The 114,755-nt window shown below is 62.5% G+C and carries 103 protein-coding genes (1 of these 103 only partly in view); 58 read left to right on the top strand and 45 right to left on the bottom strand.

Annotated features, from left to right (window positions below; all coding sequences use genetic code 11):
• The first annotated feature begins 69 nt into the window (after positions 1-69).
• The 6 genes from KW842_RS19235 to KW842_RS19210 all read left to right on the top strand — a co-directional run bounded on the left by KW842_RS19235 (position 70) and on the right by KW842_RS19210 (position 8,031).
• A complete protein-coding gene (locus KW842_RS19235) occupies positions 70-702 on the top strand; it encodes an ANTAR domain-containing response regulator (protein ID WP_218305732.1) in 633 nt (210 codons plus the stop codon).
• Positions 703-910: 208 nt separating this feature from the next.
• Positions 911-1,363, top strand: coding sequence for a response regulator (locus KW842_RS19230; protein WP_218305731.1), 453 nt, complete (start codon positions 911-913; stop codon positions 1,361-1,363).
• Between the two features lie 102 nt (positions 1,364-1,465).
• Positions 1,466-2,395, top strand: a complete 930-nt coding sequence (locus tag KW842_RS19225; protein WP_218305730.1) for a Gfo/Idh/MocA family protein — start codon at positions 1,466-1,468, stop codon at positions 2,393-2,395.
• A gap of 36 nt (positions 2,396-2,431) precedes the next feature.
• On the top strand, positions 2,432-3,538 hold the full coding sequence (locus KW842_RS19220; protein ID WP_218305729.1) for an S-(hydroxymethyl)glutathione dehydrogenase/class III alcohol dehydrogenase: 1,107 nt from the start codon (positions 2,432-2,434) through the stop codon (positions 3,536-3,538).
• 124 nt (positions 3,539-3,662) lie between these two features.
• A complete protein-coding gene (locus tag KW842_RS19215) occupies positions 3,663-5,699 on the top strand; it encodes a M56 family metallopeptidase (RefSeq protein ID WP_218305728.1) in 2,037 nt (678 codons plus the stop codon).
• A gap of 28 nt (positions 5,700-5,727) precedes the next feature.
• A complete protein-coding gene (locus tag KW842_RS19210; protein ID WP_218305727.1) occupies positions 5,728-8,031 on the top strand; it encodes a UvrD-helicase domain-containing protein in 2,304 nt (767 codons plus the stop codon).
• On the opposite strand, the gene KW842_RS19205 is transcribed toward KW842_RS19210, so the two are convergent.
• The 4 genes from KW842_RS19205 to KW842_RS19190 are packed head-to-tail and all read right to left on the bottom strand — an operon-like array spanning position 8,012 to position 11,294.
• Positions 8,012-9,124, bottom strand: coding sequence for an acyltransferase (locus tag KW842_RS19205; RefSeq protein ID WP_218305726.1), 1,113 nt, complete (start codon positions 9,122-9,124; stop codon positions 8,012-8,014). The genes KW842_RS19210 and KW842_RS19205 overlap by 20 nt on opposite strands.
• Positions 9,121-9,894 (bottom strand): BPSS1780 family membrane protein, encoded by a 774-nt coding sequence (locus tag KW842_RS19200; RefSeq protein ID WP_218305725.1) that lies wholly within the window; start codon positions 9,892-9,894, stop codon positions 9,121-9,123. The genes KW842_RS19205 and KW842_RS19200 overlap by 4 nt, the downstream gene beginning before the upstream one ends.
• Positions 9,894-10,850 carry a homoserine kinase gene (locus KW842_RS19195; protein ID WP_218305724.1) on the bottom strand — a complete coding sequence of 319 codons (957 nt, stop codon included), beginning with the start codon at positions 10,848-10,850 and terminating at the stop codon, positions 9,894-9,896. Before KW842_RS19195 ends, KW842_RS19200 begins: the two co-directional genes overlap by 1 nt.
• Before the next feature lie 30 nt (positions 10,851-10,880).
• The gene (locus KW842_RS19190; protein WP_218305723.1) at positions 10,881-11,294 is read right to left on the bottom strand and encodes a hypothetical protein; all 414 of its coding nucleotides are present in this window, start codon (positions 11,292-11,294) and stop codon (positions 10,881-10,883) included.
• A 119-nt stretch (positions 11,295-11,413) separates the two neighbouring features.
• On the opposite strand from KW842_RS19190, the gene polA reads away from it, so the two are divergent.
• The 3 genes from polA to KW842_RS19175 all read left to right on the top strand — a co-directional run bounded on the left by polA (position 11,414) and on the right by KW842_RS19175 (position 15,968).
• Positions 11,414-14,179, top strand: a complete 2,766-nt coding sequence (gene polA / locus KW842_RS19185) for a DNA polymerase I (RefSeq protein ID WP_218305722.1) — start codon at positions 11,414-11,416, stop codon at positions 14,177-14,179.
• A gap of 36 nt (positions 14,180-14,215) precedes the next feature.
• Positions 14,216-15,100, top strand: coding sequence for a dienelactone hydrolase family protein (locus KW842_RS19180; RefSeq protein ID WP_218305721.1), 885 nt, complete (start codon positions 14,216-14,218; stop codon positions 15,098-15,100).
• Positions 15,101-15,263: 163 nt separating this feature from the next.
• The gene (locus KW842_RS19175) at positions 15,264-15,968 is read left to right on the top strand and encodes a ZIP family metal transporter (protein WP_218305850.1); all 705 of its coding nucleotides are present in this window, start codon (positions 15,264-15,266) and stop codon (positions 15,966-15,968) included.
• A 114-nt stretch (positions 15,969-16,082) separates the two neighbouring features.
• On the opposite strand, the gene KW842_RS19170 is transcribed toward KW842_RS19175, so the two are convergent.
• From KW842_RS19170 to KW842_RS19160, 3 genes are read right to left on the bottom strand one after another with little or no spacing between them, the layout of a single operon-like run.
• Positions 16,083-16,937 carry a sulfurtransferase gene (locus KW842_RS19170; protein ID WP_218305720.1) on the bottom strand — a complete coding sequence of 285 codons (855 nt, stop codon included), beginning with the start codon at positions 16,935-16,937 and terminating at the stop codon, positions 16,083-16,085.
• A gap of 11 nt (positions 16,938-16,948) precedes the next feature.
• Positions 16,949-17,872, bottom strand: coding sequence for a DMT family transporter (locus tag KW842_RS19165; RefSeq protein WP_218305719.1), 924 nt, complete (start codon positions 17,870-17,872; stop codon positions 16,949-16,951).
• Between the two features lie 12 nt (positions 17,873-17,884).
• Positions 17,885-18,982: an aromatic ring-hydroxylating dioxygenase subunit alpha gene (locus KW842_RS19160; protein ID WP_218305718.1), complete on the bottom strand. Its 1,098-nt coding sequence runs from the start codon at positions 18,980-18,982 to the stop codon at positions 17,885-17,887.
• Positions 18,983-19,298: 316 nt separating this feature from the next.
• On the opposite strand from KW842_RS19160, the gene KW842_RS19155 reads away from it, so the two are divergent.
• From KW842_RS19155 to KW842_RS19140, 4 genes are all read left to right on the top strand, one after another.
• The gene (locus KW842_RS19155) at positions 19,299-19,562 is read left to right on the top strand and encodes an exodeoxyribonuclease VII small subunit (protein WP_218305717.1); all 264 of its coding nucleotides are present in this window, start codon (positions 19,299-19,301) and stop codon (positions 19,560-19,562) included.
• A complete protein-coding gene (locus tag KW842_RS19150) occupies positions 19,559-20,449 on the top strand; it encodes a polyprenyl synthetase family protein (protein WP_218305716.1) in 891 nt (296 codons plus the stop codon). Before KW842_RS19155 ends, KW842_RS19150 begins: the two co-directional genes overlap by 4 nt.
• A complete protein-coding gene (gene dxs, locus KW842_RS19145) occupies positions 20,450-22,321 on the top strand; it encodes a 1-deoxy-D-xylulose-5-phosphate synthase (protein ID WP_218305715.1) in 1,872 nt (623 codons plus the stop codon).
• A gap of 104 nt (positions 22,322-22,425) precedes the next feature.
• The gene (locus KW842_RS19140; protein WP_218305714.1) at positions 22,426-23,172 is read left to right on the top strand and encodes a M48 family metalloprotease; all 747 of its coding nucleotides are present in this window, start codon (positions 22,426-22,428) and stop codon (positions 23,170-23,172) included.
• On the opposite strand, the gene KW842_RS19135 is transcribed toward KW842_RS19140, so the two are convergent.
• The gene (locus KW842_RS19135) at positions 23,169-23,723 is read right to left on the bottom strand and encodes a cob(I)yrinic acid a,c-diamide adenosyltransferase (protein WP_218305713.1); all 555 of its coding nucleotides are present in this window, start codon (positions 23,721-23,723) and stop codon (positions 23,169-23,171) included. The genes KW842_RS19140 and KW842_RS19135 overlap by 4 nt on opposite strands.
• A 5-nt stretch (positions 23,724-23,728) precedes the next feature.
• Positions 23,729-24,286, bottom strand: a complete 558-nt coding sequence (locus KW842_RS19130) for a suppressor of fused domain protein (protein WP_218305712.1) — start codon at positions 24,284-24,286, stop codon at positions 23,729-23,731.
• A gap of 98 nt (positions 24,287-24,384) precedes the next feature.
• Between KW842_RS19130 and KW842_RS19125 the strand changes: the two genes are divergently transcribed.
• Genes KW842_RS19125 through glcF form a run of 3 tightly spaced genes read left to right on the top strand, consistent with a single transcriptional unit; the run spans position 24,385 to position 28,128 of the window.
• The gene (locus KW842_RS19125) at positions 24,385-25,863 is read left to right on the top strand and encodes an FAD-linked oxidase C-terminal domain-containing protein (protein WP_218305711.1); all 1,479 of its coding nucleotides are present in this window, start codon (positions 24,385-24,387) and stop codon (positions 25,861-25,863) included.
• A 2-nt stretch (positions 25,864-25,865) separates the two neighbouring features.
• Positions 25,866-26,912: a glycolate oxidase subunit GlcE gene (gene glcE, locus KW842_RS19120; protein ID WP_218305710.1), complete on the top strand. Its 1,047-nt coding sequence runs from the start codon at positions 25,866-25,868 to the stop codon at positions 26,910-26,912.
• Positions 26,902-28,128, top strand: a complete 1,227-nt coding sequence (glcF, locus tag KW842_RS19115; protein ID WP_218305709.1) for a glycolate oxidase subunit GlcF — start codon at positions 26,902-26,904, stop codon at positions 28,126-28,128. Before glcE ends, glcF begins: the two co-directional genes overlap by 11 nt.
• Here glcF and KW842_RS19110 read toward each other — a convergent pair.
• The 4 genes from KW842_RS19110 to KW842_RS19095 all read right to left on the bottom strand — a co-directional run bounded on the left by KW842_RS19110 (position 28,120) and on the right by KW842_RS19095 (position 33,547).
• Positions 28,120-30,546: a bifunctional diguanylate cyclase/phosphodiesterase gene (locus KW842_RS19110; protein ID WP_229223790.1), complete on the bottom strand. Its 2,427-nt coding sequence runs from the start codon at positions 30,544-30,546 to the stop codon at positions 28,120-28,122. The two genes, glcF and KW842_RS19110, sit on opposite strands and share 9 nt — an antisense overlap.
• A 234-nt stretch (positions 30,547-30,780) precedes the next feature.
• Positions 30,781-31,266, bottom strand: a complete 486-nt coding sequence (locus tag KW842_RS19105; protein WP_218305707.1) for a glutathione peroxidase — start codon at positions 31,264-31,266, stop codon at positions 30,781-30,783.
• Entirely contained in the window at positions 31,266-32,402 is a 1,137-nt protein-coding gene (locus KW842_RS19100; protein WP_218305706.1) for a PilT/PilU family type 4a pilus ATPase, read from the bottom strand. The genes KW842_RS19105 and KW842_RS19100 overlap by 1 nt, the downstream gene beginning before the upstream one ends.
• A 101-nt stretch (positions 32,403-32,503) precedes the next feature.
• Positions 32,504-33,547, bottom strand: a complete 1,044-nt coding sequence (locus KW842_RS19095) for a type IV pilus twitching motility protein PilT (protein ID WP_218305705.1) — start codon at positions 33,545-33,547, stop codon at positions 32,504-32,506.
• A gap of 60 nt (positions 33,548-33,607) precedes the next feature.
• On the opposite strand from KW842_RS19095, the gene KW842_RS19090 reads away from it, so the two are divergent.
• On the top strand, positions 33,608-34,312 hold the full coding sequence (locus KW842_RS19090; protein ID WP_218305849.1) for a YggS family pyridoxal phosphate-dependent enzyme: 705 nt from the start codon (positions 33,608-33,610) through the stop codon (positions 34,310-34,312).
• A 3-nt stretch (positions 34,313-34,315) separates the two neighbouring features.
• Positions 34,316-35,137 (top strand): pyrroline-5-carboxylate reductase, encoded by an 822-nt coding sequence (gene proC, locus KW842_RS19085; protein WP_218305704.1) that lies wholly within the window; start codon positions 34,316-34,318, stop codon positions 35,135-35,137.
• Between the two features lies 1 nt (position 35,138).
• Here proC and KW842_RS19080 read toward each other — a convergent pair whose 3' ends face one another.
• The 3 genes from KW842_RS19080 to KW842_RS19070 form a co-directional block, all read right to left on the bottom strand.
• Positions 35,139-35,474 carry a YqjD family protein gene (locus KW842_RS19080; protein ID WP_218305703.1) on the bottom strand — a complete coding sequence of 112 codons (336 nt, stop codon included), beginning with the start codon at positions 35,472-35,474 and terminating at the stop codon, positions 35,139-35,141.
• Between the two features lie 84 nt (positions 35,475-35,558).
• Positions 35,559-36,413 (bottom strand): 4-hydroxybenzoate octaprenyltransferase, encoded by an 855-nt coding sequence (ubiA, locus tag KW842_RS19075; RefSeq protein ID WP_218305702.1) that lies wholly within the window; start codon positions 36,411-36,413, stop codon positions 35,559-35,561.
• A gap of 66 nt (positions 36,414-36,479) precedes the next feature.
• Entirely contained in the window at positions 36,480-37,415 is a 936-nt protein-coding gene (locus KW842_RS19070; protein ID WP_218305701.1) for a hydrogen peroxide-inducible genes activator, read from the bottom strand.
• Between the two features lie 110 nt (positions 37,416-37,525).
• Between KW842_RS19070 and KW842_RS19065 the strand changes: the two genes are divergently transcribed.
• The 4 genes from KW842_RS19065 to KW842_RS19050 are packed head-to-tail and all read left to right on the top strand — an operon-like array spanning position 37,526 to position 40,525.
• Entirely contained in the window at positions 37,526-38,701 is a 1,176-nt protein-coding gene (locus KW842_RS19065) for a PilT/PilU family type 4a pilus ATPase (RefSeq protein ID WP_218305700.1), read from the top strand.
• 6 nt (positions 38,702-38,707) lie between these two features.
• Entirely contained in the window at positions 38,708-39,190 is a 483-nt protein-coding gene (gene rfaE2 / locus KW842_RS19060) for a D-glycero-beta-D-manno-heptose 1-phosphate adenylyltransferase (protein WP_218305699.1), read from the top strand.
• Positions 39,187-39,480 carry a hypothetical protein gene (locus tag KW842_RS19055; RefSeq protein WP_218305698.1) on the top strand — a complete coding sequence of 98 codons (294 nt, stop codon included), beginning with the start codon at positions 39,187-39,189 and terminating at the stop codon, positions 39,478-39,480. Before rfaE2 ends, KW842_RS19055 begins: the two co-directional genes overlap by 4 nt.
• Positions 39,473-40,525: a helix-turn-helix domain-containing protein gene (locus tag KW842_RS19050; RefSeq protein WP_218305697.1), complete on the top strand. Its 1,053-nt coding sequence runs from the start codon at positions 39,473-39,475 to the stop codon at positions 40,523-40,525. The genes KW842_RS19055 and KW842_RS19050 overlap by 8 nt, the downstream gene beginning before the upstream one ends.
• Here KW842_RS19050 and KW842_RS19045 read toward each other — a convergent pair.
• From KW842_RS19045 to KW842_RS19035, 3 genes are read right to left on the bottom strand one after another with little or no spacing between them, the layout of a single operon-like run.
• Complete coding sequence (locus tag KW842_RS19045; RefSeq protein WP_218305696.1) at positions 40,518-41,054, bottom strand: phage tail protein; 537 nt, start codon at positions 41,052-41,054, stop codon at positions 40,518-40,520. The two genes, KW842_RS19050 and KW842_RS19045, sit on opposite strands and share 8 nt — an antisense overlap.
• Before the next feature lie 7 nt (positions 41,055-41,061).
• Positions 41,062-41,619, bottom strand: coding sequence for a phage tail protein (locus KW842_RS19040; RefSeq protein ID WP_218305695.1), 558 nt, complete (start codon positions 41,617-41,619; stop codon positions 41,062-41,064).
• A 23-nt stretch (positions 41,620-41,642) separates the two neighbouring features.
• Positions 41,643-42,188 (bottom strand): phage tail protein, encoded by a 546-nt coding sequence (locus KW842_RS19035; RefSeq protein WP_218305694.1) that lies wholly within the window; start codon positions 42,186-42,188, stop codon positions 41,643-41,645.
• Positions 42,189-42,597: 409 nt separating this feature from the next.
• Here KW842_RS19035 and KW842_RS19030 point away from each other — a divergent pair, with 409 nt between their 5' ends.
• Genes KW842_RS19030 through KW842_RS19020 form a run of 3 tightly spaced genes read left to right on the top strand, consistent with a single transcriptional unit; the run spans position 42,598 to position 50,864 of the window.
• Complete coding sequence (locus tag KW842_RS19030) at positions 42,598-49,095, top strand: putative Ig domain-containing protein (protein ID WP_218305693.1); 6,498 nt, start codon at positions 42,598-42,600, stop codon at positions 49,093-49,095.
• 14 nt (positions 49,096-49,109) lie between these two features.
• Positions 49,110-49,856: an AraC family transcriptional regulator gene (locus tag KW842_RS19025; protein ID WP_218305692.1), complete on the top strand. Its 747-nt coding sequence runs from the start codon at positions 49,110-49,112 to the stop codon at positions 49,854-49,856.
• 57 nt (positions 49,857-49,913) lie between these two features.
• Positions 49,914-50,864, top strand: coding sequence for a DMT family transporter (locus tag KW842_RS19020; protein WP_218305691.1), 951 nt, complete (start codon positions 49,914-49,916; stop codon positions 50,862-50,864).
• On the opposite strand, the gene trmL is transcribed toward KW842_RS19020, so the two are convergent.
• Positions 50,846-51,316 (bottom strand): tRNA (uridine(34)/cytosine(34)/5-carboxymethylaminomethyluridine(34)-2'-O)-methyltransferase TrmL, encoded by a 471-nt coding sequence (gene trmL / locus KW842_RS19015; protein WP_218305690.1) that lies wholly within the window; start codon positions 51,314-51,316, stop codon positions 50,846-50,848. The genes KW842_RS19020 and trmL overlap by 19 nt on opposite strands.
• A 19-nt stretch (positions 51,317-51,335) precedes the next feature.
• A complete protein-coding gene (locus KW842_RS19010) occupies positions 51,336-52,088 on the bottom strand; it encodes a ComF family protein (RefSeq protein ID WP_229223789.1) in 753 nt (250 codons plus the stop codon).
• A gap of 96 nt (positions 52,089-52,184) precedes the next feature.
• On the opposite strand from KW842_RS19010, the gene KW842_RS19005 reads away from it, so the two are divergent.
• From KW842_RS19005 to KW842_RS18975, 7 genes are all read left to right on the top strand, one after another.
• A complete protein-coding gene (locus KW842_RS19005; RefSeq protein WP_218305689.1) occupies positions 52,185-53,108 on the top strand; it encodes a methyltransferase domain-containing protein in 924 nt (307 codons plus the stop codon).
• 287 nt (positions 53,109-53,395) lie between these two features.
• Positions 53,396-54,613, top strand: a complete 1,218-nt coding sequence (coxB, locus tag KW842_RS19000; RefSeq protein WP_218305688.1) for a cytochrome c oxidase subunit II — start codon at positions 53,396-53,398, stop codon at positions 54,611-54,613.
• A 15-nt stretch (positions 54,614-54,628) separates the two neighbouring features.
• Positions 54,629-56,218, top strand: a complete 1,590-nt coding sequence (gene ctaD, locus KW842_RS18995) for a cytochrome c oxidase subunit I (protein WP_218305687.1) — start codon at positions 54,629-54,631, stop codon at positions 56,216-56,218.
• Positions 56,219-56,220: 2 nt separating this feature from the next.
• Positions 56,221-56,328: a cytochrome oxidase small assembly protein gene (locus KW842_RS18990; RefSeq protein WP_218305686.1), complete on the top strand. Its 108-nt coding sequence runs from the start codon at positions 56,221-56,223 to the stop codon at positions 56,326-56,328.
• 1 nt (position 56,329) lies between these two features.
• A complete protein-coding gene (locus KW842_RS18985) occupies positions 56,330-56,872 on the top strand; it encodes a cytochrome c oxidase assembly protein (protein ID WP_218305685.1) in 543 nt (180 codons plus the stop codon).
• Positions 56,872-57,069: a DUF2970 domain-containing protein gene (locus KW842_RS18980; protein ID WP_218305684.1), complete on the top strand. Its 198-nt coding sequence runs from the start codon at positions 56,872-56,874 to the stop codon at positions 57,067-57,069. Before KW842_RS18985 ends, KW842_RS18980 begins: the two co-directional genes overlap by 1 nt.
• 34 nt (positions 57,070-57,103) lie before the next feature.
• Positions 57,104-57,964 (top strand): cytochrome c oxidase subunit 3, encoded by an 861-nt coding sequence (locus KW842_RS18975; RefSeq protein WP_218305683.1) that lies wholly within the window; start codon positions 57,104-57,106, stop codon positions 57,962-57,964.
• Positions 57,965-58,005: 41 nt separating this feature from the next.
• Here the strand turns inward: KW842_RS18975 and KW842_RS18970 are convergent, their stop codons facing one another.
• Complete coding sequence (locus KW842_RS18970; RefSeq protein WP_218305682.1) at positions 58,006-58,212, bottom strand: twin transmembrane helix small protein; 207 nt, start codon at positions 58,210-58,212, stop codon at positions 58,006-58,008.
• Between the two features lie 32 nt (positions 58,213-58,244).
• Here KW842_RS18970 and KW842_RS18965 point away from each other — a divergent pair, with 32 nt between their 5' ends.
• The 6 genes from KW842_RS18965 (at position 58,245) to KW842_RS18940 (ending at position 63,436) form a co-directional block, all read left to right on the top strand.
• The gene (locus KW842_RS18965; RefSeq protein WP_218305847.1) at positions 58,245-58,979 is read left to right on the top strand and encodes an SURF1 family protein; all 735 of its coding nucleotides are present in this window, start codon (positions 58,245-58,247) and stop codon (positions 58,977-58,979) included.
• A complete protein-coding gene (locus tag KW842_RS18960; RefSeq protein ID WP_218305681.1) occupies positions 58,960-59,580 on the top strand; it encodes a redoxin domain-containing protein in 621 nt (206 codons plus the stop codon). The genes KW842_RS18965 and KW842_RS18960 overlap by 20 nt, the downstream gene beginning before the upstream one ends.
• Positions 59,581-59,585: 5 nt before the next feature.
• Positions 59,586-60,746, top strand: a complete 1,161-nt coding sequence (locus tag KW842_RS18955; protein WP_218305680.1) for a heme A synthase — start codon at positions 59,586-59,588, stop codon at positions 60,744-60,746.
• A gap of 13 nt (positions 60,747-60,759) precedes the next feature.
• The gene (gene cyoE / locus KW842_RS18950) at positions 60,760-61,656 is read left to right on the top strand and encodes a heme o synthase (protein ID WP_218305679.1); all 897 of its coding nucleotides are present in this window, start codon (positions 60,760-60,762) and stop codon (positions 61,654-61,656) included.
• A 128-nt stretch (positions 61,657-61,784) separates the two neighbouring features.
• Complete coding sequence (locus tag KW842_RS18945; protein WP_218305678.1) at positions 61,785-62,378, top strand: SCO family protein; 594 nt, start codon at positions 61,785-61,787, stop codon at positions 62,376-62,378.
• Positions 62,379-62,380: 2 nt separating this feature from the next.
• Positions 62,381-63,436, top strand: coding sequence for an AI-2E family transporter (locus tag KW842_RS18940; RefSeq protein WP_218305677.1), 1,056 nt, complete (start codon positions 62,381-62,383; stop codon positions 63,434-63,436).
• On the opposite strand, the gene KW842_RS18935 is transcribed toward KW842_RS18940, so the two are convergent.
• Positions 63,433-64,770, bottom strand: coding sequence for a hemolysin family protein (locus tag KW842_RS18935; RefSeq protein WP_218305676.1), 1,338 nt, complete (start codon positions 64,768-64,770; stop codon positions 63,433-63,435). The genes KW842_RS18940 and KW842_RS18935 overlap by 4 nt on opposite strands.
• Before the next feature lie 190 nt (positions 64,771-64,960).
• Between KW842_RS18935 and KW842_RS18930 the strand changes: the two genes are divergently transcribed.
• Complete coding sequence (locus KW842_RS18930; RefSeq protein WP_218305675.1) at positions 64,961-65,314, top strand: DUF6624 domain-containing protein; 354 nt, start codon at positions 64,961-64,963, stop codon at positions 65,312-65,314.
• Position 65,315: 1 nt separating this feature from the next.
• On the opposite strand, the gene KW842_RS18925 is transcribed toward KW842_RS18930, so the two are convergent.
• From KW842_RS18925 to betC, 5 genes are read right to left on the bottom strand one after another with little or no spacing between them, the layout of a single operon-like run.
• Entirely contained in the window at positions 65,316-66,152 is an 837-nt protein-coding gene (locus KW842_RS18925; protein WP_218305674.1) for a proline/glycine betaine ABC transporter permease, read from the bottom strand.
• 2 nt (positions 66,153-66,154) lie between these two features.
• Positions 66,155-67,228, bottom strand: a complete 1,074-nt coding sequence (locus KW842_RS18920) for a glycine betaine/L-proline ABC transporter ATP-binding protein (protein ID WP_218305673.1) — start codon at positions 67,226-67,228, stop codon at positions 66,155-66,157.
• Positions 67,229-67,239: 11 nt separating this feature from the next.
• Positions 67,240-69,462, bottom strand: coding sequence for a TonB-dependent receptor (locus KW842_RS18915; RefSeq protein WP_218305672.1), 2,223 nt, complete (start codon positions 69,460-69,462; stop codon positions 67,240-67,242).
• A 42-nt stretch (positions 69,463-69,504) separates the two neighbouring features.
• A complete protein-coding gene (choX, locus tag KW842_RS18910; RefSeq protein ID WP_218305671.1) occupies positions 69,505-70,461 on the bottom strand; it encodes a choline ABC transporter substrate-binding protein in 957 nt (318 codons plus the stop codon).
• Positions 70,458-71,978, bottom strand: a complete 1,521-nt coding sequence (gene betC, locus KW842_RS18905) for a choline-sulfatase (RefSeq protein WP_218305670.1) — start codon at positions 71,976-71,978, stop codon at positions 70,458-70,460. The genes choX and betC overlap by 4 nt, the downstream gene beginning before the upstream one ends.
• Before the next feature lie 173 nt (positions 71,979-72,151).
• On the opposite strand from betC, the gene KW842_RS18900 reads away from it, so the two are divergent.
• The gene (locus KW842_RS18900; RefSeq protein ID WP_218305669.1) at positions 72,152-73,045 is read left to right on the top strand and encodes a choline sulfate utilization transcriptional regulator; all 894 of its coding nucleotides are present in this window, start codon (positions 72,152-72,154) and stop codon (positions 73,043-73,045) included.
• Here KW842_RS18900 and nhaR read toward each other — a convergent pair.
• On the bottom strand, positions 73,042-73,944 hold the full coding sequence (gene nhaR / locus KW842_RS18895; protein ID WP_218305668.1) for a transcriptional activator NhaR: 903 nt from the start codon (positions 73,942-73,944) through the stop codon (positions 73,042-73,044). The two genes, KW842_RS18900 and nhaR, sit on opposite strands and share 4 nt — an antisense overlap.
• A gap of 101 nt (positions 73,945-74,045) precedes the next feature.
• Between nhaR and KW842_RS18890 the strand changes: the two genes are divergently transcribed.
• From KW842_RS18890 to KW842_RS18875, 4 genes are all read left to right on the top strand, one after another.
• A complete protein-coding gene (locus tag KW842_RS18890; RefSeq protein WP_218305667.1) occupies positions 74,046-75,095 on the top strand; it encodes a DUF475 domain-containing protein in 1,050 nt (349 codons plus the stop codon).
• A gap of 82 nt (positions 75,096-75,177) precedes the next feature.
• Positions 75,178-75,753 carry a TerD family protein gene (locus tag KW842_RS18885; protein WP_218305666.1) on the top strand — a complete coding sequence of 192 codons (576 nt, stop codon included), beginning with the start codon at positions 75,178-75,180 and terminating at the stop codon, positions 75,751-75,753.
• Positions 75,754-75,773: 20 nt separating this feature from the next.
• The gene (locus tag KW842_RS18880; protein ID WP_218305665.1) at positions 75,774-76,472 is read left to right on the top strand and encodes a TIGR00266 family protein; all 699 of its coding nucleotides are present in this window, start codon (positions 75,774-75,776) and stop codon (positions 76,470-76,472) included.
• 15 nt (positions 76,473-76,487) lie between these two features.
• On the top strand, positions 76,488-77,069 hold the full coding sequence (locus tag KW842_RS18875; protein ID WP_218305664.1) for a TerD family protein: 582 nt from the start codon (positions 76,488-76,490) through the stop codon (positions 77,067-77,069).
• 69 nt (positions 77,070-77,138) lie between these two features.
• Here KW842_RS18875 and KW842_RS18870 read toward each other — a convergent pair whose 3' ends face one another.
• The gene (locus tag KW842_RS18870) at positions 77,139-78,458 is read right to left on the bottom strand and encodes a porin (protein WP_218305663.1); all 1,320 of its coding nucleotides are present in this window, start codon (positions 78,456-78,458) and stop codon (positions 77,139-77,141) included.
• A 201-nt stretch (positions 78,459-78,659) separates the two neighbouring features.
• Between KW842_RS18870 and KW842_RS18865 the strand changes: the two genes are divergently transcribed.
• From KW842_RS18865 to KW842_RS18835, 7 genes are all read left to right on the top strand, one after another.
• Positions 78,660-80,084, top strand: a complete 1,425-nt coding sequence (locus KW842_RS18865) for an MFS transporter (protein WP_218305662.1) — start codon at positions 78,660-78,662, stop codon at positions 80,082-80,084.
• A gap of 18 nt (positions 80,085-80,102) precedes the next feature.
• Positions 80,103-80,918 (top strand): HDOD domain-containing protein, encoded by an 816-nt coding sequence (locus tag KW842_RS18860; RefSeq protein WP_218305661.1) that lies wholly within the window; start codon positions 80,103-80,105, stop codon positions 80,916-80,918.
• Between the two features lie 124 nt (positions 80,919-81,042).
• On the top strand, positions 81,043-81,798 hold the full coding sequence (locus KW842_RS18855) for a FadR/GntR family transcriptional regulator (protein ID WP_218305660.1): 756 nt from the start codon (positions 81,043-81,045) through the stop codon (positions 81,796-81,798).
• Positions 81,799-81,931: 133 nt separating this feature from the next.
• Positions 81,932-82,843 carry a 5-dehydro-4-deoxyglucarate dehydratase gene (gene kdgD / locus KW842_RS18850; protein ID WP_218305659.1) on the top strand — a complete coding sequence of 304 codons (912 nt, stop codon included), beginning with the start codon at positions 81,932-81,934 and terminating at the stop codon, positions 82,841-82,843.
• 72 nt (positions 82,844-82,915) lie between these two features.
• A complete protein-coding gene (locus KW842_RS18845) occupies positions 82,916-84,493 on the top strand; it encodes an aldehyde dehydrogenase (NADP(+)) (protein ID WP_218305658.1) in 1,578 nt (525 codons plus the stop codon).
• Positions 84,481-85,359: an SMP-30/gluconolactonase/LRE family protein gene (locus KW842_RS18840; RefSeq protein ID WP_218305657.1), complete on the top strand. Its 879-nt coding sequence runs from the start codon at positions 84,481-84,483 to the stop codon at positions 85,357-85,359. Before KW842_RS18845 ends, KW842_RS18840 begins: the two co-directional genes overlap by 13 nt.
• A gap of 2 nt (positions 85,360-85,361) precedes the next feature.
• On the top strand, positions 85,362-86,918 hold the full coding sequence (locus KW842_RS18835) for a glycoside hydrolase 43 family protein (protein WP_218305656.1): 1,557 nt from the start codon (positions 85,362-85,364) through the stop codon (positions 86,916-86,918).
• A gap of 91 nt (positions 86,919-87,009) precedes the next feature.
• On the opposite strand, the gene KW842_RS18830 is transcribed toward KW842_RS18835, so the two are convergent.
• The 6 genes from KW842_RS18830 to KW842_RS18805 form a co-directional block, all read right to left on the bottom strand.
• Positions 87,010-88,491 (bottom strand): pectinesterase family protein, encoded by a 1,482-nt coding sequence (locus tag KW842_RS18830; protein WP_218305655.1) that lies wholly within the window; start codon positions 88,489-88,491, stop codon positions 87,010-87,012.
• Positions 88,492-88,499: 8 nt separating this feature from the next.
• Positions 88,500-90,341, bottom strand: a complete 1,842-nt coding sequence (locus tag KW842_RS18825) for a glycoside hydrolase family 28 protein (RefSeq protein WP_218305654.1) — start codon at positions 90,339-90,341, stop codon at positions 88,500-88,502.
• Between the two features lie 10 nt (positions 90,342-90,351).
• The gene (locus tag KW842_RS18820; RefSeq protein ID WP_218305653.1) at positions 90,352-92,880 is read right to left on the bottom strand and encodes a pectinesterase family protein; all 2,529 of its coding nucleotides are present in this window, start codon (positions 92,878-92,880) and stop codon (positions 90,352-90,354) included.
• Entirely contained in the window at positions 92,877-93,668 is a 792-nt protein-coding gene (locus tag KW842_RS18815) for a rhamnogalacturonan acetylesterase (protein WP_218305652.1), read from the bottom strand. The genes KW842_RS18820 and KW842_RS18815 overlap by 4 nt, the downstream gene beginning before the upstream one ends.
• Before the next feature lie 90 nt (positions 93,669-93,758).
• Positions 93,759-96,476 (bottom strand): TonB-dependent siderophore receptor, encoded by a 2,718-nt coding sequence (locus tag KW842_RS18810; RefSeq protein ID WP_218305651.1) that lies wholly within the window; start codon positions 96,474-96,476, stop codon positions 93,759-93,761.
• Between the two features lie 208 nt (positions 96,477-96,684).
• Positions 96,685-97,389 (bottom strand): FadR/GntR family transcriptional regulator, encoded by a 705-nt coding sequence (locus KW842_RS18805; RefSeq protein WP_218305650.1) that lies wholly within the window; start codon positions 97,387-97,389, stop codon positions 96,685-96,687.
• 280 nt (positions 97,390-97,669) lie between these two features.
• Here KW842_RS18805 and garD point away from each other — a divergent pair, with 280 nt between their 5' ends.
• Both garD and KW842_RS18795 read left to right on the top strand, forming a co-directional pair.
• Positions 97,670-99,235 (top strand): galactarate dehydratase, encoded by a 1,566-nt coding sequence (garD, locus tag KW842_RS18800; RefSeq protein WP_218305649.1) that lies wholly within the window; start codon positions 97,670-97,672, stop codon positions 99,233-99,235.
• Positions 99,236-99,260: 25 nt separating this feature from the next.
• Positions 99,261-100,067: an NAD(P)-dependent oxidoreductase gene (locus KW842_RS18795; protein WP_218305648.1), complete on the top strand. Its 807-nt coding sequence runs from the start codon at positions 99,261-99,263 to the stop codon at positions 100,065-100,067.
• Here the strand turns inward: KW842_RS18795 and KW842_RS18790 are convergent.
• Positions 100,055-100,957: a LysR family transcriptional regulator gene (locus KW842_RS18790; protein ID WP_218305647.1), complete on the bottom strand. Its 903-nt coding sequence runs from the start codon at positions 100,955-100,957 to the stop codon at positions 100,055-100,057. The two genes, KW842_RS18795 and KW842_RS18790, sit on opposite strands and share 13 nt — an antisense overlap.
• Before the next feature lie 110 nt (positions 100,958-101,067).
• Between KW842_RS18790 and KW842_RS18785 the strand changes: the two genes are divergently transcribed.
• From KW842_RS18785 to KW842_RS18770, 4 genes are read left to right on the top strand one after another with little or no spacing between them, the layout of a single operon-like run.
• Positions 101,068-101,460: a RidA family protein gene (locus KW842_RS18785; RefSeq protein ID WP_218305646.1), complete on the top strand. Its 393-nt coding sequence runs from the start codon at positions 101,068-101,070 to the stop codon at positions 101,458-101,460.
• Between the two features lie 53 nt (positions 101,461-101,513).
• A complete protein-coding gene (locus KW842_RS18780; protein ID WP_218305645.1) occupies positions 101,514-102,053 on the top strand; it encodes a sigma-70 family RNA polymerase sigma factor in 540 nt (179 codons plus the stop codon).
• Entirely contained in the window at positions 102,011-103,048 is a 1,038-nt protein-coding gene (locus KW842_RS18775; protein WP_218305644.1) for a FecR domain-containing protein, read from the top strand. The genes KW842_RS18780 and KW842_RS18775 overlap by 43 nt, the downstream gene beginning before the upstream one ends.
• A gap of 59 nt (positions 103,049-103,107) precedes the next feature.
• Positions 103,108-105,537, top strand: coding sequence for a TonB-dependent siderophore receptor (locus tag KW842_RS18770; RefSeq protein WP_218305643.1), 2,430 nt, complete (start codon positions 103,108-103,110; stop codon positions 105,535-105,537).
• On the opposite strand, the gene KW842_RS18765 is transcribed toward KW842_RS18770, so the two are convergent.
• The 3 genes from KW842_RS18765 to lepB are packed head-to-tail and all read right to left on the bottom strand — an operon-like array spanning position 105,534 to position 109,365.
• On the bottom strand, positions 105,534-107,894 hold the full coding sequence (locus tag KW842_RS18765) for a CPBP family intramembrane glutamic endopeptidase (RefSeq protein WP_218305642.1): 2,361 nt from the start codon (positions 107,892-107,894) through the stop codon (positions 105,534-105,536). The genes KW842_RS18770 and KW842_RS18765 overlap by 4 nt on opposite strands.
• Entirely contained in the window at positions 107,891-108,631 is a 741-nt protein-coding gene (locus KW842_RS18760; protein WP_218305641.1) for an ABC transporter ATP-binding protein, read from the bottom strand. The genes KW842_RS18765 and KW842_RS18760 overlap by 4 nt, the downstream gene beginning before the upstream one ends.
• Positions 108,632-108,687: 56 nt before the next feature.
• Positions 108,688-109,365 (bottom strand): signal peptidase I, encoded by a 678-nt coding sequence (lepB, locus tag KW842_RS18755; protein WP_218305640.1) that lies wholly within the window; start codon positions 109,363-109,365, stop codon positions 108,688-108,690.
• 91 nt (positions 109,366-109,456) lie between these two features.
• On the opposite strand from lepB, the gene KW842_RS18750 reads away from it, so the two are divergent.
• Positions 109,457-109,663, top strand: coding sequence for a hypothetical protein (locus KW842_RS18750; RefSeq protein WP_218305639.1), 207 nt, complete (start codon positions 109,457-109,459; stop codon positions 109,661-109,663).
• Positions 109,664-109,670: 7 nt separating this feature from the next.
• On the opposite strand, the gene ggt is transcribed toward KW842_RS18750, so the two are convergent.
• From ggt to KW842_RS18725, 5 genes are all read right to left on the bottom strand, one after another.
• The gene (gene ggt, locus KW842_RS18745) at positions 109,671-111,401 is read right to left on the bottom strand and encodes a gamma-glutamyltransferase (RefSeq protein WP_218305638.1); all 1,731 of its coding nucleotides are present in this window, start codon (positions 111,399-111,401) and stop codon (positions 109,671-109,673) included.
• A 10-nt stretch (positions 111,402-111,411) separates the two neighbouring features.
• Positions 111,412-111,897, bottom strand: a complete 486-nt coding sequence (locus KW842_RS18740; protein WP_218305637.1) for a hypothetical protein — start codon at positions 111,895-111,897, stop codon at positions 111,412-111,414.
• Positions 111,898-112,052: 155 nt separating this feature from the next.
• Positions 112,053-112,940 carry an RNA polymerase sigma factor RpoH gene (rpoH, locus tag KW842_RS18735; protein WP_373925208.1) on the bottom strand — a complete coding sequence of 296 codons (888 nt, stop codon included), beginning with the start codon at positions 112,938-112,940 and terminating at the stop codon, positions 112,053-112,055.
• Between the two features lie 243 nt (positions 112,941-113,183).
• Positions 113,184-114,104, bottom strand: coding sequence for a permease-like cell division protein FtsX (ftsX, locus tag KW842_RS18730; protein WP_218305636.1), 921 nt, complete (start codon positions 114,102-114,104; stop codon positions 113,184-113,186).
• A protein-coding gene (locus tag KW842_RS18725; RefSeq protein ID WP_218305635.1) for a cell division ATP-binding protein FtsE crosses the window boundary here: on the bottom strand, positions 114,101-114,755 show its 3' portion. Its footprint extends 2 nt past the window's final position; 655 of the gene's 657 nt are visible here — the last part of the coding sequence; only part of the start codon is in view: it crosses the right edge, with 1 base visible at position 114,755; the stop codon is at positions 114,101-114,103. The genes ftsX and KW842_RS18725 overlap by 4 nt, the downstream gene beginning before the upstream one ends.

The raw sequence follows: 114,755 nt of genomic DNA, 5'->3' as shown, positions 1-114,755 counted from the left end.
CGCTTGAAGTGCGGACGGTTTTCGGCTTTATAATGGGGTCGTTAGTATTAGCCCAAGGTTGCCGACCCTATGCCTTTATCCTCTATCAACCAGAAGCGCCTGATCCTGATCGTCGACGATGATCCTCTGCTGCTCGACTTCCTCGGCGAAGTGCTAGGCCATGCCGGCTACGACGTCGCCAAGGCGCCTTCGGCGGAGCAAGCGCTGCAATTGATCGCCCAGCGTGAACCCGACCTGGCCCTGCTCGACATCCATATGCCCGGCATGAATGGCCTGGAACTGGCCAAGCAACTGCACGCCACCAGCTCGGTGCCGTTCATGTTCCTGTCCGGCCGTGGCGATGCCGACGCCGGCAAGCAGGCCGCCTCCTACGGTGCGGTGGGCTTCCTGGTCAAGCCGGTCGATGAGAAACAGCTGATGCCGGCGTTTGCCGCTGGCCTGGCGCGCGCCGACGAGATCCGTCAGCTGCGCCGCACCGAACTGAATCTGAATGCAGCGCTGGCCGCCGGCCGCGAAACCAGCCTGGCTGTGGGCCTGCTGATGTGCAAATTCCAGACCGACCGCAACACCGCTTTCGAGGTGCTGCGTGATCACGCCCGCTCCAACCGGCGCAAGGTCAACGAGGTGGCTGACCAGCTGCTGGCGGCCGAAGAGACCCTCAACAGCTTGCATGCCGCATTCAACAGCCGTCTGAAAAAGTAAACGCCCAAGGCAATTTTTCTTGTTCTGCGGCATTTTTGTTATACACTATTGTCTGAGCGGCGGATAAAACCTTATTCGCCCGCCTCAGCAGCGACAGGGCCCCAATCTGCATCTGTCGCCTCAATGAGCGCCTGTACCCTGCGCCGCCCCTGATTCCTTCGGCCCAACTCCGCCGAGCTTGCATATAGCTTTCCAAGCGGAGACAGCCATGACCAACGATCTGCCAAGCAGCACCTATCGCCCGTTCACCGAAGAGACTGGCGGCGCCATCGGATTTTCCATTTTTGCCGCCGCCCCGCGCGTACTGCATATCGACAGCGACCACGACACGGCGCTGGTGCTGGCCGCGCTGCTGGTGCCGGAAACGCAAGTGACCCATGTATCGAGCATCGCCGCCGCGCAGGAACTGCTGCGCACTGAAAAATTCGCGCTGGTGGTGCTGGACCCGGACCTGCCGGATGGCGACGGCACCGATCTGCTGCCGGAAGTGCGCGTATTGCAGGGCGATGCGCGGGTGCTGATGTATTCGGCACGCCATCCCGAGTACCACCACGCCGGCAGCGCTTTCCTGCCCAAGCCATGGACCTCGCCGCGCCAGCTGTGGCGCACCGTGTCCGACCTGCTTGGCATCGGCCCTGCGATGCCGGTTGAACCCCAATAATCGCATTATTGATAATAAATACAAGGTGACGGCTGTCTGATCTTGTTGCGTGACTGGCGGAGGTGATAGGCTGCCGGATCAACTCAATCAGGATACATACAGATGACGTCACCTATCAAACTCGCCATCGTCGGCGTGGGAAAAATCGTTTACGACCAGCACCTGCCAGCCATTACTGCAAATGCCGGCTACGCGCTGGTCGCGACGGCCAGCCGCAACAACACCATCGACCAGGTGCCGAGCTTCCCGACCATCGAAGCGATGCTGGCCGCCAATCCGGATATCGAAGCCGTTTCGCTGTGCATGCCGCCGCAATACCGCTATGCCGCCGCGCGCAAGGCGCTGGCCGCAGGCAAGCATGTTTTCCTGGAAAAACCACCGGGCGCGACGCTGTCGGAAGTGGCCGACCTGGAAGCCTTTGCCGCAGAGAAGGGCGTCAGCCTGTTCGCCAGCTGGCACTCGCGCTATGCGCCGGGCGTGCAGCCGGCCAAGGCCCATCTGGCCGTGGAAAAGCCAACGGCAATGCATGTGATCTGGAAAGAAGACGTGCGCCAGTGGCATCCGAACCAGGACTGGATCTGGCAGGCGGGTGGCCTGGGCGTGTTTGATCCGGGCATCAACGCGCTATCCATCGTCACCGAAATCCTGCCATCGGCAGTGTTCCTGACCAAGGCCGCGCTGGAATTTCCGGAAAACCGCGACGCGCCGATCGCTGCCGACCTGCATTTCCAGGACGCCGATGGCGTCAAGGTGCACGCCGAATTCGACTGGCGCCAGACCGGCAAGCAAAGCTGGGACATCGTGGTCACCACCGCCAAGGGCGAGGTCAAGCTGGCAGATGGCGGCTCGCGCCTGTGGATCAACGGCGCTGAACAGACTCTCGAAAAAGAAGCCGAATACTCATCGCTGTACCAGCGCTTCGCCGACATCATCCGCGCCGGCAAGTCGGACGTGGATGTGGCGCCGCTGCGCCACGTCGCCGACGCCTTCATGCTGGGCCAACGCAAAGTGGTGGACGCTTTCCACGACTGATTTGTTATCATGATGTTCCAACGCGAAAGGAACATCATGAAAACCAAAGCAGCCGTTGCATGGCAAGCGGGCAAGCCTCTGACGATCGAAGAAGTCGAACTGGGCGGCCCGCGCGAAGGCGAGGTGCTGGTCGAGATCAAGGCCACCGGCATCTGCCATACCGATTACTACACCCTGTCCGGCGCCGATCCGGAAGGGATTTTCCCGGCGATCCTGGGCCATGAAGGCGCCGGCATCGTGGTGGACGTGGGTCCTGGCGTGAAATCGCTGAAAAAAGATGACCACGTGATTCCGCTGTACACGCCGGAATGCCGCCAGTGCAAATTCTGCCTGTCGCAGAAAACCAATCTGTGCCAGTCGATCCGCTCGACCCAGGGCCGTGGCCTGATGCCCGATGCGACCAGCCGCTTCTCGATCGACGGCAAGCCGATTTATCACTACATGGGCACGTCGACCTTCTCGAATTACATCGTGGTGCCGGAAATCGCTCTGGCCAAGATCCGTGAGGATGCGCCTTTCGATAAAGTTTGCTACATCGGTTGCGGCGTGACCACCGGCGTGGGCGCGGTGCTGTTCACCGCCAAGGTGGAAGCAGGCGCGAATGTGGTGGTGTTCGGCCTGGGCGGCATCGGCCTGAACGTGATCCAGGCGGCCAAGATGGTGGGCGCCGACAAGATCATCGGCGTGGATATCAATCCGGCCCGCCAGGAAATGGCGCGCAAGTTCGGCATGACCCATTTCATCAATCCGAATGAAGTGGAAAACGTGGTTGACCACATCATCCAGCTGACCGACGGCGGCGCCGACTACAGTTTCGAGTGTGTCGGCAATACCACGCTGATGCGTCAGGCGCTGGAGTGCTGCCACAAGGGTTGGGGCAAGTCGATCATCATCGGCGTGGCGGCGGCGGGTCAGGAAATCTCGACCCGTCCGTTCCAGCTGGTGACCGGGCGCGAGTGGAAAGGTTCGGCCTTCGGCGGCGCGCGTGGCCGTACCGATGTGCCGAAGATTGTCGATTGGTATATGGAAGGCAAGCTCAACATCGACGACCTGATCACCCATCGCCTGAAGCTGGAAGACATCAACCAGGGCTTTGACCTGATGAAGAGCGGCGAGTCGATCCGCTCCGTTGTGATGTACTAAAAGCTGTGCCTGGATGGATGTAGAAAAAAAGTTCTAGACTTCGCAATCTAGATAATTTATTCTACATCCATCGACTTGGAGGGCGGCATGGATATTTCTATCAATTTCACGACGGACAGCGGCGATGAATAACATGCTGCCAGCGATGGTGTCCGCCGTTGGCTGGACACTGCTGCACTTTATCTGGCAGGGCTTGCTGATCGGCTGGGCGGTGACGCTCGCCATGCACCTGCTGCAAAAGGCGCGTCCACAGACGCGTTATGCGGTGGCTTGCGGCGGCATGCTGCTGTGCGCTGCGTTGCCACTGTCGAGCATCATCATGCAACTGGCGGATCTGCACGCCGGCAATGGCTTTGGCGCGGTACAGACGGTGGCCGCTGCCGGCGCTGGCGACAATGCGGTCACGCTGTTCAGCGACAATACCTTCGATGGCGTCAAAGACCTGCTACGCCGGCAATTGCCGTGGATCGTCGGCCTGTGGCTGGCTGGCGCCGCACTGATGGCGCTGCGCCTGGCGATCGGCCTCAAGTGGGTAGCGAACCGCACCCGGCCTGACGAATTTACCGGTAATCCCTATTGGCAGCGCCGCCTGTCCGAGCTGGCGCGCCGTTTCGACATCGACTTCCATGTGCGCCTGGGTGTGGTTGAACGGCTGGACAGCCCGATCACCGCCGGCTGCTTCAAACCCATCGTGCTGGTGCCGGCCGCGCTGATTACCGGCATGCCAGCTGATCTGCTGGAAGCGCTGCTGGCGCACGAGCTGGCGCACATCAAGCGCCGCGACTATCTGGTTAACCTCATACAAAGCGCGATTGAGATCGTGCTGTTCTATCACCCTAGTGTTTGGGCTATATCGCGCAGGATACGGATCGAGCGGGAACAAATCGCCGACGACCTGGCAGTGGATATGCTCGGCCAGCCGCAAAAGCTGGCGCAAGCCCTGTCGCAACTGGACCGCTTCCAGTTCGATACAACACAACTAGCCCATGCGGCTCACGGAGGAAATCTCATGTCTCGTATCAAACGCCTGCTGCGTCCCGATGTCGAACCGGTCAGCTGGAAAATCGCCATGCCGCTGGCAGGTCTGCTGGCGGCCGGCGCCATGTTCTATGCCCACGCCGCACCTCAGCCGCCAGCAACACCAGCGCCGCCGAAAAGCCCAGTCGCGGCTGAATTGCCGGCCGTGCCCGCAGTCCCGGAAGTGGCGGCGCTGCCTGCTGTGCCGGAAGCGCCCGCAGCACCAGATGCTCCGGACATGATCGCACCCGTAGCGCCAGTTGCCCCCGTTGCCCCTGTGGCTGCGATGCGCGAACTGGTCGCCGCCGTTGCTCCGGCAGCACCAGCCGCACCAGCCGCTCCTGCCGCACCAGCGGCCGCTCCTGCGCCTGCCGCCGCACCAGCTCCGGCCGCCGCGCCAGCGCCGCGCAACGCCTACGCCATCGTCCGTGCTGGCACGCCCAGCATCACCGTCTCCGCCAGCCTGCAGGACATTCGTAAAGTCTCGCAACTGCGCAGCAGTGTCAAAGGCAACTTCCTGTGGTTCCGCGACGGCGACAAAACTTATTTGATCAGCGATCCATCCACCATGTCGCGCCTGGAGGAGGTCTGGGCACCAGTCAATCGCATCAGCGCACAGATGGAAGAGCAGGACAAAAAAATGGATGCGCAGGGCAAGATCATCAACGCCATCGGCCATGAGATTGGCGTGGTCGCCGGCGAGATCGGCAAGAATGCCGCGCGGAGTGCGCAAGAAGAGCAGCGCGAAATTGCCAGAATCGCAAGCGCGCAAGAACGAGTCGCCCGCCGCATCGAGAGTGTTTCGCGTGATATCAGCGCTGAACGCAGCGGCGAAAGACTCCGCAGCCTGCAACAGCAGCAAGCGCAGCTGCAAGCAGAAATGGCGCCGCTGCAAAAGCAGATGGCTTTGCGCCAGAACGAGCTCGAAGCAAAAATGAGCAAGCTGCATGAACAGGATGCGCCGATGAAAGCGCTGCACGAGAAGATGGAGGCCGCCGGCCGTCCGATGGGCGAAATGGGCGCCCGCATGTCCGAGCTTAGCCTCAAGCATGCCGACGCCGTTCGTGACGCCGAACGTGTGCTGAAATCATTGATGCAGGAAAGCTTGCAAAACGGCAAAGCCGTTCCGGCACCATCCGCCTGAGGATGAGGCATCCCGGTATAATCACGGGATGCACAATCTTCTTCACAACCTTAACGACGAGCAGCTCGCAGCTGTCACCTTGCCCGCCCAGAGCGCCCTGATTCTGGCGGGCGCCGGCTCCGGCAAAACCCGCGTTCTGACGACCCGTATCGCCTGGCTGATTCAAACCGGCCAGGTGTCGCCTTCCGGCATCCTGGCAGTGACCTTTACCAACAAGGCCGCCAAGGAAATGCTGACCCGCCTGTCCGCCATGCTGCCGATCAATACGCGCGGCATGTGGATCGGCACCTTCCACGGCCTGTGCAACCGCCTGTTGCGCACCCATCACCGCGACGCCGCGCTGCCGCAGACCTTCCAGATCCTCGATTCGCAGGATCAACTGTCGGCCATCAAGCGCCTGCTGAAAGCACAGAATGTCGATGACGAGAAGTTCCCGCCAAAAGACATTATGTACTTCATCAACAACGCGAAAGATTCCGGCCTGCGCGCCGACAAGATCGATCCGTACAATGCCGATGAACGCAAGAAGGTTGAGCTGTACCAGCTGTATGACGACCAGTGCCAGCGCGAGGGCGTGGTGGACTTTGCCGAGCTGCTGCTGCGGACCTACGAGCTGCTGAGCCGTAACCAGCCGCTGCGCGAGCATTACCAGCAGCGCTTCCAGCACATCCTGGTCGACGAGTTCCAGGATACCAATGACCTGCAATACAAATGGCTGAAGCTGTTGTCCGGCCATGGCACGCAAAATCACAGCGCGCTGTTCGCGGTCGGCGATGATGACCAGTCGATTTATGCTTTCCGTGGCGCCAACGTTGGCAATATGAGCGCCTTCGAGCGCGAGTTCCACGTCAAGAATCTGATCAAGCTGGAGCAGAACTACCGCTCGCACGGTCACATCCTGGATGCCGCCAACGTGCTGATCGCCAACAACAGCAAGCGCTTGGGCAAGAATCTGCGTACCGACGCCGGCCACGGTGAACAGGTGCGCGTCTACGAAGCCAACTCGGACCTGTCCGAAGCCTCGTGGATTATCGAAGAAACCAAGAATCTGATCCACGACGGTGCCTCGCGCAGCGAAATCGCCGTGCTGTACCGCTCCAACGCGCAGTCGCGCGTGATCGAGCATGCGCTGTTCTCGGCCGGCATTCCCTACCATGTGTACGGCGGCCTGCGCTACTTCCAGCGCGCCGAGGTCAAGCACGCCATCGCCTACCTGCAATTGATGGATAACCCGCACAATGATTCGGCCTTCCTGCGCGTGGTGAATTTCCCGACGCGCGGCATTGGCGCGCGCACGCTGGAAACGCTGCAAGCGGCCGCCGAGCAGTATCGCGTGTCGCTGTATGCAGCAGTGCCGTATATGACCGGCAAGGGCGGCACCTCGCTGTCCGGCTTCGTCAAGCTGATCGAAGGCGTGCGTTTTGAGACGCAGCAAATGGCGCTGCCGGAACTGGTGCGCGTGGTGCTGGAGCAGTCAACGCTGCTGTCGCACTATGCCACCGAAAAAGAAGGCGCCGACCGCATTGAAAACTTGGAGCAGATGGTCAGCGCCGCCACGCAATTCGTGTCGGAAGAGGGCTATGGCCATGGCGCGCCCGCGCACCTCGGCCCGCAGGCCCAGGCGTCGGCTGGCGCTGCCGTGGTCAATGAAGATGGCTTCGAGATTCTGGACGCGGATGCGCCGCTGGCGACTGTGATGTCGCCGCTGTCGGCTTTCCTGTCGCACGCCTCGCTGGAGGCCGGCGACAACCAGGCCACCATCGGCCAGGAAGCGGTGCAGATGATGACGGTGCACTCGGCCAAGGGCCTGGAGTTCAACAACGTCTTCATCACCGGTCTGGAAGAGGGCTTGTTCCCGCACGAGAGCAGCTCGCGCGAGCATGACGGCGTGGAAGAGGAGCGTCGCCTGATGTACGTGGCGATTACCCGCGCGCGCCAGCGCCTGTACCTGAGCTTTGCGCAGACGCGGATGCTGCACGGTCAGACGCGCTACAACATGAAGTCGCGCTTCTTTGACGAATTGCCGGAAGATGCACTGAAGTGGCTGACGCCGAAAGTGCAGCCGAACTGGTTCGGCGCCAAGAAGTCCGCGTGGGATGAGGCGCCATTGGTCGGCTCGGATAACGCGCTGGCGCAGAAAATGATCGCCAGTAAGGCCATTGGCGCCGGTGCCGGCTGGCGCCTGGGCCAATCGGTCGCCCACGCCAAGTTTGGCGAAGGCGTGATCGTGAATATCGAAGGCAGCGGCAACAACGCCCGCGCGCAGATCAACTTCGGCAGCGCGGGCATGAAGGTGCTGGACTTGAGTATCGCTAAGTTGGAGCGCCTGTAACGGCGGCTTGGACAGCGCGGCGCGCCAGCAGGCGGCGAGCCGCGCGCAACACCGGCGCTTCGACATAGTGCCAGCTGAGCATGGCCAGCGGCACAATCAGCAGTAAGGACACGCCGAGCATGGGCAGCGCGGTCAACTGCGGGAATTTTGCCTTTAGCATGGTCATCACCGGCCAGTTGTACAGGTAAATCCCGTAGGAGTAGTCGTGACGTCGCAGGTGCGTCCAGCCGCGGATTGGCCGGCTGCCCGCCCACAAGGCGACAGTGGCGCACAGCAGCGCCAGGCCGAACCAGGTAAAGCCGCTGGCGTGCATGGAAGCGTTGCGAGTCCAGTTGAGCGCCACGAACACGCATGCACACGCAACCTGGATCACGCCCACGCGCAATTGCGGCGCCAGCGTGCAGCACAGCATGCCTACCAGGAACATACTCCATAGCCGGACTTCCCAGACATAGCCGCTGGCCACTTCGGGAAACAGGTGCGCGGCCAGTAGCAGGAAAGCCGCCGCACCCATCAGCCATTGCCGTAGCGGCAGCGCTGCGGCAATGCCCAGCAATGCCACCATCACATACATGCGGCCTTCCCAGAACAGCGTCCATAATGAACCGTTCAGGGCTTGTCCGCCTAGCACACCGTCGATATGCCACTCGCTGCCTGAAACATTGAAGCGCAGTCCATGCAGCGATATATTGCCGAGGATGTAGCGCCAGGTGGCGCCGCTAAATAGCCCGCCGGCGTCCGGCGAGGAAAAGAACTGCACTGCCACGGTGGCGCTTAGCAGTACGCAAACGGCCAGACCCGGCAACAGCCGCGAGGCGCGCCGCAATGCGTAGCGCGCAAGATGCGGATCGTGCATCCAGCTGCGCGTGACAAAAAAGCCGCTGATGACGAAGAATACGGCCAGCGCCATCTGGCCGATATCGCTTACTGGATGTACCAGCGCGCCGATGGGATCACCTCCCGGCGCAATGCCGGTGGTGATATAAGCATGGATATAAACGACGGCCATGGCCGCCGCCAGCCGCACCAGGTTAAACCCATTGTCCCGGTCGTCGGCTGCTTCGGCCAGCGTGCGTGCCGGCCGTATATTCAAGGTGTGGCTTTCGGTGGCGCCTCCGCCGTTGCCGGTGGTGCGCCGAAGATCTGGCGGTAGCTGGCGTAGAGGGTGCAGTGCATCAGCACGGTCATCATCAGCATGATGGTGAAGATGGCGGTGACTTCAATTTGCGCCGAGTCGAACAGGATCACCGGGATCGCGGTCAGCACCTGGAACATCAGGAACAGCATGACGGCCGTGGTCAGGAAGGCCTTGATCTCACGCATCACCGTTACCACGCTGAAGAACAGCGCCTTGCCGACGGCCATTTTCTGCCAGTAGATCAGCGGCGCGGCCAGGCAGCTGAGCATCCAGCCGCCGATGTACACCACCGACGAGATGAACAGCGCGCTGCGCGAGTTCTCGATCAGCTCCTGGTCCATCGGGATCTGGCGCGTGGCCATCTTGATCAGCATGCCGCCGTCCAGCATGGTCAGTATCATGATCGACAGCAGCATCACCATCAGGTATAGTCCGCCCAGCAGCAGCAGCGGCTTGCGCGCCGGCTTGCGGAAGCCGATGAACACCAGCTGCGGAAACGTCCGCTTGCCCTGATCGGCATCGGCGCAGCCTTGCAGCAGCGCCACGCTGAACAGCGGCGCCAGCACGATAGGCGCCATGCCGCCCAGCAGTGGAATGAATAGCGACAGCATCGTCAGGAACATGCAGCTGAAGAACAGTGCCATCAGTGCGCCTGGTTGCTTGCGGAATACCTCCAGGCCTTGTTTGACCCATTGCAAGCCGGCTCGTGCGGGAAGCTTTTCCATTAGAACAGCCCCGGCGCCGGTTTGGCGATGCGTTCGCGCAGGATGCGCTCGAAGTGGCCCGGATCGTGCGGCGTCAGCATCTCCGCTTCGCGTGGGCGGTAGAAGTCATACAGGCGCGACAGCCAGAAACGCAGCGCGCCGGCGCGCAGCATCGCCTGCCAGGCATGCTGCTCGGCTTCGGTGAACGGACGCACGGCGTGATAGGCGTCCAGCAGGGCGCGCACGCGGGCTTCGTCCAGCACACCGGTATCGAGGTCGATGCACCAGTCGTTGACGGTGACGGCGACATCGAACAGCCAGGTATCACAGCCGGCGAAATAGAAATCGAAGAAGCCGGTCAGGCGCTCGCCGTCGAACATCACATTGTTGCGGAACAGGTCGGCGTGCACCGGTCCCACTGGCAATTGCTTGTAGGTCTGGCAGGCGGCAAAGGTTTCCTGATAGTGCACTTCCGCCTTCAGCAGATGCGCCTTGTCTTCTGGAATATAGGGCAGTACCAGCGGCGTGGTTTCATGCCACCATTCCAGGCCGCGCAGGTTGGCTTGCTTGAGCGCGTAGTCGCGGCCGGCCAGATGCATGTTTGCCAGCATGGCGCCGACAGCGGCGCAATGCACCGGCTGCGGGGCCATTTGCGAGCTGCCTTCGAGCTTGCTGACGATGGCAGCCGGCTTGCCGTGTAGCGCGCTCACCAGTTCGCCCTGGTCGTTGGCGATCGGGGCGGGCACCAGTACGCCGCGCTCGGCCAGATGGCGCATCAGTTGAAGGTAAAACGGCAGCTGTTCAAACGACAGGTTCTCGAAGATGGTGAGTACATACTCGCCGCGTTCGGTTGTCAGAAAGAAATTGCTGTTCTCGATGCCGGAACTGATGCCTTTGAGCTCAAGCGCTTTGCCGAGCGGAAATTGAGTGATCCACTGGGAGACATCTTCCAGCGATACCGGGGTAAAGACTGCCATGTGCGAATTGTCTGGGTTCTATGTGTTTATTTAACGGGCAGGTGGCGGTGGCGGCGCGTTGTCCGCTGGCGTTTCATCTTCCGCAGTTTTCTTTTTTTTCTGGCCGAGGTCGAATTCCATCACTGTCCATTGCGCGCCGCGCAGCGGGCCGGCGGTACGGTCGCCGGGGAGGGCAGTACCGGTTGGCTGGCTAGGGCGCAGGGTGTAGGTGCTGGGACCGCTTTTGACGGTGGTTTCGACCACTTTACCGCTGTTGTCGCGGTGTTCCGAGATCTGGGTTTCGCTCTTTTGCTGCTGTTTCGAGGTGATCGTGACCGCATCGTCGGCTACGTCTTCGATTTTTTCCAGTTTTGGCGGGGCCTGGCTTGGCGTCGACTGGGCAAATGCCGCGTGGGCGCTGAGCGTCAGGAGGAGGGCGGGCCAGAGAGGTGAGATGCGCTTCATGATAAATCGCCTTAACAAGGAAAAAGCCAGAGAAAAAGCCGCAGAATTTTTTGTGTATGATCCATTGTAACACCTGCGATAATGTTGCATTCACGCCCAAGCATCCCCATACAGTACCTATGCAAAATACCCTGTTGTTAGTAGACGGCTCCAGCTATCTTTACCGCGCTTTCCATGCGCTGCCCGACCTGCGCAGCCCGGACGGCCATCCCACCGGCGCCATGCACGGCATGGTCAACATGCTGCGCCGCCTGCGCGCGGATTTCCCGGCCGCCTATATCGCCTGTGTGTTTGACGCTAAGGGGAAAACTTTCCGTGATGAAATGTATCCTGAGTACAAGGCGACACGCGCGTCGATGCCGGACGACCTGCGCCTGCAGATCGAGCCGATCCACGCAGCGGTCAAGGCCATGGGCTGGCCGATCCTGATGGTCGAGGGCGTGGAGGCGGACGACGTGATCGGCACGCTGTCGGCCGGGGCGTACAGGGCCGGCATGAATGTGGTGGTGTCCACCGGCGACAAGGATCTGGCGCAGCTGGTCAATGACAAAGTCATGCTGATCAACACCATGACCAATGAAAAGATGGATGAAGCCGGCGTGCTGGCCAAATTCGGCGTGCCGCCGAACCGCATCATCGATTACCTGACCCTGATCGGCGACACCGTCGACAACGTGCCTGGCGTCAGCAAGTGCGGCCCGAAAACGGCGCTGAAATGGCTGACCGCCTACGACTCGCTGGACGGTGTGATCGCCAACGCCGATAAAATCACCGGCGCCGTGGGCCAGAACCTGCGCGATGCGCTGGAATGGCTGCCGAAAGGCCGCGAACTGATCACCGTCAAGCTGGACTGCGACCTGAGCGGCCACATGGTGTCGATCAGCGAATCGCTGGTGGCGCGCGAGGAAGACAAGCCGGCCCTGCTGGATTTCTTCGGGAAATACGGCTTCAAGACTTTGCTGCGCGAGCTGAGCGCGGCGGCCTCGACCAGCGGTCCGGCATCCACCGTCAAGGTGTCGCTGGACGCGCCGGTGGGCGGCGCCGCGACGCTGAATGGCGACCTGTTCGCCGAGCCGGTCATCGCCACCTATGAAACGGTGAGCACCGAGGAACAACTGGACCAGTGGATCGAGCGCATCAACGCCGCCGCGCTGACCGCCGTCGATACCGAAACCACCTCGCTGGAGCCGATGCTGGCGCAGCTGGTCGGCATTTCGCTGTCGGTGAAGACGGGTGAGGCGTGCTACATCCCGGTGGCGCACGCCTACCAGGGCGTGCCGCAGCAACTGGAGCGCGAGCATGTGCTGGCCAAGCTGAAACCGTGGCTGGAAGATGCGAGCAAGCTGAAGGTCGGCCAGAACCTCAAGTACGACAGCCATATCTTCGCCAACCATGGCGTATCGCTGCAAGGCATCCACCACGACACGCTGCTGGAATCGTATGTGTTTGAATCGCACCGCACGCACGATATGGACAGCCTGGCGCTGCGCCATCTGAACCACACCACGATCCCGTTCTCGGACGTGTGCGGCAAAGGCGCCAGCATGATTACCTTCGATCAGGTGGAAATCGGCCGCGCCACCGAGTATGCGGCGGAAGACGCCGACATCACACTGCGCTTGCACGAAAACATGATTGGCGAGGTGGAGAAGGACGACAAGCTCAACTTCATCTACCGTAATATCGAACTGCCGACCGCCGTGGTGCTGCAAAAGATCGAGCGCAACGGCGTGCAGATCGACGCCGCGCTGCTGGCGCAGCAATCGTCCGAGCTGGGTGCGCGCATTGCGGAACTGGAAGCCAAGGCGCACGAGCTGGCCGAGCAGCCTTTCAACCTGGGTTCGCCTAAGCAGATCGGTGAAATCTTCTTCGAAAAGCTGAAGCTGCCGGTGGTGAAGAAAACCCCAAGCGGCGCGCCATCGACCGACGAGGAAGTGCTGCAAAAGCTGGCGGAGGATTATCCGCTGCCGAAAGTGCTGCTGGAGTACCGCAGCCTGTCCAAGCTGAAATCGACTTACACCGACAAGCTGCCGAAGGGTATCAACCCGCAGACCGGCCGCGTGCACACCAACTATGCGCAGGCGGTAGCGGTGACGGGACGCCTGGCGTCCAACGATCCCAATTTGCAGAATATTCCGATCCGTACCAAGGAAGGCCGCCGCATCCGCGAAGCCTTCGTGGCGCCGGCCGGCTCGCATATCGTGTCGGCCGACTATTCGCAGATCGAGCTGCGCATCATGGCGCATATTTCGGAAGACGCCAACATGCTGCGCGCGTTCGCCGAAGGCGTGGACATTCACCGCGCCACCGCCGCTGAAATTTTCGGCGTCGATCCGGAAACGGTGGAAAGCGAGCAGCGCCGCTACGCCAAGGTGATTAACTTCGGCCTGATCTACGGCATGAGCGCGTTCGGGCTGGCGGGCAACCTGGGTATCGAGCGCGGCGCGGCGCAGAACTATATCGACCGCTATTTCGCGCGCTTCTCGGGCGTCAAACAGTATATGGATGACACGCGCTTGCAGGCCAAGGCGCGCGGCTATGTGGAGACGGTGTTCGGCCGCCGCCTGTGGCTGCCGGAGATTAACTCGCCGAACGGCCCGCGCCGCCAGGGCGCCGAGCGCGCGGCGATCAACGCGCCGATGCAGGGCACGGCGGCGGATCTGATCAAGCTGGCCATGATCGCGGTGCAGGACTGGCTGGAAGCCGAGAAGCTGGGCTCGCGCATGATCATGCAGGTGCACGATGAGCTGGTGCTGGAAGTGCCCGATGCCGAGCTGGAACTGATCAGGCAGAAGCTGCCGGAGCTGATGGCCGGCGTGGCGACACTGAAAGTCCCGCTGATTGCCGAGGTTGGGGTTGGCAGTAACTGGGATCAAGCACACTAAACCCGGCAGTTCAGGGGTTCACTACGGAGGATACTGATGGACGATTTGACGCGTGATGCGGAGAGTTTGCTGGCTAAAACACCTTTGTCGGACGGCGTTGATCGCCGCGGTTTCCTCAAAACCGCGCTGGGCACCGGCTTTGCCGCCGCCACCCTGCCGGTGATGGCGCAGAACGTCATCAAGACCGACACCGCTGGCCTGAGCGCCGGCACCATCACCATCAAGGTCAACGGCCAGGACGTCCCCGTCTACCGCGCCCAGCCGGAAGGCAAGACCAAGCTGCCGGTGATCCTGGTCATCTCGGAAATCTTCGGCGTGCACGAGCACATCGCCGATGTCGCCCGCCGCTTCGCCAAGCAGGGCTATCTGGCGCTGGCGCCGGACCTGTTTATCCGCCAGGGCGACCCGACCAAGGTCGCCTCGATCGCCGACCTGCAGCGCGACATCATCGCCAAAACGCCGGACGCGCAAGTGTTCGCCGACCTCGACGCGGTGGTCGCCTGGGCCAAGGCCAATGGCGGTGATGGCGACAAGATCGCCATCACCGGTTTCTGCTGGGGCGGCCGCATCACCTGGCTGTACGCCGCGCACAATCCGGACATCAAGGCTGGCGTGGCCTGGTACGGCCGCCTGAAAGGCGACCTCAGCGCCAACTTTCCCAGGCACCCAATCGATGTTGCTGGCACTCTGAACGTGCCGGTCCTCGGCCTGTACGGCGCCAAGGACACCGGCATCCCCTTGGAAACGGTGGAGATCATGAAAGCGGCATTGGCCAAGGGGCCGAACAAGTCGACTTTCGTCATCTATCCGAACTCTGGCCACGCCTTCCACGCCGACTACCGGCCGAGCTACAACGAGGCCGACGCCAAGGACGGCTGGGGCCGCGCACTGGCCTGGTTCAAGCAAAACGGGGTGGTTTGAGCGGTTTTTAAGCAGAAAAGCATGCCGAGGAGTAAAATAACGGCCCGGCATGCGCCTGAACGCCCGCCGCTTCAGTACCAGAGGCTATAACATCGATCCCGTACTCATTTCAATCATACTGGCAACCACCCTGGCTGGCGTAGTGAGCATCACTGCGGCGGCGGTGTTCTCGTTTACCTTGCTGTCCAAGGTGGTCGAGCGCATGGTCAGCCTGTCGGTCGGGCTGATGCTGTCGACCTCGCTGCTGCACGCCTTGCCGGAAGCGTTCGAGTCACAGGCCAGCGCGCGCAGCCTGTTCGCCACGCTGCTGGGCGGCTTGCTGGCGTTCTTCCTGCTTGAAAAACTGGCCATCTTGCGCCATTCGCACCACCACGAGCACGACGGCCATCACCACCATCACGGGCATGACAAGCTGGAGGCCGGCAAGGCCGGCTGGATGATCCTGGTCGGCGATGGCATGCACAATTTCACCGACGGCATCCTGATTGCCGCCGCCTTCCTGGCCGATCCGCAACTGGGCCTGATCACCGGCCTGGCCATCATCGCCCACGAGATTCCGCAGGAAATCGGCGACTTTATCGTGCTGCTGAATGCCGGCTTCTCGCGCACGCGGGCCTATGTCTACAACCTGCTGTGCAGCATGCTGTCGATCGCCGGCGGCCTGCTGGGCTACTACACGCTGGACCGCGCCAGCAGCCTGATTCCTTACGTGCTGGTGTTTGCCTCGTCCGGCTTCATCTACATCGCCGTCAGCGACCTGATGCCGCAGATGCAGCGCCGCGCCACCTTGCGCGAATCCATCCCGCAAGTGCTGCTGATCGCCACCGGCGTGGCCATCGTGGTGTTCCTGGTCGGCGGACGCCACTAAAGCCACTAAAGCCAGTAAGACAGGCAACTGTTACGCTGAGGTAAGGCGCTTGACATGATTGCTGAGCGCCCGGCACATCACCATCATGCGCTGGGCGCGGCACACGCGTAAATCCTAGTTGGGGCCGGTGGCCACCGGGCGGCTTGGGTCGGCTACCCATTCGCTCCACGAGCCGGGGTAGAGCGCGGCGCCGGGGAGGCCGGCGATTTCCAGGGCCAGCAGGTTGTGGCAGGCGGTGACGCCTGAGCCGCATTGCATGATGGCTTGCGCTGGCTGCCCGAACAACGGTGCGAATTCGGCCTTCAGCTGTGCGGCGTCCTTGAAGCGGCCGTCGGCGCTCAGGTTGTCCTTGAAGAAGCGGTTTTTGGCGCCAGGGATGTGGCCGCCGACCGGATCGATGGTTTCGTTTTCGCCGCGATAGCGGTCGGCCGCGCGGGCGTCGACCACGGTGCGGGCTTGTGTCGCCAGGTTGGCCAGCACCTCGTCGGCACTCACCGTCGACACCAGCGCGGCGCGCTCGCTGATCTCGCCCGGCGTGCGGCGCTCGGCGTGCGTTACCATCGGCAGGCCAGCCGCCTGCCAGGCGGCCAGGCCGCCATCCAGCACCGCCACCGCCGGATGGCCGACCCAGCGCAGCAGCCACCACAGGCGCGCCGCGAACATGCCGCCGTGCGCATCGTACGCCACCACCTGGGTGGTGTCATTGATGCCCCAGCCGCGCAGCGTGTCGATCAGCGCCGCGCGTCCCGGCAGCGGATGGCGGCCCAGGAATTTGCCATCCACGCCTGTCTTCGCGCCCGACAAATCCGTATCCACATTGGCGAATTGCGCGCCAGCGATATGGTCGATGGCGAAGCTGTCGCGTCCCGCGTTCGGATGCATCAGGTCATGGCGGCAATCGAGGATGACCCAGTTCGGATCTTGCAAATGGCGGGACAGGGTGACGGCGTCGATCAGGGTAGTGTGCATGGAGCGTTTCCTTATACTTCGCTGGCGATGGGATCGGTTTTCGAAATGGCCTTGCCTTTATCGGTGCTGCGGGTATTGTAGAACGTCGCGGCCATGCCGGACAAAAGAATGATGCCGATGCCGGCCCAGCTGTGCCAGTCGAATACATCGCCGAACACCAGCACGCCCCAGACGCTGGAGAACACAATGCCGGTGTACTGCAGATTGGCCACCACCAGTGTATTGCCCAGGCGGTAGGCGCGCGTCATGGCGATCTGCGCGCTGGTGGCGCACACGCCTATCGCCAGCAGCAGCAAGCCGCTGCGCCACGAGGTGACCGGATGCCATTCCGGGCCGTTGGCGCCGCCGGTGAGGTAGACTCCGGCAATGCCGGCCACCAGGTTCATCACGGTGAAGTAGAACACCACGCGGTTTTCCGGCTCGCCGGCCAGGCCCAGCTTGCGCACCTGCATATACGCCATTGCGGTCAGCATCGAGGAGCCCAGTGCGATCAGCGCCGGCGTCAGCTGATTGGCGTGGAAGGCCGGCCGCAGCAACAGCGTCACGCCGACAAAGCTGGCGGCCACGGCCACCATCAGCGGCCATTTGACATCGCCCTTGGCATGCCACCAGCCCATGGCGAACAGCCACACGGCGATCCAGATCGGGGAAAGATAATTGAGGGTCATGGCCGTGGCCAGTGGCAGCTCGCCGATCGAGTAATACCACAGCCACAGCGAGATCACGCCGATGACGCTGCGCCACAGATGGGCGCCCGGCATGGTGGTGCGGAAGCTGCCGCCTTGCAGCTTGATCATGCTGGCCAGGACGATGATGCCGACCACGCCCCGGTACATGACCAATTCGGATGTTGAGAACTCTGTCGAGGCTAGCTTGACGCACACCCCCATCACAGCAAACATGAAACTCGCAAACAACATCCAAAGTGACTGCATCTTCCTTACACCTTATAAATTTTTGCTTCTGTACCACTCATGGAAGTGCTGCATGCCGTCTTCCATCGGTGATTGATAAGGCCCGCCGTCGTTTTCGCCCCGGTCGAGCAGCGCCTTGCGGCCGGCGTCCATGCGCTGGCCGATCTCGTCGTCCTCGATACAGGTTTCCATATAGGCGGCGCGTTCGGCCTCGATGAACTCGCGCTCGAACAGCACGATTTCTTCAGGATAGTAGAACTCCACCACATTCTTGGTGCGTTGCGGACCTTCCGGCCACAGTGTCGACACGATCAGCACATGCGGATACCACTCGACCATGATGTTCGGGTAGAGCGTCAGCCAGATGGCGCCGTATGGCGGCGGTTCGCCGCCACGGAACTTCAGCACCTGTTCCTGCCAGCGCTTGTAGAGTTCCGAACCGGACTTCTGCAGGCCCTTGTGCACGCCCACTGTCTGCACGCTGTACTCGCGGCCGAATTCCCAGCGCAGGTCGTCACAGGTGACGAAGCTGCCCAGGCCGGGGTGGAACGGCTCGACGTGATAGTCCTCCAGATAGACCTCGATGAAGGTCTTCCAGTTGTAGTCGCAGTTGTGGACTTCGACGTGGTCCAGCATATAGCCGCTGAAATCCAGGTCCTTGGTGACGGACAGGTCCTTCAGCGTTTCCATGACGTTGTAGCCGTTTTGCTCGAACAGCAGGCCGTTCCAGCTTTGCAGCTGGGTCTTTGGCAGGTTCAGGCATGGCGTTTCAGGGAAATGCGGCGCACCGATCAATTCGCCCTTGAGGTCATAAGTCCAGCGGTGCAACGGGCACACAATATTGTTGGCGTTGCCGCGGCCGTTGAACATCAGCGCCTGGCGGTGACGGCAGACGTTGGACAGCAGCTCCAGGCCATTGGCGTTACGCACCAGCATGCGGCCTTCGTTCTCGGAGGCGAGGGTCGCAAAATCGCCGACATTCGGCACCATCAGCTCATGTCCGATGTAACGCGGACCGGCCTTAAAAAGTTGCTGCATTTCACGCTGCAGTAGCGTTTCGTCAAAATAGACGTTAACCGGAAGTTGCGCGGTTGGGCGCGCTAGCTTGGCGTGGGTACCCAGATCGGACATCCAAACCCCCCTTAATTAAAAATTCAAACCAAGAAGAGACAGAATCCGTAAAGACAACCCGCATTCGAATGCGTTGAGGTGGTATTTAGGACAGAACCGGCGATTATACCGTGTTTTACTCTCAAGAGGCAGCCTGATGTGCTCGTTTATTGTGCGAAAACTTGCAATTCCTGCATGCTTGTACGGCAAATGGGGGCGATTGCGCTAAAATCCAGAGCTGGCTGCTAATGTTCCACGGGATAAGGTGGTTTGTTCTAAAATACCGGGCTACACTGCGCAGGCCATGCATTGTTGTGCCAAAGATAACTGAATAACTATGTCTAAGAAATTAACTGCCGACGCGACCGCCGCCGCCCTCGCTCCCGCTTCGTTTGAAGAAGCGATGGCGGAACTGGCACAACTGGTCGCGCAAATGGAAGCAGGCCAATTGCCGCTGGACGCTTCGGTGGCCGCCTATGCGCGCGGCTCGGAGCTGGTGAAGTTCTGCGCCGCCCAGCTGGAAAAAGTCGAATCCCAGGTCAAAGTGCTGGAAGGCGAGATGCTCAAGCCCTTCGTCGCCACCGGTGAGGGTGAACAATGAGCGCCGCTTTCGACGACTGGATGAAAACCGTGCAGGCAGGATCGGAAAACGATTTATCCGCTTTCCTGCCGGCCGCCGACGTGATCCCGGCCAAGCTGCACGAAGCCATGCGCTATGCGCTGCTGGGCGGTGGCAAGCGCGTGCGTCCGCTGCTGGTGTATGCGGCCGGCACGCTGTTTGGCGCCGACGCCAACACGCTGAGCCGCGCTGCGGCTGCAGTGGAAATGATCCACGCCTATTCGCTGGTGCACGACGATATGCCGTGCATGGACGACGACGAACTGCGTCGCGGCAAGCCTACCGTGCATGTGGCTTATGACGAAGCGACCGCGCTGCTGGTCGGCGACGCGCTGCAATCGCAAGCCTTTGTGGTGCTGTCCGAAGCGGACGGCGTGCCGCCGGCGCGCGTGCTGGCGATGCTGCGTTTGCTGGGCACTGCGTCCGGCTCGGCCGGCATGTGCGGCGGCCAGGCGATCGACCTGGATAGCGTCGGCATCAGCCTGACTTTGGCCCAGCTGGAGCAGATGCATCAGCTGAAGACCGGCGCACTGCTGCGCGCCTCGGTGGTGCTGGGCGCGCTGGCCGGCAAGGATTTGACGGAGCAAGAATTGAGCGCGCTGAATGTCTATGCGCGCGCCATCGGCCTGGCGTTCCAGGTGGTGGACGATGTGCTCGACGCGACGGCCGATTCGGCCACGCTGGGCAAAACCGCCGGCAAGGACGCCGCCGACAACAAGCCGACCTATGTATCCATCCTGGGTCTGGAACCGTCGCGCGCGCTGGCGGAACAATTGCGGCTCGAAGCGCACGCAGCGCTCGAACCGTTTGGAGATAAAGCTTTGCGATTACGCGAACTCGCGGATTTGATCGTGCAGCGGAAGGCATAAATGAACTTGCTCGAAAAAATACATTCCCCGGCCGATGTACGCAAACTGCCGTACAACCAACTGACGCCGCTGGCGCATGAGCTGCGCGCCTACCTGCTCGATTCCGTGTCGAAGACCGGCGGCCACCTGTCGTCCAACCTGGGCACGGTGGAGCTGACGGTGGCGCTGCACTATGTGTTCAACACGCCGCACGACCGCATCGTCTGGGACGTGGGCCACCAGACCTATTCGCACAAGATTCTGACCGGCCGCCGCGACCGCATGCATACGCTGCGCCAGATGGACGGCATCTCCGGCTTCCCGAAACGCGACGAATCCGAATACGACACTTTTGGCACCGCGCACTCGTCGACTTCGATCTCGGCGGCGCTGGGCATGGCGCAGGCGGCCAAGATCAAGGGCGAGCACCGCCACGCCATCGCCGTCATCGGCGACGGCTCGATGACCGCCGGCATGGCGTTCGAGGCGCTGAACAACGCCGGCGTGCAGGATGATGTCAACCTGCTGGTGATCCTCAACGATAACGATATGTCGATCTCGCCGCCGGTGGGTGCGCTGAACCGCTACCTGGCGCGGCTGATGTCCGGCCAGTTCTATGCGGCCGCCAAGAACGTCGGCAAGTCGGTGCTGCCTGGTCCGGTGCTGGAGCTGGCGAAGAAGCTGGAGGAACATGCCAAGGGCATGGTGGTGCCAGCCACGATGTTCGAGGAATTCGGCTTCAACTACATCGGCCCGATCGATGGCCACGACCTGGATTCGCTGATTCCAACGCTGCAGAACATCAAGCAGCTGAAAGGCCCGCAGTTCCTGCACGTCGTCACCAAGAAAGGCCAGGGCTACAAGCTGGCCGAGGCCGAGCCTATCCTGTACCACGGCACCGGCAAGTTCAATCCGGCCGAAGGCATCAAGCCGGCCGCCGCGCCATCGAAGAAAACCTATACCGAGGTATTCGGCGACTGGCTGTGCGATATGGCCGCCGCCGACAAGAAGCTGGTCGGCATTACGCCGGCCATGCGCGAAGGTTCGGGCATGGTGCGCTTCGATCAGGAATATCCGGACCGCTACTTCGACGTCGGCATCGCCGAGCAGCATTCGGTGACCTTCGCCGCCGGCCTGGCCTGCGAAAGCCTGAAGCCGGTGGTAGCGATTTACTCGACCTTCCTGCAGCGCGCATACGATCAGCTGATCCACGACGTGGCGCTGCAAAACCTGGACGTGACCTTTGCGCTGGACCGTGCCGGCCTGGTGGGCGCCGATGGCGCCACCCACGCCGGTAATTATGACCTGGCTTACCTGCGCTGCATCCCGAATATGGTGGTGATGGCTGCATCGGACGAAAACGAATGCCGTCAGATGCTGACCACCGGCTATCACTACAACGGCCCGGCCGCAATCCGCTATCCACGCGGCGCCGGCGTTGGCGCGGCGATCAAACCGGAACTCACCACGATCGCCATCGGCAAGGGCGAAATCAAGCGCTCGGGCCAGAAGATCGCCATCCTGGCGTTTGGCTCGATGGTGGCGCCTTCGCTGGCCGCCGGCGAAACGCTGAACGCCACGGTGGCCAATATGCGCTTCGTCAAGCCGCTCGATGTGGAACTGGTGAAGCAGCTGGCGGCCGATCACGATTATTTCGTGACCGTCGAAGAAGGTTGCATCATGGGCGGCGCCGGCGCGGCCGTGGCGGAAGCGCTGGCGGAAGCAGGCATCGTCAAACCGGTGCTGATGCTTGGCCTGCCTGACAAGTTTATCGATCATGGCGATCCGGCCAAGCTGCTGGCCGGCGTCGGCCTGGACGCCGCCGGCATTACCGCGTCGATCAAGCAGCGCTACCTGAGCGACGAACCGCGTCTGGTTGTGAATAACGGCTGATTGTTGTTTTGCCGCGGAAAAGCCGCCTTCGGGCGGCTTTTTTCTTGTGCGCGGAGGATTCGTGTCCTAACTTGATATAAACAGTTTATCCCGTTTATATCGCCATGCATGCTTTTTCCTCGATGACCGCCTGTCTGCTGCTGGCCTGCGCCGCCGCCCATGCCCAGGTGCCGGAGTCCGGCCGCGCGCAGGAGCTGCTGTTCAGCGCGGAAGAGGTGGACGCCAGCATGGAAGACCGCTATATCGACCGCACCGTCGACCTGGCTGCGGCTGGCAAGCTGGATGAGGATCGCCGCCTGCTGGCGCGGCTGCGCTACATCAGCACGGAATTGATACGGGTGGCGGTTCAGCTGAAACCGGAGGCGGCGCAATGGCAGTGGAAGTTACACACCACCAGTGATCCTGAGGTGGAGGCCATCTGCATGGCTGGCGGCAAAATGTTGGTCGGTAGTGCTTTTGTGCGCCGCCTGGAGCTGAGCGATGGCGAGCTGGCGATGCTGCTGGCGCATGAAGTGGCGCACGCGCTGGCTGAACATCATCGTGAGACGTTTTCGGAGGCGCTGCTGCTGAACCGCCACCCGGCCGTGCCGCTGGAGGTGGTGATGGCACGGCTGGACAGCGACCTGTCACTGCAAATCCGCCTGTCCAGATTATCCAGCTTGCAGGAGTCCGAGGCTGATCAGCTGGGTATGATACTGGCGTATCGCGCGGGCTGGGCGGCTACGGATATCGTCAGCTTCTACCGCAAGCTGTCCTCCGACGAGCAGGTGGCGCTGATTTCCAGCGCCTATCCGGCCAGCGCGTCGCGCCTCAGCATGGCGCAGGGGATGGCGCGGCTATTCGATGATTAATCGCGCTTGCGCTGGTGCTGCCACAGCACATCGGTGCCGCCGGCATGACGGTTCAACACGCGCGACAACACAAACAGCAGATCCGACAGGCGGTTGACGTACTGGCGCGGATGCGCATGAATGGTTTCCGCCTTGCCCAGTGTGACCATGGCGCGTTCCGCGCGCCGGCAGACGGTGCGGCAGACGTGCGCCTGCGCCGCCGCGCGCGAGCCGGCCGGCAGAATGAACTCCGTCAGCGGCGGCAGCGTGGCGTTGTACTTGGCCAGCAGCGCATCGAGGCGTTCGACGTGCGCTTCCTTGATCATCTGGTAGCCGGGAATGCACAGCTCGCCGCCCAGGTCGAACAGATCGTGCTGGATGGTGACCAGTTCATCGCGCAGATCGGCCGGCATGTCTTCGCACAGCAGCAGGCCGAGATGCGAGTTCAGTTCATCCACCTCGCCGATGGCGGTGATGCGCACGCTATCCTTGTCGGTGCGGCTGCCGTCACCAAGCCCGGTGGTGCCGCCATCACCGGTGCGGGTGGCGATTTTCGAGAGTCGGTTGCCCATGCTGTTCAGTCCTTGGTGGCGATGCTGGCGCGGCGCGGATTGTAGGGATCGAAGCCTGGCGTATTCCAGAAATCCATCAGGCCCTTGGTTTCGTACAGCGGCACTTCCTCATCATACATGGGGAACAGGCCGGCCAGGAAGATGGTGCGGTCTGGCAGCTCGAATTTGACCTGCTCGTCGTTCATGTATTGCGGACGGTAGACAAAGCAGGCGTTCATCGCGCTATCTTTGGACATAGGCTGGTCCAGCTTGAACGACGCCTGATAATGGAACGCACTATCGTTAAAGAACGACTGCGCGATGTAGGCGGCGGCGCTGCCCCAGCCGGCGTCCCTGGTGTGCAGCGTGAAGCTCAGTTCTGGCTTGCCATTGACCCAGCTTGGATGGGTGGCGTTGGACAGGCCGGCGGTGACCGCAGTCAGCATCCCCGTTGCCGGGAAGTCCTCGAAGTAATACACCAGCATGCGAGGCCGTCCATCCAGCGCGACCTGGGCGATCTTGCCCTGCACGCCAAAACGCTGTTCCAAGGCCAGGAGCCAGTCCTGTTCAAAATTCTGTTCCATAATCCGCTTTAAAGGTGTGATGTAGCTGCGCTCCGAAGAATACAACAAATCGGCGGCGGATTTGGCTTCGGACGGAGGTTTGTGCTTACAATGGCCCCATGAACAACGTTTCCGACCTCGGCTCCCGACGCGCGCAGGTGGCTGCGGCACTGCAGCATGCGCTGCCTGCGCGCGCCGTGTTGTCGGCGCCGGAGGATACCCGCCCCTACGAGTGCGACGGGCTGGCTGCGTATCGCCAGTTGCCGATGATTGTGGTGCTGCCGGACAGCGAGGCGCAGGTGCTGGCGGTGCTGAACATCTGCCGCGCGCTGGGCGTTCCGGTGGTGCCGCGCGGCGCTGGCACCGGCTTGTCCGGCGGCGCGATGCCAATTGCCGATGGCGTGGTGCTGTCCACTGCGCGCCTGAACCGCATCGTGCGCATGGATGCATATTCGCGCACGGCGGTGGTGCAGCCGGGCGTGCGCAATCTGGCGATTTCCGAGGCGGCCGCGCAATACGGTTTGTACTATGCGCCCGATCCGTCGTCGCAGATCGCCTGCACCATCGGCGGCAATGTGGCGGAGAACTCGGGCGGCGTGCATTGCCTGAAGTATGGCCTGACCGTGCACAACGTGCTGCGCGCGCGGGTGGTGACGATTGATGGCGAGGTGGTGGAGCTGGGCAGCGAAGCGCCGGACGCGCCGGGACTGGATCTGCTGTCGGTATTCATCGGTTCCGAGGGCATGCTGGGCATCGTTACCGAGGTGACGGTGAAGCTGGTGCCCAAGCCGGCCACCGCGCGCGTGATCATGGCCTCGTTCGACGAGGTCGTGAAGGGCTGCCACGCGGTGGCGGCGCTGATCGCCGCCGGCATCATCCCGGCCGGCCTGGAAATGATGGACCAGACTTCCTCACGCATGGTGGAGCCCTTCGTCAAGGCGGGCTACGATACCGAGGCCGCCGCCATCCTGCTGTGCGAAGCGGATGGCACGGTAGAGGAAGTGGAAGAGGAAATCGCACGCATGACGGCGGTACTGAACACGGCCGGCGCGATTGCGATTGCCGTGTCGCAGACCGAGGCGGAGCGGCTGAAGTTCTGGTCCGGCCGCAAAAACGCGTTCCCTGCCGCCGGCCGCATTTCGCCGGACTACTACTGCATGGATGGCACCATACCGCGCAAGCGCCTCGGCGAAGTGTTGGCGGGCATCGCCGCGATGGAAAGCAAATATGGCCTGCGCTGCGCCAATGTATTCCATGCCGGCGATGGCAATCTGCATCCGCTGATCCTGTTCAATGCGAATATTCCGGATGAGTTCGAGCGCGCCGAAGCGTTTGGTGCGGAGATCCTGGCGCTGTGCGTGGCGGTCGGCGGTACCATCACCGGTGAGCATGGCGTCGGCATCGAGAAGATTGATTCGATGTGCGTGCAGTTCACACCGGCCGAGCTGGAGGCGTTCTTCTCTGTCAAGCGCAGCTTCGATCCGCATGGCCTGCTGAATCCTGATAAGGCGATTCCCACGCTGCACCGCTGCGCCGAATTCGGCAAGATGCGCGTCAGCGGCGGCGCGTTGCCGTTCGCTCACCTTCCGCGTTTCTGACGATGACAGCCACGACCGATTTCGCCGACCGCATCCGCGCTGCCAGTGCAGCAGGCACGCCATTGCGCCTGCGTGGCGGCGGCAGCAAGGACTGGTATGGCCAGTCGATGCAAGGCGAGCTGCTGGATACGCGGGCGTATGCTGGCGTCATTGCCTATGAGCCGACGGAGCTGGTGATGACGGCGCGCTGCGGCACGCCGCTGGCGGAAATCGAAGCCTTGCTGGCGCAGCACAATCAGATGCTGGCGTTCGAGCCGCCGCGTTTCGACGGCGCGACGATAGGCGGCGTGGTTGCCAGTGCCTTGTCCGGCCCGCGCCGCGCAAGCGCCGGTGCGGTGCGCGACTTCGTGCTTGGCGCGGTGCTGATGGATGGCCGTGGCGAGGTGCTGCGCTTCGGCGGACAGGTGATGAAGAACGTGGCGGGCTACGATGTGTCGCGGCTGCTGGCCGGTTCGCTTGGCACGCTGGGCTTGATATTGGAGGTGTCGCTGAAGGTGCTGCCGGCACCGTTGCGCGAAACCAGCCTGCGGTTTGAGATGAGCGAGATCGATGCGCTGGCGCGGCTGAACGAATGGGCGGGCCAGCCTTTGCCGATATCGGCCAGCTGCTGGCATCGCGGTATGTTATCGCTGCGCCTGTCCGGCGCGGAAGCCGCCGTGGCTGCGGCGCAGCGTAAGCTGGGCGGCGAGGCGGCCGATGCAGCGCTGTGGGCGTCGTTGCGCGATCAGGTCCATCCGCATTTCAGCGGCGGCGGCTTGTGGCGGCTGTCATTGCCATCGCACGCCAGCGCGATCATTTTGCGCGGCGAACAGCTGATTGAATGGGGGGGAGCGCAGCGCTGGCTGAAAGTGGATGACGCGGCCCAGGCGGACAGCATACGCCGCAGCGTGGCGGCGGCAGGCGGCCACGCGACTTTATATCGTGGCGGCGACAAGGACGTTGGCGTGTTCCATCCACTGGCGCCGGCGGTGGCGAAGATACACCAGCGCTTGAAGCATGCCTTCGATCCTGCCGGGATCTTCAATCCGGGGCGCATGTATGCAAACTAATCTGGCCGATTTCATCAAGCACACGCGTGAAGGCGAGGAGGCCGAGGCCATATTGCGCGCCTGCGTGCACTGCGGCTTTTGCACGGCCACCTGTCCGACCTATCAGCTGCTGGGCGATGAGCTGGACGGCCCGCGTGGACGCATCTATCTGATCAAGCAGGTGCTGGAAGGCGCGCCGGTCACCGGCAGTACCCAGCTGCATCTGGACCGTTGCCTGACCTGCCGCAATTGCGAAACCACCTGTCCGTCCGGCGTGCAGTACGGCCGGCTGGTGGACATCGGGCGCAAGGTGGTGGAGCAGCGCGTCAAGCGGCCGCTGCGGGAACGCATCAAGCGCAGGCTGTTGATCGAAGGCCTGACGCGCAAGAACGTGTTTGGTGCCCTGCTGCGGGCAGGGCAGGTGTTTCGTCCGCTGCTGTCGCCGGCCTTGCAGGACAAGCTGCCGCGCCGCCAGAACGCAGGCGTCTGGCCCACGCGCGAGCATGCGCGCAAGATGCTGGTGCTGGAAGGCTGCGCGCAGCCGGCCATGGCGCCGAATATCAATGCCGCCACGGCGCGGGTGCTGGATGCGCTGGGCGTGCAGCTGATGGTCGCGCCCACGGCGGGCTGCTGCGGCGCGTTGCGCCACCATATGAATCAGCAGGAGGCGGCGCTGGACGATATGCGCCGCAATATCGATGCGTGGTGGCCTTGGGCGGAAGCCGGCAAGGTCGAGGCCATCGTCATGACCGCGTCCGGCTGTGGTGCGACAGTGAAGGAGTACGGCCATCTGCTGGCGCACGATCCGGCCTATGCCGCCAAGGCTGCGCGCATCTCTGCGCTGACGCGCGACCTGAGCGAAATCATGCCGGAGTTCGAGCCGCAACTGGCGCGTCGCGCGCAGCGCAGCGGGGCGGGGCGCGTCGTCTACCATCCACCGTGCACGCTGCAACATGGCCAGCAAATTCGCGGCAAGGTCGAAAGTGTGCTGCGCGCCGCCGGCGTCGATGTGGTGTTATGCGCCGAGAGTCATTTGTGCTGCGGCTCGGCAGGCAGCTACTCGCTGTTGCAGCCGGAGTTATCGCTACAGCTGCGCGACCGTAAACTGGAACACCTGCACGAGACAGGCGCGCACACCATCGTCTCCGCCAATGCCGGCTGCACCGCGCATCTGCAATCCGGCACCGAAACGCCGGTGCTGCACTGGATCGAACTGCTGGAACGCGTCTTAAATTAAAGCCAGCTGCGAGGTGCCGCCGGCCGGCTCCGCGTGCAGGCTGACGATAGGCGGCAGATCGGCGGCGGCCTGCCACACAGGCGCTGTATCAAAGCTGGCCACCCACGACAGCACCTCGTCCGCCGGCATCGGCCGCGCAATGCCATAGCCCTGCACCAGATCGCAGCCCAGGCGCATCAGCATGGCGCCGTGTTCGATCGTCTCGACGCCCTCGGCGATCACGCCCAGGCCGAACGAGCGCGCCAGTCCGATCACCGCGTTGACCAGGTACAGGTCGTCGCGGTCCACCAGCATATTGCGCACGAAGCTCTGGTCGATTTTCAGGATGTCCGCCGGCAGGCGCTTCAGGTAGGACATCGACGAGTAGCCGGTGCCAAAATCGTCCAGCGCAAAACTGATGCCCAGCGCCTGGCAATCCAGCATGATGCTGCGCACATGGCTGATGTCGCTCAGCGCCGACGATTCCAGGATCTCCAGCTCCAGCATGTGCGGCGGCACGTCCGGGAACTCGGCCAGGATGGCGGTCAGCCGCTCGACAAAATCGTGATGCTGGAAATGGCGGGCCGCGATGTTCACGCTGATCACCCAGCCGGCGTCGAAGGCGCGCCACGACTGCAACTGGCTCAGCGCCTCGCGCAGCACCCATTCGCCGATGTCCACGATCACATCGCTGTGCTCGACGATGGGCAGGAACTCGCCGGGCGGGATGACGCCGCGCAGTGGATGCTCCCAGCGTACCAGCGCCTCCATGCCGATGATGCGGCCCTGGCGCATATCCAGCTTGGGCTGGTAGTACAGCACCAGCTCATTGGCGCGCACCGCCGCGCGCACTTCGGTGCGGCGGTTGTGGTGGGTGCGCACCTGTTCATCCAGGTCTGCGTCGAAGAAGTGATGGCGGTTGCGGCCGGTGATCTTGGCCTGGTACAGCGCCTGGTCGGCGTGGCGCAGCAGGCTGTCGGCGCTGATGTCGTTGCCGGTGTAGACGGCGATGCCGACACTGGCCGACATGCTGACCGCTTTGCCGTCGCACACGTAGTCACGCGCCAACGCGGCCATCAGCTTGCCCATCGCGTATTCGATGGCGGCACGGTCGTTCAACTCCGGCAGCAGCAGCACGAATTCATCGCCGCCGAGGCGCGCTACATAGTGGCGCTGGCCGGCAAAATCATGCAGGCGGCTGGCGGCCTGCTTCAGAATCTCGTCGCCGACAGCCTGGCCCATGGACTGGTTCACATGCTGGAAATGGTCCATATCGAACAGGCACACCGCCAGCAGGTGATTGTGCTCGCGCGCGCGCTCCACTTCCTGTTCGAAGCGCAGCGCCAGCGCGGCGCGGTTGGGCAGGCCGGTCAGAATGTCGTGATTGCTCTGCCAGGAAATCTGCTGCATCAGCTGGCGGCGCTCGGTCACGTCGCGGAACACCAGCACCGAGCCTTGTACCTCGCCTTGCGGCGTGCGGATGGCGTTGGCGGTGTACTCCACGGTGCAGGTCTTGCCGAGCGGCGTGCGCAGGCTCTGGTTGCCGACCTTGACCACCTCGCCGCCGGCGTAAATCTGCCGCATGGTCTTCAGCAGCGAGTGCTGGCCGAAGTTATTCGCCAGCACAAACACCTGGTGCAGCTCCATGCCGCGCGCGCGCGATTCCGGCCAGCCGGTCAACTGCTGCGCCACTTCGTTGATGGTGTCGATTCTGCCGGTCAGGTCGGTGGTGATGACGGCGTCGCCGATGGAGGCCAGCGTCACTTCGATGCGGTCCTTCTCCACCTGTAGCTGCCGTTGCGCCAGCAGCGTGCGCGCCAGCTGTGCGCTCAGGTCATTCTGGCTTTGCTGTAGCTTGTGCACCAGCGCCTGCACGCGCTGCGCCATATTGTTGAAGGTGGAGGCCAGCGTGCGTGCTTCCAGCGTGCCGCTGACCGGCAGCCGCACATCGTGCTCGCCGGCCTGAAAGCGGTTGGTGGCATCGGCCAGGCGTTGCAGCATGCGCTTGTTGGCGAAGATGATCATGCCCAGCAGCGTGTAGATCACCAGCACGTTGAAGATCGAGATGGCGGCCTGCTGGTGTACCACGCGCCACACGCCGTTCAGCGGCCGCGCCGGTTCAAAGGTGAGCGCCAGCGACGCGCTTTCGATGGTGATATTGCGCTGCAGTTTGCCGATCGGGGCGACGCGCGGGAACCAGTCAGGATATTGCGGCTCGACGCCGGCGCGGCGCTGTGATTCCAGATGGCCGCCGGCATAGTCGAGGCGGATGTCGCTCAGGTCGGCGTTGAGCAGCAGCGCATCGGACAGGGCCGCGTCCAGGCTGGCGCGGTCGGCCCGTTGCAGTGCTGGCTGCAAGCTCTTTTGCAAATGCGCGGCCAGCTCGCTGGCTTCATGCTGATAGCGGGCGCTGGCATAGGAGGTCTCGGACTCCACCATCAGGTGATATCGCACACACACGACCACCGCAATAATCACAAAGATGGGCACAAACAACCTGGAGTACATTCCCATCCGCAGCCAACGCGATACAAGTTTTCCGATTAAGGACATAGCGACTGATTCGACAGGATACGACCAAAGTTCATTATTACCTAAAAGTCAATCCGCGCCACGATTTTCGGAAAACGTTTTCATTATTTAACTTTTGTAGTGGACATTCTGTTGCCGAAATCACTCAGCTAATAGCTTTTCGATATCAGAAATCAGCTCTTCGGGTTTGGTTGCAGGGGCGTAGCGGTTGTAGACCGTGCCGTCCTTGCGGATCAGAAACTTTGTAAAATTCCATTTGATACCTTCGGTGCCAAGGATGCCGGGCGCATCCTTTTTCAGCTTCTGGAACAGCGGATGGGCATGCGTGCCGTTGACATCGATCTTGGCGAACAGCGGGAAAGTGACGCCGTAGTTCTTCTCGCAGAATGCGCCGATCTCGTCGGCGGCGCCCGGTTCCTGCGCACCGAACTGGTTGCAGGGGAAGCCCAGCACTTCCACGCCTTTGTCCTTGAATTGCTGGTAGACCGCTTCCAGGCCCTGGTACTGCGGCGTGAAGCCGCACTTGCTGGCGGTGTTGACGATCAGCAGGACCTTGCCCTTGTACTGGCTCAGGCTGACAGGTTGGCCGGACAGGCTGTCGGCGGAGATGTCGAAGATTGTGCTCATTAAATGATTCCCAAATGTTCGGTGCCGGCGGACAGGTCGCGGTTCTTCGCGGCTTTGCCCTCCAGCTTGATGGCCAGGCGCAGGTCGTTGACCGAGTCGGCGTTGCGCAGCGCGTCCTCGTAAGTAATCAGATCGGCTTCGTGCAGGTCGAACAGCGACTGGTCGAAAGTCTGCATGCCCAGTTCGCGCGATTTTTTCATCAGCTCCTTGATCTCGTGTACCTGGCCCTTGAAGATCAGGTCCGAGATCAGCGGCGAATTGAGCAGGATTTCGATGGCCACGGCGCGGCCTTTTTCTTCCTTCTTCGGGATCAGGCGCTGCGAGATCATGCCTTTCAGATTCAGCGACAAGTCCATCAGCAACTGCTGGCGGCGCTCCTCGGGGAAGAAATTGATGATGCGGTCGAGCGCCTGATTGGCGCTGTTGGCGTGCAGCGTGGCCAGGCACAGGTGGCCGGTTTCGGCGAAGGCGATGGCGTGGTCCATGGTTGCGCGGTCGCGGATCTCGCCGATCTGGATCACGTCCGGCGCCTGGCGCAGCGTGTTCTTCAGCGCCACCTCCCAGTCGTCGGTATCGACGCCGACTTCGCGCTGGGTGACGATGCAATTCTTGTGCGGGTGGACGTATTCGACCGGGTCTTCGATGGTGATGATGTGGCCGTAGCTGTTTTCATTGCGGTAGCCGACCATGGCCGCCAGCGTGGTCGACTTGCCGGAACCGGTGGCGCCGACCATGATCACCAGGCCGCGCTTGGCCATCACCACCTCTTTCAGTACTTCGGGCAGGCCCAGGTCTTCCAGCTTGGGAATTTCGGAGGTGATGGTCCGCAGCACCATGCCGACCGAACTCATCTGCACAAACGCGGAGACGCGGAAGCGGCCGATATCGCCGGGGCTGATGGCGAAGTTGGCTTCCTTGCTCAGCTCGAAGCCGGCAGCCTGCTTGTCGCTCATGATGGAGCGCGCCAGGTCCAGCGTATGCGCGGCGGTCAGCACCTGGGCCGACACCGGCGTCATCTTGCCATCAATCTTGATCGCAGGCGGAAAGCCGGCGGTGATAAACAAGTCCGATCCCTTCTTGGCCAACATCAGGCGCAGCAGGTCGAACATGAATTTAGAAGCCTGGTCGCGTTCCATTCTGATTCCTTAATACCGATTCAAATCCGGGGTCAGTTCCGCCAAATGTACATGAGCTCGTGTACGTTTGGCAGAACTGACCCCGGCGTTGACCCCGGCGTTTAGCCGGGGAAGTTCTCCGGGGATTTGGCGGCGGCGCGGGCGGCGCTGCTGCTGATGAGGTTGCGGCGAACCAGGTCGGTGAGGTTCTGGTCCAGCGTCTGCATGCCGACGTTGCTGCCGGTCTGGATCGCCGAGTACATCTGCGCCACTTTGGCTTCGCGGATCAGGTTGCGGATCGCCGGCGTCGCCACCATGATTTCGTGGGCGGCCACGCGGCCTGCGCCGTCCTTGGTTTTCAGCAGCGTTTGCGAGATGACCGCTTGCAGCGATTCGGAGAGCATGGCGCGCACCATTTCTTTTTCGTCGGCCGGGAACACGTCGACGATGCGGTCGATGGTTTTTGCCGCCGACGAGGTGTGCAGCGTGCCGAACACCAGGTGGCCGGTCTCGGCAGCCGACAAGGCCAGGCGGATGGTTTCCAGGTCGCGCAGCTCGCCGACCAGGATGCAGTCCGGGTCTTCGCGCAGCGCCGAACGCAGCGCGTTGTTGAAGGACAGCGTGTGCGGCCCGACTTCGCGCTGGTTGATCAGGCATTTCTTGGATTCGTGCACGAATTCGATCGGGTCTTCAATCGTCAGGATGTGGCCGTACTCGTTTTCGTTGAGGTGGTTGACCATGGCCGCCAGCGTGGTCGATTTGCCGGAGCCGGTCGGGCCGGTCACCAGTACCAGGCCGCGCGGCTTCAGCGCGAAATCGGCAAAGATTTTCGGCGCGTTGAGCTCTTCCAGCGTCAGGATTTTCGACGGAATCGTGCGCAGCACCGCCGAGGCGCCGCGCTCCTGGTTGTAGGCGTTGACGCGGAAGCGCGCCAGGCCGGGGATCGAGAACGAGAAGTCGATCTCCAGCATTTCTTCGTAGACCTTGCGCTGGCCATCGTTCATGATGTCGTAGATCATGCCATGCACATCTTTGTGCTCCAGCGGCGGCAGGTTGATGCGCCGCACGTCGCCGTGCACCCGTATCATCGGCGGCAGGCCGGCTGACAGGTGCAGGTCCGAGGCCTTGTTCTTGACCGAGAATGCGAGTAGTTCCGAGATGTCCATTTATAATCCCTGTGCCCCGAAGTATATGTGGCCTGTTATAACGATCTTTACTCGATGATTATGTCCCTGATCCGCCAGAACTTGCAAGCCATCACCGCGACAATTGTTGCTGCTACCCAAGAATCTCAGCGTCCGGCCGGCGCCGTGCAATTGCTGGCCGTGTCCAAGACCTTTGGGCCGGAGGCGGTGCTGGAGGCGGTCGCGGCCGGCCAGCGGGCGTTCGGCGAGAACTATTTGCAGGAAGGACTGGACAAGATCCGCGCCGTGCAAGAGGCGGGGGCGCCGGCGCTGGAGTGGCATTTCATCGGCCCGATTCAAAGCAATAAGACGCGCCCGATCGCGGAGAACTTTGCTTGGGTGCATACGGTCGAGCGCGAGAAGATCGCGCAGCGGCTGTCGGAGCAGCGGCCGGACGGTATGCCGCCGCTACAGATTTGCCTGCAAGTGAATATCAGCGGCGAAGCCAGCAAGAGCGGCGCCGCCCCGGAAGAAGTGGCGGCGCTGGCCCACAAGGTCGCCGCGCTGCCGAATCTGACACTGCGCGGCCTGATGGCGATCCCTGAGCCGGCCGAGGCGTTTGCGCAGCAGCGCGCGGCGTTTGCCCAGCTGCGGACTATTTATGAACAATTGCGCGCCGATGGACTGGCGCTGGATACGCTGTCGATGGGCATGTCGGCCGATATGCGGGCGGCGATTTTCGAAGGCGCGACCATGGTGCGCGTCGGCAGCGCGATTTTCGGCGCGCGCAACTATCTGAAGGCGTAAGACATGAAAATAGCATTTATCGGCGGCGGCAATATGGCCGCGGCCCTGATCGCAGGGCTGGCCAACAAACTGACCGACGGCGCCAATATCCACGTCGTGGACCCGAACGCGGATGCGCTGGCGCGCTTGCAGAAGCAGTATGGCGTGAGCACCGCCGCCACAGCCGGTGCGGCGCTGGCCGGCGTTGACGCGATCGTGCTGGCGGTCAAGCCGCAAAGCATGCGCGAAGTCAGCGCACAGCTGCTGCCATTGCTTGATACGGCCCGCCGGCCGCTGATCGTCTCGATCGCGGCCGGCATCCGTGGCGCCGACCTGGCGCGCTGGCTGGGCGGCTATGGCGCCATCGTGCGCTGCATGCCAAACACGCCGGCGCTGATTGGCCAGGGGATTACCGGCATGGTGGCGATGGCCGGCGTCAGCGTAGCGCAGACCAGGCTGGCCGATGACATCCTGAAGGCGGTCGGCCCGACTGTATGGCTGGATGATGAAAGCAAGATCGACGCGGTGACAGCGGTGTCCGGCAGCGGTCCGGCCTATGTGTTCTACTTTATTGAAGCGATGCAGCAGGCGGCCGAGGAAATGGGATTGAGCGCGGAGCAGGGCAAGCAGCTGGCCCTGGCCACCTTTACCGGTGCGGCGCAACTGGCGCAGCAATCCAGCGAGCCGGTGTCGCTGCTGCGCGAGCGTGTCACCTCCAAGGGCGGCACGACCTATGCGGCGCTGACCAGCATGGAAGCCAGCGCCGTCAAGGAAAACATCATCAGCGCCATGAAAGCCGCCGCCGCGCGCGGTAAGCAGCTTGGCGACGAACTCGGCCAGGCCTAGTTTATTTGCGGGTGATCAGCACACCCAGCAGCAGGCCGACGGTGGCGCCGATGGTGATGGCTTTCCAAGGATTGTCGTGCACATAGGTGTCGACGCTTTCGACGGCTTCGCGGCTGTGCGCCAGGATGCTGTCTTCCAGCTTGCGCAGGTCGCTGATGGCGGTGCGCAGCGTATCGTCGAAACGGGCGCGCGCTTCGGAGGCGGCTTCGCTGACGTCGTCGGCGCTTTCTTCCAGCCATTTCTCAGCGTCGTTGATGGAACTGCGCAGACCGTCCACCAGCTTGTCGCGGGTGTTGGCGATGGCAGCCTGGGTGTCGGCAATATCGTTCTGGCTCATGGTGACCTCATCTGTATTTGTCGGTTGAAATAACAGTATCGGCGAAGTTGGCGTCTTATGGGCGCGCAATTGCGCGCACTTGATTTAGCGCAGCGCGTAGTCCAGCGCCACCCCGGCAAACACCGCGCCGCCCAGCCAGTTGTTGTGGCGGAAGGCGTACAGGCAAGGCCCGCGCTCGCGGTTGCGGATCAGCGTGTAGTGGTAGCACGCCAGCCCGGCCGCCACCGCCAGCCCGGCGACAAACCACAGCCGCAGGCCCAGCTGCCAGCCGCACACCAGCACCATCGCCAGATGCATCGCGTAGCAGAACATGATGATGGCCACATCGTAGCGGCCGAAGGTGATGGCCGAGGTGCGGATGCCCAGCTTCAGGTCGTCGTCGCGGTCGCACATCGCGTATTCGGTGTCATAGGCCAGCGTCCAGAACACATTGGCGACCAGCAGCAGCCAGGCCACCGGCGGCACATGGCCCTGGATGGCGGCAAACGCCATCGGGATGCCGAAGCCGAAGGCGATGCCCAGGTAGGCCTGCGGAATCGCGAAGAAGCGCTTGGTGTAGGGGTAGGTGCCGGCCAGGATCACCGCCGCCACCGACATCTGCCTGGTCAGCGTGTTCAGCGGCAGGATCAGGCAGAAGGCCAGCAGCGTCAGCACCACGGCGATTGCCACCGCTTCCTTGCCGCTGACGCGGCCGCTGGTGATCGGCCGTTCGGCGGTGCGCTTGACGAATTTGTCAATGTCCTGGTCGGCGTAGTCGTTGATGGCGCAGCCGGCCGAACGCATCAGGAAGGTACCCAGCGTGAAGATCACCAGCAGGCGCCATTCCGGCACGCCGCCGGAGGCGATCCACATTGCCATCAGCGTCGGCCACAGCAGCAGCACGGTGCCGATGGGTTTGTCCATGCGTATCAGTCGGAGGTAAAGCGCCAGCTTGTTCATATGCCACTTCTGCTAACAGGAAAGCGATGATTATCGCAAATCCTGCGCCGGCTGGCTAAATGCGCCTTATTCGTCGGCGCAGAGGGTGGTGATGCCCGGCAGATTGCACGACGACACCACGTCGCACACGGCGTCGATGGCCGCCTTGCGGGTGAAGCTCTTGCGCCAGACGATGACCACGCGGCGCGATGGCGCCGGTTCGTCGAACGGACGGAATTGCAGCATGCCATCCTTGGCATCCATGTCCGGCACCGAGGCGCGCGGCAGCACGGTCAGGCCGATACCGCTGGCCACCATGTGGCGGATGGTTTCCAAAGACGAGCCTTCAAACGTGCGCTGCATGCCATTGCCCGGCGCCGAGAAGCGCGCCATTTCGGGACATACTTCCAGTACCTGGTCGCGGAAGCAGTGTCCGTTACCCAGCAACAGCATATTCTCGGTCTTGAGATCGTCGGCCGGGATCGATTTGCGCTTGGTCCACGGGTGGGCCGACGGCATGGCGACCACGAAAGGCTCGTCATACAACACTTGCATGGCCATACCGTGTTCGGGCAGCGGCAGCGCCATGATGGCGGCGTCCAGCTCGCCCTGGCGCAGCATTTCCAGTAGCTTGACGGTGAAATTCTCTTGCAGTATCAGCGGCATCTGCGGGACTTTGGCGATCATGCCCTTGACCAGCGGCGGCAGCAGGTAAGGGCCGATGGTATAGATCACGCCCAGGCGCAGCGGGCCGGCCAGCGGATCTTTGTTCTGCTTTGCAAGTTCCTTGATGGCGGCGGTCTGTTCGAGCACGCGCTCGGCCTGGGCGACAATTTGCGCGCCCAGCGGCGTGACGGAGATTTCGGCGCCGCCCCGTTCAAACAGGACCACGCCCAGTTCATCTTCGAGTTTCTTGATGGCCACCGAGAGGGTCGGCTGGGCGACATAGCAGGCTTCGGCCGCATGTCCGAAGTGCTTCGCTCGTGCAACAGCGACTATGTATTTCAGTTCAGTCAGTGTCATGAATATATTTGAACACAGGCGATGCTAGTATGCAATAAAGGATGACTAAAGTTGAGCTATTGTAGCGGAATGCCGGCCATATAATGCAGCGTATTCTTGAAAGGCGATGTATGTCCTCCACATTTGCTCCTGAAGAAGCGCAAGCCTATCTGCACAAGCTGCTCAAGGTGATGCATCACGCCGGCGGCTCGGACCTGTTTATTTCCGCCGACTTCCCGCCCAGCATGAAAGCGCAAGGCGCGATGAAGCCGCTGAGCCAGCAAAAGCTGAACAGCGGCGTGACGCGCGCGTTGGCCTTGTCCATCATGAACGGCAAGCAGCAGCGCGAATTCGAGGTTGAGATAGAGTGTAATTTTGCCATCTCATTGCCGGGTGTGTGCCGCTTCCGCGTCAACGTATTTGTGCAGCAGCAGAGCGTGGCGATGGTGATCCGCACCATTGCTTCCGAGATTCCAACGCTGGAAAAGCTGGCGCTGCCGGAGGTACTGAAAGACATCATCATGACCAAGCGCGGGCTGGTGCTGGTGGTAGGCGGCACCGGTTCCGGCAAGTCGACCACGCTGGCGGCGATGATCGATCACCGCAACGCCAACTCGGCCGGCCAAATCATCACGGTGGAAGATCCGGTCGAATATGTGCACAAGAACCAGGGCTGCCTGATCACGCACCGCGAAGTCGGCGTGGACACGCTGTCCTGGCACAACGCGCTGAAGAACACGCTGCGCCAGGCGCCGGACGTGATCCTGATCGGCGAGATCCGCGATACCGAAACCATGGAGCATGCGATTGCCTTCGCCGAAACGGGCCACCTGTGCCTGGGTACGCTGCACGCCAACAACGCCAACCAGACCATGGACCGCATCATCAACTTCTTTCCCGAGGAGCGGCGCAACCAGCTGCTGATGGACTTGTCGTCCAATCTGCGTGCCATCGTCTCGCAGCGGCTGATCCGCACCGAGGATGGCAAGGGCCGCAAGGCAGCGATTGAAATCCTGCTGAATACACCCACCATCGCCGAGATGATCTTCAAAGGTAACTTCCAGTCGATCAAGGAAATCATGCACAAGTCGCGCGAGCTCGGCATGTGTACTTTCGACCAGGCCTTACATGAACTTTATAATAGCGGTTATATTGGCTATGACGAAGCGCTGCGCAACGCCGACTCGGCGAACGGCCTGCGCTTGCAGATCAAGCTGCACAGCAAGCGCGGCGAACCCAAGGAGGGCAGCGCATTCGGCGCGCTGAGCATCGAAGCAGAGCCGACCGACAACGAACCTGACACTTAACAAGCTATGCCTCAATTTGAAGACAAGATCTGCACTCGTGAACAACTGGCGGCGCGTGTCGCCGCGCTGCCGAAACCGGTGGTGCTGACCAACGGCGTGTTCGACCTGCTGCACCGCGGCCACGTCACCTACCTGGCGCAAGCGCGTGCGCTGGGCGCCTCGCTGGTGGTGGCGGCCAATACCGACGCCTCGGTCAAGCGCCTGGGCAAGGGCGACGACCGTCCGCTCAACAACTGCGCCGACCGCATGGCGGTGCTGGCCGCGCTGGAGTCGGTCAGCCTGGTGGTGGACTTCGACGAAGACACGGCGCTGGAAGTGGTGCAGCAGGCACGCCCGGAAATCTATGCCAAGGGCGGCGACTACCAGATGGATGCCATTCCGGAAGGCCAGGCGGTGATCGCCTACGGCGGCCAGGCGGTCGCCATCGACTTTGAACATGACCGCTCGACCACCAAACTGCTGACCAAGGTCCGCGCCTTCAAGGCATGAGACTGCTGCTGATCGCCGTTGCCGCGCTGGTATTTCTCGGCGCATTGTGGGGGCCGGCTTTCGCGCTGGCGCTGCATTATTACAAGCTTGGCGACGCCAGCCCGTTGCGCCAGTTGCGTTTCCTGTATCCGGCGCAGTTGCTGGTGACGGTGGTGCTGGCGTTTGCGGCGGATGTGTTTGGCTTCCGCCAGCCAGCCGCGCTGCTGGCCGGCATCACGCTATGCGTTGGCGCCTGTGGCGCCGGCCTGCTGTGGGTAGTGCGCTGGCTACAGCGTCGGCGCCATGGCTAAGGGCTATACTGCGGCGATGGCGCAGCGCATCGCCGCGCGCGAGCAGCGCTACGCCATGCCGGACGGCGGTGGCGCGCCTTGCCTGCTGCGCCAGCACTTCAGCGTGGCCGGCGAGCGGCGCGACTTGCAGGCGCCGGCCTGGAGCGATTATCTCAGCCGCATCCTTGAGATGCCGGTCAGCCGTGGCCAGCGCGACAGCGGTTTCTTCAGTGAGATGGACACCTATGTGCAGAAAGACATGGTGTTCCTCGACAGCCGCACCGATGCCTTCTGCCAGCGCCGCAACAATGCGCACCTCTCGCGCGATGCCGTGCGGGACTTTGTGTTTCATGTGGCGGTGGAAGGCGTGATTGAAACCGTGACCGGTCCGCAACAGCGCAAGGCCGAGCAGTTCGTACCCGGCATCCTGGCGCTGGACATGGGCCAGCCGATGCAGATGGTGCGCCCCAGCCGCGCGCGGGTACTGGCTTTTTTCGTGCCGCGCGCGCTGGTGGAGGCGCACATCGCCGACGCAGCGGCCATACATGGCCGCGTGCTCAGTTACACCACGCCGCTGACCCGCCTGATCCTCGACCAGCTGATTGTGTTGTGCCGCCAGCTACCGGTGCTGAGTGATGACCAGGCGGCGCAGACGATACGCGCTTGCGCACAATTGATCATCGCGGCTTTTGGCAAACAGGCGCGGCTGGAGGGGGGCGCGCGCGCAGCCGCCAATGCGCTGCGCTTCAATCAGGTGCAGCGCTATATCCAGGCCAATCTGAGCGAGGAAACGCTGTCGCCCGAAGGTGTGCTTGGCTACTTTTCGATCGCCCGGCCGACGCTGTACCGCATGTTCGAGCATGAAGGAGGATTGGGCGCCTATATCCGCCATTGCCGGCTGCGCGAGGCCGCCAGCGAGCTGGTGCGCACGCCCAAAGTGAGCGTGACAGAGATTGCCTACAGCCTGTGTTTCAGCAGCGCTTCCGATTTTATCCGCGCCTTCCGCCGCTGCTACGGCGTGACGCCGCAGGACTTCCGTGCGCAGGCGCTGCTGCGCGCTAGCTGAACTGCGGCGTCTGGCCGCGCAGCGCGATGTAGAAGTGCAAGGCGAGTAGCGGCTGGCGGTTTTCGTGGGGCTCGCCGCCGTTGGAGGCGGCGGCGTTCGGCGCCATCTTGACTGGGGTTGTGCCGGTAGCGGGGGCGAAAATCAGCGCGTTATCCGGCACGCCCAGATAATAGCCGCTGGCCGGCAGGTTGCTCTTGGCTGCGCGCGGCTTCGGCGCGAAAAAACTGATGCCGTGAGCGTGGTCCGGCAACTGGGTCTGATCCAGGGTGACGCTGTTGGCGCCAAAGCGCTCACCCAGCTTGCGGGGCGTCAGTTGCGGACCGGTGCCATGGCCGCACACCGCGCGGCCAGCCAGATTGGGCAGACGGAACTTGTCGACCCCATTGCCGCCATAGGTATTGCCGATCAGCGCGTACAAGCCGGGATGGTCCTTGATGCGGACTTCGGCGCCGTCGCACAAAGCCCAGTCGAGCGGCGCGTAGCCGAAACTGAAAATCTGGATTTCTCCGATATAGGCATCCAACATCATGAACTCCTTAAAGGGCGGCGCGCGGCGGCACGTCGCCGCGCGCGGCGATGCAATACGACGCCGTCAGCGTCGGCATCAGGTTGTCGTGCAGTGCGCCGATGCTGCGGGTCGACAGCGCCGCAACCGAAGCGGCCGACAGCGTGTAGCGGGCGTTCAGATCGACCGCGTCCGGCGCCAGATACATGCCGTCGTTGCCGCTGGGGGCGGCCAGCAGCCGGCCGGTCGGATCGTCGGAGGTGGCCAGCGCGGTGCTGACCAGGTAGGGATGGCTGTGCGGCGGCAGATGGCGTACTTCCAGCGCCACCTGCTCGCTGCCGCCAGCCTGCGCCACAGTGCGCTGGCTGGCGCCGCTGGCTGGCTGCGTGCCCTGGTGAATCGGCAAGCGGCCGCGCAGGTCGGGCACGCCAAAGGTCTCGCCGCCATCGCCGCCATAGGCGGTGCCAAGCAGCATGAATAGATCGGGGTAATGCCCGATCTGGTGCAAGCTGCCGTCGCAGGCCAGCCAGCCGTGCGGTACGCGGCTGAAGGCAAACATGCGGATTTGCCCGATCATCGGAGTATACATCGTGGATTTCCTGTCAGGTTAAGTCAACGTGGCGGCGGGAAGGCGCCCTTGGTGGCGATACAGAAGCTGACCACCAGGAAGGGTTGCATGTTCGGATGGCCGGGATTGCCGCTGGTCGACACCGTCTCGGCGGCCAGCTCGACGGTTGGTGCGCCAGGCTCGGCATATAGCTGGGCACCGGCCGTGCCGCCATTACTTTTCGCCAGCAATGCGCCATTCGGATTACGCAGCGTGCCCAGGCTGGTGCTGGCGACTGGCGTGGCGTGTTGATGCCCAAGCACCTGCGAGGGTTGCAACATCACCGCTTCAGCCCCGGCGCGCTGGTTCGCGGCATACGGCGCGGTGTTCCAGTCCGGATCAGCCGAGGCGCCGGCGCCGACCGGCGTTGCACCGCGCAGGTCGGGTACGCCAAACGTGGTTTTGCCATCGCCGCCATAGCGCGTGCCCAGCAGGCGATGCAGATCTTCGTACTGGCGGATCTGCAGCAGCTGACCATTGCATTGCACGTAGTCCCTCGGCGTGAAGCCGAAGGCGGTCATGATGACCTGGCCAAGATAAGGGGTATCCAATTCTGTTCTCCTTGATGTAGGCGCAGAATATTTGTTTGGTTTTACTGCGTCAAGCCAAATAATTATGGTGTGGATTTTTTGATTAAGGTGAATAAGTTTTTTTGCGAATTCTCCGCTTTTTTCTGAAAAGTGAGACGGAATGACTATTCCTGCCGATTTGCACTTCTAAAATCGCGGGAAATTTTGCTTAAAAAATAATCACCAGGGATCAGCCATGTTTCATCTGAGATACCTCTTGCAAGCCTACGCCTGCCTATGTTTGCTGATGTTGCCGACCTTGGCGCAGGCGCAGTCCGCCTGTCCGACGCAGACGCTGACGGTTGATTCCGGCAATTCGGGCTCGTTCAGCATTGCCTTCTGTAGCCGGTTCGGGACCACTGGGATTGTCCAGCTACCGTCACATGGCAGTGTGTCTGGCTTGGATCCGGCCGTCGGCAACGGCAATACGACGATTACCTATGTGAACAGCGGCGATGGCGCCACCAGCGACAGTTTCATCCTGAAGGACGAAAGCGCGCTGGCGTTTACGGTCAATGTCACCATTGTTCCGCCGAGCACGCCGGTGACGGTGTCGCCGGTGAGCGTGAACAATCCGCAACTGGGGGTGCCCTTTAGCCAGACGCTGAGTGCCAGTGGCGGCATGCCGTCATACAGCTATGCGCTCTCGTCAGGCACGCTGCCGGCGGGACTCAGTCTTTCCACGAGCGGCACGATCTCGGGCACGTCCAGCGCCACCGGCACCTTCAACTTTATCGTCAAGGTGACGGACTCGTCAGCACCCAACTACGTCACGTTCAAGGCGTATGCGATGCAGATCGCGATGCCGACCGTCAGCGTAAGCAACGCCGCCATGCCGAACGGCATGGTCAGCAAGTCCTACAGCCAGCAGCTGGCTGCCAGCGGCGGCACGGCGCCGTACACCTATGCCTATAACTCGGGCACTTTTCCGCCGGGACTGTCAATCTCGTCGGGCGGTTTGCTGTCCGGTACGCCAACCACCGCCGGCACTTGGACCTTGTCGCTGAAGGCCACCGACAGCACCGGCGGCGCCGGTCCGTACAGCGGCGCCAGGAGCTTCAGCATCACCATCGATCCGCTGCCGCCGCCCCCGGTGGTGGGACCGGCCAGCAGCACCGTGGCTTACAGCAGCAGCAACAATGCGATGCCACTGGTGCTGAATGCCGGCGGTGGCGGCACGCCGGACTCGGTGGCGCTGGCCGGCGGCCCGGCGCACGGCACTGCGGTGGTCAATGGCACGGCGATCAGCTATACGCCGACGCCAGGCTATGCCGGACCCGATGCGTTTACCTATACCGGCACCAATGCCGGCGGCACTTCCGCCGCTGCGACCATCAGCATCACTGTCTCGGCGCCGTCGCTGTCGATGACACCGGCCGGCAGTACGCTGAATGGCGCTGCCGCCGGCGCTTACACGCAGGCTTTTGTGGCCAGCGGCGGCAGCGCCAGCTTCAGCTATGCACTGACCGGTGCTTTGCCCACCGGCCTGGCCTTCAATAGCAGCTCCGGCATCCTATCGGGTACGCCAACCCAGGCTGGCAGCTTCCCGATCACGGTGACCGCTACTGACACCTCGACCGGCACCGGGCCGTTTAGTGTGTTGCGTAATTACACACTGAATATGGCGGCGCCAAGCCTGACCCTGAGTCCTTCGACGCTGACACCGCCGGAGCGCGGCGTCGGCTACAGTGCCCAGCTCACCGGCGGCGGCGGGATTGCCCCATACAGCTATGCCGTTAGCGTCGGCAGCTTGCCGCAGGGCTTGTCACTGGCGCCGACCACCGGTGTGCTGAGCGGCACTCCGGTGAATGCCGGCCCGTACAGCTTCTCCATCACCGCCACGGATAGTTCCAGCAGTCCCGGCTTCAGCGTGGTGCAGGCCTACAGCGGTACGGTGGGCGCGGGTGCGCCAGTGGCGGTAGCGTCCAGCGCAATTGTGCCTTATGGCAATACGGCGAATGTGCTCAGCCTGTCGGTAAGCGGCGGCACGCCAACTTCGGTGGCGGTGACGGGGGCGCCTGTGCACGGCACGGCCAGCGCCAGCGGCACCAGCATCAGCTATACGCCAACCGCTGGCTATGCCGGCGCCGACAGCTTCACCTATAACGCCAGCAATGCGGTCGGTACCTCGGCGTCGGTGACGGTGACGATCATGGTGTCGCCGCCGACACTAAGCCTGGCGCCAGGGGGCTTGCCGGCCATGCAGACGGCTCAGCCTTTCAGCCAGCAGTTGAACGCCAGTGGCGGCATGGGGCCCTACACTTATGCGGTCACCAGTGGCACCTTGCCAGCCGGCCTGACGCTGTCGACCGGCGGTCTGCTGGCGGGCACACCGACCACGGCCGGGATGTACAGCTTCAGCGTCACCGCCACCGATAATTCCAGTGCCAGCCACTTCACCGTGCAGCAGGCCTACAATGGCTCGGTGGCGGTCGGCGTGCCGGTCGCGGCGGCGTCCAGCGCAACGGTGGCCTATGGCAGCGCGGCCACTAACATCGGCCTGTCGCTGAGCGGCGGCGCGCCTACCGCAGTGGCGGTGGTAGGTCTGCCGTCGCACGGCACGGCCAGCGTCAGCGGCGCCAGCATCAGCTACACGCCGGCCACCGGCTATGCCGGCGCCGACAGCTTCAGCTACAACGCCAGTAATGCGGCGGGCACCTCGGCCACGGTGACGGTGACTATCACGGTGTCGGCGCCCACGCTGACGCTGACCCCGGTCACATTGCTGCAGCCACAAACGAATGTCAGCTTCAGCCAGCAACTGACGGTGGCCGGCGGCATGGCACCGTACACCTATGCGGTGGCCAGCGGCGCCGTGCCATCCGGCATGACGCTGTCGACCAGCGGCTTGCTGGCGGGCACGCCAACCGTCGGCGGACCATACAACTTTACCGTGACCGCCACCGATAGTTCGACTGCCACCCGCTTTACGGTATCGCAGATGTATTCCGGCACCGTTGGCGCCGGCGCACCGGTGGCGCTGGCGTCCAGCGCGACAGTGGCTTACGGCACCGCCAACAACACGATCAACCTGGCGCTGAGCGGCGGCATGCCGACCTCGCTGCTGGTGGTATCGGCTGCTACGCACGGCAGTGCGGTGGCCAGCGGGACCAGCATCAGCTACACACCAACGGCGGGCTATGCGGGACAGGATACTTTCTCCTACAACGCCACCAATGCGTTCGGCACGTCGGCCACGGCCATGGTCACCATTACTGTATCGGCGCCGGCCCTGGCGCTGACGCCGGCCACGCTGACGCAGCCGGAGATCAATATCGTCTATAGCCAGCAACTGCGCACCACGGGCGGCAGTGCGCCTTACACCTACGCGGTGACCAGCGGCGCCACGCCGGCCGGCCTGAGCTTAAGTAGCGCCGGCCTGTTATCCGGCACGCCAACCGCCAGCGGGCCGTACAGCTTTACTGTGACCGCCACCGATAGTTCGACTGCCACGCCTTTTACCGCGTCGCAGACCTACAGCGGCAGGGTGGGGGCGGGCGCACCGGTCGCGGCGGCGTTCAGCACCACGGTGGCATATGGCAGTTCGGCCAACAATATCAACCTGGTGCTGAGCGGCGGCACGCCTACTTCGCTGAGCTTGGTTAGCAACGCGGCACACGGCGTTGCCTCCGTCAGCGGCACTACTACCATCAGCTATACGCCGACAGCGGGCTATGCGGGCGCCGACAGCTTCACTTACAACGCCAGCAACGCGTTTGGAACCTCGGCCAGGGCGACGGTCAGCATCATGGTGTCGGCGCCGACGTTGACACTGGCGCCCACCACCCTGGCGCAGCCGCAGCTGAATCTCGCCTACAGCCAGCAATTGACGGCGGCCGGTGGCATGGCGCCGTATACCTATGCGGTGACCAGCGGCGCCACGCCGTCCGGCCTGACGCTGTCGGGCGCCGGCTTGCTGGCGGGTACGCCAACTGCTTCCGGCCCCTACAGCTTTACCGTGACGGCAAGCGATAGCTCGACCGCCACCCGGTTTACGGTGCAGCAGACATACACTGGCACCGTCGGCGCTGGCGCGCCGGTGGCGACGGCTTCCAGCGCCACCGTGGCGTACGGCAGCAACGCTGTCAGCATCAATCTGTTGCTGAGCGGCGGGATGGTCAGCGCGGTGACGGTGGTAGGCAACGCCGCGCATGGCGTGGCGACGGCCAGCGGCGCCAGCATCAGCTACACACCGACAGCAGGCTACGCGGGATCGGACACGTTCAGTTATAACGCCAGCAATCTGGCCGGCACCTCGGCGACAGTGACGGTGAACATCACCGTTTCGCAACCGACGCTGGCGCTGCTACCGGCAGCTACCAGCCTGCGCGCCATGACCGGTGACGCTTACTCGCAAGGGTTCCAGGCCAGTGGCGGCACCGGCCCTTACACTTATGTGCAGACTGGCACGCTGCCGGCCGGGCTGAGTTTCAACGCGGCGACAGCAACCTTGTCGGGCGCGCCAACGCAGGCTGGCACGTTCAGCATAGTCATTCGCGCCTCCGACAGCTCGACTGGCAGCGGTGCACCGTTTTCGATCTTGCGTACTTATACGCTGGTAGTGACAGCGCCGGCGTCCCCGGCGCTGACCCTGAACACAGCCACGCTGCCGCAGCCGCAGCAAGGCATGGCGTACAGCCAGCAACTGAACGCCAGCGGCGGCGGCGCGCCATACCGCTATGCGGTCACTGGCGGCGCGCTGCCGGCAGGCCTGAGCTTGTCCGCAACGGGGTTGATATCGGGCACCTCCGGCGCGGCCGGTGCCTACAGCTTTAGCGTCACCGTGACCGACAGCGCGACCACGCCAGCCCGTGCGACGCAAACCTACAGCGGCAGCGTGGCGCTCGGCTTGCCGGTGGCGGCAGCCTCGCACGCCAATGTCGCTTATGGCAGTCAGGCCAACGCCATCCCGCTCAGCCTGAGCGGCGGCGCGGCAGCTTCGGTCGCGGTGGTGGCTGCGGCCACGCATGGCAACGCGGTCGCCAGCGGGACCACCATCCGCTACACGCCGAACAGCGGGTACAACGGCAGTGATGGATTCAGCTATCAGGCCAGCAACGCCAGCGGTGTTTCCGCCACGGTGGTGGTCAACATCACGGTTGCCGCGCCGGCACTGGCCTTGGGATCGTCGGCACCATGGACGGCGATGCAGGGCCAGCCCTATAGCCAGGTGATCAGCTGGAGCGGCGGTGCGGAGCCTTACACGGTGGCGACCATCACCGGCTTGCCAGCTGGGTTGACGGTGAGCGCCACCAGCGCTAGCGGCGTGACGATTTCCGGCACGCCGACCCAGTCCGGGAACTTCACCATCATCGCCTCGGCCACCGACAGCAGCACCGGCACCGGCGCTCCGTTTACCAAGGCGCAGGAGTTCGTGCTGGTGGTCGGGGCACCGGTGCCGGCAGCGCCATCCCATGCCGCCAGCACCAATGCCGGCGTCAGTAGCGATGTCGACCTGACGGCCGGGGCGCTCAATGGCCCATTCACTGCCGCTGCGGTGGTCAGTGTCAGTCCCGCGAATGCCGGCACGGCGACCATTGACGATGCCGGCACGGCCGCCAGTCCCGTCTATCGCCTGCGCTTCGCGGCGGCACGTGGTTACTCGGGCGTGGCCAAGGTCGGCTACACACTGAGCAATGCGGCGGGAACATCGCCGGTGGCGCTGGTGAGCTTCACCGTGGCGGCGCGTGCCGATGCGGCCAGCGATCCTCAGATCCAGGCCCTGACCAGTGCGCAGACCGAGGCTGCCAACCGCTTTGTGGTGGCGCAGTTGGGCAACTTTGGCCGCCGCCTGGAGCGGCTGCATGGCGACGGCTGGGCGCGTTCCAGTTTCGGCCTGACGCTGGCGCCGCCACAGCCATCGCTGCGCCAGCAGGCGGCGCAGTGGCAGGACGGCGACATCCTGCGGTCGACGGAATCGCCGTTGCAGGCGCGTTTGCGCAAGGTGGGCTGGAGCCAGCAGCAGGCGCCGGCCGCCGCTGAGCGCAAGAAGACTGTGCTGGTGCAGGACAGCAATGCCTTGCCGGACCTGCCGGGACAGGCGGAAGCGCGCGAGGCCTGGTCGCTGTGGATCGATGGCGCGATCGACTTCGGCCAACGCAATGCGCGTGGCGAACAGCAGGGCTTCCGTTTCACCAGCAACGGCATCAGCACCGGTGGCGACTACCGCTTCAGCAACCGCCTGACGCTGGGCGCCGGCGTGGGCTTCAGCCGCGCCAACACCGACGTCGGTGAGCATGGCAGCAAGAGCAAGGCCAGCAGCGCGATCGTCTCGGTGTATGGCAGCGTGCGGCCGAGCAAGGCCACCTTCATTGACGGCGTGATCGGTTATGGCACGCTGGATCTGGACACGGTCCGCTACGTCACTGACGACCGCAGTTACGCCACCGCCACGCGCGGCGGCAAGCAGCAGTTCATCGCGCTGTCGGGCGGCTATGAATACCGTGGCGAAGGCTGGATGCTGTCGCCCTACGGCCGGATGGAACTGGCGCAGACCACACTGGATAAAACCAGTGAAACGGCCAGCGTCAATTATTCGCTGACTTACTTCAAGCAACGCTCGCGCGTCAGCAGTGGCGTACTGGGCATGCGTAGTGAAGCGCAGATCAGCAGCCGTAGCGGTGTCTGGATGCCGCGCGTGCGGGTTGAGTACCGGCGCCAGTTCTCTGGCGCGGACGAGGCCGGCATCGCCTACACCGACCTGGCGGGGGATGGCCCGGCGTATGTGCTGCGCTCCAGCGGTCAGGTGGCCGCCACCTGGACGGCCGGCTTTGGCGTGCGGCTATCGCTGAGCAATGGCATGTCGGTGCTGATTGATTACAACAGCAACCTGAATAGCGGTCAGGGCCGCTACCAGTCAGTGCTGTTCGGTGTGGCTGCACCGTTCTAAGTTACACTGGTGGCATGTCAGCCCATGCCACCACCGAAATCGATTTGCGTAGCTACGACGTGCCGTTCTCGGACGCGCACGACTTCGCGCAGATGGTGCTGCCGCTGCGCGGCAAGCTGACGCTCGATATCAACGGCCACGGCGCGCTGCTGCATCCGCTGCGCGCCGCCTTCATCGCGCCAGGATTGGTGCATACGCAGTTTTCCAGCGAGGCCAATGCCTCGCTGATCCTCGACTTCGACCTGGCCGCCGTGCCGCCCGAAACCGCCGGTCTGCTGGCGCGGCGGCCGTTTGCGCCGGTCAGCGCGGCCACGGCCAAGCTGATCGACTTCATGGGCATGCTGCAGGCGCAGGGCGCCGCCAGCGCGACGGTGCTGGCCAACTGGACGCCGCTGCTATTGGAGTCGCTGACCAGCCAGCCTGTGCGTCCCGTATCGCGCCTGCAAGCCGCCTTGACGCAGGTTGAAGCCGCGCCTGGCCAGCCATGGAACACCGATAGTATGGCGCAGCTGGCCTGCCTGAGCGTCAGCCGTCTGCATCGCGTCTTTCGCGAAGAGCTGGATACGACTCCGCAAGCCTGGCTGAACGCGATGCGGCTGCGTCATGTCTGCCGCCTGCTGGCCGAATCCTCGCTGCCGATCGCGCAGCTGGCGACCCAGGCCGGCTTTGCCGACCAGAGCGCGCTGACGCACGCGATGCGGCGCACGCTGGACACCACGCCGCTGGCCTACCGGCGCCAGTATCAGACAAAAATCCGCTAGCCCCACACAATCCGCGCCGCGCACCCACCGCCACAATAGGCCTCGAAAGGAGAGTCTATGTGGTATGGCGTTGTATGCGGCCTCGCGGCCGGAGCATTCTGGGGTACGATTTTTGTGATGCCGCGCTGGCTTGCGGCGTTTTCGCCGATGGAGCTGGCGCTGGGGCGTTATCTGGCCTACGGGCTGATCACCTTGCTGTTGCTGGCGCCGCGCCTGGGCGGCTTGCTGCGCCGGCTAACGCGCAGCGATTGCCAGGTGCTGCTGCGGCATGCGCTGGCGGGGAATATCGTGTACTACCTGCTGCTATCGACCGGCGTGCAGCTGGCGGGCGTGGCGGCGGCCTCGCTGATTATCGGCTTGCTGCCGCTCAGCGTCAGCCTGCTGGGGCGGCGCGATCACGGCGCCTTGCCTCTGCGTCAGCTGGCGGGACCGCTGGCGCTGGTGGTGGCGGGCATCGTCTGCATCAATGTGGATGTGTTCATGCATGCGCGTGGCGGCCAGCAGCCATGGAGCATGGTGGCGCTGGGCATGCTGTGCGCGTTTGGCGCGCTGCTGTGCTGGACCTGGTACGCGGTGGACAACGCGCGTTTCCTCAAGCGTAATCCGCATTTCAGCGGCGCCGAGTGGTCGGGCCTGTATGGCTTGAGCACCGGTCTGCTGGCCTTGCTGATGGGCGTGGTGGCGCTGGCGCTGGGGGGCGTTGGCGCAGGTGGGCCGGCGCGCGACTGGCTGTATTTCTGGAGCGTGGTGACGCTGGTGGCGCTGGGCGCGTCGGTGATCGGCAATCAGCTATGGAATATCGCCAGCCGCCGTGTGCCGGTGACGCTGTCCGGCCAGTTGCTGCTGTTTGAAACGCTGTTCGGTCTGCTGTACGGATTTATCTACCTGCGGCAGATGCCGCGTCCGCTAGAACTGATGGCGATGGTGCTGCTGATCGCCGGCGTGGCGGGTTCGGTGTGGATGCACGCGCGCCCGCCGGCCGCAGCGCTTCAGGCGCCGCCGGCGTAGCCGTTCTGGCGCCAGGCTTCGAACACCACCACGGCGACGGTGTTGGACAAATTCATGCTGCGGTTGTCGGGACGCATCGGCAGGCGGATGCGCTGCGCTGGCGGGAAGCTTTCGCGCAGCGCCACCGGCAGACCGGCGGTTTCGGAGCCGAATACAAACACGTCGCCCGGCTGGAATGCGGCCTGGGCGAATGGCGACGAGCCGTGCGTGGTCATCGCGTACATGCGCGCCGGGTCGGGCTGGGTGTCGGCCAGAAAGGCGTCCCAGTCCTTGTGCACTTTCATGCGCGCGTATTCGTGGTAGTCAAGGCCGGCGCGCTTCAGTTTTGAGTCTTCCAGCGGAAAGCCGAGCGGTTCGATCAGGTGCAGCTGCGCGCCGGTGTTGGCGCACAGGCGGATGACGTTGCCGGTGTTCGGCGGGATTTCTGGGTGGACCAGGACGACGTGGAACATGTTTCTTCCTTCTTAAAATTCAGTGGGGCGGCGTGCGGGCAAACACGAAATTGCTGACCCGCGCGGCGCCGTGGCGCTTTAGTGTTGCCGCCAGTTCGTTCAGTGTGCGGCCGCTGGTTATCACGTCGTCGACGACGCCGATGTGGCGGCCTGCCACCAGCGCGGCGTCCGGCACCGCGAAGGCGCCGGCGATGTTGGCCTGGCGTTCGGCGGGCGTGACGCTGCTCTGGGCGGCGGTATCGTGCACGCGGTGGACCAGCCTGGCTTCCAGCGCGACGCCCATGCTGCGCGCCAGCGGCCGGGCGATTTCCAGCGCCTGATTGTAGCCGCGCTCGGCCAGCCTGCGCGGCCCCAGTGGCACCGGGCAGAGCAGGGCGGGCAGCGGCGTCGCGCCGGCGGCCAGCACCGCGTCGCGCAGCAAACGGGCGCACAGCGGTGCCAGTGCCAGGCGGTGGCCGAATTTCAGTTGCAGCACCAGCTGGTCGACCGGCAGCACGTAGTCGGCGGCGACCAGCGTGCGGTCGAACGCCGGCGGACTGGCCAGGCAGACGCCGCACAGCATCCCCGCAGCGGCCGCAGCAGGCAAAGGATTGGCGCAGCACGCGCAGCGGGCGATGGCGGCGGCAGGACCGAAGAATTGCGCCTCGCAGCCTGCGCAAAGCGCCTCGCTGCTGGCGCCTCCGCACAGCGCGCAGGCGTTCGGCAGCAGCCGGTCAAGCAGCTGGTTAAATAGCAGCTGGCCGCGGCGCATCGCGAAAATCTTGTCATTCATGCCATGCCTCCATCCGGAAAAGCATGCCGGCGGCCGTCGCGGAGCGATGCAACCATGTACACTGCCGACATTATCGCATTACAACGACCTATCACCATGCAAGTCCCCGCTAATCCGCCCAAACTCAGCGCGCCGATCGACCTGGAGCGCGTCCGCAAACTGTTTTCCCGTCCTGAGCGTATCGCTGCCGCTGATTTTCTGCGCCGAGAAATATCATCGCGCATGTTTGATCGGCTGGAATTGATTAAAATAGCGCCTGCACGCGTGTTGGACGCCGGCTGTGGCAGCGGCGCCGACCTGCCATTGTTGCAAAAATCATATCCGACCGCCCAGATCCTCGGACTGGACGCCGCCGAGCCGATGCTGCGCAGCGCCCAGGGACCTGGCGCCAAATCATCCTCGCTGAATCAGTTGCTGAGCAAGTTGCTGCCGTCGAAGAGTGGCGTCGACCTGCTATGCGGCGATTTTGCCGATTTGCCGCTGGGGCCGAATTCGCTGGACCTGGTCTGGTCCAACCTGGCGCTGCACTGGCATCCGCAGCCGGACCGCGTGTTTGCCGAATGGCGCCGGGTGCTGCGGGTCAACAGCCTGCTGATGTTTTCCTGCTTCGGCCCGGATACGCTGCGCGAGCTGCGCAGCGCGTTTGCCGAAGCCGACCTGGCGCCGCATGTGCTGCCGTTTGTCGATATGCATGATTTCGGCGATCAACTGGTCGAAGCCGGCTTCTCGACCCCGGTGCTGGACATGGAAACCATCACGGTGACCTATGCAACACCGCAAGCGTTGTTGTCCGATGTACGCGCTTTGGGCGGCAATCCGCTGACCACGTTGCGTCGCAGCATGATGGGCAAGGCGGCCTGGCAACGCATGCTGGACACGCTGGAACGCGGCCGCCGCGCAGATGGCAAACTGAGCCTGAGCTTTGAGGTTATCTACGGTCACGCGTTCCGCCCGGCGCCCAAGGTCACTTCCAAGGGCGAAGCGATCATTCGCTTCGATCCGCCGCGCAAGCCGCGCTAATGCGGTTTTCATGTTGCCATGCGGCGTAAAACCGTATGGCAACAACAATAGTTTATTGCTTGATGTGCTACGTTTTTGTTCTATATAATCAATCACTAACTTTGCCACCATGGCAAACACAGCTTACATTGAGCACGAACGAGCAGTTGCACTAAGCAGAATCGCGCATAGGCCAGGTTATCCCAGCCCATGCGATGTTGTTTAAGGAGCGTCGCCGGTTCAGTTCACCGATAGCCGGTAAGACGTTAAAAAAAATATTTTTAATTTCTTGGGCAGTTGGGGAAAACATGACATATGCGAAGCGACTTCAAGCGTTGATGCTCGGGCTGGCCGTTACGGCAGCCGGTGTCCCAGCGTGGGCAGCTGACACCGCAACAGGTACCTACACTGCCGCCACCGGCGGCACCGGCGGACCCACCGCCGGCGAATTGAATCTGCAACCTCCCGCAACCCAAATCGCTGCTCAAGTCTACGACCTGCACAACTGGATGATGGCGGTTTGCCTGGTCATCTTCATCGCGGTGTTTGGCGTGATGTTCTATTCCATCTTCAAGCACCGCAAATCGCTCGGCCACAAGCCAGCCACCTTCCACGAATCCACCGCTGTCGAGGTGGCCTGGACCATCGTACCGTTCCTGATCGTGATCGGCATGGCACTGCCCGCCACCCGCACCGTAGTCGGCATGAAGGATACTTCCAACGCCGACATCACCATCAAGGTCACCGGCATGCAGTGGAAGTGGGGCTACGACTACCTGAAAGGCGAGGGCGAAGGCATCAGCTTCCTGTCGAATATGTCGACTCCGCGTGCGCAGATCGGCTCCCCAGGCTTCCAGCCCACCGAGGCGCGCGGCGACAACTATCTGATGGAAGTCGATAACGAAGTGGTGGTGCCGGTGCACCGCAAGATCCGCCTGATCACCACCGCCAACGACGTGATCCACTCGTGGTCGATTCCGGCCTTCGCGGTCAAGCAGGATGCGATTCCCGGCTTTGTGCGCGACGCCTGGTTCAAGTCGGAGCACACCGGCATCTTCCGCGGCTATTGCTCGGAACTGTGCGGCAAGGAGCACGCTTTTATGCCGATCGTGGTGCGCGTGGTCACCGATGACGAGTACAAAGTCTGGGTCGACACCAAGAAAAAAGAAATGGCGGCGCTGGCCGATGATCCAAGCAAAACCTGGACCATCGACGAACTGAAAGCCAAGGGCGAAAAAGTCTATAACACCAACTGCGTGGCCTGCCACCAGGCCAACGGCCGCGGCACGCCGGGCATGTTTGCTGCGCTGGACGGCTCGGAAGTGGTGAATGGTCCGAAAGCGGAACAAATCAACGTGCTGCTGCACGGTAAGAAGAGTGGGAAATATCCTACCGAGATGCCTGGCTGGAAACAACTGTCGGATACGGATATCGCGGCTGTCATTACTTATACCCGCAATAGCTGGACGAACAAAGCCGCCGAAAACATCGTTCAACCAGCCGAAATCGTGGCTGCACGTAAGTAATCAGGAGCGTTACAGATGAGCACTACTACTTTGGATCACGGCCACGATCATGATCACGCGCACGACCATCCGCATGGTCCGGCGCGCTGGCTGTTTGCTACCAACCACAAGGATATCGGCACACTGTACCTGTGGTTCTCGTTCACCATGCTGCTGTCCGGCGGCGTGCTGGCGCTGATGATACGCACCGAGTTGTTCAAGCCCGGCCTGCAATTCTTCCAGCCTGAATTCTTCAACCAGCTGACTACCATGCACGGCCTGGTGATGGTGTTCGGCGCCATCATGCCGGCCTTCGTCGGCTTCGCCAACTGGATGATCCCGCTGCAGATCGGCGCGTCCGACATGGCGTTCGCGCGCATGAACAACTTCTCGTTCTGGCTGCTGCCGCCAGCGGCGATCCTGCTGGCCACTTCCTTCCTGGCGCCGGGTGGCGCCACCGCCGCCGGCTGGACGCTGTATGCGCCGCTGTCGACGCAGATGGGCCCCGGCATGGACATGGCGATCTTTGCCATGCACCTGATGGGCGCCTCGTCGATCATGGGTTCGATCAACATCATCGTCACCATCCTGAATATGCGCGCGCCTGGCATGACCCTGATGAAGATGCCGATGTTCTGCTGGACCTGGCTGATTACCGCCTACCTGCTGATCGCCGTGATGCCGGTGCTGGCCGGCGCCATCACCATGACGCTGACCGACCGCCACTTCGGCACCACCTTCTTCAACGCGGCCGCCGGCGGCGACCCGGTGATGTACCAGCACATCTTCTGGTTCTTCGGCCACCCCGAGGTGTACATCATGATCCTGCCGGCGTTCGGCATCGTCTCGCAGATCCTGCCGGCCTTCGCCCGCAAGCAGCTGTTCGGCTACGCTTCGATGGTGTATGCGACCGCCTCGATCGCGATCCTGTCGTTCATCGTCTGGGCCCACCACATGTTCACCACCGGCATGCCGGTGACCTCGCAGCTGTTCTTCATGTACGCGACCATGCTGATTGCGGTGCCGACCGGCGTGAAAGTGTTCAACTGGATCGCCACCATGTGGCGCGGTTCGATGACCTTTGAAACGCCGATGCTGTTCTCGGTCGGCTTCATCTTCGTGTTCACCATCGGCGGCTTCACCGGCCTGATCCTGGCGGTGACGCCGATCGACATCCAGTTGCAGGACACTTACTACGTGGTGGCGCACTTCCACTACGTGCTGGTGGCCGGCTCGCTGTTCGCGCTGTTCGCCGGCTTCTACTACTGGGTGCCGAAGTGGACCGGCCATATGTACAACGAGTTCATGGGCAAGACCCACTTCTGGCTGTCGCTGATCACCTTCAACATCACCTTCTTCCCGATGCACTTCCTGGGCCTGGCCGGCATGCCGCGACGCTACGCCGACTATTCGGCGCAGTTCACCGACTTCAATATGATCGCCTCGATCGGCGCCTTCGGTTTCGGCCTGTCGCAAGTGTTCTTCCTGTTCTTCGTGATCCTGCCGACCATCCGTGGCGGCAAGCCGGCCGAAGCCAAGCCATGGGAAGGCGCGGAAGGCCTGGAGTGGACCGTGCCGTCGCCGGCGCCGTTCCACACGTTTGAAACGCCACCGCAGTTCAAATAATCATGAGCGGCCAAAACAAGCCGAACAACCTGCGCACCGCCCTGATCCTGGGGGCGCTGGCGGTGTTCTTTTTCGCCTCGGTGTTCGTCAAACGCCTCTGGCTGAGCTGACATGACGGAAAACCGCCGACTGCTGGGCAAGCTGGTCATCATCGCGATGGTGATGTTCGGCTTTGCCTATGCGCTTAATCCGTTCTACCGCCAGATCTGCGAAGCGCTGGGCTTGAACGTGCTGACGCAGAAGGATGGCGTCGTCGCGTACGACAAAAATACGCAAGTCGACAAGAGCCGCAGCGTCACCATCGAGTTCGACGGCAACGCGCAGGGGCCATGGCGCTTCCGTCCGACGCAGTCCAGCATGACGGTCCATCCCGGCGAACTGAATACGGTGATGTACGAAGTGGTGAATACGCAAAAGCGCGACATGAATGCGCAGGCAATACCGAGTTACGCGCCGCAGAACGCGACGCCGTATTTCATGAAGGTGGAGTGCTTCTGCTTCCAGCAGCAAACCCTGAAGGCCAGCGAAGCGCGCCAGATGCCGGTGGTGTTTTTCATCGACCCGAAGCTGCCGAAGGATGTGAAGACGATTACGCTGTCGTACACCTTCTTTGAAATCGGCGGTGGCCTGGTCAAGTCGGCGGCGGTGCAGTGATGGCGGACAAGCCCGGCTTCCTGTATTCGCTGCGGGCCGTGCTGTGGTCGTTTGTAGGCCTGCGCCGCAAGCGCGATTTCGACGCGGATGACCAGCAGGGATTCAATCCCTTGCATGTCATCATCGCGGCCTTGCTGGCGGTGGCGGTGTTCATAGGATTACTGATAACAATCGTCAAATTCGTAGTAGCTCAATAGATCAATAGATCAATAGTGAATAGGGGAGATGCAGATGAGTTCACATAACACTGCCGCGCCGTACTACTTCGTGCCCGGTCCATCCCGATGGCCGCTGCTGGCCGGCCTGTCGCTGCTGGTGACCATGATCGGCGCGTCGGCGTGGGTTAATGATGTATCGTGGGGGCCGGCCGCGAACGGCGTCGGCATCCTCGGTACGCTGATCGTGCTGTATTTCTGGTTCGGCGACGCCATCAAGGAATCGGAAGGCGGCTTGTACAGCCAGCGCATCGACCACTCCTACCGCTGGGCGATGGGCTGGTTCATCTTCTCGGAGGTGATGTTCTTCGGCGCCTTCTTCGGCGCGCTGTTCTATGCGCGCACCATCACGCTGCCATGGCTGGGCGATCTCGACCACAAATTCATCTGGCCGGACTTTGCCGCGCAGTGGGCGGGCGCCAGCCCGGCCGGCACGGTGGAAGAATTCCGCACCATGGGCCCGTTCCCGATCCCGACCATCAACACCGCGCTGCTGCTGACCTCCGGTGTAACGCTGACCATCGCGCACCACGCGCTGCGCGCCGGCCATCGTGCGCAGACGGCGATCTGGCTGTTCGCCACGGTGCTGCTGGGCGCGACCTTCATGGGCTTCCAGGCGTATGAGTACTACCATGCGTACACCGAACTGAACCTGAAGCTGACCTCGGGCATCTACGGCTCGACCTTCTTCATGCTGACCGGCTTCCACGGCTTCCACGTGACCATGGGGGCGATCATGCTGTCGGTGGTGCTGTACCGCTTGCTGAAAGGGCACTTCACGCCGGACAATCACTTCGCGTTTGAAGGCGCGGCCTGGTACTGGCACTTTGTCGACGTAGTCTGGCTGGGCCTGTACGTGGTGGTGTACTGGATGTAAGGTGCACCGCTGGACAAGCCGCACTCCGGTGCGGCTTTTTTTTATCCGTTGCGGATGCCGGTCGGGTGGATGTACCCTAGCTTGTAGGCGAGCAGTATCAGCAGGAACAGGGTGATCGACAGCGCCACGCGCACCGCCAGCGCCCGCACCGTGTTGTTGCTGCGCCCCTTGTCCCGCATCAGAAAGAAGAACGCCACTGCCAGGCTGCCGATGATCAGGATGAAGGCGATGGCAACGGCAATTTTCATGTCATGGAGAATAGCGATTTGATCAAGGTTCCATTGTAATGGCGTTCCGGTTTAAATTGATTCCTTTCGTGGCCACCGTGCTGCTGGTGGCCCTGGGTGTGCAACTCGGTAACTGGCAGTCGCGCCGCGCCGAACAGAAGACCGCGCTGCAGGACAAATTGTCCCAGGGCGCGCAGACGGCGCCGGTAGTGCTGGACGGCGCGCCGCTGGCGGCGGACACTGTCGCCTGGCGCCGCGTGACCGTCAGTGGCGAGTTCGTGCGTGGCTGGCCGGTGTATCTGGACAACCGTCCCTACCAGGGCCGGGCCGGGTTTTATTTGTTGATGCCGTTTAAAATAGCGGGATCAAATATGCATGTGCTGGTGGCGCGCGGCTGGTTGCCGCGCGATCCGGCGGTGCGCGACCGGCTGCCGGCTTACGCCACGCCGGAAGGCGCGGTCACGCTGCAGGGCGTGGCACGGCATAACGCCGGCCATGTGATGGAGCTGGGCACGGCGGCGGCGCTGACGCCCAACGCCATCGTGCAGAACGCCGATCCGCTGCAACTGGCCAAGGATAGCGGCCTGACCATGCAGCCGTTTGTGGTGGAGCAGGGCGCGCCAGCCCAGCCGTCCGGCGACGATGTGCAGATGGTGCGTGACTGGCCGGCGCCGTCGCTGGGCGTGGAGAAACATCAGGGCTACGCTTTCCAGTGGTATGCGCTGTCGGCGATGGCGCTGATCTTTTTTGTTGTGAACGGATTCAGACGTGGAAAAAACAAACAATAGCCAGGCGCGCGGCCGCTGGAAACTGCTGGCCGTGCTGGCGGTGTGCGCGGCGCCGCTGATTGCGTCATACTTTACCTATTACGTCATCAAGCCCAAGGGCGGACAGACCAACTACGGCGCGCTGATCGATCCGCGTGCCTATCCGATCCCGGCCATGGCCAGCACCACGCTGGACGGAAAGCCGGCGCGGCTGGAGGATTACAAGGGCAAGTGGATCATGCTGAAAGTCGGTCCGTCCGACTGCGCGGCGGATTGCCAGGACCAGTTGTTTGCGATGCGCCAGTTGCGCACCATGCAGGGCAAGGAGGCCGACCGCATCGAGCGGGTGTGGCTGATCACCGACGACCAGCCGCTGGAAACCATGCTGCTGCGGGTGAATGACGGCACGCATATGCTGCGCGCGCCGGCGGCGGTGCTGGAGAAATGGCTGCCGCTGGAAGGCGGCGCAGCCGACCGCGCGTCCGAGCATATGTATTTGATTGATCCGCTGGGCAATCTGATGATGCGCTTCCCGAAAGGGGCGGTGTCCAGCGATGTGGAGAAGGTCAAGCGGGTCCACAAGGACATCGCGAAATTGTTGAAGGCTTCGGCCATAGGTTAAAGAATATGCATCTCACTCTCGCACAAATGGCTGTCACGGCGCTGCTGATCGCGCTGCTGCCGGCCGCCATCGTCTGGACGTCGTCGGACGCTAACAAGTACCGCAAGCTGGTGTGGGTGTGCGTGTTCATCACCTTCGACCTGATCGTGTTTGGCGCGTTCACGCGCCTGACCGACTCCGGCCTGGGCTGCCCCGACTGGCCGGGCTGCTACGGCGCCGCCAATCCCTTCATCGCGCATGAGCAGATCGTCGCGGCGGAAACGCTGATGCCGCATGGCCCGGTGACCGTGGTCAAGGCGTGGATTGAGATGATCCACCGCTATCTGGCGATGACCATCGGCGTGCTGATCGTGGCGATGATGGCGCAAGCCTGGTATCAGTGGCGCAAGTCCAAGGGCACGCGCGCCGAATATGCGCCGTGGATGCCGACCGCGCTATTCCTGGCGGTGTGCGTGCAGGGCGCGTTCGGCGCCTGGACCGTGACGCTGAAGCTGCAACCGGTGATCGTCACCATCCACCTGTTGCTGGGCATGGGCCTGCTGGCGATGCTGGTGTGGTATGGCGGCCGCCAGAACCATCTGATTTCGCCGCGCACCGTGGTCAGCGCCTCGCCGCCGGCAATGCGCAAGATCCGGATGTTGTCTGCGCTGGCGGCGGTGTTCCTGCTGGTGCAGCTGGCGCTGGGCGGCTGGGTCAGCACCAACTACGCGACGCTGGCCTGTACCGATTTCCCGCTGTGCGGCGGCAAGCTGATACCGGAGATGGATTTTGAACACGGCTTCACACTGTGGCGCGAGCTGGGCAAGACAGCCGCCGGCCACTATCTGCCATTCTCCGCGCTGACGGCGATTCACTGGGTGCACCGCAACTTCGGCTTGCTGGTGGCGGTGGTGGCGGGCTATGCCGTGTGGCGCGCCTGGGGCCACGATGCCCTGCATAAAACCGCGCGCAATATCGCGCTGGTGCTGGGCGCGCAGATCGTCACCGGCCTGGCGACCATCTACCTGAGCTTCCCGCTGACCATCGCGGTGCTGCACAACGCCGGGGCGGCGCTGCTCGTGCTGTTGCTGACCATGTTAAACTACAAGGCTAAGTACCAGTACGACATTGCAAAAAAGGCAGCTTCAGGTGCCGCGCATCCTCCGACGTCGACGGTACGGCATTGATTAAGTTGCTCTCATGACCACGCAAACCGTAACCACCAAATACCAGAACCGCGCCTCGCAATTTTGGGCGCTGACCAAACCGCGCGTCACCATGATGGCGGTGTTTGTCGCCATTATTGGCATGTTTCTGGGCACCTCGGATGGTTTGCCAAGCGTGACGCTGGTGCTATATGCCACGGTGGGCATCTGGCTGCTGACCGGCGCGGCGTTCGCGGTCAACTGCCTGGCTGAGCGCGAGATTGACGCGCGCATGGCGCGCACTGCGCGCCGGCCGATGGCGCTGGGCGATATCACGGTGCTGCAGACGGTGATCTTTGCCCTCGTGATCGGTGGGGCCGGCATGTGGGTACTGTACGCGCTGGTCAATCCGCTGACCATGTGGCTGACCTTTGTCACCTTCCTCGGCTACGCGATTATCTACACGATGATTTTGAAGCCGGCCACGCCGCAGAATATTGTGATCGGCGGCCTGTCGGGCGCGATGCCGCCGGCCCTGGGCTGGGCAGCGGTGGCCAACGATGTGCCGATGGAAGCCTGGCTGCTGGTGATGATCATCTTCGTCTGGACGCCGCCGCATTTCTGGGCGCTGGCGCTGTACCGCCGCGACGACTACGCCAAGTCCGGCCTGCCGATGCTGCCGGTCACGCATGGCATGCAGTTCACCCAATTCCACGTCTGGCTGTACTCGATTGCGCTGGCGGCCACCACGCTGCTGCCGTACGCGGTGCAGATGAGCGGCCTGATCTACCTGGTCAGCGCAGTGATCCTGAACGCCGTATTCCTGCACCACTCCTGGAAAATCTACCGCCACTACACCGACCTGATTGCCCGCAAAGCCTTCGCCTGGTCCATCATGTACCTCGGACTGCTATTCGTCGCCCTGCTGGTTGACCACTACATCAAGATCTGATCGGACGATTTCAGCTGGTTATCATTGCCTATTAAGCAGTAATTAAGCAGTATTTAAGCAGTGATAATGGCATCATGCGGGTTAGACTGGCGTGAGCCAAAATAAGTTCAACTGAAAGACCACTCTCGATGAAAAAAGTTCTCGCCTTTGCGATGATCGCGGTTTCCGTGCTGGCCGGCTGTGGCCAGAAACAGGCGGAATCGCCCAAGCTGGCGTTCCAGAGCACCGACCTGACCGGCGCCTCCTTTGCCAAGGACTTTTCCCTGACCGACCACACCGGCAAGCCACGCACCGTGGCCGATTTCAAGGGCAAGGTGGTGGTGATGTTCTTCGGCTATACCCAATGCCCCGACGTGTGTCCGACCACCATGGCCGAAATGTCGGAAATCATGAAGCAGCTTGGTCCGCAAGCCGAACAGGTGCAAGTGCTGTTCGTCACGGTTGACCCCGAGCGCGACACCCAGCAGCTGCTGGCCGAATACGTGCCAGCCTTCGACAAGCGCTTCCTCGGCTTGTATGGCACGGCCGAGCAGACCGCCGCCGTCGGCAAGGAATTCAAGGTGGTGTACAACAAGGTGCCGGGCAGCACCAGGGAAAGCTATTCGATCGACCACACCGCCGCCAGCTATGTGTTCGACAAACAGGGCAAGCTGCGCCTGCTGCTGCGTCCGGGCCAGGGCACCGGTCCGGCGCTGCATGACATCAAACTGCTGCTGTCCTGATCATGCAACAGCGCTTCCAGCCCTTTACCCGACTGGCCGCTGTCATCCTGCTGGTGATCGGCTGCCTGGCGGTGCTGCGGCCGTTCCTGGCAGCGATCCTGTTTGCTGCCGCGATCACCATCTCCAGCTGGCCGCTGTACCTGCGCCTGCTGGACAAGCTGAACAACCGCCGCACCATCGCCGCGCTGGTGATGAGCGTCGGCCTGACGCTGCTGATCATCGTGCCGCTGACGCTGGTGACCTGGAATATCGCCGATAACGCCACCTCCTACTATGACCAGATCAAGGCCGGCCTGGGCAGCGGCACGCTGAACGCGCCCGCCTGGATCAAGGATATCCCGCTGGTCGGCGAAGCCATCGACAGCTACCTGAACACGCTGCTGCACAGCCGCGAAGAATTGCTGGAGGCTGCGCGCAACCTGCTGGAGCCGGCGCGCCGGCTGCTGCTGGGCGGCGGCATGGTGCTGGGATCGGGTGTGGCGCAGGTCAGCCTGGCGGTGTTTGTCAGCTTCTTCCTGTACCGCGACGGCCACGCCATCCTGTACGCGCTGGCGTCCGGCATGGACAAGCTGATCGGCGAACAAAGCATCACTGTGGCCGACACCGTCAGCCGTACTGTGCGCGGCGTGATGTACGGCATCCTCGGCACGGCCGCGGCGCAGGCGGCAGTGGCGGCGGTCGGCTTCCTGATCGCCGGCGTGCCGGCGGTGACGCTGATGTCGGTCGCTACCTTTCTGTTCTCGCTGATCCCGGTCGGCCCGCCGCTGATCTGGGGCGCGGCCACCATCTGGCTGTTCAACCATGGCGACACCGGCTGGGCCATCTTCATGTTCATCTGGGGGATGTTTGTCATCAGCGGCGTCGACAACGTCATCAAGCCGCTGCTGATCTCGCGCGGCAGCAGCCTGCCGTTTGCGCTGGTGCTGCTGGGCGTGATGGGTGGCGTGCTGGCGTTCGGCTTTGTCGGCCTGTTCATCGGGCCGACGCTGCTGGCGGTCGGCCTCGGGCTGCTGCGCAAGTGGACCGGTGACGAACTGAAAACCGACGCGCAGCCTTAGTCCTGATCGGCGTTGTCCTCGGTGTCATCTTTAGGGATGACCTTGACCAGCAGGATGCGCGGGCCGTTCATTTTCTTGGCGACGATATCGAAGCTGCGGAAGCTGATGCGCTGGCCCTGTTTGGGGATGTCGCCCAGCTTCAGCATGATCAGGCCGCCGACTGATTCGACTTCCTCCATGCCCAGTTCTTCATTTTCGATATCGATGCCGAGCGTGCGCTCCAGCGAGAAGATCGGCAGGCTGGCCTTGCCGATCAGCGTGCCGTCCGGCTGCTTCAGCCAGTCGTTTTCGTTGAGGCGGAATTCATCGTGGATCTCGCCAACCATGGCGCCCAGCAGGTTGTCCAGCGTGATGAAGCCGACCGGGCGCTTGCCTTTTTCACCGATCAGCGCAAAGTGCGGTGCGCCATCACGGAAACGGCGGAACTGCTCCAGCGCTGGGGCGCGCGCGGAAATCGTTTCGACCGGGCGCAGGAAGGCCATCAGGTCGGCGATCGGGCGGCCGGACTGCATGGCGAAGAACAGGTCTTTCAGGTGCACCACGCCGAGCACGGTTTCGCCATCCTTGTCGTAGTACGGATAGCGGCTGAAGCGGTTGCGCAGCATGGTGTCCAGATTGTCTTGCAGCGAGCGGCCCGCGTGCAGGCTGATCACTTCGTTAATCGGGCGCATCAGATCGGACACCGACAGGTCGCTGAAGTCCAGTGAATGGGCCAGGATGTTGCGCTCGTCCTGATTGAATTTTTCGCCAGGCTGGCTGGTGCGCAGGATCAGTTTCAGTTCCTCGACCGAGTAATGGCTGTCGTGGCCGCCTTTGCCGGCCAGGCCGGCAGCGCGCAGCACCATATTGGCGCTGGCGTTGAGCAGGTAGATGAACGGGTACATGAGCCAGTAGAAACCATACAGCGGCAGCGCGCTCCACAGGCCGATCACTTCCGGCATGCGGATCGCCAGTGTTTTCGGCGCGAGTTCGCCGACCACGATGTGCAGGAAGGAGATCACGCCAAAGGCGAAGATGAAGGCGATGCCGTGGATCAGCTCCGGCGAGGTCACGCCGATGGCGTGCAGCAGCGGTTCCAGCAGGCTGGCGAAGGCCGGCTCACCGACCCAGCCCAGGCCCAGCGAGGCCAGCGTGATACCGAGTTGGCAAGCGGACAGGTAGGCGTCCAGCTCGCCGTGGACTTTGCCGAGGATGCGACCCTTTAATCCTTGCGTCTTGGCGATGGCGCGGACACGCGTTTTTCGCAGAGTGACGATACCGAATTCGGCAGCGACGAAGAAACCGTTCAAAGCAACCAAAAACAGGGCGAGAACGACAAGCAGGACGTTTTGCATAGGGGCCGAGCGGCAGTTTTCCGTAGTTGAAACCACCATCTTAAACGACTGGGCGACAATCTGCGTAAATTCGCGGCTTTTATGGGCGTATAGTTAGCGACTTTATTCATGCTGTTGGCTTATATTCGATGAATTTTCGGCGCTTTTTGATACTGGTTTCATTTTCGCATGCTACAGCCCGGTATGGGCGGTGACCGAGCCTGAGCTGGCCAGGCGGCTCGAAGCCATGGTCGGAAAGCGCGGCGTGTTCAGCGCCTGGTTGCTGATTCAGCACGCGTCGCCTGATTTGCTCAAGCAGTGTTTGCCAGGCATGGCGGCTGCTGCCGACCGGGGCGAGTTGCCGTGGTCGGAAGTGGCGCTCAGCATCGACCGTGACCTGATGTACGATGGCAAGCCGCAACGCTATGTCAGTCAGTTCGTAACTGGAGCGGATGGCAAAAGCGCGATGTATCAGGTAGAGGACGAGGCGCATCTGGATGAGCGCCGCGCCCAGGCCGGCCTGGGGACGATTGCCGAATATAAGGCGTTGATGTTATCGAAGTAGCTCAGGTCTCGCCTTGTTTGCGGCCAAAGCTTTGCGTGGTGCGGTCGAGGATGATGGCGAGCAGTACGACGCATAAGCCGCTTTCGAAGCCGAGGCCGACGTCGAGTTGCTGGATGCTGTTGAGCACCTCGCCACCCAGGCCGCCCGCGCCGACCATTGAGGTGACGATGACCATCGACAGCGCCATCATGATGGTCTGGTTGATGCCGCTCATCAGTGCTGGCAGGGCCAGTGGCAGTTGCACCTTGAACAGCAGCTGGGTATGGCTGGCGCCGAAAGCCTGGCCGGCTTCGATCTGTTCGCGGTCCACTTGCAGGATGCCCAGCGTGGTCAGGCGCACGGCTGGTGGCATGGCGAAGATCACCGTTGCCAGCACGCCAGGTACGCGGCCCAGGCCAAACAGCATCACCGCCGGAATCAGGTAGACGAAGGCCGGCATGGTCTGCATGAAGTCCAGCAGCGGCCGCACGGCGCTGCGCAGGCGCGGACTCTTTGCCGCCCAGATCCCCAGCGGCACACCCAGTGCGAGACTGATGCAGGTTGCCGAGAATGTCAGGCCGAGTGTGACCATGGTCTGCGGCCAGTAGCCCAGTGCGAAGATCAGCGATAAGGACAGCGCGACAAACACCGCAAAGCGCCACGCCAGGCGCCGCCATGCCAACAAGGTGGCCAGCGCGATCAGCAGCCAGGCGGGTAGTGCTTGCAGCAGTTGTTCGATTAATCCGGAAAAATTCTCGATGGCGCGGCCGGCCAGCTCGAACGACGGCCCGTTGTGTTCAACCAGGAAGCGCACCGCTTCGTTGATCCATGCGCCCAGCGGCAGGAAGTCGTGGGGCATGTTCAGATCCGCGCGCCGGAGCGTGAGAGGATGCGCAGCGCGCTCGCAGCGGTGATCAGACCGAGCGTGGCGCCGCTGGCGTCACGTACCGCCAGCGGCGCGCGGAAGTCGGTCAGGCGCGGCAGCAGTTCGGCCAGTGGCGCGTGTGCAGCGACGTGCGCGAGAGCGGGCGAGTTCGCCTGTGCTGTCGTGGCCGGCGAGGATGCAGCGGCCGTTGCGCTGGCCTCATGGTCGATCAGGTCTGTGGCTTGCAGATAGCGCGAGGTATCCACACCCTGGAAGAACGCGCGCACATGCTCATCGGCTGGATTGCTCAACAATGCGCGCGGCGTGGCATATTGCAGCAAGCGGCCGCCGTGCATGATGGCGATACGGTCGCCGATGTGCAGCGCTTCTTCGATATCGTGCGACACAAACACAATGGTACGGCGCTGTTCGCGCTGCAGCGACAACAGCAGATCCTGCATCTCGCGCCGCTTGAGTGGATCGAGCGCGGAAAAAGCTTCATCCATCAGCAGCAGCGAAGGCTGCACCGCCAGCGCGCGCGCCAGTCCAACACGCTGACGCATGCCTCCGGACAATTGATGCGGAAACTGCTGCGCATGCGCGTGCAGGCCAACCTGCTCCAGCGCGGTTGAGGCGCGCTGCAAACGCTCGCTGCGCTTCACGCCGGCGATCTCCAGCCCGAAGCACACATTGTCGATCACATTGCGGTGCGCCAGCAGCGCGAACGACTGGAACACCATGCCGATGCCGCCACGGCGCACCTGCTGCAACTGCTTCTGCTTCATGCCCGCCAGGTCCACGCCGTCCACCAGCACCTGTCCTGCGGACGGTGCCACCAGACCGTTGATGGTGCGCAGCAGTGTGGACTTGCCAGAGCCGGAAAGTCCCATCAGCACGCAGATGCCGCCATCGGGAATATCGAGTGAGACATCGTCCAGCGCGGCGGTGCTGCCGGTGCTGGCGAACAGCGCATCGCGTCCGGCGCCGTTACGCAGCAGGGCGAGCGACGCCGCCGGATTGTCGCCGTAGACCTTGGACACATTGCGCAGCGATACTTTGATGGCGGACATGGCTAACCTCTTTACAGTTTGGCGCTCAGGGTGAAGAAGGCCGCGCGTGGTGCGCCAGCCAGCATGGTGGCGAAGCTGCCGGTCGGATCGGAACTGGCATAGCCGTTGGTGCCGATGGCGCCGAAGTAGCGCTTGTCGAACAGATTGGTGACATTTACTTGCAAGGTGGCGCTCTTGAACGGACCGACCTTGCCCAGCTTGTAGCCGGCGCTGAGATTCGCCAGCCAGTACGACGACACCGGGCTGTCGTTCAGGTAGGTGTAGTAGCGGGTGCCGGTGTACTTGGCGTCGGCCTTGGCGAACCAGCCGGCCTGCTCAAACGACAGCTCGGTGTTGAACAGCACACGCGGCGCATCCACCACCCGCTTGCCATTGACGTTGATGGCGGTCGCGCCTTCGTAGTACAGGGGCGCATCCTTGTAGCTGGAATCGTTGTAGGTGAAGGAATTGAACCAGCCCCACGCCTGTGTGATCTTCCAGTCCACGGCCGCCTCGACACCCTTGGTGCGCACCTTGCCCACATTGGCCAGCGTGGTCGGGCAGCCGACGATGCCGGTGCAGGTGGCTACGTTCAGCTGGCGGTCCTTGAAATCGGCCGCGTACAGCGCCAGCGATCCTTGCAGCGGACCACGGCGCGAGCGCAAGCCGAGATCAATCGTGGTCGAGGTTTCAGGCCTGACCTTGCCCACGCTCAGGTTGAAAGCGTCCTGGGTTTGCGAGAACGGACCATCTGCGCCGGCCTGGTAGGCTTTCATATTCTTTGCCCAGGAGGTGAACAGCTCGTCCTGTGCCGACAGCTGATAGGTGAGGGCGGCTTGCGGCAGGAATTTCTTCTCCGCCTCCAGTGTTCCCGCAGCGCGGCCGCCGGTTTCGTTGTAGCCGTTGATCTTTGCCTTGGTCGCCTTGAAGCCGTAGCTGAGTTTCAGCTTGTCCGTGGCGTTGTAGGCATCCTGCAGATAGAACTGCGTGGTCTTGGTGACGAAGCGCTGGCCGATCACGGTGGAGAAGGGATTATCGAGGAAGTGGTCGGTGCTTTCCGGGCCATTGACGGCGTAGAAGGCGCGTGTCCAGCGGTGTACGCTGCGTTCTGCCCACACGCCAGCCGATACCGTATGGTCGCCCAGCGCCCAGCTGACATCCGCCGTGCCACCATCGCGGTCAATGAAGTATTCCTGCGCGCGCACCGAGATCGGCACCGTCGCCGACGATGGCGTGTAGGGAGTGTACCAATGGCTCTCACCATGGTTGCGGTGGTTGTAGGCATTGAGCTTGACGCGTACATCGTCATTCGGATTCAGCTCCAGCGCCACGCCGCCCAGCCAGTCATTGCGCAGACCGCGGCCGAGGTAGTAGGCGTCGTCCAGATTGTTGACGCCTCCGGTGTAGACGCCCTTGGCGGCGTTGACTGCACGCTGCCAGTCCGGTGCATAGTTGTCCCAGTCGTAGCCAAGACGGCGTGTCGCGTCGAACGACAGATCCTGATAATCGGTTTCGTCGCGGGTGGAGTAGTTGAAGAAGGCGCTCAGCTTGTGCGCACCCAGCTGCTGCACGACTTTGGAATTGAACTGGTCCTGATCCTGGCCGCCGTCGCCTTTCCATTTGTCGGCACGCTGACGCGTCAGCGACACATAGGCCTTGGTGCCGGTATCCAGCAGGCCTGTGTCGACCCGCGCGAAGGTGCGCGAGGTACTGTCCTGGCCCAGCGTCTGCGCCAGCGTGGCGCCTGCGATATCGGCCGGACCACGGGTGGTGAAGCTGATGGTGCCACCCAGATTGCTGGTCGATGCGGTGCCCAGTGCGCCAGTACCTTGCGACACCGTGACATTGCCGATATTCTCGGCCGAGAGCGCGCGGCTGATATGCAGGCCGTTGTGGTTACGGTAGCTCATATCGCCGAGCGGAATATCGTCCAGCGTGTAGCCAAGCTGGTTCTGGCTGAAACCACGGATGGCGATGTGGGTCGACCATTCGTACGCGCCAAAAGGATCGGCCGACTGGAACGATACGCCCGGCAGCTTTTCCAGCGTCTTCAATGGGCTGGTGCCCGGTGCGGCCTGTTCCAGATCCTTGCGGGTGATGTTTTGCACCTGGCGTCCCTGGCCCTGCACGAACACCGTTTCAATCGGTGCGTCACTTGCAGGTTGCAGCGGCGCCGGATCGGCGGCATAAGCGCTGCAAGCCACGGCTTGCAGCACGGCGAGGTAGAGGGGATGGATTCTTGGCGTGTGTCGCATCTTGATGTCGCTCCGGCGGTTGGCTGTTGTCATGGAAGGGGATCAGGGTTGGGCAAGACGCGCGCGCACGGCGGCGGCGCCATCACGGCCATCAATGGTGGTGACGCCGTTCAGCCACTTGGCTGCCAGCTCAGGGTTGGCTTTCAGCTCGCGCAGCGCGGATGGTCGCGCGGGCCGTTTCTGCACGAGGTCAGCGATGATCGCCTGTTCCAGCGTGGCGCTGAATTCAAGCTGCTTGAACAGACGGCCCAGATTGGGGCAGGCGGCCGCATAGCCGCGCCGGGCGACGGTATTGACGCTGGCGCTGCCGAAGTTGGGGCCGAAGTAGTCTTTGTCGCCATCGAGATAGCTGAGTTTGAAGGTGTTGTTCATCTGGTTCGGTTCCCACGCGAGGAACACGATCCATTCGCTGCCGCGCTGCTTGCGCGCGACCTGGCTCAGCATGCCTTGTTCGCTGGACTCGACCAGCGTCCAGCCATCGAGGCCGTAGCTTTTCGCCGTCAGCATCTTGCGGATGATCTGGTTGGCCGGTGCGCCAGTCTCGATACCGTAGATTTTGCGTTCGAATTTATCGGCATGTTTGGCGAGATCCGCGAAAGTGCGTACGCCCGCTTTGGATACGTACTCCGGCACCGCCAGCGTGAATTTGGCGGAGGGCAGGTTGGCGTGCAATTGTTCGATCACGCCGGATTTCAGCAGTGGACCAACCAGCGCGGTCTGCGCCGGCATCCAGTTACCAAGAAATACATCGACCTGCACCTTCTGCATGCCGGCATAGGTGATTGGCACCGACAGCGGCAGCACCTTCTGTTCATAGCCCAGCGCTTCCAGCACGATGCCGGTCAGCGCGTTGGTGGCGTTGATGTCGGTCCAGCCGGGATCTGCCATGCGGACTTGCTTGCAGCTGGCCGGATCGGCGGCATGGGCGGCAGCGCCACTTAGTGCAAGCGTTGCGGCTACGCACAGGCTGATGGTGCGGGATGTGATGGCCGGTTTCATGCCTGGCCTTTCGGCGGAGTAGGGAAACGCGCGCGCGCTTCCAGCACGCCGAGTTCGAGATGGTTGCGGATATAGCGCTGGCTGGCGTCATGCGGCGGCTGATAGTCCCAGGCGTGATGCCGGCCTTGCGTATTGGCGGCGCCGATCAGGTGACGGCGGCGCTGGCTGGTGACTACCTGCTGGTGTAGCTGATCGAAGTCCCAGCGTTGCAGTGCTTCAGTGCGGAAGGCCTGCAGTATCGGCGCCGTGGCGGGATCGTTGGCGAGGTTGTGCAGTTCATCGGGATCATCGCCGAGGTGATATAGCTGCTCCGGATCGGCTGGTGAGTGGATGTATTTATACGCGCCTTTGCGCAGCATGATGATGGGCGCCAGTGCGCCTTCGCCGAGATATTCGCCGATCACACCGTCATGGCCTTTTTGGCCGCGCAGGTGCGGCAGCAGTGTGGCGCCATCCTGTTCGAGAGGAGCGCCTGCGCTGGCGAGATCCAGCAATGTGGGCAGCAGATCGATGTGCGAGACCGATTCGGGAACGCGGCGTGCCTTGAACTGACCGGGCGCGTGGACCAGCAGCGGCACGCGGGTCGACGGCTCAAAGAAATTCATTTTGTACCAGAGTCCGCGCTCTCCCAGCATGTCGCCGTGATCGGAGGTGACGATGATGATGGTGTTGCCGGCCTGGCCGGTATCTTCCAGTGTTTGCAGTAGCGTGCCGATTTGCTCATCCACGTAGGAGATGGCGCCGTAGTAGGCGCGGCGGGCGTTGCGCGTCTGCTGTTCGCTGACTGGCGTGCGCGCGAGATCAATGACGTCGCGCAGGCGGCGCGAGTGCGGGTCTTCATCCGCCGGCGCGTTGGGTACGCGTGGCGCGTCGATTTCGTCGTCGCGGTACAGGTTCCAGTATTTTTCCGGTATCGCATACGGGTCATGCGGATGCGTCAGCGAGACGGTCAGGCAGAATGGCCGCTGGTCTGCATCACGCGCCAGGTCGAACAGCTTCTGGCGCGAGGCATACACCACTTCGTCGTCGTAATCCAGCTGGTTGCTGCGCACGCAGGGACCGGCTTCAGTGACGGAACTCATGTCGTGATACCAGCTTGGTCGTACCTCCGGCTGCTGCCAGTCCGGCGTCCAGCCGAAATCGGCGGGATAGATATCGGTGGTCAGGCGTTCTTCAAAGCCGTGCAGTTGATCGGCGCCGATGAAGTGCATCTTCCCCGACAGGATGGTGCGATAGCCAGCGTGGCGCAGATAGTGTGCGTAGGTAAGCGTATCGGCCGGCAGTGCGGCGGCGTTGTCGTAGCCGCCGGTGGCCGACGGCAGGCGGCCGGTCAGGTAAGCGTAGCGCGATGGCGCGCACAAAGGCGAATTGCAGTAAGCCGAATCGAACACCACACCTTCAGCCGCCAGACGGTCGATGTGGGGCGTGCGCGTGACCCGATTGCCATAGATGGACAGCGCGCGCGGCGTCAGCTGGTCGGCAATCAGGATCAAAATATTGGGCTGAGGGTGAGGCATAAGCGGCATTAACGAAAACGTATCAATGCCTGCATTTTGCATCGCAAGTCAGCTTCGATGGAACGTATCAATCCGCATATTCATATGCGAATTCATAATCTTAAATTATGCGTAAGCAATTGATTTATAGCGTATATTCAGCACTTATGATTATGGATGCATAAGGAATTGTTATGTCAATGAATACGCCGCTGCACAATCTGGTGTTCTTCGAGTCGGCGGTCCGCCACCTGAGTTTCACGCAGGTGGCGGAGGAATTCGGCACCAGCCAGCCGGCGGTCAGTCAGCGCATCGCGGCGTTGGAAAAAGAACTGGGCACGCCGCTGTTCAAGCGCGCGCATCGCGGCGTGACGCTGACAGCGGAGGGCAGCAATTTGTATGAAGCGATACGCGATCACCTGGCGGCGATCCACACGGCGGTGGACAAAATACGCGCTCGCCGTACTCGCCGCGTGCTGACGGTTGCCACCGATTTTGCTTTCGCCAATTTCTGGCTGATGCCACGCCTTGCGGCGTTTCAGGAGCGGCGGCCGGAACTCGACGTGCGTATCATGACTTCGCAAAGCATGTTCGATATCCGCGACGAACCGGTAGACTTGGCCATCTCATTCGGCAACGGTGTCTGGCCCGGCTGCGATGCGCAAAAGATTTTTCCGGAGCTGGTGGTACCGGTGTGTAGCCCGGAACTACTGGCACGCCATGGCGGAAGACCTTCGTCAGCGGAGGTGATGACCATGCCGCTGCTGCACCTGGAAAGCGGCGCCCGCACGCGCTGGATGACGTGGCAGGACTGGGCGCATATGCAGGGCTTGCCGGATGCTGAGGAAACCCAAAGTCTTACACTCGGCAATTACCCATTGGTGGTTCAGGCTGCGATGGCCGGGCGGGGCGTGGCGTTGGGCTGGCGTCCGCTGGTGGATGATTTGTTGAAGGAGGGCCGACTGGCCGCGCTGCCGGTGCCATCGCTGTCCACGGAATGCGGCTACTACCTGGTCAACCCGCAAGGCCACGCGCCATGGGAGGCGCTGGAAAGCTTGCGGGCGTGGATAGTCGAGGAGTGTGCTTAGTCGAATAACCCACTGTGCACCGCGCCGAGGATGGCTTCGATGGCCGGGTGGGTGATTTTGCGGGCGTTGGAGATGGCATAGAAGTGTTCGCGCAGTTCCGGCGCGTCGCCGACCAGCACCGCGCCGAATTGGTCTTCGATATCCTGCGCCAGAGCAGAGGGCGCGAAGAACAGCCCCAGGCCATTGCGGCCGAAGGTGTTGAGCATGGCGTTGTCTTCAAACTCGGCGACAATCTCCGGCCGTACCTTGTGTTGCAGCAGCCAGGCGTCGATGCGGCCGCGCAGCGCGTTGTTGCGGGTCGGTAGCAGCAGCGGTGCGCCGTGCAGGCTGTGCGGAAAATTGCGCCGGTACTTGCGCGCCAGCTTTGGCACGCCGAATAGTTTCATGTCACTTTCGCCCAGCAGGTGGCTGAATACTTTCAGGCTGCCGCCGGCGCGCACGGTGCGGTCGGTCAGCACCACATCCAGCTTGCCCAGCGCCAGATCGGCCAGCAGGTTTTCAAATTCATCTTCCATGCAGATCAGGTGGACGCGCGTGTCCATCTGCTGCGTTGCCTGCAACAGGCGAAAAGCGATTAGCTTGGGCAGCGAGTCGGAGATGCCGACTGCCAGCCGCATCTTGCCGGTTTCCGCTTCTTCCAAGGCCTCCTGCAACTGGTCGCCCAGTTCGAAAATCTGTTCGCAATAGCTGAGCGCCAGCCGGCCTGCTTCGGTCGGTACCAGACGCCGCCCCTGTGGCTCCAGCAGCTGCCTGCCGATGGATTGTTCAAGCGAGGATATCTGCATGCTGATGGTTTGCACCGCCAGTCCAAGCCGCTCGGCAGCACGGGTGACGCCGCCTTCCTTCGCCACCATCCAGAAGAAATACAAGTGCCTGAAATTAAGTCCGCTAGTTTTCATGTTCGCTTTTTACGAAGTAATACTTCAATTATCTTCTATTTTTCAAAGTGTAGGTTTTCTTTAAACTGCACCCCATCGATTAATAACTACGAGAGCATTCGATGCAGCATTTCAGAATTTCATTCCTCGTCAGCATAGTCTGTCTGGCCCTTGCTGGCTGGTGGGGCTACGAGCTGGCGGGGTGGGGCGGTGCCTTGTCGGCGTTTGGTATCGCGTTGATTTTGTCGGCGATGGAAGTATCGCTGTCGTTCGATAACGCGGTGGTCAACGCGTCCGTACTGAAGAACTGGGACGATTACTGGCAGAAGCTGTTCCTCGGCGTCGGCATCATCATCGCGGTGTTCGGCATGCGGCTGGTGTTCCCGCTGGTGATTGTGGCGGTGGCAGCGGATCTCAGCATTGCCGAGGTGTGGACGCTGGCGCTGAATGATCCGAAAACCTATTCGACTCATCTGACCAATCACCACGCTGAGGTGGCGGCATTCGGCGGCATGTTCCTGCTGCTGGTGTTCCTCAACTTCCTGCTGGACGATGAGAAGGAAACGCACTGGCTGGGCAACTTCGAGAAGAAACTCGGTGCGCTGGGCAAGGTGTCTTCGATCTCGGTGATGATCGCGATCGGCGTGCTGCTGGGCTGTATGGGCCTGGTGAGCGAAGCGCAGAAGCTGGTGGTGCTGATTTCCGGCCTGTGGGGCATCCTGGTCTACGTCGGCGTGGATTCGATCAGCAGCCTGCTGGAGAAGGAAGAGGAAGGCGGCGGCAACGTCGGCGACATGGTCAAGAAGGGCGGTATCGGTGGCTTCCTGTACCTGGAAGTGCTGGATGCATCGTTCAGCTTCGACGGCGTGATCGGCGCGTTTGCGATCACCACCGACGTGGTGATCATCATGCTGGGCCTGGCGATAGGCGCGATGTTTGTCCGCTCGATGACGATTTACCTGGTGAAGAAAGGCACGCTGGACAAGTTCCTGTACCTGGAGCACGGCGCCCACTACGCGATCGGTATCCTGGCTGCGATTATGTTGGCAAGCATGAAGTTCCATGTGCCTGAGATCTTCACTGGCCTGATTGGTGTGGCCTTCATTGCAGCGTCGGTGTGGTCGTCTGTACGCCACCGCCGCCAGCAGGAAGCCCTGGCCGTCACGGCATAAAGAATTCGGCGGGCCGTTTATTACGGACACGGCTCGCCGCCTGTAGTACCCAAGTCCGGTTTTCATTTAAGGAGCATTAAAAATGGCAATCAGTCTGCAAAAAGGTGGCAACGTTAATCTGAGCAAGGAAGCGCCTGGCCTGACCAAAATCACGGTTGGCCTGGGCTGGGACGTGCGCAGCACCGACGGTAGCCCGTTCGATCTGGATGGCTCGGCCTTCCTGCTGAAAGTGGATGGCAAAGTACGCAACGACAGCGACTTCATCTTCTACAACAACCTGAAGTCGTCCGATCAGTCGGTGACTCACTCGGGGGACAACCGCACCGGTGACGGCGCTGGCGACGACGAAACCGTCACCATCGATCTGACCCGCGTGCCGGCCGATGTGGACCGCATCGCGATTTGCGCCACCATCCATGAAGGCGATGCACGCCGCCAGAACTTCGGCATGGTGCAGAAGGCTTTCATCCGCACCGTCAACGCCGGCAGCAACGCCGAGATCGCCCGCTACGATCTGTCGGAAGACAGCTCGACCGAATCGGCAATGATCTTTGGCGAGGTGTATCGCAATGGCGGTGACTGGAAGTTCAAGGCGGTAGGCCAGGGCTTCAAGGGGGGCCTTGGTCCACTGGCTGGCTCGTTCGGCGTAGGCGTTTAATCGTAAAGGACTCGTTCATCATGCCTGTATTCACGATCACCGGCGACTTCGATCCATTTCTGCATGTGTCGCTGCGCCAGGGAGAAAAAATCTACTGCGAATCGAACGCGATGGTGATGATGGAAGCGGCGCTGGACCTGAAGGGCAAGATGACTGGCGGCATAGGCGCGGCAATCATGCGGCGCTTCGCCAACGGCGAGTCCTTCTTCCAGCAGCACATCGAAGCGGTGCGTGGCGACGGCGATTGCCTGTTGGCGCCAACGCTGCCGGGCGCGTTGCAGATCCTCGACACTGGCCACAACCAGTATATGCTGAGCGACGGCTGCTTTGTTGCCGCCACCTCCAGCGTGGAACTGAAGGTGCGCACGCAGGGTGTCGGCAATGCGCTGTTCGCGCAAAGCGGCGGCTTCTTCATAACGGAAACCAGTGGTGTGGGCCAGGTGGCGGTGTCCGGCTTTGGCGGGATATCGGAACTGGAAGTGGAGCCGGGCCGCGATGTGATCATCGATAACGCGCACGTGGTGGCCTGGGATAGCCGGCTGCAGTACGAAATTTCGATGACTACCGGCGCCAGTGGCGGCTTCCTCAGCAATCTGGTGAATAGCCAGACCAGCGGCGAGGGCATGGTGTTGCGCTTCTCGGGCCGCGGCAAGGTGCTGATCTGCTCGCGCAATAGCGCGGCCTTGCAGTCCTTCCTGATGCGTCAACCCGCACAGTAAAGTAAAGGAATAACTATGTCAGTGAATTTAAGTAAGGGCCAGAAAATCTCTCTGGAGAAGGAAGCCGGCGGCGCGCTTGGGCGCGTCACCATGGGGCTGGGCTGGGACGCCATCAAAAGCAAGGGCTTCCTCGGCTTTGGCGCCAAGACCGAATCGGTCGATCTGGACGCTTCGTGCGTGCTGTTCGACGAAGCGCACCGTCCGGTGGATGTGATCTTCTTCCGCCAGCTGAAAAGCAAGGATGGCAGCGTGGTGCACACCGGCGACAACCGTACCGGTGCCGGCGATGGCGACGATGAGCAGATCAATGTCGATCTGAACGCGGTGCCGGCGAATATCAAGAGCCTGGTGTTCACGGTGAACAGCTTCACCGGCCAGACTTTCTCGCAAGTGGAGAATGCCTATTGCCGTCTGCTGGATGCGGTGAATGGCAAGGAGGTGGCGCGCTTCAATCTGTCAGTGCAGGGACCGCACTCGGCGCAGATCATGGCCAAGATTTACCGCCATAACGGCGAGTGGAAGATGCACGCTATTGGCGAGAACGGCAATGGCCGTACCTTTGACGACTTGCTGCCGCAGATCGCCACCCATCTCTAAATTCTAATAAGTTTCGGCTGTAGTCTTTGGCGGAGCACTGTACCGGCAGTGCTCCGCCTTTTTTTATGATCAGAAGGCGTGGCGCATGCCCAGGCTGACCATGGTGGTGCGTGCGTCGATGTTCTGGCCTGCGCCCGAGAACAGCGGTACCTCCTGCGTGCCCAGCGGGATCAGGATCGCGCCAGGACCGCCAGCCAGCGGCAGCGGGGTGGCGCTGGAAACCACGGTCTTGCCGCGGCTATCCTTGATGCCGCCCGCGCGCAGGTACAGCGCGCTGCGCTTGGAGAAGTTGTAGTCCACGCCCAGCATCAGGCCACGGTCCTTGCCTTCGGTGTAGTTGGTGAAGCGCGTGTCGAGGAAGATCGCGCTCAGGTCGAAGGCGCCCACCGGGTGCTTCAGCGTGGCGGTCCAGGTGCGCACTTTCGGATCGGTGTTGCCGCGCAGGTCGAACTTGGCGTTGTGGCCCGCTACAGCGATCGAAGTACCGACGCCAGGGAAGGTGTATTTGACCGCGCCCATGTAGGAAGTGAATTTCTCACCGAAGAACAGCGGCACCAGCGTGGTGCCAGACACCACGCCAATCGGCACATTGTCGAAGTTGTTGCGGTGGTAGGAGGCCAGTGCGACCAGCGCATCGGTGCGGTACGCCAGCATCGCGCCGGCTGCCTTGCCGCGGCCGCTGGCGGTTTCCGCACCGGCGGTCAGGCCGCCAACGATCTGGCCGGTGGCGCCGGTGGCCACTGGCGTCGAGGAGGTTGCAACCGAGCGCGCCGCGCTGATGCCGCTGCCGATGCCGGCATTGGTGGCGTAGGAGACGATGGCGGTGATCGGGCCTTGCTTGATCGCGTAGCTCAGCTGGTTGTCCTGCCAGGTCTGCACGGTGTTGACCACCAGGCCGGCGCCGAACAAGTCGGTGGAGCCCAGCGCTTCCGGCGTCACCAGATAGTAGGAGATCAGCATCGGGCTGGCCTGGCGGCCGGCCTTGATTTCGCCGACCGGCGTGGTCAGACCGACATAAGCCTGGCGGCCGAACAGGCGGTTGTCGTTAGCCATACCGCCGTTGTCGATGGTGACGCCGCCTTCCAGCACGAACAGGCCGCGCCAGCCGTTGCCCAGGTCTTCCACGCCCTTGAAGCCGATATTGCTCTGGCGCGTGTGTGAAGGGCTCAGGCGCTGCGTAATGGTCTTCGGTGCGGCGATGCTGTTGGGGACCGGCGTGGTGCCGCTGACGCCAAACACGGTGCCCTGGACATTGCCCTGGCTTTTTTCGACACGGTCAAAGCCGACGTCGAGCGTACCGTAAATGGTGACCGAGGATTGCGCGACGGCTTGGCCGGCGAACAGGGCGAGTGCGCTAAGGCACGCTGCGGATGCGGCGGTTCTCTTCATGTGGTTTGTCTCCGATATTTTGTTGTGTTCGGTAGCTCGACTCTATAGCAGTTAAGTAAAAATGGCACGACTGTTCTTATAATTCGTGGCTGGAAAAACACACTTGCAAAAGCGAACGCATACTTACGTTTTGCAAGCCAGCGTGCGCGAATTTCCCGCCTGCGGCAGAATGGTGCGTTGAACAATGTGGCAAGGTGCTTTATGCAAGCGAATCAACAGCCGCCGGCCAATAGCAAGTGGATCGCCTTGCTGGTGGCCGGCGCTTTCTTCATGGAGAATCTGGACGGCACGGTGATCACCACGGCAGTGCCGGATATCGCCCAGTCCTTTGGCGTGGCGCCTTTGGCGCTCAACATCGGCGTCAGCGCCTATCTGCTGACGCTGGGCGTGTTTATTCCGATCAGCGGCTGGGTGGCGGAGCGCTACGGCGCGCGCCGTGTGTTTGCGGCGGCGCTGGCGATCTTCACGCTGGCGTCGGTGTTGTGCGGCATGGCGCATAGCCTGACTGAATTCGTCTGGCTGCGCGTGCTGCAAGGCGCGGGCGGCGCGATGATGGTGCCAGTCGGCCGGCTGGTGGTGCTGAACAGCACGCCCAAAGAAAAGCTGATCGCGGTGATCGCGACGCTGACCTGGCCGGCGCTGGTGGCGCCGGTGCTGGGACCGCCGGTTGGCGGCTTCATCACCAGCTATGCGTCGTGGCGCTGGATTTTCTATTTGAATCTGCCGCTGGGCATGCTGGCGTTGGCCGCCGCGTGGTGGCTGATACCCGATCAGCGCGCGCCGCAACGGCGTCCGTTCGACTGGCCCGGTTTCCTGCTCAGCGGCAGCGCCTTGCTGTTGCTGACCTGGGGCGCGGAAGTGGTCGGCAGCCCGGCGCCGGATTGGCAAGAGGCGGGCGCCTGCCTGGCCGCCGGTGCGCTGCTGCTGGCCGCTTTGGGATGGCATCTGAAACGCACCGCGCATCCGCTGATCGATCTGTCGGCGTTTTTTATACCCACGTTCTCGATCACCATCATCGGCGGTTCGCTGTTCCGCATGGCGATCGGCGCTGTGCCCTTCCTGCTGCCGCTGATGTTCCAGCTGGGCTTCGGGCTGGACGCCTTTCACTCCGGCCTGCTGGTGATTGCGGTCTTCGCCGGCAACCTGCTGATGAAGCCGGCCACCACGCCCATCCTGCGCCGCTTTGGCTTCAAGCCGGTGTTGCTGGTGAATGGCCTGGCCAACGTCGCGTCGCTGGCTGCCTGCGCCTTGCTGACGCCAGCCACGCCGGTGTGGCTGATTGCCGCCGTGCTGTTTGTCGGCGGCCTGACGCGCTCGATGCAGTTCAGCGCGCTCAACACGATAGCTTTCGCCGACGTGCCGCAGCAGCGCATGGCGGCCGCCAACACCTTGTTCAGCACCGCCTTCCAGGTGGCGCTGGGGTTGGGCGTGGCGCTGGGCGCGACTGGCGTGCGGCTGGGCCATTGGAGCGCCGCGCAACTGGGCGTCAGCGATTGGCCGGCCATTGATTACCGGCTGGCCTTTCTGCTGGTGGCGCTGGTTAGTCTGCTCGGGTTGGCCGATGCGTTGCGTCTCAGCCGCAACGCTGGCGAGCAAGTTGCAAGGGGCGAAGGCCGCCGCAGCTAAAGCGGCTATAATGTTTCCATGGAAAAACTCAAAGACTTCTCGCAGATCGTCGCACAGGCTACACGCGGCGAGCTGGTCTTCCCGACCAGCGTCAATGCGGCACTGCGCCTGCAACTGGCGCTGGCCGATCCTGACTGCGAGATGGACGATGTGATCCGCAAGGTACTGGGCGAGCCGCTGCTGGCGGCGCGCACGGTGGCGCTGGCCAATGCGGCGGTGTTCAACCGCAGCGGCACGCCGGTCACCAGCGTGCGCTCGGCGGTGCAGCGGGTTGGCTACCGCAATCTGTACACGATGGCGGCGGCGATGGTGGTGCGCCAGTTCGGCGCGCGCATTCAGGACGCGCGCCTGCGCGCTCAGGCCGACCAGTTGTGGCGCCACACGGCGCACGTCGCGGCGCTGGCGCATGTGATTGGCCGCGCGCTGACCGCGACCGATCCGGACACCGCGCTGTTCGCTGGCATCGTGCACGAAGCAGGGGGCTTTTATCTGCTGTCGCGCGCCGACGAGATTCCTGGCCTGTTGAATGATCCGGCTGAGTGGATGGGCGCGGCGCAGGAAATTATTTCCCGCGAGATGATGAAGAAGCTCAGCATTCCCGAGCCGGTCAGCCAGGCCATCGTTTCGCTGCGTGGCGCCACGCTGACGCCGCCGCCGCTGGGCCTGCGCGACACGCTGCTGATCGCCAAGCGGCTGGCGCCGGTCGCTTCGCCTTTCGCCCAAGCCGATAGCGCATCGCTGGACGGCTTTATCGATGACAACGCGCTGCTGGAACAGATCCTGCACGAATCCGTCGCCGAAGCCGCTTCCATGAGTGCAGCCTTACTGGTGTAAGCACACTATTTTGTGGCAATTTGATGTTAAAGACACACCAGACGCCACAAGTCTGGCAATATGCGCATCGTTTTACGCAGCAATGCGTGTATCCTAATAGTCGTCATACAACAGCTCAACAGCCATGAATCAGACCGTCTCAGTTTCCGTCGCCGCGACGACGCCAGCCCCGGCGCCCAAGAAGAAGCACCGCAACCTCGCGCAAGGCGTGGTGGAGAGCTTCACCAGCAGTATCCAGGGCGGCACGCTGAAGCCGGGCGAAAAGCTGCCGACCGAGTCGGTGATTATGGAAATGCATGGTGTCAGCCGCACCGTGGTGCGCGAAGCGATCTCGCACCTGCAGGCCGCCGGCCTGGTGCAGACCCGCCATGGCATCGGCACTTTTGTGCTGGAGCCGCAGCCGGCCAATCTGTTCGCTTCCGACACCATCCGCACCATCGGCGATGTGCTGTCGATTCTGGAACTGCGGATCAGCCTGGAAACGGAAGCCGCCTGGCTGGCCGCCACCCGCCGCAGCGACGAGCAGGTGCAGCAGATGGAAGCGGCGCTGCAACGCATTGTCACTGCGCAGAACCGTCCCGCTGCAGTCGAGTCGGACAAGGCTTTCCATCTGCTCATCGCGCAAGCTACCGGCAACCGTTATTTCGTTGACATCCTCAGCGACCTGGGCAACACCATCATCCCGCGCGCGCGCCTGGATTCGGCGCAGCTGGCGCACGACGATCCGGTGGCCTACCAGGAGCGGGTCAACCGCGAGCATGATGATATTTACCACGCCATCCTGCGCAAGGATGCCGAGGCGGCCCGCGCCGCCATGCGCACCCACCTCAGCAATAGCCGCGAACGTCTGCGCCGCGCGCAGCAAGAGGTGAGTGCTTAACAACATCCGGGCAGCGATTTGACGGTTTACGTGAAATCGCTTGCTTCTGTTTAGATCTAGTTGTACGATGTCATACAACACGGCGCAGGAGCGCTATCCCTCACCTCACTAGACGTCAATATTGGAGACTGTAATGCAACCGAATGACCTGAAAAAAATCCTTTCCTCCGGCCTGCTGTCCTTCCCGATCACCGACTTCGACGCCGAAGGCAACTTCCGCAAGTCGACCTACATTGAACGTCTGGAATGGCTGGCGCCATACGGCGCGAGCGCGCTGTTCGCTGCAGGCGGCACCGGCGAATTCTTCTCGCTGACCCCACAGGAATATCCAGAAATCATCAAGACCGCAGTGGACACCTGCCGTGGCCAAGTGCCGATTCTGGCCGGCGTTGGCGGTCCTACCCGCGTGGCTGCTGCTTACGCTAAAGAAGCCGAGAAAGCCGGCGCACAAGGCCTGCTGCTGCTGCCGCACTACCTGACCGAAGCGTCGCAAGACGGCCTGATCGAACACGTTGCAGAGGTCTGCAAAGCCACCAACCTGGGCGTTGTGGTCTACAACCGCGCCAACTGCCGCCTGAGCCCAACCTCGCTGGCAATCCTGGCCGACCGTTGCCCTAACCTGATCGGCTTCAAGGACGGTATCGGCGACATCGAACTGATGGTCTCGATCTGGCGCAAACTGGGCGATCGCTTCAGCTACCTGGGCGGCCTGCCAACCGCAGAAGTGTACGCAGCTGCCTACAAAGCGCTGGGCACCCCGGTGTACTCGTCGGCCGTGTTCAACTTCATGCCGAAACTGGCGATGGACTTCTACCACGCTGTTGCTTCGGATAACCACGCTGAACAGAACCGCATGATCGATGAGTTCTTCCTGCCATACCTGGACATCCGTAACCGCAAAGCCGGCTATGCAGTGTCGATCGTCAAGGCCGGCGCCAAGCTGGCAGGCTACGATGCCGGCCCAGTCCGCGCACCGCTGACCGACCTGAACGCAGAAGAAATCGAGATGCTGCACAAACTGATGCTCAAGCAAGGCGCCCAGTAATCGTATAAGCTATCGGGTAAGCAAAATCAAAGCGCGGCTTCGTCCGCGCTTTTCACACATTAAGGAGTCAATATGCAAGTAGCAGGCGAAATGATCATCGGCCGCAGCGCGGTCCTGGGTAAAGAAGGCACTGTCAAGGCGATCGACCCATCCCGCAACGTCGAAATCGAACCAGCATTCGGCCTGGCCGGCGCTGCTGACCTGCAACGTGCTGTCGAGCTGGCCAATGCCGCTTTCGATGTGTACCGTGAAACCAGCCTGGAAGTGCGCGCCAAATTCCTGGAAACCGTTGCTGACCGCATTCTGGATCTGGGCCCGGCCCTGATCGAACGCGCAATGCAGGAAACCGGTCTGCCACAAGCCCGCCTGGAAGGCGAGCGCGGCCGTACCGTCGGCCAGCTGCGCCTGTTCGCGAAAGTCGTGCGCGACGGCCGTTTCCAGACCGCTACGCTGGATAGCGCGCTGCCTGACCGCGCACCGGCACCACGTCCAGACCTGCGCCTGCGCAAGATCGGCCTGGGCCCCGTCGCCGTGTTCGGCGCATCGAATTTCCCACTGGCATTCTCGGTGGCTGGTGGCGATACCGCCTCGGCACTGGCGGCTGGTTGCCCGGTCATCGTGAAAGCCCACTCGGCTCACCTGGGCACTTCGGAACTGGTTGGCAAAGCTGTCGCCAAGGCAGTGGAAGAGTGCGGCCTGCCAGAAGGCGTGTTCTCGATGCTGATCGGCTCGGGCCAGACCATCGGTCAAAATCTGGTGGCCCATCCGTTCATCAAGGCGGTCGGCTTCACCGGCTCGCGCGCTGGCGGCGTAGCACTGATGCACACCGCTGCCGCACGTAAAGAACCTATCCCTGTGTACGCGGAGATGAGCTCGATCAATCCGGTATTCCTGCTGCCAGGCGCGCTGGATAATCCTAAGCTGCCACAGGCGTTTGCGGATTCGCTGACGCTGGGCGCCGGCCAGTTCTGCACCAACCCAGGCCTGCTGATCGCGCTGAAATCGGACAAGCTGCAAGCCTTCGTGGCTGCCGCCGCCGGCACCATCGGCGCCAAGCCAGCACAAACCATGCTGACCCCAGGCATCCACAAAGCCTACACCGGCGGCGTCAAAGGCCTGGCAGGCGTGGAAGGCGTACAGCAGGTTGCTGCCGGCCAGGCTGGCGAACTGCCATGCGGCGCGCAGGCATTCCTGTACCAGGTTGACGCCAAGCGCTTCCTGACCGACACCGCGCTGGAAGGCGAAATCTTTGGCCCAACCTCGCTGCTGGTGGTGGCTGAAAACGAAGAGGAACTGCTGGCCGTGGCCGAGCACCTGGAAGGCCAGCTGACCGGCGCCGTGCACGCAACCGCCGACGACAAGGCACTGGCCACCAAGCTGCTGCCGGTGCTGGAACGCAAAGTCGGCCGTATCTTGTTCAACGGTTTCGGCACCGGTGTGGAAGTGGCGCACGCCATGGTACACGGCGGCCCGTTCCCATCGACCTCGGACAGCCGCACCACCTCGGTGGGCGCGTCGGCGATCGACCGCTTCCTGCGTCCAGTGTCGTACCAGGACGTGCCTGCCTACCTGCTGCCTGAGTCGCTGCAAGATGCCAATCCACAGAAGATCCCGCGCGTAGTGAACGGCGATCTGGTATGGAACGCGTAAGCGGCGTTAGTTGCACGGTGGGCGAAAGCCCAACGTGGAGTGTGGCGGACAATGCCTGGTTCTGGGTGGATATCCCGGCCAGGCGTGTCTGGCGCATGGATGGTGCAAGCGGCGCCACCCGCTATTGGGACAATGCTGAAATGGTCGCCTGTGTGGCGGCCAAGTCCGGCGGCGGCCTGATCGCGGGCATGGAAACCGGTATCTTCAGCCTTGAGCTGGGCGCGGGTCAGACCGCAACCGCACTCAAGCTGGCGACGCCGGCGGCCGGCCTGACCGAAGGCATGCGTTTCAACGACGGCCGCTGCGACCGCCAGGGACGCTTCTGGGCCGGCACCATGTTCATGGACATGGGCGCCGCCAAGGCGCTTGGCCAGCTGTATCGCTACGATGCGGGGCGCGGCATTTCTGCGCCGTTCGTGTCCGAGCTGCTGACCCAGAACGGCACGGCGTTTTCGCCGGATGGCCGCACCATGTACCTGTCGGATTCGCATCCGCAGCGGCGCATGGTGTGGGCGTTCGACTATGACATCGCCGATGGCGTGCCAAGCAATCGCCGCGTGTTTGCCGACATGACCAGTTACACCGGCCGTCCTGACGGCGCGGCAGTGGATGCCGATGGCTGCTACTGGATCTGCGGTAACGACGGCGGCTGCGTGCTGCGCTTCACGCCGGACGGCAAGCTGGATCGCCGCATCGACGTGCCGATGCTGAAGCCATCCATGTGCGCCTTTGGCGGCAAGGATCTGGATACGCTGCTGGTCACTTCCATCGTCTCCGGCAAGCCGGAAGATGCGGAGTGGGGCGGTGCGGTGGCGCTGCTGCGTCCTGGTGTGAAAGGCGTTGCTGAAACGCCGTTTGGAGCCTGATCATGGGGCGGATACTTCGGAAGTGTCTGCCCTTTTTGTTTGCGGCCTTGCTGGCCGCATGCGCGACGGGGCCGCGCGAATACACCAATCCTGTTCTTCATGCCGACTATTCCGATCCTGATGTGATCCGTGTCGGCGCAACCTACTATCTGGTTTCCTCCAGTTTCAATAACGCGCCTGGGCTGCCGCTGTTGCAGTCGCCGGATATGGTCAACTGGACCTTGGTCGGCCATGCCTTGCCACAGCTGGTGCCGGCGGATGTCTTCGCCAAGCCGCAGCATGGCAAGGGCGTGTGGGCGCCATGCCTGCGCTACCACGACGGCAAGTTCTGGATCTTCTATCCCGATCCGGACTTCGGCATTTATGTGATGACGGCCAAGGACTTCGCTGGTCCCTGGAGCGCGCCGCATCTGCTGGCCGCCGGCAAAGGCTTGATCGATCCGACGCCGCTGTGGGACGACGATGGCCAGGCCTACCTGTTGCACGCGTGGGCCAAGAGCCGCGCCGGCTTTGCCAACGTGCTGACCTTGCGCCGCATGGCGCCGGATGGCAGCCGTCTGCTGGACGACAAGGGCACCGTCATCATCGATGGCAACAAGCTGCCGAAGTACACCACGCTGGAAGGGCCGAAGTTCTACAAGCGTGACGGCTATTACTACGTGTTTGCGCCGGCCGGTGGTGTGGAGTTTGGCTGGCAGTCGGTGTTCCGTTCGCGCAGCATCACCGGTCCGTATGAGGACCGCATCGTGCTGGCGCAGGGCAGTTCGCCGGTGAACGGTCCGCATCAGGGCGCATGGGTGCAGACGCCGCAGGGCGAGGACTGGTTTGTGCACTTCCAGGACAAGCGCGCGTATGGCCGCATCGTGCATTTGCAGCCGATGCAGTGGCGCGAAGGCTGGCCGCTGATCGGCAAGGATGTCGGCACGGCTGCTGGGGAGCCGGTGGCGCGTTATCGCTTGCCGGTGGCTGGTCAGGCTGTTGCTGCGCCGCCGACCAGTGATGAGTTCAACGCTGCGGCACTGGGCTTGCAATGGCAATGGAATGCGAACTGGCAGCCGTCGTGGTATGCGCTGGATGCTGGCAAGCTGCGTTTGTTCGGCCAGCCGCGCGCGACCAATCTGTGGGACGTGCCGTCGCTGCTGCTGCAAAAGCTGCCGGCCGAGAGCTTCACCGTCAACACCAGGCTGGATGCGTCCGGGCTGGCGGAAGGTGGTGTCGCTGGCCTGGTCATATACGGTTCCGATTACGCCTGGTTGGGTGCGCGCCGTACCGATGGCCGCACGCAGCTGGCGCTGGTCAGCTGCTACAAGGCGGATGCCGGCTGTCACGAGCTGCAAGAAGCGGGCGTTGAGCTGCCGTCTTCGCAAGTCTGGCTGCGCATGCAAGTGCTGGCGGGCGGTGTCACGCAATTCTCGTACAGCACGGACGGCGCCAGGTTCACGCCTATCGGCGCACAATTCACCGCCAAGATGGGCCGCTGGGTAGGCGCCCAGATGGGCCTGTTCAGCGCCGGCAACGGCGGCCACGCTGACATCGACTACTTCCGCGTCACGCCTTGATCCGTTTGGCCTGAATCAAACGGAAGCACCAGACCCGTGCAGCAAATACTCCTTGCTGCACGGAGCCTGGGCCGACGCGTTTCTGCGCTGTTCAGCGCGGCGGCGTCCAACCCAGTACCCACGCCGGATCGCTATAGTTGCGGATGGTTTCCGCGTCACGCTCCATGCTCAGCTGACGCGAGGCCGGATGCCGCTGGCTGACATCCACCAGCGTGCCATCCGGATTGCGGCTGTTGAACTCCCAGAAGCGCAGCTGCGAGGTGTGGCCAGTGACCGGCCCCCAGCCTGCAGGACTGATGCCGCTCAGCGTCGCGTTGATCAGCACCGCCTCCGCATGCGGATAACCCTTGCCTTTGTTGACCGGCGAGCGTGCCAGTTCCGTCTGCCCGCCACCCAGTGTGGTGAAGCGGCAGTTGAGGAAGACATTGCCGTGATTGTCGGCCGTATTGCGTATCCACATAAACGCATGTTTGGACTGGATCTCGCAACGCTCAAAGAATGCCGGTCCGCGTCCCAGTATGGTATCGCCATCGCCGATGATTTTCACGTCCGGAAGATAGGTGCTGCCATTCACCTGCAATGCATCGCCCGAGCCAATGATGGTGGTGTTGGCGACGATGTTTTCCGAACCGGTCATCAGCAAACCCTCGGCCTGGCCCTTCAACGTGGTTTCCAGCGTCAGGTCGCGCAGGTGCACGCCCTTGACGTTATCCGCCGTAACCGCTGCGCGGCGCGAAGGGAAGGTGCCTGGCACCTCGTTGGTGCTGATGTTGGGCGGATGCGGATTGAACACTTCATTGTTCGCATAGTGGATGCGCACCTTGTCGCGCTGCTCGCCCTGCACCGTGATGTTGGACTTGTTGCGGAAGTAGACCAGCTCCTCGTAATCGCCATTGCGCACAAAGATGGTCACGCGCTTGGCCGGATGATCCGGAACATAATCCAGCGCGCCTTGCAGCGTGCTGAAATCCGCGCTGCCATCAGCGCTCACCTCTACGCGTTCCGCATCGGCAGCCGGGCCGCGCGGCTTGGTGCTGAACTGCCACTGCACAGGCTCGCCAAACACGGCCGCATCGACCTGCACGCGATAGCGCTTGCCGTATTCAAGCAGATTGTGATGCGGGTAAATCGTCGCGGTCTTGTCGCGCACGATTACAGGATGAAAATGAAAACCGTCAGTAAAGCCGCCGATGATGGTCAACTGGTAGCGCGTATCGCCCGGCTCGGCTCCGGCAGACGGCGTGCCGGCTTTGGTGTTGGCGTTGGTCGCGCGCGGACCGTTTGCGTATACATAAGGCGTCGCCAGATACGGTGCCGGCGGTAGCGTGGTGCGCTCCGTCGGTCCGGCTGGAATACTGAGGTCCAGCGTATCCACCAGCCGTCCGTTGGCGGCGTCGTAGATGCGTATCAGGCCGGAATTGCCCAGCGCCGGCGGCTGGTCGAACCGCAGCACCAACTGCGTATCCGGATCGACCTGCTGCGCGCCATCGGCGGGAAAGGGGATGATCGCCGCACCTGCTGGTGCGACAGCGGCGGAGAAGGCCAATGTGCAAAGCAGGCGCGTGATCATCATGGCGCCTCTCAGGCCGACAGCGTGGTGTTATGCACCTTGTCGCCGATGGTCACATTCTTCAGCGTCAAACCTTTGACGTTGTAGAGGAACCATGGCGCGTCGGTGTTCACCGGCGTGCCGAAATCGCAGTCGGTGATGGTCACGTCGGTGACTGGCACCACTGGCGGCATCGGACCTGCGCCGTTGTAGTCGGACGCCACCGGGCCGAGAATCACGATCGCCTGATAGCACGAGGCCAGCTTGCCGTCCTTGGTCTTCACATTACCAGTCCTGATGTTGGAGATCTGGATGTTGCTGACCACCGGAGGACGGGTGCGGACGTTATCGCTGATCGGCGTATAGTCGCAATCGAATGTGACGATGGCGCCGGCGGCGGTGGCCACGGTCTTCGACTGGATAGGCGAACCTGGCAGCGAAGCGTAGAACGACGGCGAGGTCTGCACGCCATTCGGCACGGTGCAATCGCGGACATAGAAGTTGCGCAGATAGCCGCCGCGATTCAGATTGGTCTTCATGCGGATAGCGGTGTTCAGCGGGTTGGTTTTCCAGTTGGCGTTTTCAAATACCAGTTTTTGCGCGAACACGTTTTGAATGCCGCCCGCCATCTCGCTGCCCAGTGTCACGCCACCGTGGCCGCTGTGCATGATGCAGTTCTGGATCACGATGTTCTGCGATGGGCCGTATTGCGTGTCCAGGTCCTTGCCGGCCTTGATGGCGATGCAATCGTCACCGGTATCGAAGGTGCAGCCTTCCACCAGTACGTGGTCGCAGGCTTCCGGATCGAAGCCATCGCTGTTCGGGCCATGGCTGTGCGCGTGTACATTGCGGATGACGATGTTACGGCAATGGACAGGGTGGTGCATCCAGAACGGTGTCTGGATCACATGGTAGCCTTCCAGCAGCACATTGGTGCAGCCGATAATCTGGATCATCGGTGGACGCAGGAAGTGGCCCACGCCAAACACGCGCTTGGACAGCGGCACGCCAGCTTCCGACAGCGCCGGCAGGTACTGCGCATCCGCGCGCCAGCGCTCGCCTTCGCCCTGGATCAGGATGCGCTCTGCTTCGGTCAGTGCCGGCGCCACGGTGGCCAGTGACTCGGCGTTCAGCGGGTTGACGGTGTTCTCCGACATCTTGCCGGCCTTGAAGTTGGGCGTGGTGCCCTGGCCGATGGAGTTGATGGTTTTTTGCTTGCCCTTCCAGGTCCACCAGCAATCACCTTGGTCGTTGAACGGCAGGCCGCCCTGGCCGTCCAGCGTCGCGGTCCAGTCTTCACCGGTCAGCGCGATGTTGTTCTGGCCATAGGCGTAGACCATCGGAGAGTAGTTCAGGCAGTCGTTGCTCTGCCAGCGCGAGATGGTCAGCTTGCCGTGCTTGCCGCAATCGATGTCACCGTACTTGGCGTAATCGGCAGGGTTGTGCGAGAAGTAGACGTGGGCGTTTTTCGCCAGGTGTACATGCACGTTCGACAGCAGCACGATCGGGCCTGCGACAAACCAGTCGCCGGCCGGGATCACCACACGGCCGCCACCCGCATCGTGGCAGGCCTTGATGGCGGCCTTGATGGCGGCGTAGCAGTCGGTCGAACCAGCGGCTGGGGTCTTGATGTCGTCCTGTTCCTCATGCGAGATCCAGGCCTTGGCCTTGGCCAGCTTGCAGGTCTTGGCGCCGTAGGCGGTGATGTTGAAGTCCTGCTTGCGGAACTTGAGCGGCTTGGAGACGTGATCGATGATGGCCTGGGCTTGCAGCCACGGATCGGGTGCGGTTGCAGCCATCGCTGGAAGACTGAGCGAGACGCCCGCTGCTGGCAGGGCTTTCATCAGGTTGCGGCGTTGGGTGTTGAAGGTCATGCTGTATTCCTCATTCGTCCGAATTATTGAATTCACCGACAAAGATATCGACAGGTGAAGGTGGTTGCGTATAGCCGAGATCCTTGACAGGATCGATGCCGGCGGCGACAAGGTTGTTCCAATGATCGTCCGAATTAAACTGCGCCGGGCGATAGGAGATGCTGCCTTTCTTATTCCAGTCATGCCATGGTTGCTGGCGATTGATGTGCGAGCCAATGCGCGAATTCAGCACCACCATTTTGCCGACCGCTTCCAGCGATACGCGCGCGACGGTGCCGACCGGCGCCTTGTAGACATTGACCGTGCCATAGGTGCAGCTGTAGCCGTCCACCGGCATCGGTGCGTACGGTGTGCAGCGCGAGCCGGAGAACCATTGCCGCAGCAGGAAGAAGTCGCCGTTCTGTTTGCCTTCATGCGTGAAGCGCACTTTGTCGAAGACAAAGCCGTATTTGGTCTTGACGTGCGTGTTCGGCGCGGCTGCGTAGGACACGCCCCGGTCGCCCAGCGTGCGCACTTCGCTTTGGTAGAAATAAGCGGTGCTGTCACCGAAGATGAAATCGACATCGCCTTCGATATACGACTTGTTGAAGAAGCTGCGCACCGTGCTGCCGACTTGCGGCGACTTGAGGAACAGCGTGTCCTGGAAACCGATCAGGCGGATGTTCTCGAACTGCGCTTTGTCGACGCCATCCACACTGAGTGCCAGCGCCTGATGGTGGATGTTGTTGATATTCGGGAGCGCTTCGGCACGGGCGTTGCCGGTGTCCTTGTTGTAGCCGTTTTCAAACGTCAGATTGCGCGCCTGGAAGCCATTGTTTTTGGCCCAGACAGTTTGCGTGCCAAACGTGCCTATCTGCGCGCGCTCCTTGACGCTGGCGTACATGGCCTGGATCGCTGCCGGCGCGTTGGCGAACTGGGCGCCATGCCGCTGGTCGTAAGCAGCGCCGCTCATCGATGCTTCCAGCTTGGCGGTAATACGCGTGGCCGCTGCATCCTTGCCTTCGCCATACATGGTCAGCGGTGCGGTTTCAGCGGGGATGTAAACCAGTTCCTGATACACCCCAGGCTTCAGCAGCAGGTAGCGGCGTTTGGCCGGCTGCGCCGCGCTGTCGAGCAAGGCGCGGTTAACCGCTTCCTGCACCGTGTTGAAGACGCGTGCGCCATCCGCTTTCGCGGCCTGGTCGACAATGTAGTCCGGGGTGAACGCCGTGCCCTTGGCCAGCGGATCGGACAGCGGGTCCCATGGATCGATGGTTTCCTTGCCGGCTGCGCCGACGTACTTCAGCACCTCGCCGTAAGAAAACTGCCTGGCCTGTTCCTGCGTCAGTTGCGGACGATTGCCGGCCGCGGCGTTTTCCGGGAAGGGCGCGAAGCGGTTGGCGCAGGCGCCGGCGTCATTGATGGTGACGTCGCGCTGGCTGACTTTGACAGGATGCCGTTCATCGTGGCCTTCCAGGATCACGCGGCCGGGCGTGACGCTGTGCACATCGTCAAACGCGATGTTGGTGTAGACCGGTATCAGCGTTCCCTTGGCCTTCTTGTCGTAGCGGCCGCTGATGTCGATAGGCGTCTTGACGTCGCGCAGGCAGACGTTGCGATAGCTGACCTGGTCCACTACGCCGCCGCGCGATACATCGCTCTTGATGCGCAAGCCGGAGGTGGTGCCGTCCATGCTCAGGTCTTCCACCAGCACGCGGCGTATGCCGCCATTGGTCTCGCTGCCGATGGACATGCCGTGGCCGCTGTAGAAGCGGTTGTGCAGGATGGAGATATTTTCTGTCGGCCCGTTATTGCCGGCCTTGATGGCGACATTGTCGTCGCCGGTGCGGATGACACTGTGGGCGATGGTGACGTTGCGCGAGGAAATCGGATCGATGCCGTCGGTATTGCGCGCGCTGGAGGGCGTGTCGATGCGCACGCCCCAGGCGGTAAAGCCATCCACCCTGTTCAGCGTGACGTGAAAATTAGGGGAGTTGCGCAGCGTGATCTTGTGGAGTGCGATGTCACTGGCATTGGTGACTTCGATCAGGCGCGGTACGTTCTGGCGCGCGTCTTCCTTCTGCGCGCGCCGCGCCAGCTGCCACCAGGATTCCGTTCCGCCATCGATCACGCGGCCGCCCTGGCCGTCGATGACGCCGTCGCCGTAGATGCCGCTGCTTTTGGCGCTATCGATGGTGATGAAGGGTTTGCAGCCGCGTCCCTGCTGGTCGATCGTGCCGCAGGTATTGGCGCCACGGTCATACAGTTTTGGATTGGTGCTGGCTTGCAGCAGCGCGCCGCTGTCGATCAGCAGGCTGACGCCGCTGCGCAGCTTCAACGGTCCGGAGACAAAGCTGCCCGACAGGCGCACTGCCTTGCCGGGCTGGCATTGGTCGATGGCGGACTGGATGCGTGCGGTATCGTCGGCGGCTGTGCCGCTGCTTAGCGTGGTGCAGGCAGCAGGCGGCGCCGGCTCAGTGACGTTGCGGCTGTCCTGTGCCGGCGCCGCGCCGGCGGCCAGTAACAAGGACAGGCCGCTAATAAGATGTTGCCGCGTCACTGCTCGTTCTCCGGCTTGAAATTACCGGCCGTTTCCGGCACTGCGCGTTTCAGTTCTTCCATCACCATGCGCGAGAAGTAGGCCGCGCCCTTGGTGCCAACGTGGGTGCGATCGAAAGCCGACTTGGCCGCGCCAGCCACTTCCACTTTGCCGGCAGCCGGCGCGGTGCCATAGTCGGCCGGGCGTGGCACCATGGCCAGCGTGTCCGCTTCGTCCTGGCCCATGGCCTGTACGGCGGCGTGGCTTTCCGCGTTGAGATCCAGCAGCGGCGATTTTTCTGCGGCGGCGGTGGCGCGCACCACGTCAGCCCATGGGCCGAGATTATTTTCCAGCACGCCATCCTTGAAGGTGCGGCGGGTCAATGGCGTCACCAGCACCGGCACACCACCCAGCGCTTTCACTTCCTGGGCGTAGCGGGTCATGTTGACGGGGAATTCGGTTTTCAGATCGGTCGAGCGGCCAGGTTTTCCGGGCTGGTCGTTGTGGCCGAACTGGATCAGCACATAGGTCTTGCTGTAAGCATCGGCACCGCGCAGCAGGCCTTCAACTTCGTTCCAGCGGCCTTCGGCACGGAAGCTGCCGGAGCTGCGGCCGCCTTTGGCGAGATTGATACAGGTATGGGCGCGGTTGATGCGCGCGCAGAAGGCGTCGCCGTAACCGCTGTTGTTGGCCATGGTCGAGTCGCCAACCAGGATGAAGCGTACCGGCTTGGCGGGGGCGGCGTCGGCGGCGTGGGTGCTGCCGGTGATGAGCGCCAGGGCGGCGGCGCAGGAGATCAGGTATTTCATGGACTATCCGAAAAAAAAGGGCGCCGGCCGCAACGCGGTCCGGCGCCCAACCTCAGGCGGAGTGAATCAGTTTATGCGTCCACGCTTTCATCAGAAAGTGTAGGTTGCACGCACATTGTAAGCACGGCCGATCGGGCTGGCTGCGCTGCTCAGGTAACCAAAGCTATACAGGCTGCTGTTGGTTGCTGGCGGTTCGGCGTTGAACAGGTTGGTGATACCAGCGGTGATCTGGATGTTCTTGAAGCCGTTGTACGTGGTGGTCAGGTTCCACAGCTTGTACGAGTTGATGTCGCGCCAGTACTGCTTCGCCACCAGATTCTGGTCGGTGTATTTCGAGTTGTAGTTCTGGGTCAGCGTGCTGTTCCAGTTACCCGACGCCCAGTTCAGACGCAGCGTGTGCTTCCAGCGGTAGGTGATGATCGGGAAGCTCGACGTGGTGCCATTGCTGGCCAGGCCGAACTGACCGATGTTGGAAGCAAACGGGCTGCCGTCGAACAGCTGGTTGTCGAACTGGGTCAGGTAGGTGCCGTCCAGGTTGACACGGAAGGTGCCGAACGAGGTTTTAGGCAGCGTGTAGGAACCCGACACGTCGATACCGGCTGCTTTCTGGCCGCCCAGGTTCATCGTGGTGTTGACCAGATAGTTCAAGGTGCCGTCGGCGTTACGTACAAAGTAGGACGCATACTTGGCCGGGTCCAGGAAGTACACCTGCTCCGGCAGGTTGGCCAGCATGTCGGTCATGCGGATGTTCCAGTAGTCCAGCGACAGGGTCGCGTCCTTGAATGGTTCCATCACCACGCCCAGCGTGAAGCCTTTCGACTTTTCCGGTTTCAGGCCGGCGTTGGAGCCGGTCTGCTTAGGCAGCTGCACGTTACACACGTTGGCCGCAACCTGGCCGGCGACAGGCTTGCCGGTGCCGGCCACGCCTGGGGTACCGCCTGGGCACAGCAGCGGGTCATCCCATTTGGCCGCGGTCAGACCGGTGGCGCCTGGCAGGCGGTAGCCGTAGGCGTCAAACAGCGTCGGCGCGCGGAAGCCGGTGTTGGCCGAACCACGGAACATCAACTGCTTCATCGGTTCCCAGCGGAAGCTGATCTTTGGATTGACGGTGGTGCCGAAGTCGTTGAAATGGTCGGCACGGATGGCGCCGTTCAGTTCCAGGGTCTTGGTGACGGGGGCATTCACCTCGGCGAACAGCGCTGCGACGTTACGCTGGCCATCGCCATGCGATGGGCTGGTATTGGCGTAGGTGACATCCGAAACGATGGCCAGCTTGGTGTCTTCGGTCGTGTCGCGGTGCAGGTCGGCGCCAACTGCCACGGCCAGCGAGCCGCCTGGCAGGTCCATCACGGCCTTGCTGGCGGTGAAGTCGACGCCGGTGAAGGTCGATTTCGAGGTACGGTTCTTGGCGCCGTCAACGCTGATCGATGCCAGGTAAGCCTTGCCGTCAGCATCTTGCAGGCCGAATGGATTCAGCTTGCCGTTTTTCAGGCCGTCGATCAGGCCCTGGCCGGTGACGTAGCCGGAGTCGTAGTAGTTGTCGCGTTCGGAGATACCAACCACCAGGCCGGCCTTGTAGTCCCAGCCGCCGATCACGCCTTCGTCGGTCACAGCGACGCGCTGGTTCAGCTGCACGTCCTTGGTGGTGGCTGCGCCCAGATCGGCGACGGCCCAGGTCACGGTCAGCGGTGCATTGTTCAGACCAGCCACGGCAGGCACGCCGCCGCTACCACCCGGATACCATTTGCTGGTCGAGGAGATGGTCGGTGCAACACCTTTGACTGCCAGTGCGTTGGTCGGATTGCGGGTCGCCTTGATAAACTCCTCGCCGCGCGAGTAGTCGATGCTGACGGTATGGTCTTCGCTCAGCTTCAGCGTGCCGCGCGCATAGAAGGTGACCTGCTGGTTGGCGTACAGCGCGGTGCCGTACTCGTTGTTGTCGATCACGCAGGTGCCGTTCTGGCCGGCGATCGAGTAAGGCGCCAGGCAACCGCTGCGGCCGTACGGGTTCTGCGCGGTCTTGTTGGTGGCGGTGGTGAAGTTGGCCGGGGTGGCGTTGCCGCCGGTGCCCAGCGTCGGCGCGCGACCCAGTCCGGTCAGTTTTTCCACCGAGCTCAGATAGGCACGGTCGGACGCGGCCAGGCGGGTGCGCTGGTGGGCGTCAACGGTGGCGTACACATTCCAGCCATCGGTTTGCAGATTGCCCTTGCCCCAGGTGGCGGTCAGGCGCTGTTCGTCGCCGCCGCCGCGTTTTTCTGGCTGCACGGCTTGTGCGGTCAGTTGCAGGCCATCGAACTGGGTCTTGGTGATGAAGTTGACCACGCCGCCGATCGCGTCGGAGCCGTAGATCGAGGAAGCGCCGTCACGCAGCACTTCAACGCGCGCAATGGCGCTCATTGGAATCACGTCCAGGTTGGCGTAGCCGTCGGCGATGGCCTCATTGGCCAGGCGGCGGCCGTTCAGCAGCACCAGGGTACGGTTCACGCCCAGGCCGCGCAAGTTGATGTTGGTGCCGGAGCCGGCGTTGGATGGCGCCAGCGATGCCGATTGTGGCAGCGCCATCATGAAGTCGGCGAGGGTGGTCATGCCCTGCTTGACCAGGTCTTCAGCCTTGACGCTGGTGACCGGCAGGGAAGCTTCGTTGGCGACGCGTTTGATGCTGGAACCGGTCACTTCGACACGGGTCATATTGGCATCGTCAGATTGCGCGGATGCCTGGTTGGTCAGAGCCATCACAGCCAGGCTGATTGCCGACAGCAGCAGGCGAGGTTGTGCGGAACGGTTCTTGACCGATTGCTGGGACTTCATTGTGGGTCTCCTTCGTCTCTTGAATAAAGTTATACGCAGCGCTGGCAAGCGCCTGCGTGAGTGGAGCACCTCGCGTACTCCGTGCCGCCGCGACGAAGGCTGCTGTGCGCAAAGCACAGGGCCGAGGTCGGGCCGGTCAATAACTTGATTGCTTTATATATATACGCGGCCGGCATCGAGGCCGGTCCTGCGCTACTACAGATACTGCTTATCCGCGCGAGAAGGTGCGGGTCACGCGTTCCAGGTGGGCGCGCATGGCTTTGCGCGCCGCCGCCGGATCATGGGCGGCAATCGCCTCCAGGATGCGGCGGTGGTCCTTCAGCGTTTCCTGACGCAGCTCCTCGGTCTGGAAGTGTTCTTTCAGTTTGTGCCACAAGCGGCCGCGCTGGTCCCACAGGTAATTCAGCGATCCGACCAGCGCGCTATTGCCGGTGGCGCGCGCGATGGCCAGGTGGAAGTTGCGGTCGGCCTGCTCGTTGCTGGAATAATTGGCGTGGCTCTTTTCCATCTCGATTACCGCTTGCAGGATGGCGTCGACGGCGCTGTCGGTGGCGACGCGGGCGGCGATGGCGGCGATTTCGGATTCGATCAGGCGGCGCGCGGACAGTACTTCAAATGGTCCTGGGCCGGCTTCCGGCAGGTCGGCCACGGCCGGTTCAGGCACTTCGCTGACATACACCCCCGAACCGCCGCGTACTTCAATCACGCCGCCCAGTTCCAGCGCAATCAGTGCTTCGCGCAGCGAGGCGCGGCTGACACTGAGCTTGGTCGCCAGGTCGCGTTCCGATGGAAGGCGTTCGCCGGCGGCGATGTTTTCGTTGCGGATGAGTTCCTGGATGCGGTCCGCCACTACGCGGTACAAGCGCGGCTCGTGAGCGGTATCCCCAGTTATAGGGGCGGTTTTTTTCAGCATGATGTCTCGTATAATTTCCGTGGCTTATTTGTTTGCCATCTGGTCAGACCATTCTAAGGTGGTCAGACCAAATGCGCAATGTGGACTAGCCAAATTAATTTTAAACTGGCATACTCATTTCATTGAGTGCCCCCTCGGCCCCTGTGTTTTCGCGATGTAACCTCTAGGAAACATGCGGTGTTCAGACTGTGGCGTGCAGGCCACAACCCTGAGCTGGCCGGCCAATAACAGAAGTGGTCAGACCACTTTAAGAGACCAAAAAACAACGTAGGAATTCTAGATGACAACTCCGACGAGCGCCAACAATACGCCGCGCTACATTCTCATGCACGACAACGATAACGTCGCGATTGTCGTCAACGACGGCGGCCTGCCGGCCGGCGCCGTTTTCCCGAATGGCTTGACGCTGCTGGAAGCGGTCCCGCAAGGCCACAAGGTGGCGCTGCGCGACCTGAAGGGCGGCGACCGCGTAATCCGTTACAACGTTACCATCGGTTTCGCATCGAAAGACTTGCCGGCCGGTAGCTGGCTGGCCGAACACAATGTGGAAATGCCGGCCGCGCGCGAACTCGAGGGCTTGCCGATCTCCACCATCAAGCCGCCGCCGCTGGAGCCGCTGGAAGGCTATACCTTCCAGGGCTACCGCAACGCCGACGGCAGCGTCGGCACGCGCAACATCCTGGCGATCACCACCACCGTGCAGTGCGTGTCGGGCGTGGTGGAGTTTGCCGTGGAGCGCATCAAGAAAGAACTGCTGCCGAAGTATCCCAACGTCGACGACGTGGTGGGCCTGGAGCATACCTACGGCTGCGGCGTGGCGATCGAAGCCCCTGGCGCGCCGATCCCGATCCGCACCATCCGCAATATCGCGCTGAATCCGAACTTCGGCGGCCAGGCGATGGTGGTCAGCCTGGGCTGCGAAAAGCTGCAGCCTACGCGTTTGTTCCCAAAAGGCTCGATTCCGATCCAGAACGCCGGCGGCGCTGATCCGGGCCTGGTCTGTCTGCAGGATGCGCAGCACGTCGGCTTCATGTCGATGATCGATTCGATCATGCAGCAGGCCGAGAAAAACCTGGTGGAGCTGAACAAGCGCCAGCGCGAAACCGTGCCGGCTTCCGAGCTGGTGGTGGGCGTCCAATGTGGCGGCAGTGACGCCTTCTCGGGCGTCACTGCAAATCCTGCGGTGGGCTTTGCCACCGATCTGCTGGTGCGCGCCGGCGCCACCGTGATGTTCTCGGAAACCACCGAAGTCCGCGACGGCATCGACCAGCTGACGTCGCGCGCCTCGACCCCGGAAGTGGCCGAGGCCATGATCCGCGAAATGGCCTGGTACGACGAATACCTGACGCGCGGCGGCGTAGACCGCAGCGCCAACACCACGCCGGGCAACAAGAAGGGCGGCCTGTCGAACATCGTTGAAAAAGCCATGGGCTCGATCGTCAAGTCGGGCAGCTCGCCGATCTCCGGCGTCCTGTCGCCGGGCGAGAAGCTGGCGCAGAAAGGCCTGATCTACGCCGCCACGCCGGCCAGCGATTTCATTTGCGGCACGCTGCAACTGGCGGCCGGCATGAATGTGCATATCTTCACCACCGGCCGCGGCACGCCGTACGGCCTGGCCGAAGTGCCGGTGATCAAAGTCGCCACCCGCAACGACCTGGCCAACCGCTGGCACGACCTGATGGACATCAACGCCGGCCGCATCGCCAGCGGTGAAGCGACCATCGCCGATGTCGGCTGGGAGATGTTCCAGATGCTGCTCGACGTCGCCAGCGGCAAGGAGACCTGGGCGGAGAAGTGGAAGCTGCATAACGCGCTTGTCCTGTTCAATCCGGCCCCAGTGACGTAAAAAATACACAACAAACGGAGACAACATGAGCAAGCCATTCAAACGATTGCTGCTGACCGGCGCTGCCGGCGGCCTGGGCAAGGTACTGCGCGACCGCATCAAGCCGTGGGCGGATGTGGTGGTGCTGTCGGACATCGCCGATATGGGCGAAGCGCGCGAGGGCGAGGAAATCGTCCAGTGCGACCTGGCCGACAAGGCGGCCGTCATGAAGATGATGGAAGGCGTGGACGCGGTGCTGCACTTCGGCGGCATCTCGACCGAGAACACCTTTGAAAACATCATGCACGCCAACATCCTGGGCACCGCCAATATCTACGAGGCGGCGCACAAGCAGGGTGTCAAGCGCATCATCTTCGCCAGTTCGAACCACACGGTCGGTTTCTACCGCAACACCGACTACATCGATGCCACTGCGCCGACCCGTCCGGATTCGTTCTACGGCGTCAGCAAGTGCTTCGGCGAGCAACTGGCCAGCTACTACTGGGACCGCACCGGCCTGGAGACGGTCAGCCTGCGCATCGGCTCATCCTTCCCTGAGCCGAAGGACCGCCGCATGATGGTCACCTGGCTGAGCTACGACGACCTGGTGGAAGCGCTGCGCCGTTCGCTGTTCGCGACCCGCGTCGGCTTCACCGTGTTGTTCGGCATGTCGAACAATGAGGTGGCGTGGTGGGACAACAGCAAGGCCTCGCACCTGGGCTACAAGCCGAAGGATAGCTCGTCGCAATTCGACGCGCTGTTCCCGGACAGCGGCGAGTATCCGGACCAGAATGCATCGGTGACCTACCACGGCGGCGCGTTCGCGCTGGCGGAAGTACGCTACAAGGACTGAGCGGCCAATTCGTCTATCCACGCGATGAACACCCGCAGCTTGGCGCTGAGGTGACGGTTGTGCGGATAGGCGAGATACAAAGGCATGGGGGCGAGCTGCCACTCTTCGAACAGGGGAGTCAGCTCGCCCCTTTTTACATGGTCGCGCGCCATGTAGCGCGGCACGCACAGCACGCCCATGCCGGCCAGCCCGGCCGCCACGTAAGCGTTGCCATCGTCGGCGGCCACGGCGTAGCGGCCGTTCACCTCCACTGACTCGTTATCGCGCCGCATCGGCATGCTGGCAATGCTGCCGCTGCTGGAGCGCAGATAGCCGACCATGCGGTGCGGCGCCTGTTCCAGTGCCAGCGGATGCGCCGGTAGTCCCGTTTCTCGCAGATAGCCGGGCGAGGCGTACACGCCCAGCTGCAAATCCGCCACGCGCCGCGCCACCAGCGACGGTACGGTGATCTGGCCGCCGCGCAGCACGCAATCGACGTTCTCGCCGATCACATCGACATTGCGGTCGCTGACGCCCATCAGCAGCTGGATGTCCGGATAGCGGCGGTAGAAGCCGGGCAGCGCCGGCATCAGGATCAGGCGCGCCAGGGGACTGGGCACGTCGATGCGCAGGCGCCCGCGCGGCGCGGCCAGGTCGCCGGCCAGCACGTCATCCGCATCCTGCAGATCGCCCAGCACGCGCGCCACGCGTTCGTAGTAGGCAGCGCCTTCGGGCGTCACCTTCACCTGGCGGGTGGTACGGTTGAGCAGCTTCACTTGCAGGCGCGCTTCCAGCTGCTGTACCAGCTGCGATACGGTGGTCTTGCTCATGTGGAGCGTCTGCGCGGCCTTGGTGAAGCTGCCGGCTTCCACCACGCGCACAAAGGCTTGCAGGGCATCGAATCGGTCCATGGGATGGTGTGGATTGTGTAGGAATCGCAAACAGTCATTGTACGTCTTGCGCGTTGATTGGATGGCGCCGGGCTTTTAAAGTGGCGGCATCATTAAACGAGGAGTTCATCATGACTGTACGCGACGTTGTCTTTCCGCCTGGCCGCCAGGCGTTGTATGAACGTAACCGCTATTCGCCGGCCATCCGTTCGAATGGCCTGCTGTTCGTCTCCGGGCAGGTCGGCAGCCGGCCGGATGGTTCGCCGGAACCGGAACTGGAGGCGCAAGTCCGGCTGGCGTTCCAGAACCTGAATGCGATCCTGGCCGAAGCGGGCCTGACGTTTGATGATGTGATCGACGTGACCGTGTTCCTGGTCGATCCGGCCAATACCTTTGAGCGTGCATGGCCCATCGTGCAGGAATTCTGGGGCGAGGCGCCGCATCCCACGCTGACCGGCATCGGCGTCACCTGGCTGTATGGCTTTGACTTCGAGATCAAGGTGATCGCGGCCCTGCGGGAATAAAACGCGCATTTTCATGTAGAATGAGAATAATTCTCATTTTTATATAGCCATTTGTGTCCGCGACCGAGTCCGCTCCCCAGCAGCCATTGCACGTCCTGTACGACAGCCATTACGACTGGCTGCGGGGCTGGCTGCGCGGAAAACTCGGTTGCGCGCACGAGGCGGCGGATGTGGCGCAGGACACCTTCATGCGCATCATCGCCTCGCGCGATGCGCTGTTCGGCGTACAGCAACAGCCGCGCGCCTATCTCACCACCACCGCGAAAAACCTGCTGATCGACCGCGCCCGCCGCCAGCTGCTGCGCGATGCCTATCTGGCCGAGCTGGCGCTGGTCGCTGAATCACTGGGTGGCTATCCGTCACCGCAAGAGACGATGATGGCCTTGCAGGCGCTGGACCAGATCGCGCTCGCGCTGGAGCGTGTATCGCCCAAGGCACGCGAAGCCTTCATGCTGCATTACCTGGACGACCAGCCGCAGTCGGTGGTGGCCGAGCGCCTGGGCGTCTCCACCCGCATGGTGCAGAAGTATCTGGTGCAGGCGCTGATGCAATGCCGCGCCACCTGCGCGGTGCTGGCCGAGGCGGGCGCGTGACCGACGACGCGCTGGCCGAACAGGCAGCCGACTGGCTGGTGCAACTCGGCAGCGAGGATGCCGCCGAACGCGCCGCCGCACAAGCGGGCTTCGATGCGTGGAAGAATGCCGACCCGCGTCACGCGGCAGCTGCGGACGACATTGTATTTTTGCTGAACCGCTTGCAGGCGGTGCGTGGCGGGCAGGCGCGTCCGGCACGCGTCGCATTGGAAGCGGCACTGGCGCGCCCGCGCCGTCGCGCTCGTCCTCGTGCTGTTGCGGCGGTCCTGGCGTTCGTGGTGCTGGCGGCCGGTTCTGCGGCGCTGACGCTGGATAGTCATACGCCGCGCTACTTCATCGCCGACATGCGCACCAGCACTGGCGAGTGGCACAGCTATACGCTGCAAGACGGCAGCACCATCACGCTCGATAGTGGCAGCGCCGTCAACCTGCGCTTCGACCAGCAGCGCCGCACGGTGGAGCTGGTCCAGGGGGCGATCAATGTCACAGTGGCGAAGGATGCGAGCCGCCCGTTCGTGGTCGAAACCCCGCAAGGCGAAATGCGCGCGCTGGGCACGCGCTTCATGGTAGACCGCGAGCAGGACGCCACTATCCTGTCCATGCTGGAGTCGAAAGTCGCCGCGCGGGCTTCGGGCGACACGCGTACCGTTGTCGTGCAGGCGGGCGAGCGGGTGCGCATTACCAGCAACGCCATCAGCACAGTGGCGCCGATCAACGCAGGCGCGATTGACATCGCCTGGCAGCAGCGCAAGCTGGCAGTGGAAGACCAGCCACTAAGCGAAGTGCTAACGCAGCTGAATCGTTACCGCACTGGGCGCATCACCTTCAATGCGGCGCAGCTGGACGGCATCCGCGTTTCCGCCGTGCTGCCGCTGGATGATACCGACCGTGCGCTGCAACTGCTGCTGAATAATTTCCCGCAGCTGCGCATGCGCCAGTTCACGCAATACTGGGTGATGGTCGATGCGCCGCTAAAAGAAAATATAAAAAAATAGTTCCACTTTTTCGAACTGGTTCGTTAAGCACGATGAAACCACCGAAAAAGGACCTCAGTATGCATCCATCGAATACCATCCGTCGCCTGACGCCACTGGCGCTGGCCATCCAGATCGCTTGCGGCGTCGCGCTGCCCGCCTGCAGTGGCGCCGCGCTCGCCCAGGCCGCAGCGCCGGCGCGCCAGTACGATATTCCTGCCGGCGCCCTGGGCCCGGCCTTGAACCAGTTCGCGTTGCAGGCTGGCGTTTCCATCGTGATCGAACCGGCCAGGGTACAGGGGCTGCGCACGCAGGGCCTGAAGGGCGGCTATAGCGTCAGCGAAGGCTTCGAGCGTCTGCTGCGCGGCACCGGCCACGCCGTCGCTGCCACCGACGCCGGCTATGTACTGGTGGCCGCAGCACCTGCCACCGATGCACCGCAAGTGCTGCCGGCGATTACCGCCGTCGGCGCTGCCGATGGGCCATCGGAAAACAGCGGCTTGTACACCATGCCGTCGATGTCCACCGCGACGCGCCTGGGCCTGTCGGTGCGCGAAACGCCGCAATCGGTCAGCGTGGTGACGCGTCAGCAGATGGATGACCAGGCGCTGATTACCGTGCCGGACATTCTGGAGAAAACTGTTGGCGTTACCGTGGGCCGCAACGACAGCGAACGCGCGACGTTTTATGCGCGCGGTTATGTGATCGAGAACTTCCAGTTCGACGGCATGCCGAATACGCTGGACAGCTCCAATCAGTACACCAGCGCGATTGGCGACAGCGCCATCTACGACCGGGTCGAAATCGTCAAGGGCGCGGGCGGCCTGTTGACCGGTGCCGGCAATCCTTCGGCGACGATCAATTTGGTGCGCAAGCGTCCGGGCAAGGAGTTCTCGGCCAGTATGGCGGGCAGCATCGGCTCATGGAGCAAATACCACGGCACGGCGGATATCTCCACACCGCTGAACCAGGATGGCAGCGTGCGCGCCCGCGTGGTGGTCGCTGCACAGAATGCCGATTCCTACATCGACTACTATAGCCGCGACACGCGCAACGCTTACGCCATCATCGAAGCGGATCTGGCGCCGCGCACGGTGCTGAGCGTCGGTATCGATCACATGGAGACGCGCGCCAACGGCGCCACCTTCGGCCACCTGCCGCTGTTCTACAGTGATGGCACGCAGACCAACTTCCGCCGCTCGCTGAATCCTGGCGCGCGCTGGTCGTACTGGGATAACGACAGCACCAACAGCTTTGCCACGCTCAAGCACACCTTCGACAACGCCTGGCAGCTGGACCTGATGGCCAGCCATCTGGATCAGTCCAAGGATGTGATGTACGGTTCGGCCTACAACGGCAGCGTGAATCGCACCACTGGCACCGGCATCCGTGCGCTGGCTGGCCTGCTGCCATCGGAAGCGAAAACCGACAGCGCCAACCTGGCGCTGACCGGGCCATTCAGCCTGCTGGGCCGCACGCATGAACTGATGCTGACGGCGGGCTACTCGCGCCAGCACAAGCAGGCCGAGTTGTTCGGCTCTGTCTTTGTGCCGGTGGCGAACTACTTTACCTGGGACGGCTACCTGAATCAGCCAACCTTCACCAAGCGCGCGGACCGCGATACCAAGATCACCGAGCAGGGGGTGTCGATCGCCACCCGCCTGCGTCCTACCGACCAGCTGTCGGTGATCCTCGGTGCGCGCGCCAGCCAGTACAAGCTGTTCGACTATGATGTGAGCACCGGTGGGGTGCGCAGCGTGTCGGACGATCTGGATACCGGCACCAAGACTATGCCGTATGCGGGCGTGGTGTACGACATCAACGCCAATTGGTCGGCCTACGCCAGCTATACCGATATCTTCAATCCACAGACCTACTACAAGGATGCCAACAATCGCCCGCTGGCGCCGTTGACCGGCAAGAGCGCCGAGATTGGCGTGAAGGCGGAACTGCTGGACAAGCGCCTGAATGTCAGCATGGCGGTATTCCAGATCAAGCAGAAGAACGCCGCCCAGTATGTCGACGTGAATCCGGATACTTTCGAAGAAATCTACAAGACGGTGGACGGTATCAAGAGCGATGGCTTTGAAGCTGAAGTGTCGGGCCAGATCACGCCATCGTGGAATGTGGCTGGCGGCTATACCTACCGCCGCTCGCGTGTACCCAAGCAGCAGGACGTCATCCTCAGCGCGGTCAATACCAACCAGCCCAAGCATCTGTTCAAGATGAGTACCTCATACCGCATGAACAAGCTGGTGGTCGGTGGTTCGCTGTCGCTGCAAAGCGATACCTACTATCAGACCTCGGACGATAATATGTGGCGCGCCAACCAGCCAGGCTATGCGTTGCTGGGCCTGATGGCGCGTTACGAGATCGACCGCCACCTGAGCGTTGCGCTGAACATCAACAACGCGCTGGACAAGACGTATATGCCGGGCCTGGGCTCCTACGGCACTGGCGTGTACGGCGATCCACGCAACGCCTTGCTGACCTTGAAGTACCAGTTCTAGGAACCGGCGGACAGCACCATGGCGTTGTACGCCGCGTGTACCAGCATGGGCGCCAGCAGGGTTTTGCTACGCTCATAGGTCCACGCGGCGCACAGGCCGAGGACGAACACCGGCAGCATCGACAGCGGCGGATGTACCACCGCGAAGATGGCGGCGCTCATCAGCATCGCCTGCGGTGCTTTCATGGAGCGCCGCAGGCCGCCGTAGATCAGGCCGCGGAAGATGAATTCCTCGCACAGCGGTGCGGCGATCACAGCCAGCGCCATGATCCAGATACGGCCGCCCTCCAGCACTGGCGCCGCTTTCAGCACCTCGTCCCACAGCGGCGAATGCCGCAAAACGTTCAGGTACACCACGCCGCATGTGCAGGCGACAGCGGCGGCAATGGCCGCAATACGCAGCGACAGTTTGATGTCTGCACCGCGCAGTATCACCGGCACGCCGGCCGCCTTGCTGCGCCAGTAGGTGAGCCGCATCAGCAGGTAGACGGTGATGCCGGCCGTGCCGAAAGCCATGGTGACGGACTGCATGGTCACTTTGCCTGCAAAGATCAGCACAATGCCTTGCAGGATGAAGAAGGCGGTGGCGGCGATCAATCCATCTGCCGTGGAGACGCGCGGTGACGGCGCAGCGGCCGGATCGAGCAGGTAGGGGAGGGCGTCGCGTGCCTTCTGCCACAGTGCCAGCGCCATCGATGCGGTCAGCACCAGCACCACCAGCTTTTGCGACCACACGCTGCTGTAAATGCAGAAGGTGTAGAAGCTGGCCAGCAGCATGTAGAGGTAGACATACGTCGGGCGCACGCGCGTGCGCGCATCCACCGCCAGCGGATCGCAGGCGAATACGCCCAGCGAGACGGCGATCATTGAATAGATCGGAATGCCGGCGATCACGATCAACAGCAGCACCAGCATATTCCATTCAAAACGTTCGGTGTACCAGGCACTGATACCCAGGACGATGGCTGGATAGGCCATGGTCAGCACGCCCCACAGTTTGGCCTTTTCTTTCAGTGCGCTTTCGATGGAGCGCGGCAGCGTGTAGAGCAGCCACAGCACATGGCCCTCGTTGTTGAGCGTCTGGAAAGCTGACAGCATCAGCACGTAGACACCAAGCGCGAAAGCGATGGCGGCGGCGATGGCGTGATGTTCGCCCAGCTCGGCCAGGCTATTCAGCTTGCCATTGAAGACCAACTGGCTGACCACGATGATGATGGGGAGCAGCAGCGTCTGGAACAGGAAGTTGCGGTCGCGGCTCAGCAGGCGCAGCTCGCGCCGCTGTAGCGGCGACAGGATGCCGGCGATCAGTGCAGCCGGGCCGCGCGCCGCGCCGCCCACCGCGCGATTCCTGTCGGCGCTGGCCGGGCGCTCGGCCTCTCTGGCGCTTTCGCGCGCGCCGGAGTTGACCACGCCGTGGCGCAGCTGATGCCGCAGCAGCGCCATACCCAGCCACATTAGCAGTGCGGTCTGCGCCAGCAGCAGCGCGATCAGCGACAGGCAGTGCACGCTATCGCGCGACTGTATCGTCTGCAGCACCAGTCCCGGCGGCGCCCAGCTGACCCACGACGGGAAATCGCGCGCCCACTCCATTGCAAAGCCATTCGCACGCGGCATGCCGAGCGCCATGACGAAGTAAATCAGCGGCAGATTGAATAAGCCCGTCACCGCTTGCAGGTTGCGCAGCTGCGCTGCCGGCAGCCACATGCGCAGTCCGGTGTCCGCCAGCGTGTGCAGCAGCGCCGCCAGCGGCAGCAGCGCGGCCGCCGCTAACACACCTATCGGCAAGGCGCTCCAAGCATAGCCTGAATGCCAGGCGATCACGCTGAAGGCTGGCACCAGTGCGAACCAGCCGGCGAAATTGCTGGCGCTGCGTTCCAGTACGCGGCCCCAGAGCAGCGTGCCGCGCTCCACCGGCATCGTCACCAGCCATTCCAGGTCCCAGTCAGGCTGCGCCAGCTCCTTGCTGCCGAGCGGCAGCAGCACTGCGATGAAGAACAGGATGCTGAGCTCCATCGTCAGACCGTGTAGCAGCGGCGCGGCAAACGGCGCGGTGGCCAGCTCCTCTTCCGCCGTGTGCAGGTCGCTGTGGTGCTCGCCCTGCTGGTCGACATAGCGGCATTCGCTGGCCGGGTCCAGATGGCACTGCATATTCAGTACCGCGTTGTTGGACATGCTGACGAAGGAGAACGACATGAACGCCACCATCAGCAGCGTCAGTATCCACAGGTTGCTGCGCTTGCCGCCGGTGGTGTCGCGCGCTTTTTTCTGCTTGAAGCGGAACAGGTTGTTGAACAGGACGTTGCGCTGGCGCGCCAGGCGCATGCGCGTCATCAGCCAGATAGTTTGCAGCGCGGTCATTGCGCCGGCTCTTCCGCCGCTTCGTCGGTAATCTTGAGGAACACGTCTTCCAGCGAGCCGCTGGCCGACGCTTCGGCGCGGATTTCATCCAGCGTGCCGGTGGCCACCAGTTCGCCGCGATGGATGATGCCGACGCGGTCGCACAGCTTCTCCGCCATGTCCAGCAAGTGGGTGGAGACGAAGATGGTGACGCCGCGTGCGGCGGCCGCCAGCAGGCGTTCCTGCACGTCGCGCGAGGCGCGCGGGTCAAGGCCGTTGATTGGTTCGTCGAGGATCAGCACTGCCGGGTCGTGGATCAGCGCGCAAGCCAGGCCGAGGCGCTTTTTCATGCCCAGCGAGTAGTTGACGGCGTAGTCCTCGCCAGCTTCCTGCAAACCGAATTCCGCCAGCAGCCGCGCGCCGCGCTCGGCCGCCTCGGCGCGTGAAAAGCCGTGCATCTCGCCGACGAATTGCAGGATTTCGCGGCCGCGCAGGTAGTCGTAGAAAATTGGCGTGTCGGGCAGGTAGCCGACGCGGCGCTTGACTTCGGCCGGTTCGGCGTGACAGTCGAGGCCATCGATCAGCACCTGGCCGCCGCTGGGGACCAGAATACCCATCATCATGCGGATGGTGGTGGTCTTGCCGGCGCCATTCGGGCCAAGGAAGCCGAACACTTCGCCGCGCTGTACCGTCAGCGTCAGCGGTTTGACGGCGTTGAAGCTGCCGTAGACTTTGGCAAGGCCTTGAAACTCGATCATGAGGACACCGGCAACGTTATGAATTTACCATGCCATCATAACACCGCCGGGCGGGCTTATTCCTTCGGATAGAGGCTCATGCCGAAACGTTCGGTGCGCGGCATCCAGTTGCTGGTGATGTCGGCCGACGCCAGCACGCGCTCGGCGCGGCCGATCAGCAGCGCGCGCGGCACCATGCCGATGTAGCGCGAGTCTTCGCTGTTGTCGCGGTTATCGCCCAGCATCATGTACTGGCCGGCGGGCACGGTGAGCGGCGCGAAGTCGCGGCGCGCCTGCAATTGCGGCATCAGCTGGATCGCGTGTTGGCGCTCGCCCAGCCTCTCATTGACCTGCACGGCGGCCAGCGGGCCCAGGCCGCGTATGCTTTCGGTGCTGTTGCCCAGCGTGGCGTAGGACACCGGCTGGCCGTTGATAATCAGTTTTTCATTGCGCATTTCGACCTGGTCGCCGGGCAGGGCGACGATGCGCTTGATCAGGCGCGTGCCATTGGCTGGCGAAGAGAAAGTGACGATGTCGCCGCGTTGCGGTTCGCCGGTCGGGCTGATGACGATGTCGGTCAGCGGCACCTTGACGTTGTAGGCCAGGCGGTTGACGAACACCACGTCGCCCTCCAGCAGATTGGGATGCATCGATGCCGACGGGATCGGATTCCAGTCGGCGACTGCGGTGCGGAATACGCCGAACAGCATCAGGAACGCCAGGAACCCCTTGTTGGCACGGACCCAGTTCTTCATTGTCTTCTCCCAAGTGAGTGATTTTCGCGCTTTGCGGCGAGCGCTAATATTGTGGTCAGATTCTTAATCACGGCTTAGCCACGGAGGCGCCATGCAACCCTGTGATCTGATCGGCTTGATTAACAACACCTTGCAGGCTTTGCTCAACGAGCCGGAAGATGATCCCAGTGGCCCGGAAGACGTGGACACGCTGGTGCGCGTGGTCAGCCAGCTGATGTTCGGCCGCGAGCAAAGTACCGAGCGTGCGCAGGACTGCGCGCTGGCGGCGGATACCGTACGCGCGCTGCTGAGTTCTTAGTTGTTTGCTAGTGCGCGCTGCGCTGCACCAGGGCGCTGCCGACGCCGTGACGGTGGCCTTCGCTGACGGCAGTCACCGTGCCGTCCGGATTGAATACCAGCGCGTTGGCGGCGCCGATTTCTTGCGGCGTCTTGCTCCAGTGCTGGCCGGTTTTTTCCAGCGCCCTGGCTTGGGCGCTGTCAGCGAAGCCCGGCTCCACATCGGTCGCCATGCCATTACGTTCGGACAGGCGCGGCGCGTTCAGCGCTTGCGGCATGGTCATGCCTAAATCGATGTAGTTGAAGATGGTTTGCAGCACGGTGGTGATGATGGTCGCGCCGCCAGGGCTGCCGATCGAGAAGGCCGGCTTGCCGTCCTTGAAGGCGATGGTTGGCGACATGCTGCTGCGCGGCCGCTTGCCGGCTTCCGGCACGTTGGGCGCAGGGCCGGAAAAGTCGAAGTCGGTCATTTCGTTATTCAGCAGGAAGCCATAGCCCGGCACCACGATGCCGCTGCCGCCCCACGATTCAATGGTGTAGGTGTAGGAGACGATGTTGCCGTCCTTGTCCGACACTGTCAGGTGGGTGGTGTGCGCGCCTTCCGCCAGCAGCTTGCTGGCGTTGGGCCGCAGCGGCACACTCGGGTCGTTCTGGAAGGGATAGGGATCGCCGGCTGTGGCGTGCGCGCTGGCCTGGTCAGGGCGTATCAGTTCGCGGCGGCGTGCGGCGTAGTCCTTGCTCAGCAGGCCGGCCAGCGGCGCCTCCACATATTCCGGATCGGCCAGGTAGGCGTTGCGGTCGGCGAAGGCGAGGCGGCTGGCTTCCAGGTACAGGTGTTCGGCGCTGGCACGGGGCATGGCTTTGAGGTCGTAGCCTTCCAAAATGTTCAGCGCCTGCGCCACCGCGACGCCGCCGCTGCTGGGCAGCGGCATGCCGTATATATCGTAGCCGCGATAGGTGCTGTGCACCGGCTGGCGCAGCCGCGCTTCGTAGTTGGCCAGGTCGGCCAGCGTGATCGCGCCGCCGTTGCCGTTGACCGCGCCGACCACGGCGGCTGCCATTTTGCCGGTGTAGAACACCTTGACGCCGCCGGCCGCCAGCTCACGGTAGGCCTTGGCCAGATCCGGATTGCGCAAGGTCGTGCCAGCGGCGATGGCCTTGCCGTTTTTCAGGTACAACGCGGCAGTGGCCGGGAAGCGGGTGAATTTGGTTTCGTTTTCCTGCACCAGGTGCGAGAAGTTGTCGTTGACCTTGAAGCCCTTGCTGGCCACATCAATCGCCGGCGCGAGCACCTGCTTGAAGGACATCGAACCGTAGCGGTCCAGCGCTTCGTGCCAGCCGCGCACCGTGCCGGGCACGCCGACCGAGCGGCCGCTGGCCACCACCTGTTCAAAATCCATCGCTTTGCCGTTCTGCTGGAATACCGCTGGCGTGAAGCTGGCCGGCGCTGTCTCGCGGTGGTCGATGCTGATCACACGCTTGTCTTTGGCCAGGTAAATCAGCATGAAACCGCCGCCGCCGATGCCGCAGCTGAACGGGTCGGTCACGCCCAGCGTGGCGGCTGCCGCGACCGCCGCATCAACCGCGTTGCCGCCCTTGTTGAGGATGGCAATGGCGGCTTGCGACGCCGGTTCGCTGATGGTGGCGACAGCGCCACCGGTGCCGGTGGCAACTGGTGTTTTGGCGACGGCGGGCGTGCTGGAGACAGTGATGGAAAGAACGAGGGAGGCGGCGAGAACGATGCGTGCGGACTGGCTCATATGGGTGGGCTCAAGGTGCGTTAATGTTGCTCACCTTTAAGCTTACCCGATAATCCGGCGGCACTTCGCTTTTCGCCGCCAGCTGTTGCGGCTCGAATCCATCCAGCGAGAACGTCAGCCCGTTGCGGCTGAGGCGAGAGGTGCCATTTGGCATGTTATCCGACAGCACGAAATTGCTGACGCTGCCATCTGGCTGTTGCAGCACGAAACTGAAGCTGATATAGCCGGCCCAGACGCACACTACGCCCACCCGGCAGCGGCTGTCGTTGATGCGCTCCAGCCGCACGACGGGTGCGGCGGCGGTGATGCCGGGCTGGCCGCTACTGGCCGCCGGGGTGATGCTGGCGCTGGCACCCTGGGTCAGCACATAGGTCTGGGTGAACGGCGCTGACGCGCCACGGCCGACGCCTTTGGCGGCGCCGCAGGCGTGCAGCGCGGCCATGACGGCCACCAGCAGGGGCAGCACGATCAGCTGCCGTAGTATTGTTTTTATCATGATGAGCCTCTTGCTTCAATTGAAGGCAAGCTTAGCAAAAAGACCATGGCAGTGGCGCACGAACGGCACGCTGTCAGCGCCAGGTCAAACAAGGGGCAAAAAAAAATGCCGCGCGGCGCAGGCGCCGGCGGCATTGCGGGAGGAACTGAGCGGTGTTACACGTAGGCGGCCAGTGCGCCCTTCATTTTTTTCAGCGCTGCCGCTTCGATCTGGCGGATACGCTCGGCCGATACGCCGAATTCTTCTGCCAGCGTATGCAGCGTGGCGCCCGAACCGTCGTCGTTGGCCAGCCAGCGCGCTTCAATGATGCGGCGCGAACGGGCGTCCAGCTTGCCCAGCGCTTCTTCCAGGCCTTCCGATTGCAAACGGGTCACCTGTTCGGCTTCCAGCACGCGGGTTGGCTCCGAAGCTTCGGAAGACAGGTAGGCGATAGGCGCGAACTTGTCGTCTTCGTCATCGGTTGGCGATTCCAGCGCGATGTCGCGGCCGCTGAGGCGCGTTTCCATTTCGATCACTTCCTCGCGCTTGACGTCCAGCGTCTTGGCCAGTTGGTCGATCTGGGCAGGCGTCATCGCGTCCAGGCCGGTCTTGTGGCTGCGCAGGTTGAAGAACAGCTTGCGCTGGGCCTTGGTGGTCGCCACTTTGACCAGGCGCCAGTTCTTCAGGATGTATTCGTGCATCTCGGCCTTGATCCAGTGCATCGCATAGGACACCAGCCGCACGCCCTGGTCCGGATCGAAGCGCTTGACCGCTTTCATCAGGCCGATATTGCCTTCCTGGATCAGGTCGCCATGCGGCAGGCCGTAGCCCAGATAGCCGCGCGCGATCGACACCACCAGGCGCAGGTGGGACATCACCAGACGCTCTGCGGCGCCCAGATCGGCTTGTTCCTTGAGGCGCTTGGCCAGCGAGATTTCTTCGTCGTGCGTCAGCATCGGCAGGCGATTGACAGCCGAAATATAGGCATCCAGGTTACCCAGGTTGCCACTAAACCCGAGTCCCAGAGCACTGTTTTTCGCAGGTACCACGGACATCATAGTCATTTTCGTTTCCTTCGCATGATTGCTTATGAGCACTTTTGTGCTATTTCGAACATATATTAGCACTCTCTGTCGTTGAGTGCCAATCGTCCGAAATTTATGGGCCTGATAGTAAAAACACTATCGGGTCTTCCGATGTGTTTAGAATGCGCGATGGATCTTAGGACCGGCTTAACGATGAGAACCATCCTAGGCCCAGGGGGACAGGCTATTCCGTGCGCAGACGCACGGAATAGTCCAGGAAGCTTAATTCAGGCGGGCAGTATGGCGGCGGACCGAGAGGCGGGCACCGATCAGGCCTAGCGTGGCGGATAGGGCCAGCAGCGCCGCCATCATCAGCGGCTGCAGCGGCGTCAGATAGAATTCCGATGCGTACAAGCGTGCAAATTCGGCAATGGCGGTATTCAGCGGCCCGAGCGCCAGCGTCACCGCACCCAGCGCCAGACCGCCGGCGCACAAGCCCAGCAGCGCACCGGTGTAATAGAAGGGGCGATGGATGAAGCTGTCGGTGGCGCCGATCAGCTTGGACACCAGGATTTCCTCGCGCTGGGTCAGGACCTGCAAGCGGATGGTGTTGAAAATCACCGCCACCACCACCGTGCCCAGCGTGGCCGCCAGCAGCAATAAGGCCAGGCGCAGGATGTTGATCAGCGCCGCCAGCCGCTTGACCCAGGCCGAATCCACCTGCACCGTATCCACGCCCGGCAGCGCGCGGATCTGCTCGGCCAGCTGGTCGACGTCGCCGCCGGCCTGGGCGTTGCGGAAGGCGTCCAGCTTCAGCACATAGCTGTCCGGCAGCGGATTGTCGCCCAGCGTGGCCAGCACGTCGGCCAGGCCGTTCTTGTCTTTCAGATTATCCAGCGCCTTTTCGCGCGGCGTGAAGATGATCTTGGCCTGCTTGTCGTGTACCGTCTGGCGCAGCTGCACCGCCAGCGCCTCGGCCTGGTCGCGCGGCGTCTCCTGTTTCAGGAACACGCTGATTTCCGGGTCGACCGACAGCGACTCCGACATCGGCCGCACATTGTCCAGCAGCGTCACGCCCATGAAGGGCAGGGCCAGCGCAATCGCGACCACGAGTATATTGAACAGAAAACCGCCCGGCGAGCGGCGCAGATGGACCAGCGCGGCGGCCATGGCGTAGCGGTGCTGGCGGAACCAGTAAGTCATGCCGCCACCTCCAGTTGGCCATGGTTGAGGTGGATGACGCGCGCGGCGGCGTCCAGCATCACTTCGTCATGGCTGGAAATCAGGCAGGTCACGCCGACCGAGTTGAAGGCTTTCAGCGCGTCCAGCACCTTGTTGGCGCTGGCGCGGTCCAGGTTGGCGGTCGGCTCGTCGGCCAGGATCACTTGCGGACGGTTGACGATGGCGCGCGCGATCGACACGCGCTGCTGTTCGCCGCCGGACAGGGCCAGCGGCTGGGCACCGGCGCGGTCGCCCAGGCCGACTTTATCCAGCGCGGCGCGGGCGCGCTGCTCGGCCTGCGTTTTGGAGGCGCCGGTGACCAGCAGCGGCAGCATCACATTGGCCAGCACGCTGCGGTCGGTCAGCAGGCGCTGCTGCTGAAAGATTAAACCGAGGTTGCGGCGCAGGAAAGGCACGGCGACCGGCTTGATGCGGCTGATGTCCTGGCCGTTGACGATCACTTGCCCGGAGGAGGGGCGTTCCATCGCCGCGATCATTTTCATCAGGGTGGATTTGCCGGCACCCGACGGGCCGGCGAGGAAAACCAGTTCGCCTTTTTCTACCGTGAAGGAGATGTCGCGCAGCGCCATCACATCGGAGGAGTATTGTTTAGAGACGTTCCGGAATTCGATC

Origin of the sequence: Duganella sp. sic0402 (assembly GCF_019219065.1) — a bacterium.
Taxonomy (GTDB): Bacteria; Pseudomonadota; Gammaproteobacteria; order Burkholderiales; family Burkholderiaceae_D; genus Rugamonas.
This window is presented reverse-complemented; position numbering and strand designations above follow the sequence as displayed.

Coding starts and splice junctions, on each gene's coding strand:
- ggt (WP_218305638.1), bottom strand. CDS start 111,401: ATGAGCCAGTCCGCACGCATCGTTCTCGCCGCCTCCCTCGTTCTTTCC.
- KW842_RS18860 (WP_218305661.1), top strand. CDS start 80,103: ATGGAAAAACTCAAAGACTTCTCGCAGATCGTCGCACAGGCTACACGC.
- KW842_RS18855 (WP_218305660.1), top strand. CDS start 81,043: ATGAATCAGACCGTCTCAGTTTCCGTCGCCGCGACGACGCCAGCCCCG.
- KW842_RS19080 (WP_218305703.1), bottom strand. CDS start 35,474: ATGAGCCAGAACGATATTGCCGACACCCAGGCTGCCATCGCCAACACC.
- KW842_RS18985 (WP_218305685.1), top strand. CDS start 56,330: ATGACGGAAAACCGCCGACTGCTGGGCAAGCTGGTCATCATCGCGATG.
- KW842_RS18980 (WP_218305684.1), top strand. CDS start 56,872: ATGGCGGACAAGCCCGGCTTCCTGTATTCGCTGCGGGCCGTGCTGTGG.
- KW842_RS18945 (WP_218305678.1), top strand. CDS start 61,785: ATGAAAAAAGTTCTCGCCTTTGCGATGATCGCGGTTTCCGTGCTGGCC.
- KW842_RS18935 (WP_218305676.1), bottom strand. CDS start 64,770: ATGCAAAACGTCCTGCTTGTCGTTCTCGCCCTGTTTTTGGTTGCTTTG.
- KW842_RS19095 (WP_218305705.1), bottom strand. CDS start 33,547: ATGGACATCTCGGAACTACTCGCATTCTCGGTCAAGAACAAGGCCTCG.
- KW842_RS19025 (WP_218305692.1), top strand. CDS start 49,110: ATGTCAGCCCATGCCACCACCGAAATCGATTTGCGTAGCTACGACGTG.
- KW842_RS19170 (WP_218305720.1), bottom strand. CDS start 16,937: ATGCACACTACCCTGATCGACGCCGTCACCCTGTCCCGCCATTTGCAA.
- KW842_RS18840 (WP_218305657.1), top strand. CDS start 84,481: ATGGAACGCGTAAGCGGCGTTAGTTGCACGGTGGGCGAAAGCCCAACG.
- KW842_RS19230 (WP_218305731.1), top strand. CDS start 911: ATGACCAACGATCTGCCAAGCAGCACCTATCGCCCGTTCACCGAAGAG.
- KW842_RS18765 (WP_218305642.1), bottom strand. CDS start 107,894: ATGACCGCGCTGCAAACTATCTGGCTGATGACGCGCATGCGCCTGGCG.
- KW842_RS19210 (WP_218305727.1), top strand. CDS start 5,728: ATGCACAATCTTCTTCACAACCTTAACGACGAGCAGCTCGCAGCTGTC.
- KW842_RS18920 (WP_218305673.1), bottom strand. CDS start 67,228: ATGTCCGCCATCAAAGTATCGCTGCGCAATGTGTCCAAGGTCTACGGC.
- KW842_RS18890 (WP_218305667.1), top strand. CDS start 74,046: ATGCAGCATTTCAGAATTTCATTCCTCGTCAGCATAGTCTGTCTGGCC.
- KW842_RS19200 (WP_218305725.1), bottom strand. CDS start 9,894: ATGGAAAAGCTTCCCGCACGAGCCGGCTTGCAATGGGTCAAACAAGGC.
- KW842_RS18880 (WP_218305665.1), top strand. CDS start 75,774: ATGCCTGTATTCACGATCACCGGCGACTTCGATCCATTTCTGCATGTG.
- KW842_RS19100 (WP_218305706.1), bottom strand. CDS start 32,402: ATGGAACGCGACCAGGCTTCTAAATTCATGTTCGACCTGCTGCGCCTG.
- polA (WP_218305722.1), top strand. CDS start 11,414: ATGCAAAATACCCTGTTGTTAGTAGACGGCTCCAGCTATCTTTACCGC.
- KW842_RS19225 (WP_218305730.1), top strand. CDS start 1,466: ATGACGTCACCTATCAAACTCGCCATCGTCGGCGTGGGAAAAATCGTT.
- KW842_RS19005 (WP_218305689.1), top strand. CDS start 52,185: ATGCAAGTCCCCGCTAATCCGCCCAAACTCAGCGCGCCGATCGACCTG.
- KW842_RS18835 (WP_218305656.1), top strand. CDS start 85,362: ATGGGGCGGATACTTCGGAAGTGTCTGCCCTTTTTGTTTGCGGCCTTG.
- KW842_RS18830 (WP_218305655.1), bottom strand. CDS start 88,491: ATGATGATCACGCGCCTGCTTTGCACATTGGCCTTCTCCGCCGCTGTC.
- KW842_RS19180 (WP_218305721.1), top strand. CDS start 14,216: ATGGACGATTTGACGCGTGATGCGGAGAGTTTGCTGGCTAAAACACCT.
- KW842_RS18740 (WP_218305637.1), bottom strand. CDS start 111,897: ATGATAAAAACAATACTACGGCAGCTGATCGTGCTGCCCCTGCTGGTG.
- KW842_RS18775 (WP_218305644.1), top strand. CDS start 102,011: ATGCCGCGCCACCTGCGCGGTGCTGGCCGAGGCGGGCGCGTGACCGAC.
- KW842_RS18845 (WP_218305658.1), top strand. CDS start 82,916: ATGCAAGTAGCAGGCGAAATGATCATCGGCCGCAGCGCGGTCCTGGGT.
- lepB (WP_218305640.1), bottom strand. CDS start 109,365: ATGAAGAACTGGGTCCGTGCCAACAAGGGGTTCCTGGCGTTCCTGATG.
- KW842_RS19155 (WP_218305717.1), top strand. CDS start 19,299: ATGTCTAAGAAATTAACTGCCGACGCGACCGCCGCCGCCCTCGCTCCC.
- KW842_RS18805 (WP_218305650.1), bottom strand. CDS start 97,389: ATGCTGAAAAAAACCGCCCCTATAACTGGGGATACCGCTCACGAGCCG.
- KW842_RS19150 (WP_218305716.1), top strand. CDS start 19,559: ATGAGCGCCGCTTTCGACGACTGGATGAAAACCGTGCAGGCAGGATCG.
- KW842_RS19135 (WP_218305713.1), bottom strand. CDS start 23,723: ATGGGCAACCGACTCTCGAAAATCGCCACCCGCACCGGTGATGGCGGC.
- kdgD (WP_218305659.1), top strand. CDS start 81,932: ATGCAACCGAATGACCTGAAAAAAATCCTTTCCTCCGGCCTGCTGTCC.
- KW842_RS19105 (WP_218305707.1), bottom strand. CDS start 31,266: ATGAGCACAATCTTCGACATCTCCGCCGACAGCCTGTCCGGCCAACCT.
- betC (WP_218305670.1), bottom strand. CDS start 71,978: ATGCCTCACCCTCAGCCCAATATTTTGATCCTGATTGCCGACCAGCTG.
- dxs (WP_218305715.1), top strand. CDS start 20,450: ATGAACTTGCTCGAAAAAATACATTCCCCGGCCGATGTACGCAAACTG.
- KW842_RS19090 (WP_218305849.1), top strand. CDS start 33,608: ATGTCCCTGATCCGCCAGAACTTGCAAGCCATCACCGCGACAATTGTT.
- KW842_RS19065 (WP_218305700.1), top strand. CDS start 37,526: ATGTCCTCCACATTTGCTCCTGAAGAAGCGCAAGCCTATCTGCACAAG.
- KW842_RS19125 (WP_218305711.1), top strand. CDS start 24,385: ATGAACAACGTTTCCGACCTCGGCTCCCGACGCGCGCAGGTGGCTGCG.
- choX (WP_218305671.1), bottom strand. CDS start 70,461: ATGAAACCGGCCATCACATCCCGCACCATCAGCCTGTGCGTAGCCGCA.
- KW842_RS18770 (WP_218305643.1), top strand. CDS start 103,108: ATGCATCCATCGAATACCATCCGTCGCCTGACGCCACTGGCGCTGGCC.
- KW842_RS18955 (WP_218305680.1), top strand. CDS start 59,586: ATGCATCTCACTCTCGCACAAATGGCTGTCACGGCGCTGCTGATCGCG.
- rfaE2 (WP_218305699.1), top strand. CDS start 38,708: ATGCCTCAATTTGAAGACAAGATCTGCACTCGTGAACAACTGGCGGCG.
- KW842_RS18865 (WP_218305662.1), top strand. CDS start 78,660: ATGCAAGCGAATCAACAGCCGCCGGCCAATAGCAAGTGGATCGCCTTG.
- KW842_RS18940 (WP_218305677.1), top strand. CDS start 62,381: ATGCAACAGCGCTTCCAGCCCTTTACCCGACTGGCCGCTGTCATCCTG.
- KW842_RS18750 (WP_218305639.1), top strand. CDS start 109,457: ATGCAACCCTGTGATCTGATCGGCTTGATTAACAACACCTTGCAGGCT.
- KW842_RS19110 (WP_229223790.1), bottom strand. CDS start 30,546: ATGGTGGAGTCCGAGACCTCCTATGCCAGCGCCCGCTATCAGCATGAA.
- KW842_RS19045 (WP_218305696.1), bottom strand. CDS start 41,054: ATGATGTTGGATGCCTATATCGGAGAAATCCAGATTTTCAGTTTCGGC.
- KW842_RS19070 (WP_218305701.1), bottom strand. CDS start 37,415: ATGACACTGACTGAACTGAAATACATAGTCGCTGTTGCACGAGCGAAG.
- KW842_RS18760 (WP_218305641.1), bottom strand. CDS start 108,631: ATGATCGAGTTTCAAGGCCTTGCCAAAGTCTACGGCAGCTTCAACGCC.
- KW842_RS19020 (WP_218305691.1), top strand. CDS start 49,914: ATGTGGTATGGCGTTGTATGCGGCCTCGCGGCCGGAGCATTCTGGGGT.
- KW842_RS19130 (WP_218305712.1), bottom strand. CDS start 24,286: ATGGAACAGAATTTTGAACAGGACTGGCTCCTGGCCTTGGAACAGCGT.
- KW842_RS19140 (WP_218305714.1), top strand. CDS start 22,426: ATGCATGCTTTTTCCTCGATGACCGCCTGTCTGCTGCTGGCCTGCGCC.
- KW842_RS18970 (WP_218305682.1), bottom strand. CDS start 58,212: ATGAAAATTGCCGTTGCCATCGCCTTCATCCTGATCATCGGCAGCCTG.
- KW842_RS19235 (WP_218305732.1), top strand. CDS start 70: ATGCCTTTATCCTCTATCAACCAGAAGCGCCTGATCCTGATCGTCGAC.
- KW842_RS18975 (WP_218305683.1), top strand. CDS start 57,104: ATGAGTTCACATAACACTGCCGCGCCGTACTACTTCGTGCCCGGTCCA.
- cyoE (WP_218305679.1), top strand. CDS start 60,760: ATGACCACGCAAACCGTAACCACCAAATACCAGAACCGCGCCTCGCAA.
- KW842_RS19040 (WP_218305695.1), bottom strand. CDS start 41,619: ATGTATACTCCGATGATCGGGCAAATCCGCATGTTTGCCTTCAGCCGC.
- KW842_RS18810 (WP_218305651.1), bottom strand. CDS start 96,476: ATGAAGTCCCAGCAATCGGTCAAGAACCGTTCCGCACAACCTCGCCTG.
- KW842_RS19055 (WP_218305698.1), top strand. CDS start 39,187: ATGAGACTGCTGCTGATCGCCGTTGCCGCGCTGGTATTTCTCGGCGCA.
- trmL (WP_218305690.1), bottom strand. CDS start 51,316: ATGTTCCACGTCGTCCTGGTCCACCCAGAAATCCCGCCGAACACCGGC.
- KW842_RS18915 (WP_218305672.1), bottom strand. CDS start 69,462: ATGCGACACACGCCAAGAATCCATCCCCTCTACCTCGCCGTGCTGCAA.
- glcF (WP_218305709.1), top strand. CDS start 26,902: ATGCAAACTAATCTGGCCGATTTCATCAAGCACACGCGTGAAGGCGAG.
- KW842_RS19195 (WP_218305724.1), bottom strand. CDS start 10,850: ATGGCAGTCTTTACCCCGGTATCGCTGGAAGATGTCTCCCAGTGGATC.
- KW842_RS18795 (WP_218305648.1), top strand. CDS start 99,261: ATGAGCAAGCCATTCAAACGATTGCTGCTGACCGGCGCTGCCGGCGGC.
- KW842_RS18785 (WP_218305646.1), top strand. CDS start 101,068: ATGACTGTACGCGACGTTGTCTTTCCGCCTGGCCGCCAGGCGTTGTAT.
- KW842_RS19190 (WP_218305723.1), bottom strand. CDS start 11,294: ATGAAGCGCATCTCACCTCTCTGGCCCGCCCTCCTCCTGACGCTCAGC.
- KW842_RS19215 (WP_218305728.1), top strand. CDS start 3,663: ATGAATAACATGCTGCCAGCGATGGTGTCCGCCGTTGGCTGGACACTG.
- KW842_RS18790 (WP_218305647.1), bottom strand. CDS start 100,957: ATGGACCGATTCGATGCCCTGCAAGCCTTTGTGCGCGTGGTGGAAGCC.
- KW842_RS19165 (WP_218305719.1), bottom strand. CDS start 17,872: ATGCAGTCACTTTGGATGTTGTTTGCGAGTTTCATGTTTGCTGTGATG.
- KW842_RS19220 (WP_218305729.1), top strand. CDS start 2,432: ATGAAAACCAAAGCAGCCGTTGCATGGCAAGCGGGCAAGCCTCTGACG.
- KW842_RS19050 (WP_218305697.1), top strand. CDS start 39,473: ATGGCTAAGGGCTATACTGCGGCGATGGCGCAGCGCATCGCCGCGCGC.
- ubiA (WP_218305702.1), bottom strand. CDS start 36,413: ATGAACAAGCTGGCGCTTTACCTCCGACTGATACGCATGGACAAACCC.
- proC (WP_218305704.1), top strand. CDS start 34,316: ATGAAAATAGCATTTATCGGCGGCGGCAATATGGCCGCGGCCCTGATC.
- KW842_RS18925 (WP_218305674.1), bottom strand. CDS start 66,152: ATGCCCCACGACTTCCTGCCGCTGGGCGCATGGATCAACGAAGCGGTG.
- KW842_RS18875 (WP_218305664.1), top strand. CDS start 76,488: ATGTCAGTGAATTTAAGTAAGGGCCAGAAAATCTCTCTGGAGAAGGAA.
- KW842_RS18815 (WP_218305652.1), bottom strand. CDS start 93,668: ATGAAATACCTGATCTCCTGCGCCGCCGCCCTGGCGCTCATCACCGGC.
- garD (WP_218305649.1), top strand. CDS start 97,670: ATGACAACTCCGACGAGCGCCAACAATACGCCGCGCTACATTCTCATG.
- ftsX (WP_218305636.1), bottom strand. CDS start 114,104: ATGACTTACTGGTTCCGCCAGCACCGCTACGCCATGGCCGCCGCGCTG.
- rpoH (WP_373925208.1), bottom strand. CDS start 112,940: ATGACTATGATGTCCGTGGTACCTGCGAAAAACAGTGCTCTGGGACTC.
- KW842_RS19010 (WP_229223789.1), bottom strand. CDS start 52,088: ATGAATGACAAGATTTTCGCGATGCGCCGCGGCCAGCTGCTATTTAAC.
- KW842_RS18900 (WP_218305669.1), top strand. CDS start 72,152: ATGTCAATGAATACGCCGCTGCACAATCTGGTGTTCTTCGAGTCGGCG.
- KW842_RS19160 (WP_218305718.1), bottom strand. CDS start 18,982: ATGTCCGATCTGGGTACCCACGCCAAGCTAGCGCGCCCAACCGCGCAA.
- nhaR (WP_218305668.1), bottom strand. CDS start 73,944: ATGAAAACTAGCGGACTTAATTTCAGGCACTTGTATTTCTTCTGGATG.
- KW842_RS18825 (WP_218305654.1), bottom strand. CDS start 90,341: ATGACCTTCAACACCCAACGCCGCAACCTGATGAAAGCCCTGCCAGCA.
- glcE (WP_218305710.1), top strand. CDS start 25,866: ATGACAGCCACGACCGATTTCGCCGACCGCATCCGCGCTGCCAGTGCA.
- KW842_RS18870 (WP_218305663.1), bottom strand. CDS start 78,458: ATGAAGAGAACCGCCGCATCCGCAGCGTGCCTTAGCGCACTCGCCCTG.
- KW842_RS18885 (WP_218305666.1), top strand. CDS start 75,178: ATGGCAATCAGTCTGCAAAAAGGTGGCAACGTTAATCTGAGCAAGGAA.
- ctaD (WP_218305687.1), top strand. CDS start 54,629: ATGAGCACTACTACTTTGGATCACGGCCACGATCATGATCACGCGCAC.
- KW842_RS18990 (WP_218305686.1), top strand. CDS start 56,221: ATGAGCGGCCAAAACAAGCCGAACAACCTGCGCACCGCCCTGATCCTG.
- coxB (WP_218305688.1), top strand. CDS start 53,396: ATGACATATGCGAAGCGACTTCAAGCGTTGATGCTCGGGCTGGCCGTT.